Origin of the sequence: Herbiconiux sp. VKM Ac-1786, assembly GCF_015350805.1 — a bacterium.
Taxonomy (GTDB): domain Bacteria; phylum Actinomycetota; class Actinomycetes; order Actinomycetales; family Microbacteriaceae; genus Herbiconiux.
Genome location: NZ_JADKSG010000002.1, coordinates 56,173 through 166,889, shown reverse-complemented (window position 1 = coordinate 166,889; position 110,717 = coordinate 56,173). Strand labels below are relative to the sequence as shown.

Genomic DNA, 110,717 nt, shown 5'->3' with positions numbered 1-110,717 from the left:
ACATGCTCTCGGCCTACATCGCAGGCCTGCAGGTCAACGGGCTCAGCGCCACGACGACCGACGAGGCCGACATCGAGACCGCGACCGACTCGCTGCTCGAGCAGAAGGCGCTGCTCGGCGGCTACAACAGCACGAACTACGCCGACCTCGTCGGCACCGGCGACGCCTGCATCGCGGAGGCCTACTCGGGCACCACCTCGGCCGCCGCGGTCGAGAACAACCCCGACGTGAAGTACATCATCCCCGAGGAGGGCGGCACCCTCTGGACGGACAGCTTCTCGATCGTCAAGGGCACCGCGAACGAGGACGCTGCCTACCAGTGGCTGAACTACACCCTCCGCCCCGAGGTCGCCGCGCTCGTGACCGACGACGCCTCGCTCGCCTCCACCAATGAGGCCGCACTCCCGCTCGTCGCCGACCAGTCGCAGGTCGAGAACCCCGCCATCTACGCGCCGGCCGAGTCCCTGAAGAACTCCGAGTTCATCGTCGACCCGGGAGACGCCCTGGCGTTCTTCCAGGACGGCTGGACCCGCGTCCGCGCCTCCTGAGCCCCGCACCCCTCCCGAAGGAACAGCAGTCATGAACGAGACCACCGAGTCGCCGGCGGTGAAGCTGACCGGCCTCACCAAGAGCTTCGGAGCCAATCAGGTCGTGCAGCCGCTCGATCTCGAGATCGGCCGCAACGAGTTCTTCAGCATCCTCGGCCCGTCCGGATGCGGCAAGACCACGCTGATGCGCATGATCACCGGCTTCGAGACGCCCACCGGCGGCTCGGTGGAGCTCGACGGGAAGAACGTCGACAGCGTTCCGACCAAGTCGCGCGACCTCAACATGCTGTTCCAGAGCTACGCGCTGTTCCCCCACCTCTCGGTCTACGAGAACGTCGCCTTCGAGCTGCGCGTGCGCCGCACCCCGAAGCGCGAGATCGACGGGCGGGTCCAGGATGCTCTCGCCCTCGTGCGCCTCGAGGCCTTCGCCGAGCGCAAGCCCGCCGAGCTCTCCGGTGGGCAGCGTCAGCGCGTCGCCCTCGCCCGCGCCGTCGTCGGACGCCCCGCGGTCGTGCTGCTCGACGAGCCGCTCGGCGCCCTCGACCAGAAGCTCCGCAAAGAGATGCAGTTCGAGCTGAAGCGCATGCAGCGCGAGGTCGGCATCACCTTCATCTACGTCACGCACGACCAGGAGGAGGCGCTCACGATGAGCGACCGCATCGCGGTGATGAGCGAGGGCCGGGTGCTGCAGGTCGCGAGCCCCACCGAGATCTACGACGCCCCCGCCTCGCGTTTCGTCGCGACCTTCATCGGCAGCTGCAACGTGCTCGACGGGGTCGTGGACGCGGCGGGCACCGGCGTCGTCGTGCCCGGCCTGGGTGCGCTGCCGGCCTCCATGCCGGCGGAAGCTCGGCCGGGCTCGGGCGTCACCCTCGCCATCCGCCCCGAGCGCGTCACCCTCTCGCCCGCCGTCACGGTGCCGGCCTCCGCGCCCTCCGACGGTGTCGCCGGGACGCTCCTGGAGCGTGTCTTCCTCGGCGACGAGTGGACCTTCCACGTGCGGCTCGCCTCCGATGCGGTGATGACCGTGTCGGTGCCGAGCGGAGCGGCGGCCGCCGCCCTCGGCGCGATCCCCGACGGCTCCCCCGTGCTGCTCACCTGGGCGGCCTCGGATGCGCGGGTGCTGCCGGCCGACGGCTCGCTCGTCGCCCCGTCATCGTCCTCCTCCTCCTCACCATCTGCCCCGTCTGCCCCCTCCGTCTCCGAGGTCCCCGCATGAACCCGTCCCTCGTCGCCGCCGTCGCGCAGCTGGCGCCCACCGTCGACGCCGCCGCCAACCGCGAGGCGATCGCCGCCCTCGTCGCCGAGGCGGCGGCCGGCGGCGCCCGGCTCGTCGTGCTGCCCGAGGAGTCGATGCTGCTCGCGGGTGATGTGCCCGGCTCTCTCGGCGCGGTCGTCGAGGCCGAGTGGCCCCGCTTCCTCGCCGAGCTGTCGCTGCTGGCCGTCTCGAACGAGGTGTGGATCATCGCCGGCGGCTACGAGCCGACCGGCACCGACCGGCCGTTCAACACCCTCGTCGTCGTCAACCCGCGCGGGGAGCTCGTCGAGAGCTACCGCAAGCTCCACCTCTACGACGCCTTCTCGTACCGCGAGAGCGACTACGTCACCGGAGGCACCGAGGTGCCGCCCGTGGTGATGATCGAGGGCGTCGCCATCGGTCTGGTCAACTGCTACGACATCCGCTTCCCCGAGCTCAGCCGCGACCTCGTGGCCCGTGGTGCCGACGTGCTCTCGGTCTCGGCCGCCTGGGTGGCCGGCGCGCGCAAGGAGGAGCACTGGTCGACGCTGCTCAAGGCCCGCGCGATCGAGAACACCTGCTGGGTGCTCGCGGCATCCTCGTCGTCGCCGGAGTGCATCGGCAACAGCCTGGTGCTCGACCCGCTCGGCGTCGAGCGCGCCGGCCTGGGGCCGATCACCGCCGGGGTCGCCGTGGTGCGCATCTCGCTCGACCGCACCGCCGAGGTGCGGGAGATCCTGCCCGCACTGGCCAACCGCCGCCTCGTCTCGACCGTCACCGTCCAGGAGTAGCACCATGCCGTTCATCACCGGCCCCGCGCCCGCACCGCTGCCCGCCGAGCTCGTCTCCAAGCTGTCCCGCGTGTCATTTCCGACGCTCGGCCACTACCTGGAGGAGGGGTTCGCCGACTTCGGCATCCGCCGCCTCACCGGCACCGCCCGGGTTGTCGGCCGCGCCGTCACCGTGCGCATCACCGACCAGGACTCCACGGTGCTGCACCACGCCGCCGGCTGGTGCGAACCGGGCGACGTGTTCGTCGTCGACACCGGTGGCGACACCCGCCACGCGCCCGTCGGCGAGGTGCTCGCGGCGACGCTGTCGATCCGCGGGGCCGCCGGGGTGATCGTGGACGGTGTCGTCACCGACCTCGACGAGGTCGAGCCGTTCGGGCTGCCCGTCTACGCCCGCGGGTCGAGCGTGCTCACCACCAAGCTGCTGTCGCTGGATGCCGGCGGCATCCACGTGCCCGTCGTCTGCGGCGGGGTCGCGGTGAACCCGGGCGACGTCGTGCTCGCCGACCGCAACGGCGTCTTCTTCGCCTCCGTCGCGGTCGTCGAGGCGATCGTCGACACGGCGCTGGCCGACGACGCGGAGGAGCCCGAGCTCGTCGAGGAGCTGCGCCGCGGTGCGCGCCTCGGCGAGCTCACGGGCGCGAGCGAGGCCGTGGCCGGCTTCGGCGCATCCTGAACCGGCCCTTCCCTGACATCCTTCCGACCGCCGAACCACGGAGCACCATGCTGATCAAGGCCGCCATCAACGGAGGGCGGGGGCGCGACGAGCACCCCGCCATTCCCCTCACCGACACCGAGATCGCTGCTGCCGCCGCCGCCGCAGTGGCTGCCGGAGCCGACGTCGTGCACGCACACGTGCGCACGGCCGACGGCGGGCAGAGCATCGCCCCCGACGCGGTGGCGTCGATGGTGCGCGCGGTGCGGGCCGTCGATCCCGCGATCGTCGTCGGCACCACGACCGGCCTCTGGACCTGCTCCGGACACGAGGAGCGGATGGCGCACCTGGCCGCCTGGCCGGCTGACGCGCTGCCCGACTTCGCCTCGGTCGCCTTCTCGGAGGAGGGCGCCGCCGAGGCTGCGATGCTCGTCGTCGAGCGCGGGATGGTGCTCGAGAGCGCGGTGTGGCACCTCGACGAGGTTCCCGCCTTGCTGGCGTCGCCGACGCTGCGCGAGAACGTGCGCATCCTGATCGAGCCCGAGGACGAATCGGCTGACGAGGCCGTGGCGCACGCGCGCGCCATCGCCGCCGCCTTGCGTGCCGGCGGCGTGACCGCGCCGCTGCTCTACCACGGCTACGACGACACGGCCTGGCCGGTGGTGCGGGCGGCGATCGAGGACGGCGCCGAGGTGCGCGTCGGATTCGAGGACATGCTCGTGCTCGATGACGGGTCGGTGGCGCCGGACAACGCGGCGATGGTGACGCTCGCCCGTGCGCTGGAGGGCTCGCTGTCGCTCTCCTCGGCCTCGCCGGCCTCGTCGGCCTCGCCGGCTAGGCCGCTCGGCGCCTGAGTCGACCGGCGGGCCGTCCTCGGGGATAATCGGCACATGGCGGCGGATGACCTGGATCGGCGGCTCGTCGAGCTCCTCGGCGAGGACGGTCGGCGCGCCTACACAGACATCGCCGGCATCGTCGGCGTCTCGGAGGCGACGGTGCGGGCGCGCATCCAGCGGCTCACCTCGAACGGCACCCTGCGCATCGTCGCCCTCTGCAACCCGCTGACGCTCGGGCACCAGTCAGTGCGGCTGCTGCTCGGCGTGCACGGCGTGACGCCGCGGAACGTCGCGAAGTCCCTGACCTCGCTGCCCATGATCGGGCACGTGGCCCTCACCTCGGGGGCGCACGACATCTACCTCGAGGCCACCCCGCGCGACCTGGGGCAGCTCGCCGATCTGCTCGACGACATCCGCCGCACGCCGGGCGTCGCGAAGATCGACCAGTTCGTGCTGACCCGGCTGTTCAAGGACTACTCCTGGAACGGGCTGCGCGACCAGTCGGGTGAGCGCGCCGTTGGCGGCTCGGTGGGCGCGGCTCCTACGCCCCCCGCGTGATGCCGGTGGCCGGATGCGGCCGGGTCGGACGCCCCACGGGCTCGCGGAAGCCCGACCAGACGTACTCGTCCTTGATCACCTCGAGCACGGCCGCCGTCTCGAGCACGTCGATGCCCAGGATCGACCGCACGGTGTCGGTGAGCAGACGGTTCATCTCGGCCTGATCGGCGCAGCGCACATCGGCGCTGAGGTCGAACGAGCCGATGCAGGCGCCCACGTACTTCACCTGCGGCAGCGCCGCGAGCGCCCGCGCCACCGATTCGACAGTCGCGCCCCTCACCCGGATCGAGAGGTGCGCCTCGACGTAGCCCATGCGCGGGCTGTTCGGCATGCCCACCACCTGCACGACGCCGAGCGCGAGGAGGCGGTTGTAGCGCTGCCGCACGCTGCCCTCGGTGAGCCCGACGTAGCGGGCGATCTGGCCGAACGAGCGCCGGCCGTCGAGGCGCAGCTGATCGATGATCTTGCGATCGATCACGTCGATGGCCTCGAGTTCCACGGGCCCATTCTGTCACGGGGGTCGGGCCTCACCCCGGCCCGGCATCGCCCGGTCGTTCGCCGCGGAGGTGCGCCCGCGTCAGCTCCTCGACCTCCGCGTCGCTGAGCTCGTCAATCGAGGCGCTCTCGCGCCTGTCGTGCCGCGTCCAGCGAATGAACAGCAGGACGAGGATCGGGATGTCCGCCACCTCCGCGATCAGCCACAGCAGGTCACCCGAGAGCTGCTGGTCGCGGAGCGCGCTCGGGAACCAGCCCGGCACCGTGCCGACGAGCGGCGAGGCGTGGTCGAGCAGGGTGTCGCTCAGCCGCAGCACGATGCCGGGGATCGCGTCGACCACCAGCTCGGCGAACGCGAGCAGGAACTCGGCGGCGATAAAGAGGCTCGTGCGCAGCACCACGAGCTCGGTCAGCGGCAGCACGAGCACGAGTCCGACGAGCGGCACGAGCAGCCCGATCGCGTCCTCGGCCACCGGTGAGAGCCGCAGCAGCCCAGCCAGAGGCGTGAGGAAGACGCAGAACACCGCCAGCGCGAACACGGGCCCGAACACGGCGTTCCCCATCACGCGGAACACCCGCGACGCGAGCACCCGGTTCACCACGACGAGCGGATGCCCGGCGAGCGCCGCCCGCAGCAGCCCCACCGGCTTCCCGGTCGCCACGAGCGCCGGCACCACGAACAGCAGCAGGGCGATGCGCGTGGTGAACGCGAACCGGAGCTCGCCGCTGTAGGTGCCGAGGAAGCCGAACTCGATCACGGCGTACGAGCCGAGCCCGAGCAGGGCGAAACCGAGGGTCGGCCGGAGCGGCCAGCGAGTGCCGCGGCGGCGGGCGGCGGCGATGCCTAGGGCGTAGGCGGCGGCCGCGAGGAGGGTCACGGCGAGGGCGACGGGGTTCAGCGTCCAGGTGGTGAGGACGGTCGCGATGTCAGGCGTGGGGGCTCCTCAGGTGGGGCGGCGGGCTGACGGGGCGGCGGGCCGGGCGGGTGGGTCGGGCGGGTGGGGTGTGCGAGGGCACTCGCCGAGCATCCGTCACCCGGCTGGGTGCGCGCTCGAAACTCGACAAGTGACCCTAGGCAGGCGGGAGGCCCGGGCATAGCCTCGGCTCATGGTGGACGACGTGGCGCAGGTGCAGGCCGAACGGATGACCTCGGGCAAGGGCTTCATCGCCGCCCTCGACCAGAGCGGCGGGTCGACGCCGAAGGCGCTCGCGCTGTACGGCATCGAGGAGGGCTCGTACTCGGGAGAGGCCGAGATGTTCGATCTGATCCACCGGATGCGCACGCGCATCGTGATGTCCCCGGCGTTCACGGGCGACCGGGTGCTGGCCGCGATCCTGTTCGAGGAGACGATGGAGCGGTCGTTCGGCGACCGGCCGGCCGCGGCGTACTTGTGGCACGTGAAGGGGGTCGTGCCGTTCCTGAAGATCGATCAGGGGCTCGCAGACGCCGCCGACGGCGTGCAGCTGATGAAGCCGATCTCCGGGCTGGATGCGCTGCTGGAGAGCGCGGTGCGGCACCGGATCTTCGGGACGAAGGCGCGGTCGGTGATCGGTGCGGCGTCGGCGTCGGGGATCGCGGCGGTCGTGGCGCAGCAGTTCGAGGTCGCGGAGCAGGTGCTGGCGCACGGGCTGGTGCCGATCCTCGAGCCGGAGGTCACGATCACGATCGACGACAAGGCGGCCGCCGAGGAGCTTCTCCTCGCGCAGCTCGTCGAGCACCTCGACCGGCTGCCCGCGGATCGGCGCGTGATGGTGAAGCTCTCGCTGCCGACGGTTCCGAATCTGTATCGGCCGCTGGTCGAGCATCCGCGGGTCATGCGGGTCGTGGCGCTGTCGGGCGGGTACTCGCGCGCGGAGGCCGACGCGCTGCTCGCCGAGGACTCGGGCGAGATCGCGAGCTTCAGCCGGGCGCTGACCGAAGGGCTGTCGGTGAAGCAGTCTGACGCCGAGTTCGATGCCACGCTCGACGCGGCGATCCAGGCGATCTACAAGGCGTCGGTCGCGCCGGGCGCGGCCCCCTCGGCCTAGAAGTCCTCGGGGAGGCCGGCGCGACGCAGGTAGGCGGCGCGGTCGCTGTTCTGCGGCAGGGGCTTCGTCTCGGTGTCGTCACGGGCGGATGCGCGGCCGGCGTAGCTGTCGATGCGCTCGGTCTCGAGCCGATCGGCATCCAGGCGCTCGGTCGTGTCGATGCGCTCGGTCACGCCGGTGTCGCCGAACAGCGCCTCCAGCTCGGCGGCGTCGTCGAAGGCCAGGTCGCGCGCCTCGGCCTCGCGGGCCGCCTCGGCCTTCGCCGCGGAGTCACGGCCGCTCAGACCGCGCCACCACGCGCCGTTCCGCCGGGCATCCGCCACCGGGGACCGCTCCTCGCGACCGGTCGCCTCCGCTTGCGACGCAGGCCGGCCGGCGACCTGGGCCGACGCTGCCGCACCGGTGTCGAGTGCGCCAGGAGCACCCACACCCGCGCCGAGCGCGCCGGCGCCACTGCCGCCCGCACCCTCCGACGCCTCGAGCGACCGCTCCCACTCCCCCATCCGCGCCTCGGCCCGCTCGCCGGCGTACCGCCCCCACACCTCGAGGGCCCGCGAGATCACGGCCTCCTGCTGTTCGAGCACCGCCTGGTTCACGCGTCGCCCGAACTCGACTTGCCGTTCCGCACGGTCTGAGGCCACCGACACCTGCACGCCCGCCTCGACCTCGATCGCCTCGGCGCGCTTGGACGCCCAGACCGACCCGCCCGACACCTCGCCGTCCTCGCGCACGTCGACGAGCCGGTCGTACGCCGTGGGCCCGCCGAGGTTCGCGAGCGTCTTCACGATCACGGGCAGCAACTCGATGCAGATGAACAGCAGCGCGATCATGATGTGCGCCACGTTCAGCAGCGGGTTCGCCTCCCCCAGCCGGAACAGCGCCTCGAGCCGCGAGAGCAGCCCCGCACTGTTGTCGACGGCGTTGTCGTAGGCGGCCTGCTCGGCGGTGCGCTGGTCCTGGGCGGTGGCGAGCGTCGCCTTGTCCGCGGCGAGCTGCGAGGTCGCCGCGTCGAGCCGGCTCTGCGCCGACGCTTCGAGGTTCGACGAGGCCGCGGTCTCGGCGGCGGCCTGAGCATCCTGAGCCGCCTGCAACCGGGCCTCGGCGGCGTCGAGCGCCGCCTGCTTCGACGCGGTCACGGGCCCGTCGCCGCGCACGCCCGTGCCGCCGCTGCCGTCGATCTCGGCGAGGTACGCGGCCTGGGCCTGGTCGTACGCCGCCTGCGCGGCCGCGGTCGCGGCCACGGCAGCGGCGTAGTTCGGGTCGGACGACAGGTCGGTCTGCAGCCCCTTGTCGACGATCGCCTGGTTCGCGGCGATCGACTCCTGCAGCGACGGGATGGCGGCGAACCGCGGGTCGTTCGCCATCCGCTCCTCGAAGGCGGACTTGTCCTCGGCCTGCATCACCTGGATCTCCGAGTTGATCTCCGCCTGGAAGATCTGCAGCGTCAGCGGCGTCGAGATCACCGTGCCGATGATCAGCGCGAGGGCCACGCGCGGCATCGCGAGAGCGAGGTTCCGCCAGACGCCCTTCTGCTTGGCCATGCCGATGATCAGCAGCCGGTCGAGGTTCAGGATGATCAGACCCCAGAAGATCCCCACGATCACCGCCACGACGATCGGCGCCCCGACGGCCATCACCAGCGCGAACGCCGCCGACACCGCCGACAGGAACGCCGTGCTCAGGATCACCCCGCCCATCGCGACGAACCGCGCACGGTCGCCGGGCGCATCCTGCAGCACGTCGAGGCGAGCGCCACCGAGCCACGACATGAAGTTCGAGACGGGGTTCGAGTTGTAACGACGAGCCATTGCGCGGCGACCTTTCGGGTGGGTGACGTGCCCACGACGAGCGGATGCGCGCACCGCACTCCGGCCGCCTCGGAACACGAGGAGCGAAACTACCCCACCCGCCTCGGCGTTCCCTGGCACGCGCCTGAGCCCCACCTCGTCGCGCTTCCCGCCGCGGCCTGCAAACCTTATGATTGCCGTACACCCCCGGATACTTCGGTTACCGGTTAGAAGGCCTCAGGAGACTGGGGCCTTCGGAATTTAAGCGTCGTTCAGGCCCACTTCGGAGGGCAGCGGAAGACACCTTTCCCATCCCTCATCTGCTTCGGGAACTGACAGGCAGCAAGCGCCTCATCGGTGATGTGAGCCATGAAGTCGGGCTCGGTCTTCACGAGCTCCTTCGAACTGCGCGAACTCGGCATGGGGAAGATGATCCCGACTCGGAAGCCGAATTCGTGCTTGAGCATTCTGAGCGTGCCCGCGAGGTCGGAGTCGTTCGAGAGCATCACGAAGACGTCGGCTGCGCCCGTGAACGCGTCGGCCGTCATACGGGTGCCGAGATTGACGTCGAAGCCCTTCTCCTCGAGCTTCCGGACGGCCGTGGTCACCCACTTGCCGGTCGTGGGGTCGACGGTCTGCGGATGCACCGGCATCTGCCGTCCGTCGTTCCGGAAGGTGCCCAGGTGGACCGACACGTCGGGCTACAAAGTGAGCGCTCGGAGGTACATCTGCTGACGGACCGATGACTGCGGATCCACCAGGAGCCCCGGTCGCAGGTGGGCTGTGAAGTAATGGACGTGGTCGATCCGATAACCCGGCATCAGGTACCGGCCCAACGCGGCCAGGTCGAGCCACTTCAGGTGCGGCTTCGACTCCAGGCACCGTCGATACAGATTGAATCCGTCGACGTAGAGGCGGGCGGACGGCATGGCGACCTACTCTCATCTTCGCCCCGCCGAAGGGTTACGAACTTTTGGCCGGTGGATCCGTCAGGTCGATGTCGGTCGCATCGGGCAGGTCGACGTCGGCCAGGAAGTGCTCGACGGTGGGGAAGAGGGGTTCGCGGGAGGCGCGTTCGGCCTCGACGCCGATGCGGAGGATGTCGTGGAGCGGGAGGGCGTCGGCCTCGAGGCGCGCGCGGAGCGCGGCGACGCGGTCGAACGGGGAGACGCCGGGCGGAGTTGAGCCGGCGGCAGTGTCGCTCGCGGCCGGCGCGGAGCGCGGGTTGCCCGGCGGGAGGGAGATGCCCATCGCCGCCTCGAGGGAGGCGAGGTCGGGGAGGACGGCGAGGGCGGCCGGCACCGACGGCGACGCGACCGCGATGCGCGCCGGGGTCGGGACGGGCAGCACCCGCACCACGTCGGTCAGCGCCGTGGCCGAGCCGTGCGCGTTCGCGGCGCGCACGCCGATACGGCCGCTCTGGCGGGCCGTGAAGCGCTCGGTCACGAGGCGGCCGGCGACCTCGCGGCGGATGTCCGCCCGCCCCGGCATCTCGATCACCACCTCGCGCGCGCCGTCGACCTCCACCGTCAGCCGCACCTCGTCGCCCTCGGCCACCAGGGCAGGGCTGACCGACACGCCCCGGATCACCGGCGCGGCGAGCTGCAGAGCCACCAGCCCGCGCAGGTACGCGTACCAGTCGGCGGCGGTGGGGCGGGTGGCGGGGTCGTCGCCGAGGGCGCGGTCGAGCATTCGCTGGCCTTGTTCGTCGAGCACACCGGCGGCTCGCGACGCGTCACGGCTGCGGTCGAGCCCGTCGCCGGCCGGCGCGAGCACCCGCAGCACGAGCAGGCCGAGCTTGTACCGGTCGGTCTCGACGCTCTGCACCGACGGCTCGCGCGACAGGTCGACGTCAGACGAAGACGGCGCCGCCCACCCCGCGCTGTTGCGCTGCAGAGCGCCCTCGCCCGCGAAGGCGGCGCCCTCGCAGCCGACCACGAACGCCGACGCGACCTCGACCGCGCCGAAGAGCACCGACCGCTCCGACAGGTCGCCGAAGACGACGCCGTTCCGGTGCAGCACGCCGAGCAGCAGGCTCACGCGGGCGAGCACGGTGGCGCGGGCGACGACGTCCCGCTCGGATACCGCCGCGGCCCCCGCCCGCCGGGCCCGCTTCGGAGCGCTGATCAGCCACTTCGCGTTCTGCGTGACCTTGCGGTGCTCGGGGTCGTCGACGGGCACGTAATAGAACGGATGCGCGGCCAACGGCACGAGGCAGCCCACCACCTCGCCGCCGTCCCCCTCGACGACGGCCAACGGCCCCGCGGAGACGGCGTCGAGCATCCCGCGCTCGCGCGCGTCGAGCCCCCAGCGCAGGGCGACGAGTCGCGAGAGAACGGCCGAGTCCCACTCCGGAGCCTTGCCGTCGCGCACCCGCACGAACGCGACCCCGCCCTGATGTCCGGGCACGGTGAAGCTGTCGAGCCGGAACACCTCGGTCGCGGCCCCGCTGCCGATCGGCGCGCGCCCACCCAGATCGACCTCGCGCACGCGGATGCCCGCGGCCCGCGACACGACCTGCTCCTGACCCTCACGCTCCGACACGATCAGCGAAACTACCGCACGCGCATCCACGTTCCCTGGAGCAGGCCGGCGACCGATACCGTCGACACGGTCGTCGCCGCCGACGCCCGCCGCACAGGCCGTCACTCTGGAAGGATCAGCCTCATGAAGATCGCCGTCGCCGGAGGAACCGGAACCGTCGGCCGCCACATCGTCGACGCGGCCCGCGGCCGGGGTCACGACGCGGTCGTGCTCGCCCGCTCGACCGGGGTCGACCTCACGACGGGCGCCGGCCTCGCGCCCGCGCTGGTCGGGGTCGACGTGGTGGTGGATGCCGCGTCGGTCGGCACGCAGTCGGCCACGGTCTCGCGGGCCTTCTTCGGCGGCGTCACCACGAACCTCCTCGCGGCGTCCCAGACCGCCGGCGTGCGTCACCACCTCGCCCTCTCGATCGTCGGCAGCGACCGCGCACCCTTCGGCTACTACGCGGGCAAGGCGCTGCAGGAGCAGGCCGTGACGGCCGGGCCCGTCCCGTGGACGATCCTGCGCGCCACCCAGTTCCATGAGTTCGCGCAGCAGATCTACGGCCAGGTGACGCTCGGCCCGATCACCCTGGTGCCGCGGATGCTCTCCCAGCCGGTCGCGGCCCGCGAAGTCGCCGCACGCCTCGTCGACCTCGCCGAAGCCGGCCCCTCCGGCCACGCGACCGATCTGGCAGGCCCCGAAGAACTGCGGATGGCCGACATGGTGCGCGCCTACGCCTCCGCTACAGGCGGTCGCGGCCGGATCGCGGAGGTGCCGCTGCCGGGCGGCTTCGGCAGGGCGCTCCGCGACGGCACGATCCTCGCGGGACCCGCCGCCGACCGGGGCACGCAGACCTTCGCCGAATGGATCGCGCAGCTTCCCCGCGTGACCGACAGCTGAGTCTCGGACTGGCGCCCTCTCAGGTCGCCCTGCGAGCCCGGAAGCCCGATCAGGCTCCGGGCTCGTGGGACCCGTCGCCCCGGCCCCTCAGGCTCCCGCCGTCCCCGGAGCTCAAGTGAGCCTGCAGCGCCGCTGTCACGGCATCGACCTGCGCGAGGCCCACCCCACTGTCGGACGCCTCCACGAAGGCCTCGACGAACAGCTCCTGCACCGCCCGCAGATGCGCCGCGGAGGCCCGCCTGAATTGCGAAGCCCCGGCCTCGCTCAGCACGACCTCGCTCCCCCGACTGTCCTCGGTCGACGGCGATCGGGACAGCAACCCGCGCCGCTCCATCCGGCCCAGGTGGTGCGAGAGCCGGCTCCGCTCCCAGTCGATCACGCTCGCGAGCTCCGACGACCGCAGTCGACGCCCGGGCGCCTCCGACAGGGCGAGCAGCACCGCGTAGTCCCCTGTCGACAGTCCTGATTCGGCCTGCAGCCGTGCGGCCAGCAGCGACCGGATGCGGTCACCGGTCTCCACGAAGTCCCGCCACACCCGCAGGTCGTGCGGCGTCGGCGACCGCCGAGCACGAGCCCGCTCCGGCCCCTGCGCCGCCGCCGGCGCCTGAGCTCGCGCCGCATGGGAATCTTTCACCGCTCCTCCTAGTTGACATGTCAATCATACGAACGCACCGCCCCGAGCGGCGCGGAGGGAGAACACCGTGACCACCGAGATCGAGTTCGGACTCAACTCCTTCGGCGACGTCCCCAGCGACGCCGGCCGCACCCTGACCGACCCCGAGACCGTGCGCCTCCTGGTCGACGAGGCGAAGCTCGCCGAGCGGGTGGGTCTCGACGTCTTCAGCCTCGGCGAGCACTACCGCGAGGGCCACGTCGACTCGGCGACCCCGGTGCTCCTCGCCGGAATCGCGACGGCGACCGAGCGCATCCGTCTCGGCACCGCCGTCACGGTGCTGAGCACGAACGACCCGGTGCGCCTCTACAACGAGTTCTCGACCCTGGATGCCCTGTCGAACGGCCGCGCCCAGCTGGTGCTGGGACGCGCATCCCAGACCCAGTCGTTCCCGCTGTTCGGCTACGAGCTCGAGGACTACGAGCACCTCTTCGAGGAGAAGCTCGACCTGTTCATGAAGCTGCAGCGCGAGATGCCCACGACCTGGCAGGGCACGGTGCGCTCGCCCCTGACGAACCAGACCCTGCACCCGACGATGCGTCCGGGCGGCATCCCCACGTGGATCGGCGTCGGCGGCAGCCCCGAGTCCGTCGTGCGCGCCGCGCGCTACGGCCTGCCCCTGATGCTCGCGATCATCGGCGGCCAGCCCGAGCGCTTCGCCGGCCACGTCGACCTCTACTTCCGCGCGCTTGAGCAGTTCGGTCTGCCCCGCCTGCCGGTGGGCCAGCACGCGCTGGGCCTCATCGCCGACACCGACGAGGAGGCGGCCGAGACCTGGTGGCGGTCCTGGGAGCCACTCGTCACCCAGATGGGCCGCGAGCGCGGCTTCTACCCGCCCACCCGCGATCGCTATGAGCTCGAGCTCGCCACCGGCGCCCTCTTCGTCGGCTCGCCCGAGACGGTAGCGCAGAAGATCGTGCGCATGACCGACGAGCTGCAGATCAACCGCTTCGACCTCAAGTACGACATCGGCGGCCTCCCGGTCGACGCCCGAGCCCGCACCATCGAGCTGTTCGGCACCCGGGTCGCCCCGCGCGTGCGCGAACTCCTCGCCGAGAAAGCGGATGACCGTGAGCAGCAGCCCGTCGGAGCCACCCATGAGTGAGCCGACCCCCAGTCTCCCCACCGTCGGCATCCTCGGAGCCGGGAAGGTCGGAACCGTCCTCAGCCGCCTCCTCCTGTCCGCCGGCTACCGGGTGCTGATCGCGGCCTCGGGCGACCCGTCGCGCATCGCGCTGATCGTCGACGTACTGGCTCCCGGCGCGGTCGCCCTGACGGCGGCCGAGGTGGCGCGCGAGGCCGACGTCGTGATCCTGGCCCTCCCTCTCGGCAAGTACCGGTCGATTCCGGCCGACCTCCTCGAGGGCAAGCTCGTCATCGACGCCATGAACTACTGGTGGGAGATCGACGGCATCCGCGCCGACCTCGACGACCCGCGCACCTCGACCAGCGAGCTGGTGCAGGACTTCCTGCCGGCCTCGCGCGTCGTGAAAGCCTTCAACCACATGGGCTACCACGACCTTGACGAGGGCCCGAGCGCGGCGGGCGCCGCCGACCGCAAGGCGATCGGCATCGCGGGCGACGACGACGCAGCACTCACCGAGGCGGCCGCCCTGGTCGATGCGGCGGGCTTCGACCCGGTGCGCGTGGGCACCCTACGCGACAGCGTCTCCCTGCAGCCGCACAGCGAGCTCTTCGGGGCGAACCTCCCGGCCGCCGGCGTCCGCGACGCGGCTGCCCGCTTCTCCTCGACCGAGCGCGGCCGCGAGGTGGCCGCCGCGCGCGCCGGCGCCCCGGCCCTCCGCCCCCGCTAATCTCGTGGTGTGACCTCGGAGCCGACCGCCCGCCAGGCCGGACGAGGCTGGCGCGTCTGGATCCTCCCGATCGGGATCGCCGTGGGGGCGGCCGCTGTGGCGGTCTCCCTGTGGCCGCAGCCGGCCCGCGTCGAGACGGTCACCGTCCCCCTCGACGGTGTCGCCACCATCGCGGGCCACTCCGTGGCGGACACGGCGACGCTGCGCACCGCCACCGGCGCCGACTACAAGGGCCGCGGCTTCCTCGTGACCACGCTCACCGTGACATTCGCGGGCGACGGCGAACCTCTACTCCCCGGCATCACCGGCACCCTCCACCCGACCTCTGGCGCACCCGTCACCTGCACCTCGATCGGCACGCAGCTCGCACCGGCGGACGATCCTTTCACGATCGAGCTCGAGTGCTCCCCCGCCGTGACCTTCGACGGGCTCGGCACAATCACCGGCGCGACCCTGGAACAGCCGTAGCTAGCGTCGTGTGCAATGGAGCGGATGCCCGGCAGCACCCGCGGCACGACCCCGGGGCGTAGTGTCGGCACCATGACCAACCGAGCCACCCGCACCGCCCTCATCGTGATCGGCGTCGTGGCGCTGCTGATCGGCCTCCTCTTCGCCGGCCAGGGCGCGAACCTCATCCCCGGCAGCTCGATGACCGGCGACCGCACCTGGCTCTACATCGGCGCGGCCCTCGCGGTCGTCGGCGTAGTGCTCCTCGTCCTCGCCCTCCGCCGCCGCCGCCCCGGCCCCTGACACGGATGCCTCCCACCCCGCCTCGCAGCTCCGATGCCGCCAACGAGTCCGCATCGGTGCGGCCGAACGCGATGGACCGAATCCTCGATCGCCTGCTGCTTGAGCACGGGGACGTGATCGGCCGCCTGTCCCGCACGTGATAGTCGCGGTCGTCACCATCTGTCCCATGCGCTGCTCGCATGAGGACGAGCAACACAGGCCATCGAGTTGTCGACAATGGAGGCCTGCCACCGCCTCGACCAGTTCCAGGGTCATGCTCACGTCGGATGTCTGACCCGACGCGTCGAATTACCCACCAGGAGGATCTCGATGACCATCACTGAATCGCGAGCACAGCAAGTCGAAGCGGCGATACATAGCGCCGAGATCGAGGGCCTTACGGTGACGGACAGCACCCGGGCTGATGCTGACTCCTATGTGGCCGGCGTGATCGACTCGAGCGAACTCGTCGACCGAGTCCGTGCCCGTTATGGCCTCTCCTGACTTCATCGACCCGTACCTGATACCCGGCTCAACCGTCCTCCGTAACCTCGTGGGGGCAGTCACCGCCACCGAGCTGGCCGAAGCCGAGGCCGATCTCTCCTTCGCGCGAGCGGTTGAACTCCTAGACCATCCGGTTGTACCCACCAATGACCTCAACGAGTTCATGGCGATTCATCGGCACCTGTTCCAGGATGTCTTCGACTGGGCCGGCCAAGTTCGCTCGGTCGATGTTCGAAAAGACGTGCCAGGCGCACAGTTCTTCCTGCCCGTCGGCTAGAGCAGCATCTCCAGGGCCTGGGGCGTGATGAGTTCGTACAGCGGCTCGCGTTCCAATACGAGAAGATCGACTACATCCACCCGTTTCGGGAGGGCAACGGCAGGACGCAGCGGATCTTCTGGAACCGCCTCGCCCTCGAAGCGGGCTGGCAGCTCGATTGGCGTCCGGTCCACGGCGAGGAGAACCACGCGGCCGCTCGCGCGGGATCCGATGACGACGACCTCGCACCTCTGATCGCGATGTTCGAGAAGGTCGTCGCTTCGGCGGATGCGCACGAGCACGATCGGGCGGTGACCGAGATCAAGCGGCTCTCCATTGCTCCCGCGGAGAGGAGTTGAGCGGACGAGCCTCGTGCAGGCCTGTCAGCGGCCCGACGTATGCTCGTGGGACGCAGTGACGAGGTGGGCGGGCGCTGCGCGTTCGATCGCCGTGAAGCGCCGGGAGCAGCTCGATGGACAGCAACAACCCTGAAGTCAGCCGTGCGCCCGAAGGCGCCAGCGAGCGCGAGACGACGACGGCGGCGACAGCGACAGCGACAGCGACAGCCCCGGCCACGGCCACGGCCAGGCTCGAGCTCACGACCGCCGGCGTCGTCAGCTACGCCCTCGCCAACGCGCGCCTCTCCGCGCTCGAAGCCGTCACCATCACGAACGACGGCCCCGCCCGCCGCGGCGCGAAACTCGAGATCGAGGCCACCGACGCCTTCGGCTCCCTCGGCGCCCCGAGCACCACCCTGATCGACCTCGCCGAGCACGCCACCATCACCCTCGATGAGCGAACCCTCCACCTCGACCCCGCGAGGATGCTCGCCGTCGACGAGCAGCGCCCCGGCCGCATCACCGCCCGCCTGAGCGACGCCGACGGCACCCTCATCGCGCAAGCAGCGGCAGACGTCGACGTCCTCGCCGCCTCCCAGTGGCGCACCACCCCGGTGCAGCTCGGCATGGAGCTGCTCCCCGCCTACGTGCAGCCGAACGCCGCCGCGATCCAGCCGCTCCTGCACGAGGCCGGCGAGCTGCTCGAGCAGGCCACGGGCGACCGCAGCATGACGGGCTACCAGCTCGACGATCCCAGCCGGGTGGATGCGACGGTCGCGGCGATCTTCGAAGCCATGCGCCAACGAGGCATCCGCTACGCCGAACCGCCCGCCAGCTGGGCGGCCACCGGCCAGAAGGTGCGCACCCCCGCCGAGGTGCTCGAGGGCCGGGTCGGCACCTGCCTCGACACGACGGTGGTGCTGGCCGCCGCCCTCGAGCAGGCGGGCATCAACTCGACGCTGTGGATCTTCGACGGCCACGCCCTGCTCGGCTACTGGCGCCACAACAGCGAGCTGGGCTCGGTGGTCGACTTCGAGCCCGCCGACCTGATCAACCGCGTGGCGCTCGGCCAGATCGTGCTGATCGAGACGACGGCGGTCACCGATCAGCGAGCCGGCGACGTCGAGGCCGCGAAGAGCGCCGCGAGAGCCCGCATCGAGGGCGCTCCGAGCACCTTCATCGGCGCCGTCGACGTGGGCGCGGCGCGGTCGGCGAGCATCTTCCCGCTGCCGTCCCGGTCGGTCGACGCCGACGGCAGCGTGGTCGTCACCGAGTACCGGGTGGCCCCGCGGGTGGCGACGCGCGACGGCCGCGCGACGACGGCGACGGGCGGTGAGGGGGCGGGGCGAGCATCCGCCCCACCCCGCGTGGCGCAGTGGAAGAACTCGCTGCTCGACCTGAGCCTGCGCAACCGGCTGATCAACTTCACCGACCGCGCCGGCTACTCGCTCGCGGTGCCGAGCGGATCCCTCGCGCAGCTGGAGGACCAGATCAGTTCGGGGCTGCAGCTGTCGCTGCGACCCTCGAACACGGTCAGCGCCGTCGATCGCGAGCGCAAGATCCAGTACGGGCGCGAGCTGCCCGACGAGACGCGCGCTCAGCTGCTCGCCGACCGCAAGGAGGCGTACGTCGACATCACCGACGAGTCGTACGCCACGAAGCTGCGCTACCTCGCCTACAAGGCGAAGACGATCGTCGAGGAGACCGGCGCCAACAACCTCTACCTCGCCTTCGGCATGCTGCACTGGACGTTCAACGACCGCGAGCTGCGGTCGCCGCTCATCCTCGTGCCGGTCACGCTCACGACGGCCAACCGCGGCTCGCTCTACCGGCTCACGCTCGACGAGTCGGGCGCGTCCACCCCCAACTACTGCCTGCTCGAGAAGCTGGGCCAGGCGTTCGACCTGAGCATCCCGGGGCTGGCCGAGCCGGTTCAGGATGGCGCGGGCATCGACCTGCAGGCCGCGTTCACCGAAACGCGGCAGGCGGTTCTGGATGCTGGACTGCCCTTCCGGGTCGACGACACCGTGAATCTGGGCATCCTCCAGTTCGCGAAGTTCCGGCTCTGGAAGGACCTCGACGAGAACTGGGAGTCGCTCGCCGCCAACCCGCTCGTGAAGCACCTGATCGAGACGCCGACCGCGGCCTTCGCCGACCCGGTGCCGCCCGCGGCCGAGGGCACCGTCGACCTCGACGCCTTGAGCGCACAGTGTCCGGTGCCGGCCGACTCCTCGCAGCTCGAGGCCGTCGCCGAGGCCGCGCAGGGCCGAACCTTCGTGCTCGAGGGCCCTCCCGGCACGGGCAAGTCCCAGACCATCACGAACCTGCTCGCGAAGGCTCTCACCGACGGCAAGCGCGTGCTGTTCGTGGCCGAGAAGCGGGCGGCCCTCAGCGTGGTTCAGCGCCGCCTCGAGGAGATCGGCCTCGGCCCGTTCTCGCTCGACCTACACGACAAGGGCGCGCGGCCCACAGCGGTGCGGGCGCAGATCAAGTCGGCGCTCGAGCATCGGGTGACGACCGACGGCGCCGCCCTCACGACGAACCTCGAGATCGCGAACTCGAACCGCCGCACGCTCTCCCGCTACGCCGACCGGCTGCACGAGAGTAACCCGGCCGGGCTCTCCCTCTATTCGGCGCGCACGAGCGAGCTGGCGGCCGACGCCTTCGTGCCCGCGCTGCCGGTGCCGGCGTCGCTCGTCGCGGGCGGCTCACCCGAGGACTTCGACGCGATCCGTACCGCGCTGCGCGACCTGCCCGAGACGGCCGACTACGTGCGGCCGCAGCGGGTGAACCCGTGGGGCTTCGTGGTCGACCGGCCGGAGGCACCGATCGACGCGACCGCCGCGCACGCCGCGGCGAAGGCGCTCGATCAAGCGATTGCAGCCGCCCGCGATGCGGGTAACGCCCCCGAACTCACCGACCTGGCGCAGACCCCCGAGCAGCTCGCCGACTGGTCCCGCATCGACGGCTACCAGCGCGAGCCGCTCGCCGTGATCGACGCCGCCCGCGACACGACGAGCCCTTGGAACCAGCACGCCCAGTCGATCCTCGACCAGCTCGGCACCCTGGCGCAGACGTCACCGTCGTGGCTGCAGCAGGCGCAGCCCGAGGCGATCGCGCTCGACGCAACAGCCATCCACGCCGAGGCGCTGGCCGCCGACCAGTCGGGATTCTTCGGCCGCAAGAAGCGCCGCCGCGCGGTCGCGGCACGCCTCGCAACGGTGCTGAAGGCGCCCGATGCGGTTGACCTCAAGCAGTTCTCGGCCCTCACCGGCCAGATCGCGGCGTCGGCCGAGCACGCGAACGCGCTTCGAGCGACCGTGCAGCAGCTGCCCGGCATGCACCTCGCCACCGACTGGAACCCGCTCCGCCCGAGCGACGCCGACGCGGCCCTCAACCAAATCGCCTGGCTGCGCTGGGTCGGCTCGACCATCGGCGTGCGCCCGGGCGACCAGCCCGACGCCTTCACCACCGAGAGCCGCCGCCTCTACGAGACGACCGCACCTGACGCGAACCGCTCAGCAGCCCTGTCGGCCATGAGCACCGCCTGGGGCGACCTCATCGCGGCAGCGCACACGACGGCGAACGGCCTCCCCGACTGGGCGGATGCACGACAGACGAGCGAATCGACAGCCACCCCCGCCCACCGCGGCTTCTTCGATGCCTGGGCCGCCACCCGCCCCGGCCGCGCCGTCGACTCCCCCACCCCGGTCGCCCTCGACCGCTGGCTCGCCTTCTCCCGCGCCCTCGAACCCCTCCGCAGCCGCGGCCTGACCGAGGCGGTGCAGGCCTTGGAAACCGGCGACCTCTCAGCCGATGACGCCCGCCTGTCGTTCGAGAAGGGTCTCGCGGCGGCATCCGTCGACGAGCGTGAGCAGAGCACCGGCCTGGCCGACTTCGACCCCACCGCCCACAACCGCTCGATCGAACGCTTCACCACGAGTGCGCTGGCCATCCGCGCCGAGCTGCCGAACGCCATCCCGGCCCACGTGCTGGCGCTCAGGCGTTTCGATTCGAGCGCACCGGCCGGCCAGGTCGGCCTGCTGCGCCGCCAGCTCGAGCGTCAGCGGGGTGGGATGAGCGTGCGCACCTTGCTCGACACCTTCGGCGAGCTGATCACCCAGATCCTGCCGATCACCCTGATGTCGCCCGAGTCGGTCGCCCGCTTCTTCCCCGCGAAGCCGGGCCTGTTCGACATCGTGGTGTTCGACGAGGCCTCGCAGATCCGGGTGGCGGATGCGGTGGGCGCCATGGGCCGCGCCGATTCCGTCGTGGTGGTGGGCGACAGCAAGCAGATGCCGCCGACCAGCTTCGGCGAGACGGCCATCGACGCCGACGACGAGCTCGAGCTCTCGGCCGAGGCGGTCGCCGTGGTCGACGAGGAGTCGATCCTCTCGGAGTGCGTGCAGTCGCAGGTGCCGAGCAAGTGGCTGTCGTGGCACTACCGCAGCCAGGACGAGTCGCTCATCACCTTCAGCAACCACCACTACTACGAGAGCCGCCTCTCGTCGTTCCCAGCGCCCCTCCGCTCGACCGAGCGCGACGCACTCGACGGCTACGGCGTCTCCATGGTGCGCGTGAACGGCGTCTTCAACCGCGCCGGCAAGGGCAAGGAGCTGCGCACCAACCGCATCGAGGCCGAGGCGATCGTGACCGAGATCCGCCGCCGCTTCGACGCCGCCACCCGCGCCCAGGCCGACGTGCCCCTGGCCGAGTTCGAGGCCCCGTCGCTCGGCGTGGTCACGTTCAACGCCCAGCAGCGCGACTTCATCGAGAACCTGCTGCGCGACACCGGCGACGAGCGCATCCTGAAGGCCCTCGACCACGACAGCGAGGGCCTGTTCGTGAAGAACCTCGAGAACGTGCAGGGCGACGAGCGCGACGCCATCCTCTTCTCGATCGCCTTCAGCGTGAACGACAAGGGCTTCCTGCCGTTGAACTTCGGCCCCCTACAGCGCGCCGGCGGCGAGCGCCGCCTCAACGTGGCGGTCACCCGGGCCCGCCGCCAGGTGCTCCTCTTCGCCAGCTTCGACCCGTCAGAACTGCGTGCCGAGCAGACCAGCTCGGTGGGCGTGAAGCACCTGAAGTCCTACCTCGAGATGGCCTCCCGCGGCTCCGACGCCCTCGAGGCCGACCCCCGCCGCACGGTGATCTTCGACCGCCACCGAGACGACATCGCTTCAGAATTGCGGATGCGCGGCCTGGCCGTGAAGACCGACGTCGGCCTCTCCGACTTCCGTGTCGACCTCAGCGTCGCCCCGGCCGCCACCCCTGACCGCCCCCTCCTCGCGGTCCTCCTCGACGGCGACTCCTGGAGGGCCCGCCGCACGGTCGCCGACCGCGACGGCCTCCCCACGGAGGTGCTGAAGAACCTGATGCACTGGCCGGCGGTCGAACGCGTCTGGCTCCCGGAGTGGCTGCACGCCCGCGAGGCGGTGCTCGACCGGCTTGAGCTGGCGGTCGCGGATGCGCTGGCGGCGGCCGACGACGGCGCGCAGCTGGCCCGCGTGGACTCGATGGTCGAGCAGGCGCTCGAGGACGACTTCGACATCGACGATGCCGAGCCGGACCTCCCCGCGCCCCCGCTTCCGCTTCCGACCACCGCTGCCGAGCCCGGGTTGTTCCTGCGCTCGGTCGGAACAGCGGCGCCGGCGTCGACCTCTGACGACCGCCTCTCCCCCTACACGCCCTGGGTGCCGCGCCGGGTCGGCTCGATCGCGGTCCTCGACGCGCTCCCCCGCCAGGACGCGGCCCGAGCCGTCGAAGCTGTGATCCGCGAGATCGTGACGACCGAGGGCTCGGTGCACCTCGTGCGCCTCGCGAAGCTCGTTGCGGCCGCGTTCGAACTGAACAAGGTTGCGCAATCCCGCGCCACAGCCATCCTCCGCCACGTCCCCGCCGAGATGACGACTCACTCGACCGAGCCCTTCGCCTGGCCGACCGACATCGACCCGACGACCTGGCGCGGCGCCCGCTCCTCCCACCAAGGCGACGGCCGCTCCCTCGACCACGTCTCCCTGATCGAGATCGCAAACGCCATGTCGATCGTCGCGGAAGCCTCAGCAGGCCTGGCCGAGCCCGACCTCAAGCGCGAGGCCTTCGCGGTCTTCGGCGGCCGCCGAATGACCGAGGCCATCAGCGCCCGCCTCGACGCGGCCCTCGACTGGGGCGTCGAGAACGGCCGCCTCCGTCGCGCCGAAGCGGGCATCATCCAGTCAGCGTCCTGAGCGGATGGCGGCGAAGCGCCACCGGCGTACGAGCTGAATGAATCAGTTCGTTCAGATCGGCCGGCGGTCGAGCGCTATGCGCTCATCCATAGTCCCACCCGGATCACTGACGACGATCCAGTCGGCGGCCTCGGCCAGTGGGCCGTGAAACCCCACGCTCACCTCATCCGGCAGGACCATGCCGCCCGACGAGGTCGCCCGCCAGGCATACTCCGCGCCGGTGTCGTCAGTCAGCGTCATCCTCAGCTCTCGAAGCTCGCGTCCTGCACTGCCATCGAGTCCAACGAGTCGCACCACCGTCTGCTCCGGCCACACTTCGACGAACGACAGCACGAAGGCCGCGCCGCCCGGTAGCACCGCCCGTCTCTGGACCACAATCAGCTCAGGCACAGGCCTCATCACCGTCTCTCCAACCGACCGCTGGACGCATCGGCAACCTCAGCTTGCTGAATATTCATCACTACCCTACTGTGATCACCATTCGGGGCACGGATAGCCAATGCGGCGCTATCAAGTCGAAGGGTCAACGATGATCACATTCCCCAATGCCCGCACCAGGCGGGTCCGCTTCTGCGTCGCAACAGCCATTGCCGTCACCTGCGCGGCCGTGGCGATCGGCCCCGTAGCGGCGTCCGCCAGCACCTTGGCCGAAGGCGACGCCACACCCCCGGTGCAGGTTGAGCCGATCGACCCGAGCGATCCCGTCATTAACAGTGATGGCACCATCACCGGCGGGGACGACCACATCCTGGGGACCGACCGCTGCGGCAGCACAGCGTCCTTCCCGCCCCTCGGCAGTTACGGCCCCGTATCCCAGGCGACCTGCGCCTACATCGGCTCACCAGGAGCAATGGCCGACTACACCTGGTCGGTCGCACCGTTCTCGCGGTCGCAAGCCTGCGTCTCGGGTCTCGGATACAACTCGGCGACCTCGCCCGTCTACTCTGGTGTCGGCTGCGGCAAGAGCGGCGCGAAAAACGTCTCCTGGGGCAACGTATTCGGCTACCAGAAGCTCAAGGCCTACGCGACAGGCCTCCTCACGGGCGGGATGATCGCTTGGCATTGATGTCCGCCGGCGGGCGGGCCACGGCGGCGGGAGCAATCTCGCTCGCGGTGCTCGTCAGCTCATCGTGCACCAGCACGGCGACCCCCACGACGCACGACCTGGCCGCGGAACTCGAGAAACTCGGAGTCGCACTCACGTGCGTCCGTGCCCTGCCGCTCTACGACGACGTTTACCACCTGGCCTCGATGAGAGGAACGATCTGCGTCGACAGCGATGGGTCGATCACTCAGATCCGCGTCTTCGACTCACCAACTGCCAGCCTGGTGGCGCTGCAAGACTGGGCCATCGACACCGACAGCCAATGGCTCGTCCAGAACAGCAACTGGTTCGCGATCGGGCCCCGCCAGCACGTCGAAGATGTCGCCACCCAAGCCGAGGTCGCAGTGCCACCGACGCAGTCCATCCCGGTTCTACCCAAGGGCTACCGGCCGAACCCGCTCGACGAGTGCGCTCAGTTCGTGAGCAGCACTGCCTACACGTATTTGACGGATGCATCGACGTTCGACTCCGACAGATCCGCCTTCGAAAAGGTGCTCCCAGGCGTCACGGCCGAAGTCGAGTCGTTGATCCAGAAGCACGATTCAGCCGACCTCCGAGGGCTGGCTCCGGAAGATCCGGCCTTCGAATCCGAGTTCTCGCGCCTGGGCCCAGATGTGAAGTCATTCTGCCGCGACTCATCGACAGCCGACCCCAACTGAACGGACCACTCATGCCCCCACGCCTCACAACCCGCCAGATCCTCATCACGGGCATCGTTCTCGCAGCGATCGGAGCCGCCCTGGCCTTGGTCACCAACGGATGGTTGACGGTGATCTTGCAATCGGCCGATGTCCCTAACGCAATCGCCGGCTCCATCGCGATCATCGTCCGAGAGATATGCATGACCCTCGGGTTGGTCCTGATCGGCGTCTCACTCTTGGCCCGGATAGTGGAATCGACCGCCCAAGGCGACGAGAACGGCAACTGAAAGTCGCGGGCCCGTCCCACCCATCTGACGGCACCCCAGGTTGTTCTATGCCACTAATGTGGAGTCGCGCATAGGAGCGTGCGCTAGGGGGAACCATGACAGATTCATTTGGCGAGCAACCCGGCGAACCACCGGCAGAGGAGAAGGTCACTTCCGCGCCCGCAAGCGCTCCTGTCAAAGTCTGCCGGTCGTGCAGCGTGCAGACCCAGACTGCTGGCGCTTTCTGTCCGAACTGTGGGGCAGCGTTCGACCAAAAGTCTCGATCCCGCCTCAGCAAGCGAACCAAGGTCATTGCCATATCCGCGCTCCTGGCCGTTGTGATACTGGGAGGGGGAGGCATCACTGCCGCAGTGCTGATCTCCGAAAATCAAGCACGAGAGGCTGTCGCTGCAGCAGCAGAGGCCGAGCGCCAAGAAGACGAAAAGCAAGCGAAGTCTGAGGCGGCAGCGGCCGCCGCTGCCGCGAAGAAGCAGGAAGCCGAAGACGAGGCTGAACGCACATACCGCGTCTCGGTCACGGAAGAAGTCGAAGCTGCCATCCTGAAGCGCGCGAACGAGCTAGTCGCCGAAGAGGTCCTCGACGGCCCCATGCTACAGGCGTTCTGCAATCCCCTCGGGGGTGGATCGATCGATGATCTCACCGCGCTGACTACGACCTTCGATTGCCTTGCCGCCAACGAGGACAAAGGCGGGGGCAGCTTCAGCGGATACACCTTCAACGCCACGGTCAACTGGAGCGATGGCACCTACACCTACGGCCTCGGTCGCTGACGCAGTGGAACTCACCGCCGGAACCTTGGGAATCGGCTCGACCCGGTCGCGCGGTACTGCGGCAGCTGCGGTGTTCGCGTCGCGCCTGCGCCTTTCAGAGCCCATCACTGAACCGGTGCCGATAGTAGATCCCGTCGCTCCCCCGCACCCAGTTGCACGACCGCACAACACGACAATGCCCGCCGCTATCACTAGACGCGAGACCGGTTGGTATGTCGATTCCAATAACCCGCAGCAGCGTCGCTACTGGGACCACGGCTGGATAAGCAAGACACTGCCTTTCGCCAAGCAATCGCCAGCCTAGAAGGTCGACTGTTACTGGCCGTTGTCACCTTTCGCGCACGACGGGCTCGGGCAACTCGTAGTCACGGGCATACTCATCTTCGAACAGGGGCCAAACCAGCTCGATACCCGCCTCAACCGAGTTGATCTCTTTGCCCGCGCCGTCGAAGATCACGAACTCATGCGGAATGATTCGTCCGGCTCGATCCGTCCGACCGTTCGGATCCTGGAAGCGCAGCGCGGTCGTGGTCGCGACGTGATTCCAAGTCTGTCGGGCTCCGTCTAAGTTGGCGAATGCCGATGAGAATTCAGGTAGCGGATCGACAAGGCCGCCACGACGCAGGAATCGAAAACCCCACGTGCGACCTCTCGTAGCCCAGAGCAACCTCATCGCCTGCTCCGCAACAAGATGTTCTGCGCTTCTGCGTCTTCGAGGTCGATACCGAACTGAGTGAGAGCTGCTCGGAGGTAGTCGCCCTTCTCCAAGGCGTCCTCGTTAGCCTCGCGAAGTTTTCCGCCCGCCAGCTTGACGATCTTCTCGATTGCCTCTTTGGACAGAACCGACGAGATGAGCACTGCAATCGCTCCCACAGGACCGGGAAGCCTGGCGGCTCGGCTGACCAAACCAACCAGCACTGCAACGACTCCTGCAGCCGCGCTTGCACGACCGAACAAAACCTCCACGACCTTCCCTCGGAAGTTTCGGGCCTCAGCCCACCGCATGAAGCGCCTAAGCGGAAACACGCTCGCAATTGGCATTATCAGGTCGACCCCTACCCGCTGCGACACCTCGATCGCTCCCGGCGAGAACTTCGCGGATGACAGTAGGACGAAGTCCTCGCCGACCGCAAATGCATCTTTGTCGAGGACGATTCTGCCGAGCATCTGTCGAAGCTGGTCGACCTCGTGGGCCGTTTTGAGGACGACGAGGTCCTGAAATTCCTGGACTTTCAGATCGGGCAGCACATCGCATTTGGAAAGCGCGAACATCCAGATCCTGGGGAATCGTGCGAGCGGCTTACTGTCTTCGAGCAGATCATCGACGATCGGCAACAGACCATTTCGGACGTTCGTGAACAGCAACTTCAGATAGCGCTCTTCATGCCCCGCGTTCCGCACGAGTTCCTCAGCGTCGATGAGAACCATCGCGACGTCGGAAGCGAGAAGTGACCGAAAGGTGTCTGCTCGACGCCGTTCCTCTTCGGGTCCGCTCGGGGACTCATGGAACCACTCCCCGGGGTAGTCATGCCAAATCAGCCTGATGCCGTCGTAGTCGACCGCTGTCTTCCGTTCGCCTCGATGTTCGAGGCGCGCAGTGAACGAATACGGTATCGCGGAGAAGCGGTTGGCTTCGGGTGCCCGGTTCTCTTGCTTCATTCCCAAGTAATTGCTGTACAGTCGGCCTCCCTGTCCGGCATCGTCTGCCACCACGTCGAGGCGAGTCCTGTCCAGCGTGCGCTTCTCTCGCATCAGTCCGTAGAAGGACGAGATCAGAACGCTCTTGCCACTACCGCTCTCCCCGAAGACCGCAATGTGCTGTTCAAGAACTCGTTTAGCCATACGTGCAATCTACGAGAGTCCTGGAATGCGCGCGAGCGCAGTCAGAACAGCGCAAACGCTAGTCAAACTCGACGACGAGTGCGGCGTGATCAGTGATGCCCGACGTGCGCGGGTTCTGGTCGTAGAAGCAGGCCGAGACGCGCGCGGTGAATGCGCGCGAGGCGAACGCCTGATCGAGCCGAAACCCGTTCTTCGCGCCGCGGCTGAACCATGTGTACTCCCGCGTTTCCGGGTGAGCAGATCGCCATAGATCAACGAAACCCGTGTCCGTCATGAGCTGCATCCGATCGGCGCCAACGAATGGCGCGCCGCGCGGATCGCGGTCCAGGTCCTGGGTTCCCGTGTTGAAGTCACCGACGAAGAGGTCCGCCGCGGATGCTTGCGCCGCGTCAATCACCAGCTCCCAGTAGGGCAACTTGGCGGCGCCCAGCGGCATGTACACTCCGCAGATCGTCAGGCCGGCGGTTCGCACGGTGCGGAGGTGTCTGCCGTCGGTGGCGCTCTCGTGCAGGGTGGACGACGTCTCGATCGTGTCTCGAGACGCAACCAATACGCTGTTCTCGCGCGGTCGCGAATCCGGCGCCGCACAGCTATACCCAAGGCGCTCGAGTCCCGCAGCCAGTGAATCACCCGATCGTCCTGTGCGGAACTCGGAGAGCACGAGGACGTTAGCTTCAATCGCCTCCAACGCCCGGATCAACGCGGAAACGCGCGCGCCACCGCCGTGCATCACGTTGAGAGTGACAATCCGATTCCCGCTTGAACTCACTAACCACTCCCCCACAGCCGTTGCGTAGACGATAGCGGCCGACACAGTGATCCGTCGTCTCCTGAATATCCGCAAGACGGGATGTGGCGCACACCGCACCCGTAGAATTGCGTCCATGATGGAGCGCCCAGTCATCGACGTGACGCTCGACATGCGAGTAGACGCGCGTGGCAGGGATCCTGACAAGCACAGTCCAACCCTTCGCCGGTATCACCAGGCGCTCTGGAGCAAGCCGCTGCCATCAGGCTCGAGATTCGACCTCGATGCGAGCAAACCCGGTCGCTATCTCTACCATCAGTCGGCACTGGGTGAGTTCCTGCTTGCCAGCGACTCGATCCTGCGCACCTTCAACTCCCACCCCCGAGCCACGAGCATCGTCGCGCAGATATCCGCGGCAGAGCGCGAGGCCTCCATGAGCGAGGCGTACACGATCGGCGGCATGATCGTCTTTCCCGGCGATCGCGTCGACGGCAAGCAGACGATCAACCAGGCACGCGGCACGCACCCGCGAATCTCCGACCGATTCGACCTGACGCTGGAGTGCATCCGCCGCCACTACCTGGGCCAGCCGAGTCCACTCGACGTCACGCTGAACAGGTACGCGGAGTTCTTCGCGCTCTTCGAGAGCTTCCGCGGCTACGTCGACTTCTTCCTCTTGCAGGATGCTGTCGCTGATGGCCACTCGGCCGTCCGGTTCTGGGCTCCCTTCGACGACTTCACAACACCAGCGATCCCGCAGTCCCTCGACGAATATCTGACGTACCGTGAATTGATGTTCAAGTTCCTGCGTGGGCGAAATTCGCGAATCGCTTCTTGGGCAAGATGAACGCGGCAACTGACGCAACCGTTCCCTGTACCTGCGCCGCCCCGTAATCTCCAGCGATCCCGAATCCGTCTAGCACCGACTCGACGCGACAGCCTCTGTGAGAGTCTCGAATCGAACAGGCGCAGCTAACTCAGAGCCTTGGTCACGAGCACCCTTAGTTCATCAACCGTGATCCAGCCACCTCGGTGGATCATGCGGTGACAGTTCGCGCAAAGCAGAGCTAGGTCATCGAGGCTGTTGCGCCGCGGCCCGGAGACATGAAGTGGCACCGTGTGGTGAACTTCGATGTACCCCTTACCCCTGTTCCCGTAACGCGCTGAGAAACTAAAACCGCACACCTCGCACGATATGACACCTCCAGGAGCCGCGTCGATCTTGCGCTGGCGCAGTTTGGGATCTCGTTCGCGGCGTACACTCAATGTTCGCAACACCTTGCCCTCATCCGCAGCGCGGTCCACATCGAGCGGGTCCTGTTCTACGTAGTCACCCGCTTCGAGAAAAACGCGGATGACCGCGGCCTCACTGCGCATTCGAATCAGATCGCGGTCAAACGCATCACCAACTCTCTTATCCAGGACGTTGTTGTTGGTCTTACGGCCAAGGTAGGAGGGCCTGGTGGTGCGAATATTCGCCGACTTCAGTTGAATGGAATTCACCGAGCGGAAGTTGTCGGGCAGGGCAACGGTCGGATGGAGAAGTCCACGGCCAAGCAACCCCGACAGCTCAAGCGCATCTTCGGAGGTACTTCTGATCTCGCGCCAACCGCGGCGCTCAAGTACATCCGTCAAGACGACCAATTCATCCCATACCCAGTTGATCGCAAGTTTCGATTCCACAGCCGCCCCCCGGCGCTCGTCTACGCTGCCCAGTCGACCACAGGCCGCCATGGCAGGGCAACTCCTCGCTAGGCAAAGGCTTCAGCCGCGCAAGGAACGCTTAGGCCCGTCGCTGGGTGTGGTGACGTTCAACGCCCAGCAGCGCGACTTCATCGAGAACCCGCTGCGCGACACCGGTGACGAGCGCATCCTGAACGCCCTCGACACCGACAGCGAGGGCCTCTTCGTGGAACAACCTCGAGAACGTGCAGGGAGACGAGCGCGACGCGATCCTGTTCTCGATCGCATTGAGTGTGAACGAGAAGGGCTTCCTCCCGCTCAATTTCGGCCCCCTGCAGAGCGCCGGCGGCGAGCGCCGCCTCAACGTGGCGGTCACGCGAGCGCGCCGTCAGGTGCTGCTCTTCGCAAGCTTCGACCCGGCGGAGCTCCGCGCCGAGCAGACGAGCTCGGTCGGAGTGAAGCACCTGAAGTCCTACCTCGAGATGGCGGCCAGCGGCACTGAAGCCCTCGAAGCCGACCCCCGGCGCACCGCGATCGTCGATCGCCACCGAGACGACATCGCTGCAGAACTCCGGATGCGCGGCCTCGCGGTGAAAACGGATGTCGGCCTCTCCGACTTCCGCGTCGACCTCAGCGACGCACCGGCAGACGTCCCCGACCGCCCCGTGCTGGCGGTCCTCCTCGACGGCGACTCTTGGAAGTCGCGCCGCACGGTCGCCGACCGCGACGGCCTGCCCACCGAGGTACTGAAGAACCTCATGCACTGGCCGGCGGTCGAGCGCGTCTGGCTGCCGGGGTGGCTGCACGCCCACGAGGCGGTGGCGGACCGCCTCGAACTCGCGATCGCCGCGGCTCCTGACGGCTTGCGTCTCCTCACCCTCGGGCAAGCGCTAACCGACTCGGAAGCTACCGATCTCCAGAGCGAAAGTCGAACATGTATCAAGTAGTCGAAAAGAATCCTAAAGCTGGGTTTGAGAATGTACCTATAACCAAACCCCTATCAAGAAAACGGTTGTACTCCTCGCAACTCGTCTCGGGCAGCAGGGTGCATCCGTGACATGCCGCTAGGTTGCAGGAGTCGGGGCCCTGACCTTTCTCGCCGGCGTCCATGCAAACTGGGTCTGTAGAGCACCACCTAGCGTCGTCAACCGCCTGATTGACTGTTCTCTCAAGCTCAAGTGGGCGAGCCATTCGCACAAGGCCGCCCATAGTTCCTTCCGAATCGCCGGCGGCGGTGTAGATCAACACCCCCGCCATTTCTTTACCTTCAGTGTCTGACACGTATAGACGCTCTCGAAGGGACGCGGAACTATAACCGCAGGCGAACACAAGCTCGTTGATCAGGAGATGAGCAAACGTATGGATCATTACGAACCGGGGGCTGAGTACCCGACTGCCGAGTCCGCGATGCGAAGCTACTTGACCGAAATGGTCGGTCAACGTCTGCGCACGTTGTTGCACGTCACCCCGGGACTCCCATTCTGACAGTCGCTCCCCGTCGAGCTCGAGATAAATGCCTTCACCCTTCACGACATAGGCAGGAAGCCAATCGTGTTCGGGCGGGAGAACCTTCCTCCTCAGCAACGCCTTGCCGACGCTGAGCTTCAGAGTCTCATCTCGGACACGCGTGAAACCTCTTAGGGCCCGGGTTTCTCGAAGCACTTCGACACTTCTGACTCTGCTGAAGTCGCTCTCCAAACCTTTAGCTAGGCCCGGGTCGGATGCAGTTAGGTAATCGTCCTGAGGTGTCTCCCGCAAAAGTTGCCATTCTGGGAAACGCCATTCGTCATCTGATGTGAGCAATTCGCCGCCAGCTGTGTTGGCCTCATTACTGGTTTTCTGGTCACTGGGTATCCCGGTCAAATCGATATAGGCAGCAAGCAGATCAGCATCTGATATTGGCGCAAACAGCTCGACTGGCAGGTGCTGGCGTAATTCGTTGGCTTGAGGCCCGTCGGGGTAAATCAGCGGCATGAGCCCTAATACTGGCGAGACATCACCCCGGCGCATCAGATCGTGCATCTCCGACGTGACAGCCCCAATGCGCTTGGGCAAGTAAATCGAAGATTCCACTTTCGGGAAGTAGACATTTCCAGCAGCTCGGAGGGCTCCCCTGATTGGTTCACCGCATAGACCCGTCGATTCGGCCAGCCATGGCCTTGCCCCCTCGCAGAGATACGGATCGTCCTTCGAAACTAGATTGTCTGACAGGTAGGTGTGCTCGTCGTCGCCATCCATATTTGCGGACGTGATTCCTCGGAGAGGTCGCGACATACCGCAGCCCGTGGTTGAGTCGCATACAACAACTTGACCCTCCAGTCCGCCGCCGCCCCGCGACTCAAGTCGAAGCACGCCGCCACACTTGGGCTGGTGAGATCTATGCACCCACTTGTCAAAGGGAAAGTCCTCCAGATGACCGCGAACACATATTGCGACGAAAGGGACCTGGGACATTCGTGGCTTCGTTTTTGAGTCGGCGTGCTTTGGGTCGACACAGCGCTCAGGCTCTCGCATTGTCAGCGTGCTCAACTTGAGTCTCTTGCAGTACATGCAGAAGCTCCATCGCGGAAACCGAAGTACCGGAACTGTTAGGTTCACATTCCGGTTGTCGCCTCCGCTTCCCCCAGAGCGACTATCCGGAGGGAGGCGAAACTCTTTGACTCTGAGACGCGCCTGAAGTCTCCAGTCGTGCTCGACATACTCGTCCAACAGAAGCGAGCTCTGGGCCGGAACGTCGTACCAGTGATCTAAACCAGCCGTGATCACTGACGTGCCATCCACTAAGACGCTCATCGCGCCGACACCAAATGGCGCAACTAGTTGCGCGCGACGCATGTTACCGGTGCTCACTCCACCGACTCCTCTCCTGCATCTTCACGGCTATACGCCATGGAAATTTTCAGTCTGCACTCGGCATCCACATTTCTCATGCTTGTCGGAACGTCCCAGATAGTTGCCTTGCTATCCAAGTCTGGCAAGGTCCCTGCGAAGCGCATCAGGCCTTGCTTGGGGTCTCCATCAAAGGCGTTGGCGGACCACTCTGTGCGCTCCCATCTGTCCCATTCGGCGGCTTTAGCCGCCCGAATCTTCGCTAGAGCGCCAAGTTCAGCGGAGTCAACGAGTGAGGCGCGAGTCTCGAGAAGCTTCATGGCCTCGTCAAATTCGGCTCTCGGGAATGGATAAGGCCCAGTGTTGGGAGACGTTAGCCGCATGTGGGAGATCACTGCTGCATGCATCGCGCGGCGAAGCACAGGAGTAGCGAAGGCCGTCACTGACGTTGGTTCAACCTGAGCGTAGAGGCTCTGGTGGTAGGTGCGGAAACGTTCGAAGTGACTTCGATCTCTGGGCTTGGCCGCTCCGTAGATGGTCACAACTAGCCCAGGGCTGACTTCCGGCTTGCGTCCCACTCGTCCACTGACCTGAATATATTGGGCAGTGGTCTTTGGCTGGCCGACAATCGTCATGAGAGCCAACCGGTCGATGTCTATACCCACTTCGATGATGTTGGAGGCCAAGCAAATATCAACGCAGTCAGGCTCGCCATAAGCAATTTGCAGTTGCTCAATAGCCTTGGGGATCTCATCGCTTCGTCGCCGACTTGTTAACTCCATGTTCGTTCGGGGCCACCGGGGAGAGTCCAGCTGCTCTCGTCGACGAAGGCCAGTTAAGTAGTCGGGTACGTCCGCCTCGAGGAGGGAGACCGTGTTCCCGAGCTCGCGGAGGCTATTGAGGAACATCAGATTGGTCCAATAGCCATCTCTATCTGCCTCAGGAACTGCAGACCCGCCCTGCAGCAAGGCCGCTGTAACACGCACCTGAACAGTCTGCATGGAGCCTAGGGACGCGCTGTGGACACCTAAATAACGGCGACCCGGCTCCGGCGAGCCATCATCAAGGGTTGCCGGCTCCGCGAAGAAGGATCGGCCTTGTTCTAGGCCATGTGGGGGGAAGAGGCTAACTCGGTCCCTCCCGAAAATACCGAGGATTTGCTCCTTGTATCTCCTGATCGTCGCTGTCGAAGCAACGATTTTTGGCACGACAGGAATTTCGGCTCGCCGGTCGGTGCAGAGCTCATCGACAATCGCTTCATAAAGTCCCACCATGGACCCCAGAGGTCCGGATATCAGATGAAGCTCGTCCTGGATTATCAAGCCTGGCGGTGAAACCTCTCGGCTCCCATCAGGGCCCAAACCGAATATGAAACGAGCCTCGGGCCTCCACGCCATCATTGCAAACTTGTCAACTGTCCCGATCACGATAGAGGGTCGTGAGGCGTAGATATCTTCGTCGACCACATGGATGGGAAGAGGATTTCTTCTCGTGCCGAATCTGCACCGTGAATCGGGACAGATGAACAAGACCTTCTTGCCGACTTGTTCGTAGCCGCACACATTCTGTCCCCCTCCCGCCTTCGGCTTGGTACCCATCTGAGTTCCGCACCACGGACACCGCAGCAAGAGGAATTTGTTGAGAGCAAGCTGATTCGTCCTGAGTTGACCTAGTGCTTCTACGGCCTGAGACCAATTGTTTGGAGTTGACCCGCCACCCAGCCAGATCCCGATCCCGAACTTGCCCTCGCCAAGCTCCGCAGGGTTGCGCAATCGAATATCTTCTAACACGCAAATAAGGGAGGCCGCCCGAAGGAACTGCTGGGCCGTCAACAGTCGAAGGGTGTATCGCATCAACGTGTCAGTGCCGACATCATTCGGATTCCTAAGGCGACGAGCAATAAGACTTATAGCTGACGCCCCCAGATAAGCTTCGGTCTTCCCGCCCCCCGTGGGAAAGAAGATGAGGTCGACAAGGTCCCGCTCGGGCAAGGAAGGATCGACTAACTCCGGGAGGCTCGCAAGAATGAAGGCAATCTGAAAAGGACGCCACTGCCCCTTGCCGGTGATCGGTTCAACCAGTGGCTGCACTCCATTGACCTCGTAGGTCCCGTTTTTTCGAAACTCGATTGCTCGCACGCCAAGTCGTGACCGCAGTTGCTGATACAACATCGCTTCATTCGCAAGTTGGAAGGCGCGAGCCGCGACTGGATTTGTTCGGATGAGTTGTCGGCCAATGTCCATCCGCGCAAGTGCAACACGGCAGGCTCTTATATGACGGCGAGCCGCCGACTTGAGCCCCTCGGCCAAAGTTGGTATCTGTTCGTCTTGTTCGTTTATCCACTTTTCGTAAAGGGAGAGCACCAGGTCAATCTGATCTCTGGCCTGAGCGGTATCGTTTGCCAGCTCGTCCATGCTTACGGTTACGGCGAAGCGTGTTCCGTCTGCTCTCGTTGCGTAGACGTTTGGCGTAAGACTTGTTACTTCGTGAACAGGCATCGGATCGCCCCGAACCCACGACGCCCTATCTAGCGAGACCGCCTTCCAGTCAGCGGCGCAACCGTGGCCTATCGCGAAAGTACGCATTTTCCGATACAGAAGGTCGATTGATTGCTCCTCGTCATCGTGGCTTGAATGCTCTCCTTCGGGATACGGCTCAATAGTCGCTTCACCCTCTCCCCGCACCTCGAAGCCCATTTGAAACAGAGCCGATTGGGCTCCCTTTCCGGGTGCTCTGTTGACTACTGCCACGGTAACGAGCCGGAGGGCGAGGTCGTCCTCCCCTGGAACGGGCCTGCTGTATACGTTTACGGATGGTTGAATTCGCAGCAAGTCATCCGAGTCCGGAGATGCCATTGGCAATTCAACTAGCCGGTTGGTTTCCTCGATCAGAGATTCAGCGTCCGCAACCCCGGCAACAGTGAATGGTCGGCGCACCCACCAATTTAGCGTTCTCGAAACTCCTTCAATGTGTGTCGAAATCTTGTCGTAGTAAGCCCCGGTGACAGTGATTCTCAGACGCCCTGAGGCGGGAATGCGGCACTTGAACGAAATAGCCATGGCCGACGGCTTAAACGTGTTGGCATCAGACAGGTCAAAGTCGTCACTATCTGAATCGTTGTGGCTAGCTTTTCCGCGCACCTCGACTATCGGGCCTACCGGTTTCTCGGTCGCGGTGGCAAGTCCCGTGACCCAGGTCAGGTCGGCGTTATCTTCCCCCGAAGCCCGCGCGTCCTGCACCAAGGTGGCACCCTGCATCGATGACCCGCTGAACAGCACTCCTACGCCATACCGCTTGAGTGGATCCACGTCAGCCAGAATTTCCTGACCGGTGGTTTCGTCGTGCCAAAGCCCCCAGCTTGCTTCTCGGGAATCAAAATGGACTGAACCCCTAGAACAGTCCAGCGGTTGGCCACGGGGCGCCTCCTCGCAATCAGGCCCGAACAGCTCACGTCGTAGTCTCGATTCCATAGTGGCTCGAGCTCTAATTCCGGACATCATGTCTCCTCATTGCCAATCTCAGCGTATTCTTCTCGATCAAGGCGACCAGCCGATCTGTGGCTCTTGTTAATCCGACGTAAAGGAGCGCGTCGAAATATGAAGCCCCGGTTGTCTCTAGGTCAGTAAGGACCACGGCAGGAGCCTCTAGTCCTTTAAAGGACTGGATTGTTCCGTACCGCAGGTGCCCTCGGTTTGGAGTCGCCGCCGTGTCGATTGATGTCAGAACGCTGGATAAACGAGCATCCTTCGATGCCTTTAGCGCAGATGATGCTCTGACCGGACTAAGAATCACGATTTCATCGAGCTCGAATCCGTCATCACGAAGTTCAGAAATCGCGAGTACGAGTTGGTCTACTTGATCTTCGCCCCGACCGTAGGTGTGGAACTGGGGATTAATGCCATCATCCGGCCTACGAAAGCGCCGATATCCCGGCTCCAGTCTGCTGAACGTGTTGACTATGGTTCCGATTCGAGGGGTGTTCCGGCAGTTCGCGCCTAGTGCAAATCCGACCAGCCCGGGAACACGTCGCCGTAATTCTGGTCTGCCGTCCTCAGCATCGAAGAGCGACTGACTGATGAAATCTCCGAAGAAAAGGCATCGCCCTTCCTTAAGCCCTCCCCGTACCAATAAGTCGAGAACATCCAGATATTCGGGCCGGGCTAGATCCTGGCTCTCGTCGAGAATCAAATATTCGTATTGCGGCCGCGTGTCGTCCTTCAGCAGCTTCTCAATCGCCAGTTCTGGGAGCTCCTCACTCCAAAAGCTGGCCGCAGGATTCAGCGGAGCGTCGAGATCCGCGATTCGCAGAAGTTCGCGGTGAAAGCTGGTCACTCTCAGCGCAGGAATTGCTCCAGCCTCGGATTCCAAGTGCTGAGCCAAAAGCCTATTGAAACATACAAGTAGTCCAAGACCACCTTTCGCAGACTCTCTTCTTGCTGCCTCCGTGGCGAGGAGAGTTTTCCCAGAGCCGGCCGGCCCCGTGAACAGTACTGCCCTGTTTTCCTCCATTGAGTCAAGCGCGTCGAATTGCTCATCAATTAGCGTGGCCAATTGAACCTTCCGTGCACGACGGACATCACTTTGGACTTGGGCCATTTCGAATCGAGGTCTGAGCAATTTGGTGATTTGCGCGGATTCGGTTTCGTTCGGCCCGACGTCATCCGTCTTGAATGTCGAGAGACGTCCTCGCAAGTGGTCTAAGCCCCCCGCGAGTACGCGTTCGACAGCATCCGCCGCGCCCTTTCGGAGATCTTCTGAATCAAGTAGCTGCCAACTGTTCCACTCCGGATCGCGCGGGAGCATCTGTCTCGCTCGCACGTGCGTGAACCACACCGCACTCAGAACCGGCGTCGACCTCAAGTCGACCTTCGACCTCACCAGGAAGTTGCGGATACTGTGCATCGCCTCTCGGGATTGCTGGAACGGCCCGCGACCGGTGGGGGCTTGGCTCCCGAGCTTCCACCTGCCATCAAAAAGCCGTTCAACCGACAGGTGTGATTTGACTTCTATCACGACGACTCCCTTTCCAGGAACCACGATGACAAAGTCCGCTTCACCCTCGACCTGACGAACGTGCGAGGCGATTGCGAGGGAGTGCAATACGACCCAGCCGTCTGTTTCTGTACTTGAACTCAGCGCTTCGAAGATCGATCGCTCCCCGGGCGGAGCTTCGGATGGGCAATACCCTGGCATCATTCGAGCCACTTCACGCCCCCACTCGTGCGCAATACCCTGGCATCACTTCGAGGAATCACTTCTCGACGCGGGGAAACATGTAGCACACGAGTGGCTATGATCCCCCGAAAACCCAATTGACGATTGACAAGACTCAAGTGCCCGTTGCTCTCTAGCTCACCGAGGTCGGCATCGGCCGCTGCCTTTTCCAGATTGAGTCGGACATTGACGCTCACTTGTGATCTGAGCTTGCGAATAGTCGACGCGATCGCGATCGTCGATTCGACGGGCGAGCCAAGCCAGTCCAACAACACTGCGAAATCGTGATCGCTTTGTGGACGCACAACTGTCTGCTCCACCCAAACTCCGCACCGGCTCGACCGTGTCACACCCAACTTGCTCAGCTCAGCGCTCGCCTCAGCGACTCCGATTCGATCCATGCGGCTCTGAAGGGCAGCTTTCCAGTTTCTCTGTGACTCCTCCGCGGCCGCCCCATCAGCGCCCAAGAGCGAGATTGCCTCGTCATACATCGCTTGCCGTTCGGTCTTACCTTCACGGAGCAGAAGGTATGAGCCCGGTCTAACGGCATTTACATCGGTATACGCAACGCGTTCACCTACAGGCTGCTGTGGGGAGAGTGACCGAATCCGATCGCCATCGTCAAGGAAGACTTCAAATGATCCACTTAGGACAACGCGCCGGGCTAATACCTCCGACATCGCTGGCACCCGGCCGGGTTCAGGATCGCCCCAGTTGGGTTGAGGTTCCAGTTCGTCGAACTCCGCGTTCAACGCTTCTGATCTAAGCAACACGTTTCCGATCTCGAAAGTTCGGACTCGAACCTGAATGGGATTTTCTGCATGAGCGGAAACCGCAGAGACCGGGATGGACCGATCTTTGAACCATGCCGGCGTGATGTAACAGACTGCCCTCGACGAGGGCGACGTAACAACGGAAGGCACAAAGTATCGTGGCGGACCCACAACGTACGCCTGCTCACGGGTGGCGATTGACGATGTGAACCCGCTAGCCGTCTCAATCGCGACCCCTGAGGGGCCAATCCAGCGTGAGAATGCAGCAGCCGCCGCAGCACCGGCGACGACGATCACGCAATCATTGGCTCCAACTTCGTCCACCGAAGTCTGAAGTATTTCGCCAGCTGCGGGGTCTTCTTCAAGTGTCGATACAGCGGCGATCTCAATCGCATCTAGAAGCCTTCCGCCGTCCCGCCCGACCGCGTTGCGGATCTTGCGAACCTCCGCCAATAGGGATTCAACGCCATCTCGAAGCGCCAAGTTGATCTCCACCGGGAGTGGCTGAGTTACCAGCCGCCATCGAAGGAGGCGGGATGCTCCAAGCACATCGTCCCAGAGTCCCGCCCCGTCGTCGCGAATGGCTTGATGCACTCCCTGAACCGCAATGTTGAGGCGCGCCGAAGCGGGATCTCCGACAGCGAATATCTCTACAGCGCCACCAATTACGTCACTGGTGGTCTGATATCGTGAAATTACTGCGCTGATTTCCTTCACATGCGCACCTTGAATGCGAATGCCTCTACTCCGGCGGGAGGGATCCATTCGAGGTCGCTGGCGAGCGTCATTGGTTGTCCCCGCCCACGAATCTGCATGATTAGATCCGCCGCAGACTCGTCAGCGATGCTGCGATCAACGAGTGCGAAAATGATCGGAGCCTCGATCTCCCACAGGTAGCGGATCGCGGCCGCGCCATCCAGGATCACGCAGCGAAGTTCGTCTCGAAGTGGGAGCTGTTCTGCGAATCCGGCTGAGGAAAACAACTCAGTGGACCAGGTTGCGGCAAGGGTGTGTGCCGGTTGTAACAGATTTGTCAGAGCCTCGTTGCCGGCTGTCGCGTCCTCGCGGGCAACATGGACGTCTGCCTCTTCCCGCAGCCACTTCTGAACGCCCACAATCGCTAGGTTCCGACTGGGATGGCAGAGACGATCACTCCAGTGGGAATCGAGATGGGCCATCTTGCTAAGCGCACCTGGTGCGGGGACGACCTGCTTTCGTTCAGTCGGTTCATCGCCGACCTCGAGCGCAGCAACTGACCGGATCTTGCTAACTATCCATTCCTTCCCGCTGAGTTTGACTCTGGGTGAACTTCTTGACTCATCGAGTAATAAAAATCGGTCGACTAGAACAAAGTCATCCGTGACGATCCTCACCTTGGTACCAGGCGTCATCGATCGGAAGACGCTGAGGGGCTCGGCAAGTGGCGAGTTGGGAAAGGTTAAGTTCCAACCACTTCCGATGAGGACAGCGGCGAAGTCGCGCACAGGCAACGAGAGCGCAATCACAAGCTGCTCAGCCGGCTCTAGCTCGGTGTATCTAGCAGCGCGCGCTCCTAGTCCGAGTAGCTCGCCAATCCAGTTTGCGGACAGATACGGGCCACTTGAATCGCGGGACAGAGACAGCCTCGCTGTGCCTTGAAGGCGCTCTACTGGTTGCCCTAAAACTTCTGCCCTTGAGTCGGCGATGACTTTCCCCTGTTCCGATGCGGTTGATCTACCCGCAGCATGACCATCTCTTCCTTCGAGCCCGATCACGCTCCCGCAAGGATGACGATACAGATGGTTATCGCCTCATTACTAGCTCCACAACGGGTGTCGTTTTGCGAATCATGTTTGAGCCTCGCCTCGCACCGCACTTGGTTGCAATTTCGAAGCCGCCCTAGGGAGCTCCCGAGGTAGCGAAAATTGTTGTTAGTAGGGGCTGCGTTCCGATTCCAGTTCAGCTCACCGTCTCGATAACTCTGAATAGCGTTTGCCGCCGACATTTGGTGGTCGTGCGGTCGACAGCTCGTCGAACGCGCGCTAGACGCTTTGCAGCCTTTGACGCTCACCGATCAGATCTCACCAGAGTGAGGCGCGGAGCGCCTAACCGAGGTGAAACACGATTGACAGTCCAGACGACTGCGTTAGTTGGCCCGCCTCGACAGGTCGGATGGAATTCATACGCACCAGGCTTCGAGAGTTGACGCCTAAGCAGAACGCTTAACTGATGCGCCCGCGATGCCTCTCCATGTAGAGGTGGCGCTCGTGATCTTGCTGCCCCGTAAAGCCCTTGAACCTTCCGAGGCGATACGAGGTACCCGACGAAGTTGTACGAACATCAATCTCGAAATCGTGTGATAGAGCCGCGAGTTTGCGCTCGATAACCGCCTGAGTATTTGAGGGGTCTAGCAAATTGTGAAGATGTTCGAGCGTTACGTAACCAGTTGTATTCGCGAGTGCCTTATATATCGGGTCGTGCACAGCGGGGCTCAGACCCAGCACATCGTGTTTTTGACCTTCGTGCAGAAGTGCAGATCGAATTGAGCGTCCAATCGCTTCCGCAACAGGTGGTGGAAAAGCATTTCCGATCTGACGATACTGTGCCGTCTTTCGCCCAGCGAATTGCCACTCGTACCCGTCACTCCAGCCCTGCAATCGAGCCACCATTGGGACCGTGAGCTTTGGCATGCGCACAGATGGGTGTGGCCAATCCGTTCCCGGAGCCTCGTCTGCAACGCCCTTGCCATCGACCGCCAATGCGGCCCAGGCGGCTTTTGCCCTAGTTGGTCCAAGATCCGCGCCACCGTGCTTCTTGCTTCCACCCACCAGCGTCGGACCAATGTCGTCCGCGAGACGAGCCCAGTCTTCTGCGTACTTCCACCCGTTGGAAGCCATCAAGTCTTGAAGCGCAGCGCCGACGGTGACTACTTGGCCCTTTGGCTCGGGCCATTGGAAAAATCCGGCATCCTCTTCCCTCATCGCGACCAGAACAAAGCGGGGCCGGAGCTGAGGAACGCCAAAGTCAGCCGAATGGAGCAGACGCCAGTCTGCGACATATCCGAACTCCGCGAGGCGATCGAGGATGCGCTGTCGATAACCAGCAAAGCGGTTCGACGCGAGGCCTCGAACGTTCTCGAGCAGGAGTGCTCGGGGGCGAATCACACCTACTTGCTCGACAGCCCAGGCGAAAAGGTCGCGCTCATCCGAGGAGCCTAGCTGCTTCCCTGCAATTGAGAATGGCGGGCACGGGACGCCGCCCGCGAGTAAGTCAATTCCGGCGTAGTCGGAAGGATCCCAGACATCGATGTCAGCCACATCCCCCTCGGCAACTTTCCAAGAAGTGTTGTCCCTTAGCGTCTGGCACGCGTAGGCGTCGAGCTCGACGGCTAAGGCATGGCTGAATCCAGCGTTATGCAGGCCGAGTGCCTGTCCTCCTGCTCCCGCGCAGATTTCGACGACCGTCAGATCAGTTTTCATGCAGCACTCCTGGCCATCACTTGCTCACCCGCCGGAACTCTCGTTGCAGTGCGAGGCGAGATTGGTACTTTGAGAATAGATGTACATCATCACTGATACCTCCGACACGCGAGTCGCCTCCACCACCGCAGGACGATCGCGCAACATGCGCGCGATCAAGCGTGTTGATACCAGACCTGAGCTTGAATTGCGGTCAGCTTTACACGCGCGAGGCTACCGATTTCGCAAAGACTACCGAATCGACACTGCCCAGCGCCGCGCTCGCCCAGATGTCGTTTTCACGAAGCGGAAAGTAGCCATTTTTATTGACGGGTGCTATTGGCATTCGTGTCCAACACATGGGCGGAGACCCACTGTTAATCAGGCTTACTGGAACCCAAAGCTCACAAACAATGCTCGGCGGGATGACGCTACGAACGCAGCGCTCAATGCCGAAGGTTGGGTCGTAATCCGGATCTGGGAGCACGTCGGCATTGAGGCTGCGGTCGGTCGAATTGAGCGCGTCCTTGACCATGCAGCATCGCTCTCGACGGAAGGGCTGAAACCCAAAGAATTATTGATTCGTGTCGATTGATTCTCGGCCGCAGTCTTTTTGAGCATCGATCTTGACCATTGCCCGAATCCACAAGTCATCCGCGCAATCCTCGGAGCAGGCTTTCCACGGCATGACTCTCTCGTTCTTTGCGATACGAATTCCGCAGTTCCGACAACGATAAAGGCGATCGGGCCATCTCCGGCGAGCTTCAGGATTGGTAGTCATGATTTCTCGTTCACATAAGCCGTCAACTGATCAGCCAGGACTTCGCTCAGCTCTTGACCGCTTCGTACCGATTTCAGTTGGGCAGCTATCCAGAGCTCCGCAGAGACCTCGACGCTAATAGTTCGCTCTGTCGGTGTCATGACACCATGGTAATCGACGTCATGACACCCCGCAACAGCCAATGTCATGACACCATGGGTTTCATGCCAAATCAGCCAAAGACGCCCGTGAAGTCCTTCAGGATTTCTGAGGACCTGTACCGGGCGGCACTTTCGAAAGCGAAGTCAGAAGGGAAGTCGCTCACCGATATAGTGCGCGAAGCGCTGGAACACTACGTACGCGCGTAGGCGATCCGTCAGACCTGACCGTCAATCTCCTCAAGCGTGCCGCGCTCCGGCAGAGTCGGTGCGGGGACGATCACTCGGTCACCCACTCCCGCCCTTCGCCAACGTTGCCCGTTGATTACCGCGCCTGACCCGTCGCTTGATGGCACCAATCGCACCGAAACATATTCGGCAGTGGATGGCACCGGAACGCCAAGCTCCCGGGCAATATGCGCGTGATACTTCCCGCTAAGGATGACTATGCCTTCAGGAGCGAGCACTGAGCGCGACCCACCGTTTCCGCGTACCCGCTTCTGCGCATCCAGCTGGCGCGCGACAGTAGCGACCGTGGTGCGATGGACTATTCGACCCTCTGCCGCGCGGAAGAGACGATGCAACCGCTGGGTCCCGCTTGGAGGGTCGAGGATAAAATTCACGTCCTCTGCTGGGAGCTGCAGCAGCACGTTCGGCGGCAACTCAGCGTCTCTCCATAGCCACCTGATGGAGTTCCTGCCGAGCGGACTCAGCTGGCTCTTTTGATCCCGGTTGGTCTTTTCCCGACGGTTCTCGACCGTTACGCGCACGAGCCCTAAAGACCACTGAGAAGCGTGATCGTTCGCAGTGCCAATGAGCGCCATCTCGCCAAATACTTCCGGTGGAAGCATCCAGCCGCCCATAGATTGGCTCCATTTGGCATCGACCTCGTAGCCCGCGATGAAATAGTCCAGCTTCGCGCCTCCGTGGAACGAGAACTCACGCTGCGCATTGATCTCGAAGAGAGATCCGAAGTGGGTCTTTTCAGTCTTCATCAACTGGTCCCACTTATACCGACCGGTTTCTTGACCGTTGTAGATCATGTCGAACGTGTGCCGAATGACGCCTGCCCAGCGGGTGCCGTCAGGGTCTAGCCCAACGAGCTCTTCTGCAACATCGTCCAACGGCAGGTCGACGACAGATTCGCGGTATTGGTTATCGAGTGACACGGTGCGAGCCTATCGATGGTGCTGCCGCAGGACCAGGTGGCCCAGGTGTCGCGAACCGACGCGTCAGCGATCGTCACGATCCCTTCCGTGTCGGTGAACTCATCTGCCACCGTTGTCGCGCGTGGGAGAACATCCGGGAGGCCGCTCCAAACAGCTTCGTCGTGATGTCGCGGAAGTTGATGTTCAGTGCTGCCGCCGGCTGATTGCGCGCTGGTTCAGGCGATGCGACTCATCGACGATCAGCAGCCCGAAAATTCTCCGTCCAGCTGCCCAAAAGCGCTCAAGACAGTGCGAAAGGGTTATGGAGGCCTTTGGTGCGACCCACCGGGTCGGTGACCCTAATCCACCCCAGGCGCGGTACTCACTTAGTCCGCATGACTACGGGAATGCAAACTAGTAGCTAAACCGTCTCGATCTCAATTTCAGCGTCAATTTCGACGTCGAGATCTATATCCAGAGCCGCTGATATGGGGGCGTAGATGTCCACATCAGAGAAGATCTCGAGCGAAGCGACCAATGAGAAGTCGACTGTCCGCTGCTCAAACCCTTTCCGCCGGTCCCACCATCCCAAGACCGGGTACACCGCAATCAGTCGGTCACCGGCAAAGGACTCGGCAGGGCCTTCCATCCAATCGTGTTGTACGGAGCTTCGAGATCGACCGTCAGCGCCGAGATTCCAGTTGTAGCTGGAGGTATGCGTGACATGATCCTCTTCCCTCGCGAGGGCGTTGATTCTCGCTGCGAATTCTTCCGGAGTTTCGTTAGGACCTTGCATGTCCCACCGCAATCGCACACCGGCGTATTTTGACCTTCTTTCGGACTCCGAAGGTTCGACGAAGTAAGACAAGGTGACCTGCAATTCCGCGGGTTCCGACCCAAGATCTCGCAGGACACTCGCGGGAAAGGGCAATTGAACCAGCACAACCTGCCTGGTGACGCTTTTATCGAAGTTGATGATCTTCGGCTGAAGCGATCCTTCGTAGACCATCACCGGTCTGCTCTCGGAGCTTAGAGCGGCTCTTGACCAGTTGAACGAGCCGTGACCGATGGATCGACGCAGGTCTGCAGGGTCAAGCTGACTGACAACTGAAGGCGTAGGACGACTGGAGTGAATAAGCAGACCTCGAATAGTGGCCGGCCTGAAATCCGGGTAGGTTGCCCAAATCCGGGCCAGCGCATTCGCTGTAATAGCGGTCGCCGCGCTCGTGGCATTTGCTCGAGTCAGATCAGATCCGATCGTCCGCGCTGCCGTGGTCAGAACTGAAAGTCCGATCAATCCTGGGTTTGGGTTTGACCCGTCGGGTGCCGTGTTTCCTGCTTCCGCGACAACATCTGGCTTGCTAGGCCATATCCTCGCTGGTCCGACAGAGGTGAATGGACTCAGCTGACCCGGTGCGGCCAGGGGTGTGCTTGCACCAAGCTGGACGTCACGGGGGGACAACGTAGACAGCTCCGTCACTCCTCCGACCGTGACTGCATTCCATGCCTGGGCTGGCTGCGAGAGGGTCGATGCGAGGTTCTCTGACGGATACTGTGATGAACTGGGGGCGGGAGGTATGTTGCCTGCTGCCACCACGATAAGTCGGCCTTCCCCATTGTTCCAAGCGGCGCGATCAATTGCGGTCGACCAGCTGGTTGCTTCGTGTTCTCTTGGGTTGGGCGCACCCATACTGATGCTGTGCACGACACGATGATCCCGTCCGAGGTCCTCGGCGATCTCCACTGAGAGTTGAGTTCGCTCGGCCCAAAGAACATCGCCACGTTCCCCAGGCTCGAGGTACTCCACCGCAATCAGCGCCGCGGCCGGAACCAGCGAGGAATCGAGGACTTGGTTCGCAAGGTCTCCGTAGACCGCCAAGCCAGCCATTCGGGTGCCATGGCCGTCCCAGTCGAGCGGCGAACCATTCGGCACTGCTGAATCTGTCCCTAGGACGACGGGAGCCAGGAGAGGGTGGAGGTGGTCCAACCCAGTGTCATGGACCGCCACTGCCACCGTAAGTTGAAGCGGGACCAACACGGGCGGCAGACCTTTAGATAGCTCGATCTGTCCTGCCACTTCGCGGAGCCTAACCATGGGCGGAAGGTGTATCTCGGCAAGATAAGGCATCCGGACAGGGAGTCCGAGGAGAACGCTGCCGCGGATCGCTACTAGGTGAACATCTCGATCCGTACCTTTGTACGTTGAAATGTGGCGCAAATCCTGGTCAGCCTCTGCCGACTCCAGAAATGCTGCGAATCTAGCTCGGTCACTATTTGCTTCCGTATCGAAGCCGAGCCATAGTTCGACAAAATAGACGGCGCCGTTGTCGATCTCTGAATCGTCGATTTCGCCGAACGAAAGATCCAGGACACTAGCGATTCGAGCAGTCTCAATGCGTGCCACCAACTGCTCGTGCTTCGGCCTTCCTTTCGGGGTTTCTTCCGTTTGATACTCGAAGACCTTTTTCTGGAGAGCGGAGAGATCACCGCGGCTTCCAACCAGAACCGTTTCAAGCGGTGAGATCGCAAGCACCTCATTGCCTGTTCGCTTATCGCCCAAACGAGTCGCCTCGTCCTCTAGTCCAGGACCATTGAATGCAAGAACCAGGCCACCAGTCAGGTTCCGGTCGTGAATCTCATTCTCGAGACCCTCCAGCAAGTTACCGACGTAGCTGGCATGCGTCAGCCGATCCCGCGCTGGAGCGGGAGCAGTATTCCCTCGACGGGGCGAGCCGTAGCTATCTGATCGCGACGCGCTGATCCGAATGTGCGGCAGGTCTGCCATGTTTCTCCCTTGAAATCCTGGCTCGATTAGTAAGAGCTACCGGTTCACGCGCTCCGCAATTGCATCAGCAATCTCGCTCGCAGATACTTGGGTTCGTCCAGCGATCAACGCCGATTTTCGCGCCTCGTTGACTGCGGCCGTTAGATCAGCCAAAGATGAAGATTGAGCTGAAGCTGCAAGATCTTTGAGAGCCGGAAGGGGAAACTTCTCGGCCCTAGTCATTCGCCGAATGAGCTGGACGCGCGCTTCGTGGTCGGGACCGTCATACTCAATTACGTCGTCGAACCGTCGGAACAGAGCGCTATCTAGGTTTGCTGGAATGTTCGTGGCAGCGATGAAGATGCTTTCACTCTCATCGGAGTCGAGAAGCTGTAAGAACGTGCCGACGATACGGCGCATCTCGCCAATATCACTCGAATCGGCGCGCTGGCTTCCAAGCGCATCGAATTCATCGAACAAATATACCCCTTTGACCCGACCGGCCTCACTGAAGATGTCGTTGAGCGTCGAGGCTGTCTCACCGAGGTATCGACTGAAAAGCACTTCAAGTCGGACCCGAGCGAAGGGCAACTTGAGTTCACCCGCTAATGCTGCCGCGGTGAGTGTTTTTCCTGTCCCTGGAGGACCGTGCAGAAGTACTTTCCGTCTCGGGCGGAGCCCGTGATCCTCAAAAAGGCTCTTCTTTCTCTGCTCCACGACGATTCGCTCTATGCGCGCCATCGTCTCAGGCTTCAGGATTAGGTCCGAGAGGCGAGAATCGCTGTATCCGATGTCGATCAGATCTGAAAGGTTCTTTGCGGTCCGAGCTAGAGGAACGGCCCTTTTCGGTGTCCGGTCTTCACTCGTCAGCCTCAACTCTCGCAGCTTACGTGCAACCTGGGTGTGCCCAGCCCGCGACTCAGCTGCAATAACCTGGCCTAGAACAGCACCGAAACGGGCAGACTCGTCGTTGTAGTGCGCCCGAACTAGCTCGGTAAGCAGCTCTCCAGTCGCCACGACACTCTTCCGTTCTTTGCGTTCTCAGTCAATTGTGTGCACCCTATAGCAGCCCCCGGACATTTCCAGCCGGAGCCGTACGTATCGACGACGTGTGTCTCACGATGGTAGCCCTTGGAACCACTGCCCCGTTGTTATCCAGCACGCTGAGGCGCTCAATGAAGGTGGTGACGAAGTGCTACTGAGCGTGCTTGCCGTCGCACACGACGTCGATGCTCACGTGCCGCCTATCTGACGCGTCAGTGGATTCGCATGGACTGGCGCAGGCGCTCTCGGAGAGCCGGGTCGTGGACGTAGACGTATGTCCCCCGAATGCCTCGCGTGAGCAGCACCGCGTAGACGTTCTGGATGTACCAGAGCAGGTCGTTGTCAGAGTAGACGCGGCCGAGCGCCTTGTTCGCCTCTTTGCCCTTTTTGTCAAAGTACGAAGCGCGGTCGACGACGATGCGGCCGGTGGTGGTGTCGAAGCGGAGGTCGGGGCCGATGATCACGCCGGCGTAGTTGAGGTCGTAGCCCTGCACAGTGTGGATCGACCCCACCTCGTCGAGCGAACCCGGCGACGCGATCCAGTCGGTCTGGGTGCTGTTCCAGCGCATCCGGAAGTCGCCGATTTCGATGTCGTGGCCTGGTTTGTTGCCCTTCGTCTTCCACTCCCAGGCGTAACCCGCGACGAGGCGTGAGAGGCCGACTTCTCGGTCTCGGCGCACGATCTCCGCGCGCATCACGGAAACGTCATCGAACATTCGGAAGTCGTAGTCGCCGAAGTCGGGGACTGAAGCAGGCGGCTGTGGGCCAGATTCGGTTGCGGCGCCGAGCATCCGTCTCACATGGCCAACGTAGTCGGAACCGGCACGCACTCTCATCTGCGAGAGGAGGGGGTGGTGATGATGAGCTGCCTTGGCATCTACGACGAGCTGCTGGAGGAGCTCGATGGGGATGTCGGCCGGCTTCACGCTTTGGGCGGGGTCGACCAGGAAGATCTGGTGGGTGCTGCGGGCCTTGATCCAGTCGAGCTGCGTCTTAGACGTGTCGTCGTGGCCGAAGAGCTTCGTCGTGATGTCGCGGAACTTCGTGTTGAGGGTCGCCGCCGGCTGATTGGCTCGCTGGTTCAGGCGGTGGGTCTCGTCGACGATGAGGAGGTCGAAGTCGTGCTCCGACTCCCCCATCTCGAAGGCCGTCATCACCATCGCCGGGTCGAGGCCGGGGGTCTTGCGGAATACCTTCTGCACCGATTTTCGGAGTGACTGCTGCGGGATGACGAAACCGATGCGCAGGTCGCGGAGGAGCATCCCGTGCTCGTCGGTGAACAACTCGGAGAAGAGGGAGTCGCCGTCGTCATCGAGGGCGTCGAGGTCGGTTGACGAGCGGATGTCGGCGAGCAACTTGAGCAGGTAGATTGCGACGACGGTCTTGCCGGTGCCGGGGTCGCCCTGGATGACCGTCGTGCTGCGGTCGTTGCTGCGCAGGTCGTCGAAGAGGCTCTTCACGACGCCCTCGACGGCGAAGGCCTGGTCGTCGGTGAGCGACTTGAAGGGGCTCAACTTGAAGAGGTCGCTGTTGATGATCTCGGGGATGGTGCGGGTGAAGACGCCGGCCAACTTGAGCTGGTCGAAGATCTCGTCGAAGCGGTCTTGGTAGAAGGCGCGGTTGTAGTAGTCGGCGTCGACGATTCCGTCGTTGCGGTTCAGCACCTCGAAGGCGCCGTCTCCGCTGAGGAGTTCGATGAGGTAGGACTCGAGGTGCAGGCAGACCGACTTGTTGAAGGTGTCGTCGATGATGACGCGGAGGTTGGTGAGGTGGCTGCGCTCGATGCTCGCGAGGTGTTGGCGCATGCGGGCGGCGACGTTGAGCGATTCGCCGACGTAGATCTTGCGGCGCTGCTCTCGCTTCTTGTTGCCGGCGGCGGTCTGGGTATCGTCGTCGAGGATGTAGACGACCGGCCAGTTGGAGACGCGCTTGTCGCCACTTCTCGACCAGACGGCCAGCTCGGCGCGGTCGAAGGGGAGGCGGATGATCTCAGAGCTGGTCATACTTCGTGGCGTTGCCTCGGGACTTTTCCACCGGGTACTTCTCGCGGGTCTTCTCGAGCTTGGTGCGGACGATGTCGTCGGGGTGCTTGCCGAGTCTCGCGGCTAGGAGGTAGGCGTAGGTGAGGACGTCGGCCAGTTCGTCTTGGACTCGGTGCTCGTCCGCATCCGGGGACCATTGGAAGAGTTCTAGGAGTTCGGCCGCCTCGATGGAGATGCTCTTTGCCAGGTTCTCGGGGGTGTGGAACTGGGGCCAGTCGCGTTCGGCTGCGAAGGTTGCTAGTTCGTCATGGACAGAAGGGGTGGCCATGGGGTGAGGGTAGCAGGGGCGAGGTGGGGCGAATCCGATTGCACATCGACGCGGTTTTAGGTGACAGATTCTCGTTGCTCTCTCGCAGGCCGCCGCCGCGCGGCACGAGAACTTGTCAGAGGCCTTGTGGCCGTTGACACACCACTCATATGATTCGGCCACCGGACGCTGCTGTTCTTCCACATCGCGATGCAGCTATGGGGAAGCGTAGAGCGACAGCAACGACGACTACCCCTCGCCGCCTGATCGAGCCTTCGCATGCCGAGCGAAAGGGACAGTGCAGTGATGGTCAAACGAACGACAAGGCCAAGCGGCGGCATCCTGATCGCCCTAGCCATTGCCCTAGGCGCCGGCATAGCGATCTGTATCGCACTCTCGCTCAGCGCGTCCGACTTCAATGTGGGAGTCGCATTTCTGCTTGTCGGCTATATGTTCGCGGCGGCGGCAGCATTCTCCATTGTCGGATTCATATTCGGAGTGCCCAAGACAAAAGAGCAATCCGCACAAGCTGAATCCGGTCGGTTCGCCGCAAGCTCGAGCCTCGAGCAGATTTCGGACTGGCTGACCAAGATCATCATCGGTGCGACCCTTGTGCAGGTGGCCACCTTGCCGGGGGCGCTGGCTGCGCTTGGGCGCTATCTCGCCACAGGATTGTCGCTTCCGAACGCGCCGGCAGTCGCGATTTCTGTGGTCGTGTACGGCGCGAGCGTCGGTTTCTTGATGAGCTACTTGTGGGCCCGGCTGATCTTGCGCACGATGGTGGAGTCGACTGAATCAGACGCTATTCAGCTGTCGCAGGCGGGCCGGCGGGCGGCAGAATTTCTGGCGGACGCGGAAGAGACAGCGGGCTCGAAAACCAGCAAAGAATCCATCGACAAAAAGGCCACTCACGCCGCAGAACTCGCGGATCAGGCATATTTGTCGGGCCCGATTCTTTGGGTGGACGACCATGTGGAGAACATCCTCGACACAGTCAAGGCGTTTCGGGTGATAGGGGTCGACGTTGATCTTGCCCGATCTACCGATGAAGCCCTTAGTCTCCTGGAGTCACGCAACTATCGTTTGATAATCACTGACTTGGGTCGCAACGAGAGTTCTGGGTACAACCGAAGCGCGGGTTTGGATCTCAACACAAAGCTCCTCGAGAAGGGATCGAAAGTCCCGATCTTCGTTTACACAAGCAAGAGCTCACTGAGGCGAAGCGCTGAACTTCACACGGCGGGCATCGACTTTGTCACTTCAGCGCCGACCGAATTGTTCGCTCGTGCCGTGCAACAACTGAAGGCACAGTAATCCCCTTCGTCGAACTCTTCGAGCTTTCATCAGGAACTCCTGATAGAATCTCAGTATGCAAACAGACGACCAGCTGAAAGAGATCGCCAACGATCTCCGGGTTGCGCTGGGCAGTGCTGTCAGCAGGCTTGCGGTTCTGACCGACGAGGAAGTGCTCGAGGTCATGGCCGACTTTGAGGCGATCGGACGACTAGCGTCTGCGGGGCAGGTGCAAACCGCCGGCGAGGTCGGGTTGCGGTCGCGCAGCGAGCTCGGCGACGAGGGTCTGAGCCGGCGTCAGAACTTCACCAGCCCGACTACGCTCGTCGCGAGCGTCACCGGGGCTTCTACGCGGGAGTGTAAGGCGCGTCTCGAGCTGGGGCGGAAGCTGCGGGGTGCAGTGCTGCTGGGTGGCGGCGAGGGGCCCGCGCCGTTCCCGCTTGTGGGGCAACGGCTCAACGAGGGGGTGCTTGGCGTCGAGGCGGCGGCGGCCATCGTGAATCAATGCAACGGGCTCGCCGACCGTGGATGCTCCGCCGACATGATGGCGCTCGCCGAGCAGACCCTCGTCGACGAGACGATCGCGTGCAGACTGACCGCCGACGAGACGTTCAGGGCCGCCATCCATCTTCGCGAGGTGCTCGACCCCGACGGTTCCGAGCCGCGGGATGAGGTGCTGCAGATGCAGCGGTCTTTGACGATCGCGCAGGCACCGGACGGGATGGTGCGGGGGAAGTTCGCGCTCACGCCCGAGCAGGGCGGCGTGTGGATGTCGAGCATCCAGGCGATGCTGAGCCCGCGCGTTACCGGGCCCCGGTTTCTCGATGAAGACGAGCGCGTGGCCCAAGTGGTAGCCGCCGACACCCGCACGCAGGCGCAGAAGAACGCCGACACCATCACCGAACTCATTGCGCGCGCCACCCGCGCCGACGACATGCCGCGCATCAACGGAGCGACCGCGACTGTCAACGTGCACATCTCGGTCGAGGACCTCGAAGCCGGGCGTGGCGTCGGATGGATCGACGGCGTCGATGAGCCCGTTCCTGCCTCGACCGTCGCGCAGCTTCGCTGCCACTCCCCCATCGCCGCGACTCTGTTCGGCGACAGGGGCGAGGTGCTCTACCACGGCAAGACGAAGCGGCTCTTCACTCCGGCGCAGAACCGGGCCCTCGCGGCGCGGGACGGCGGGTGCATCTGGCCAGACTGCGATCGGCCACCCTCGTTCTGCGAGACACACCATGCGAACGAATGGGTCTCGGACGATCATCCGCCCGGAAGAACCGACATCGACAACGGCGTTCTTCTCTGCCACTTCCATCACTCGCATTTGCACAAGGCGGCGTGGAAGCTGACCATGCAGTCCGGGGTGCCTCACCTCATTCCGCCGAGGTATATCGATACCGAGCAGACACCGATCCCGACCACGCGTCGACGCACCATTCACCGCCCGGCCGCCTGATCCGGCGCGCCCGCCGTCCTGACCGGCCACGGTCTTCGAGGGCAAGCGCGAAGCGCGCGGCAGCATCCGTGGACGGCCGCCGAACGTCCTGCAGCGCAGGGCTACCGCGCGCTGCGCGCTTGCCCTCGATGGTCATGGCTGGGTCGACAGCGGCCTGCCGGCACGGACTTCGGATCGAAGGATTCGGCCGGTCGATCAGCGAGCCGGGCCCCTAGCGCGAGCCCGAGCTCACTCCGCCAGGCGGGCGGCCTGGGCGTCGAGGAGGGTGTCGAGGGCCGACTCGAGGGAGGCAGCGTCGTCGGCGGAGAGGGTCTCAGAGATGTAGGCCTGTACGAGGCTCCAGTGGCCGTCACCCTCCGCCCACCAGGTGAGCTGCTCGCCGTCGTCGCCCGACAGCGGGCCGCGGACGCCGCGCCAGGGGCCGTGGTCGATCCGGGTCTGGGCGGAGGCGCCGAGGCACGCGTCCACCTCGGCGTCGAGGAGGGCGATGGGCGCGGAGGCGTCCGGCGCGGTCAGCACGGCGACGCCCACACCGCCGAGGAGGCGGGCGTTCTCGCCGAAGTCCGTGGCGAGGTCGAAGGTGGTGATCTGCGACTGCACGTCTTTCCAAGCTTTGTAGAACGCCGTCTTGCGGGCTTCGTCGCAGGCCGGAGTGGTGTCGCCCCACGCCGGCGTGTTCACGACCGTCGTGAAGACCGAGTCCGACCAGGGGCGGCCGTCGATCGCGCACAGCTCGGCGGCGGTGACGATCTGCTCGGGATCCGCGTCAGTGGGGGCGGGAGGGCAGGGTGCGGCTGCCGTGGCGGGGGTCGAGCCGGGGGCCGCGGGCGTGCAACCCGCGAGCGGGGCGGTCGCCAGGGCGAGGGCTGAGAGGGCGAGCAGGGCGCGCATCCGTCGCCATTGTGACTTAGGGGTGCGCGGTCGGACGAACGCCTCGGGCGGCCCCGAGGCCTCGCCGGACGTGCTTTGCCGAACGGTGCCCGGGATCGATCGCATGACCTGACCGTAGCCCCGCAGGCGCCGGACGCCTACGCCCTCGCCGTCTGGCCGGGGCGAGGGCGACACCGCCGTCGCGTGGGTGTGAGTCGGCGCGGCGGTGGGTTGCTCGCTGCGCTCGATCAGCAACGATGGACACCATGGCGGATAAGTCGAATCGGTGGGAATCGCTGACGCAGCATCAGAAAGTGGTTCTTCTGGACGCCTGGGAAGGCAGTTCGCTGGTGACGGTCTTGAACGGCATCTCGGTGAGCACCCCTGAAGCCGCCCACTGGAATCGAAAGTCGATTCACGTGCCCGCGACTATCGCCGCTGTGCAGTACCTGTTTCACGAAGGCCTCATCGAGGTCATCGAAGGCGATATCCAAAACGTGCTCGACCGAGTGACGGCGGCGGAAACGATAGCGAGGCCGAGCAACTGGTGGAGCTACTCGCCTGAAGCGAATTGGCCGGGCAACTACACCCCACCGCCGGACGACTTTGACGAAGATGAGACGTCAGGCGAGTACTGGCTCAACACGACTGCATTAGGTGACGCCCTCATCGCGTCGGTCACCTCGAGCCAGTGGGCTGCTTTCCACTGACATCTCGAGGATTTTTACTGGGCGGGCATGTATGCGTGCTTCTAGGGACTGCGGAGTCGACCCGTCTCGTACTCCAGTACCCCGCGGTTCTCGAGGGTCGCCAGAAATGCAGACAACTCTGAGGCCGCTTCTCCTGAGGGAGCGTCGAGGGCAACCAAGCGGTTGCTGAGCCATTCTGTTCCGGCGCCACGTCCACGCAGGTCGCGATCCACGTCGGCGATGCTTTCCAAATGCTCGCTGAAGAACGCCCGAAACGTGCAGTGACCCTTGTCTTCGACCACGGACTCGAGCGTGTTCTCATCGGACAGACTCACCAGGTCACCCAGATTGACGTCGTAGAGGAAGTACGGAATGCAGCACACCTCGATGAGATGGCCCTGCTTGCGTCCCCACAGCTGCTCGATCGATGCGGTGGGGGCCGGATCCGGAATCGCGGCTCTGAAGATGTAATCGGCACGATCTCGCCAGATCGGCGCTCGATGGACGACGATCGACCGCTCGCTGGGTTCCATGATCATTCCGTCTTCCAGATTTCGGTCGCGCCGCGGGTTCGTCGTCATAGCCAATCTTGCCGCGTGGGAGCGTTCGCGTGAGGCAGCGGATTCACGGCAGCGCCATCTGAGCAGTCGGGCATCGCTACCGCGGCCGGCTCGCTGCCTGTGTCGCAGATGAGACCGCTTGGCAAACGAAGCGTTCTAGATCCCCTTACCTTAATACAAAGCCCGGTCTAGACTTGATCGGTGCCCCGCCGCAGAAGTACTGCGATGTGATCAAGGCGGTGCGAGCCAACGGGTGGGCGCTCATACGACAAGGGAAGGGTGATCACGAAATCTGGGGAATTCCCGACTCGTCATCCCCGGACGACAAACACACCATTCCGCATCACAGCGAGGTGTCCGCCGGCATCATCGGCGACCTGATCAAGAAGCTCCCGCACACTCCCTACAACTGGCGATAGGAGACGACATGACTACGAAGGGCAAGACGGAAGTGAAGGCACGAGCACGGCGAGATGGGCGCTGGTGGTACATCGAGTTTCCCGAGCTCGGGACGTCGGGGCAGGCTCGGACGATCAAGGAGATCGACGAGATCGCCCTAGAGGTCGCCGCGTTGTGGCTCGACGTGGACGAAGCGACTCTCGACGTGACGGTCGATCTCGAACTTCCCGAGACTGCCGCAGATCTGTGGACGAAGGCTAACGAGGCTGACGCGCGAGCGCGCGAAGACGCGAAGGCCGCTGCAGCGCTGCGGCGGCGTGCTGTTGCTGCTCTACAGGCTGAGCACATCAGCAAGGCAGATGCAGCTCGACTGCTCGGACTCTCGCCTCAACGGATCAGTCAGCTCAGCAAGGCGTCGTAGATAGCTGGCGTCACCTGAGATCGCGCTTGCCGGCGCTCGCCCGCCCACACGATGGTTGACGGGTGGGCGGGGTCGAGCATCCGCTCTTCTCAGGCGCTGCGGAGGGCCTCGGCGTAGAACTCGGCGGGGTCGTTGGCCAGGGAGGCCTTGACCAGGCGTGACCAGTCGTCGACCAGGACCTCGATCGCGTCGGAGGCGACGCCGTCGAGGGCGGCGGCCGCGACCGCGCGCGGGGCCGTCATGGGGCCGTCGTAGCCGGCCATCATGTCAGTGTCGGCGGCTCCGAGGTGGACGCCGACGACGAGGGTGTTCTGGGTGGCGAGCTCGAGGCGAACGCCGTTCGTCATCGCCCATTCGGCGGCCTTGGCGACGGCGTATCCGTTGGCGCCGTTGACGGAGAACCAGGAGAGCGCCGAGTGGATGTCGACGATCGCTCCCCCGCCGTTGGCCGCGAGCACGGGGGCGAAGGCGCGGATGACGCCGAGGGTGCCGAAGAGGTGGGTGTCGAGTTCGCGGCGGAGGCCGGCCAGGTCGTTCTCGCCGAGGAGGTTGGAGCCCGTCGTGATGCCGGCGTTGTTGATGAGGAGGGTGAGGTCGGTGGCTCGGGCGGCGGCATCCGTGATGGAGGTGTCGTCGAGCAGGTCGAGGCGGAGGACCTCTACTCGGGCGTCGGTGAACTCGGTCTCCTTCACGTTGTCGGGGTTGCGGACGGCCGCGTAGACCTTCGCGGCGCCGCGGTCGAGGAGCTCGTCGACGAAGCGGCGGCCGATGCCGCGGTTGGCTCCGGTGACGAGGGCGACGGATCCGGCGATATTCATGGGTGTCCTTTCGGGTTCTGCCGCACGGGACGGCTCTTCTCTCGTAGGCTAAAACCTCACGTTGACGTCAAGGGCAAGTCGAGGGTGTGCTGATGGTGTTGTTGGATGACTCGGTCGTCGAGATGCGGATCGGGGAGCTCGCGGCTCGGGCCGGAGTCAGTACTCGGGCGCTGCGGTATTACGAGGAGCAGGGCATCCTTCACTCGTCGCGGACGGCCAGCGGGCAGCGGGTCTATGGCCCTTCGGCCGTGGATCGGGTGCGGTTGATTCAGCATCTGTTCTCGGCGGGGCTGGCCAGTCGGACGATCGCGCTGATTCTGCCGTGCGTGGATACGGGGCATGCGCCGCCGGAGATGCTGCTCAGCCTGCACCGGGAGCGGGATCGGATCTCGCAGCTCATGTCGGATCTCGAGGTGGCTCGGGGGCGGCTGGATGAGGTGATCTCGATGACGGAGAACCCGGATGAGGCGCGGTGTGAGGCTGTGCGGGATTCGATGGGGCGGACTTCGGCGATCTTGGGGGCGGGGTAGGGCTCTCGGGCGCTACGCTCTTCTCATCCCTACGAGTTCTGTCGATTGTTCGACCTCGGAAGGGGATGGTCATGGTTCTTGCTGCTGCTGATGCGGTGACGCCGGGCGAGGTCTTGAAGCTGCGGCGTGAGGATGTTCGGGCTGTGCTTCGGCGGTTCGGTGTGGTGTCGGCAGGGGTCTTCGGGTCTGTCGCGCGTGGACAGGATCAGTTGGGGTCGGACCTTGACCTCATCGTCCTGTTCGGCGCGGGACGGAGCCGCGACGTGATCGGGCTCACCGACGAACTCGTCGAGCTGCTCGGGATCGACGTCGACGTCGTGGATCACCAGGCAGTGTGGAAGCGAGCACAGGAAACGGGCATCGGAACATCGATTCTTCTCGAGTCGGTGCCGCTGTGAACGTGAAGGAGGCGGAAGCGTTGCTCGCGCTGAACCTGGAGGTCGAAACCGCCCTCACGATCGCCACCGGGTCACTCGAGGACCTTCAGGGGCGGTTCGCTGCGGAACGCGCCATCGAACGCATCTTGCGGGCGGCAGAAATGGTCGACGAGCGGTCTCGCGAGCGCCACTTCGGCGCGATCGGGATCAAGCGCTTGAGAGGCATGAGGAACCGGTTGGCTCACAACTACCTCGATATCGACCTCCAGATCATTCGGAAGACGCTCCGCCACGATCTGCCAGAAGTACGCGAAAGACTCTTCGACGATTGCGAGGTCGCTCGCGCGATCGTGACCGCCGCCAGTGATGGTTTTGACGAAGTCGATTGGATCCTTTCGCATTACGCGTCGACCAGGCTTGCTCCGACGCCGTGCACCGACGACAGCGAGGCTGGGGCGTGAGCGATTCGCATTCTCGGGTGCACCCGGGCGAGGTTCTATTTGAGGAGTTCCTGGAGCCGATGGGCGTGAGCCCGCACCGACTGGCGCGAGCGATCAATGTGCCGGCGCGGCGGATCAACGAGATCGTTCTGGGCAAGCGTCGCATTTCGCCCGAAACCGCCTCGCGGCTTGCTCGAGTGTTCGGCACTTCGGATCGGTTCTGGACGAACCTGCAGACGCGGTACGACCTCGAGCTGGTGGCTGAGGCGAAGGGCGACGAGCTTGATCGGATCGTGCCGCTACTCAGCGCGTGTTTCGTCTAGGCGGCAGGGACACGTTCAAGCCGAGTTGAGAGCGGTCAGGGCCTCGAAGAGGGCCGCGCGCTGGGGTTCGTCGAGGGGGGCGAAGAGGGCGGGGAGCTGGGCGGCCGCGATGCGGCGGCCGGCCGCGAGGGCGTCGGCGCCGGCGGGCGTGAGGGTGTGCTCGAGGCGGCGGCCGTGGCCGGGCGTTCGGGCGACGAGCCCGCGGGCGACGAGGCGGGTGGCGAGGGTGCCGAACGCTTGGTCGCTCTGGAAGGTCGCCACCGCCAGGGCGTGAGCCGAGGCGCCCGGCGCCTGGTCGATGGCGCGGAGGGCGTCCCACTGCACGAGGCTGACGCCGACGTCCTGGAGGGCGGCGTCCATCGTGCGGTGGTTTCGGTACTGCGCCCGCTTGAGCGCTTGGCCGAGTAGTTCCAGATCGGTGGGCATGGTGCTACCGTATCAGCAGGCTTGTATAAACATGTTGATTTGGAGTGGTCATGGTTCTGGAGTTCGTATCCCGCGCATCCGTCGTCGAGGCCGGTAAGGTCGGGCAGCCCCTCGCTCTCGTGCTGCACGGGGGCGGTGGGCCGCGCACGGTCGCGCCTCTCGTCGGGCAACTCCGAGAAGGGCGGCGGGTGCTGGCGCCGACGCATCCGGGGTGGGAGGGGACGGCGCTGCCCGAGTCGCTGGCCTCGGTGTCGCAGCTCGCCGCCGACTACCTCGAGCTGCTGGCCGAGGAGCCGCGCGAGGGTGCGGCGACCGTCGTCGGGTCGTCGATCGGCGGGTGGATCGCGCTCGAGATGGCGGTGCAAGCGGCGAAAGACCCGCGCTTCGAAGGCCTGATCGGGTCAGTGATCGTCATCGATTCGGTCGGCGTCGAGGTCGCAGGCGAGCCGATCGCCGACTTCTTCTCGCTCAGCCCGAGGCAGCTCGCCGAGCTCGCGTGGCACGACGCCGATCGCGGGTACCTGGATCCGGCGGGGTTCTCCGACGAGCAGCGCGCCGTGCTGGCCGGCAACGCCCGCGCGATGAAGGCGATGACCGGGAGCGGGATGGCCGACCCGACGCTGCTCAACCGGCTCGAGGCGATGAACGTGCCGACGCTGGTGGTGTGGGGCGCGAGCGACCGCGTCGTGACTCCGGCGTACGGGCGCGCACTGGCAGCTGCCGTGCCCGGTGCCCGGTTCGCCGAGGTCGAGAAGGCCGGGCATCTCCCCCACCTCGAGCAGCCGGCAGCCACCTTCGCCGTGATCGAGAGGTTCCTCGCCGCGACGCGCTGAGCGGGCATCCGGTCACGATCGCCGTGTTCGCGACATTCCTATAGTGAGGGGGTGCACGTGAACGACACGGAGGTGCCGGACGGCGAGTTGCTCGCACGGCTGGCTCAGGGGGATGCCGAGGCGCTCGGCGTCGTGTTCGACCGGCACGCACCGGCCGTCACGCGCTACGCCTGGGCGCTCGCGACCGAGCGGATGGACGTCGAGGAGCTCGTGCAGGACACGTTCTTCACGGTGTGGAGCCGGGGCGCATCCGTCACCATCGCCGGCACCTCGCTGCTGCCGTGGCTGCTCGTCACCTGCCGCAACCACGCACTCAACCTGCAGCGGCGGCGGGCGAAGCACGAGGCCCGCACGCTCGACGACGAGCTCGACCTGGTGGCGACGACGGGCGATCAGGATGCTCGTGACCGCCTGCGCTGGGTGATGGACGAGATCGGGCGCCTGCCGTTCATCGACCGGCGCGTGTGCGAACTGTGTCTCGTCGAGGGGCGGTCGTACGTCGAGGCCGCCGACGAGCTGGGGCTCAGCGTCGACGCGGTGAAGAAACGGGTGTCCCGAGCCAGAACACGACTGCGGAAGGCGGTGGCCGACGATGAGAACTGAACCCCCGACCGGTGACGAGTTGACCCGGCTGCTGACGACGATGAAGGGCGACGTGCTGCGGATGGCGGCTTCCCACCCACCTGCGCCCGAACCCCGTCGGTCGAACGTCAGGCCGCGGGTGCTCGGGGTGCTGGTCGCTGTCGTGAGCGTGGTGCTCGTGGGAGGGGCCGGGGCTGCGCTGGCGCTCGGGGTCATTCCGGGGGTCGGTGCACCCGCGCCGGTGGTGACCGCTTCGGCGACGCCGGCGCCGGGCCCGACCGCGACCATGGAGCCTCCTCCTGCCGTGCAGCCGGCGCCGACGCCCGACACGCCTGAGCCGGTGGCGGTGGATCCGCTGGATCCCGGGACGTGGACGATCGGGTACGACGAGGTGGCGGGGCTGCGGCTCGGGGATTCTCTGGCTGCCTTCGCATCGGCGGCTGGGCTCGTGCCGGTGGACTCGCCGGTCGACTGCCCTGACGGGTACTACACGGTGCCGAATTTCGACGAAGGGTCGCTGATCGTCGACGTGTACCTCGCCGAGCTGGAGGCCGACGGGACGGATGTGCCCGACCCCGTGTTCTCGTTCGCGACGGTGAGCACCCCAGGCGTGGCGGACGCCCCGCTCGAGGGGTCGCCGTCGACGCCCGAGGGCATCCGGTTGGGGTCGTCGGAGGCTGAGCTGCTTGCCGCCTACCCGGGGATCGTGGTGACGCACTCGCGGTACGACGAGCAGGAGGGGTACACGACCTACGTCAGCGGGCCGGTCGACGGGCGGTACCTGGTGTTCCAGGTGGGCACGTCGGAGGCGGGCACGAAGGCGGTGCGGCTCATCCGGTCGTCGACGCAGGATTCGGTGATCGACGTCTGCGATTGAGGCGCTGCCTCAGCGGAGCTCGGCGGCCGCCGCTCGGAGCTCGGTGAAGGCTTCCGCCGTGTAGGTGGCCAGCTCGCCCGGGGTGTCATCGTGCGACGGGTCGGACCAGCGGCGGTAGCCGAGGCCGAAGGCGAGCACGCCGAGTTCGGCGGCGACCTGCGACGCCGTGTCGCTGACGCCGCGGGCTCGCAGCGCATCCGCCATCGCCGCCGCCAGGCCGATGCTCTTCATCGCGTTGCGGGCGCGCAGCTCCTCGTTCGCGTCGATGGCCGCGTGCAGGCGGGGGCCGAGGCCGCGGTTGAAGTCGGTCATCGCGCCGGATGCGCGCTGGAGCCCCGCGGCCACCGCCTCGAGCGGCGTCGCCTCGGCCGGTGACTCGCGGATGCCTTCGGCGAGCAGACCACTCAACATCTCCTGCCCGGCCGAGAGCAGTTCGCGCTTGTCGCTGAAGTGCCGGAAGAACGTGCTGCGGGTCAGCTCGGCGCGCTCGGCGATCTGCGCGACCGTCGTCTCGTCGTAGCCCTGCTCGGTGAAGAGGTCGAGGGCCGCTTCGACGAGGCGGTCGCGCGCATCCGGTTTCCATCTGGGCATAGGTTCATTCTACGTGATGCGACACTTGTCTCATCGTGGTGCTACGGTGATGGGACATCAGTCGCATCACCTGTGGAGGTCTCTCATGCGCGTCTTCATCACCGGGGCAACCGGACTCATCGGCTCGGCCGTCGTGGCCGAACTGCTCGCGAACGGGCACTCCGTCACCGCTCTCACCCGCTCGGACGCGTCGGCGGCCGCAGCTTCAGCAGCCGGCGCCACCGCTGTGCGGGGCTCGCTCGTCGACCTCGACGTGCTGCGTTCGTCGGCCGCCGACGCCGACGGGGTCATCCACCTCGCGTTCGGCAACGACTTCACCTCGGCCGAGGCTCTGGCGCAGAACGTCGCCGAGGAGTCGGCCGCCCTCGCTGCCCTGGGTGACACCCTCGTCGGCACGGGCAAGCCGTTCGTCACGGTGTCGGGCACGCCGTGGATCCCGGGGCGCGCGTCGACCGAGAACGACCTGCTGCCTCTCGACGGGCCGGTCGGCGGGCGCGGCATCTCGGTAGAGCGGATGCTCGGCCTCTCGTCGCGCGGAGTGCGCAGCTCGGCCATCCGTCTGCCCCGCACCGTGCACAACGAGGGGCAGGGCGGTTTCGCCGGACTGCTGACGCAGTTCGCGCGGCAGACCGGGGTCGCGGGGTACCCGGGCGACGGGGCGCAGCGGTGGCCGGCGGTGCACGCGCTGGACGCGGCGGTGCTGTTCCGGCTCGCGCTCGAGGGCTCGCCGGCCGGGCGCGCGTGGCACGCGGTCGACGACGAGAGCGACACGGTGCTCGACATCGTCTCGGTCATCGGGCGGCGCCTCGGGCTGCCGGTCGAACCGCGCCCCCTCGAGGACTTCGGCCCGATCGGCCCGGTCTTCGCGACCGACCAGCCGGCGTCGAGCGCCCTCACGCGCGCGGAGCTCGGCTGGGAGCCGACGCGCCCCCGCCTGCTCGCCGACCTCGAACGGCTGGAGGCCTGAGTTCCTACCCCTGGGCTGTCGGATGGTCGTTATCCACAGCCCGGGCGGGCTTCGGCCTGTGCCTCTATAGTTGCCGCAATCCCTACACTCCCGCCGTTTCGACGACGACCGCGAAGTAGGACACCCATGCCGAATCATGCACGCCACGAGGCTTCCAGTCACCGCCCTGAGGGAAGCCGGATATCCTCGGTTCACCACTTGCGATCGCGAAAAGGAGTCGACATGCCGCTTTCCATCGAACTCAGCGATGACGAGCAGCGGCGCTTCGATGCACTCGCCACTCGCGCCGACCGTCCGATTGCAGCCTTCGCTCACGACGCACTCGTCGCGGGACTGGACGAGCTCGAAGAGATCGCTTGGGCTGAGGACGCGGCGCGGGAGTGGATCGCGTCCGACCAGTCGACCCGCTCTCTCGACGACACCAAGCGCGAGCTCGGTCTGTGACGCAGTGGTCGATCGAGACCAGCGCTGAGTTCGAGAAAGCCCTTCGGAAGGTCGACCGCACCGTCGTCAGACGGGTGCTCGCCTTCCTCGACGATCTTGCTCGGCTGGATGATCCTCGGAGTCGGGGGAAGTCATTGGGCGGCGACTTGGCGGCGTTCTGGCGCTATCGGATCGGTGACTATCGCCTGCTGGTCGAGGTGAAGGACGAGAAGCTGGTCGTCGTGGCCGTTCGTCTGGGGCACCGGTCGACTGTTTACGACCGCTGATTTTCCGGGCCGGCCTCAGAGGGCGGCCGGGCGGGGCTTGAGGGTGACCAGGAGGAGGGCGCCGAGGGCCGCCGAGATGCCGCCCGTGATGAGGGCCGTCTGCACGCCGATGCCGTCGACCAGGAGGCCGCCGATGATGGCGCCGAGGGCGATCGCCACCTGGAACGTGGCCGACTGGAGGCCGCCGACGCTCTCGAGGCGGGTGGGTTCGGCGCGGGCCATCCACGTGGTGAGGGTGGTGGGCACGGCTCCGAAGCCGAGGCCCCAGACCGCGACCGCGGTGATCAGGCCGGGCGTCGTGCTGCCCGCGAGAGCGAAGGTGATCATCGCCGCGCCGAGGAGGACGGGGAAGAGGAGCACGGCGACGCGCATCCGCTTGTCTGCGAGGGGGCCCGCCACCAGGTTGCCCGCCGTGACCGCGATGCCGTAGACCACGAGCAGCAGGGAGAGCTGCGAGGGGTCGAGACCGCCGATGTCGGTGGCCGCTGGTCGGATGTACGTGAAGCCGGTGAAGTGGCCGGCCGCGATCAGGGCGGTGGCGAGGAGGCCGAGCAGGATGAAGCGGGAACGGAGGGTGGCCAGCAGCGGGCGGAAGCCGGGCGCGCCGGTCGAGCGCACGCTCGGCAGCACGAGCAGCTGCACGATCACCGCTACCACGCCGACGACCGCGGCGAGCACGAAGACGGCGCGCCAGCCCCAGAGCTCGCCGAGCCAGGTTCCGAGCGGGATGGCGGCGACGGTGGCCAGTGAGACGCCGACGTTCACCACCGTTAGGCCGCGGCCGAGGCGGTCGGCTGGCACCAGGCGGGCGGTGATGGAGATGGCGAGGGCCCAGAATCCGCCGAGGGAGATGCCGAGGAGCACGCGGGCGAGGAGGAGCACGGAGTAGCTGGGGGCGATGGCGACGAGGAGGTCGGAGACCACGGCCAGAGCCGAGAGGCCGAGCATGAGGTAGCGGCGGTCGACGCGCGGGAGGAGCACAGGGATCGTCAGGCCGGCGATGGCGGCGACGATGGCCGTGACGCTGACCGACTGGCCGGCGACGCCCTCGGTGACACCGAGGTCGGCGGCGACGCGGGTGAGGAGGCTGGCGGGGAGGAACTCGGCCATGACGATGGCGAAGACGCCGAGGCCCAGGGAGACGACGCCGAGCCAGGAGGTGGGAGTGGGGGTCGTGCCGGTGCCGGAGGTGCGGGTGGTCGGAGTGGTGGGGGTGCCCGAGGCCGCGCCCGGCGCGGGGACGGTGGCCGTGCTGGCGGTGCCGGGTGAGGCGAGCTCGTTCGAGGTCATGAGGTGGTGCAACTCCGTGGGGGCTGTGGCATTCCCGAGGGTGCGGTCTGTGATGAGCGGGCGGCCGCAGCCGCGGCGCGAGAGGCCGCGCTGGGGGGCTCCGCCGGGCCGGAGCGGGGCGCGGAAGACGGCGCCGGAGCGGGGCGCGGGAGGCGGCGTCGGAGCGCGCGCCGTGAGACGGTGGAGCCATGGCGGCGTCGACGAGGGGTGACGCGGTGCGCATCGGGGGCAACCCCGGGCTCGGGAGCTGGAAGGTCGTGCTGGTGGTCACAGCGGTGTGCGGCGGCGTGCTCTCGGCGTTCCCGGGGGCGGCCTACGTGGCGCTCGGGCTCGGCGAGTGGAGCTGGGTGCTCGGCTTCCTGACCGCGTGGGCGATCATCGCGGGCGCGCTGCTGCTCGGCCTCCACCTCGCCTACGGCGGCCTCGTCTGGTACCCGTCCGAGCGGGCGGTCGAGCTGCGCGGTCGGCGCGTGCCCGTCGACTCGATCACCGAGGCCTGGCGTTCGCTCAGCTCGAGCGGCACCGCCACCTACGTCGTCTACCGCTTCGTCTCGACCGAGGGGCCGTCGGTGCGGCTGCTCGTCGCGGGGCGTCCGATGAAGGGGCTCGACTCCGGGGGCGTGAAGGCTCTGGCGCGGTTCGTGCGCGAACTGCCGCTGGTGGTTCCGGATGCGCAGGCGAGCCCCCTTGGCGATGAAGGCGGTCCCCGGCTGACCGATCGTCAGCGCGCCGCCGCTGTGTCCTTCACGACCGGCGGCGGCAAGTCCCGGGTCGGGCGCGAGACGCTGCTCACCGAGCTGGGCGCTGATGAGCCGAGGAATGGCGAGAGCCAAGAGAACGCGGCACCGGCACCCGACGTGCCCGCGTATCTGCCGCCGGCATCCACTCGTCGACACCGACCGGCCGGAGATCGTGTCGTCATCTCGGCCCGCGAAGCTGCCCGCCTGGAGCGCGAATGGGAGGCCGACGACCAGCACGCCGAGCGGATGCTCGCCGCCGACCCCGGCCGCGCTCAGACCTACCGGCGCCTCTTCTTCTGGCTGACTGCCGGCTCGCTGGCTGTCGCCGTCATCGCAATCGTGCTCGCGATCGTCGGGGAGGACAGCAGTGACGGCCTGCTGGGCTCGGTCGACGACGACCTCGTCGTCGCGCTGATCATCGGGCCCGGGCTCCTCGCCCTCCTCTTCTACATCGGGCTGTGCGCGGCCGCGGATGCGCAGCTGCGCCACGTCCGCCGCCTCGGCCGGCGCTGGCTCGACGAGCGCTCGCGCGACGACCCCGAGGTACGGACCCGCGGCCTCGCCGCCTCCCTGCTCGCGGCGTGGGTGGGGTCGGCGCTGCGCCTGCGCTCCGTGCTGGCGTTCCTGCTCTGCCTGCTGGGCTCGTTCGTGGTCATCGCCTCCGTCTTCTTCTTCACCGATGACTCACCCCTCGGCGGCGCGCTGTGCCTGGCGGTCGGGGTCGCGCTCGTGGTGGTCGGGGTGCTGCTGTTCCTGCGGGTGCAGCGGCGCAAGCGGGCGGATGCCGAGCAGCTCGTGCTCCTCGGCGGCTGGCGCGTGCTGCCGCCCGACATCGAGCGCTGACCCTCCGAACGAGAGGTGCCGTCGCGCCCTGCCCGCGGCCCGCGTGCGGCGAGAGCGCGTTTCCGGCGTGTAAACGATCAACTGCAAACTGTTGACAGTTGGCAGACCCTCTGCTTGCATAGGGCAAATCGTTCGACGGAGAAGGAAGACGCCATGAGCAGCTCGAGCACCGCCCCCGCAGTCCACGACCCCACGACCATCTCGCCGCGGGTCATCGCCGCCGGCGCCGTCGGCTCGATCGTCGAGTACTTCGACTTCGCGGTGTACGGCTACGTCGCCACGATCCTCGCGGTGAAGTTCTTCGCCGAGGGCGACCCGGTCACCGCCCTCCTCTCGACCCTCGCCACCTTCGCCGTCGCGTTCGTGCTGCGACCGGTCGGCGCCCTGCTGTTCGGGCACTTCGGCGACAAGTTCGGTCGCAAGAACGCGCTGGCGCTGACGATCATCCTGATGGCCGCCGCCAGCGGACTGATCGGCATCCTCCCGACCTATGGCGCCATCGGCGTCGGCGCCACGCTGCTGCTCGTGCTCGCCCGCTCGCTGCAGGGCCTCGCGGCCGGTGGCGAACTGGGCGGTGCCGCCTCGTTCGTGGCCGAGAAGTCGCCCCGCGCCAAGCGCGGCCTCTTCACCTCGACCACCCAGATGGGCGCCCTCGCCGGCTCGCTGATCGCCTCGGTCACCGTCACGGTTCTGAACCTCACGCTCGGTAGCGACGTGATGAACGACTGGGGCTGGCGGCTGCCGTTCCTGATCGCCATCCCGATCGGGCTGTTCGGCCTCTGGGTGCGCAACGGCCTCGAGGAGACCGAGGAGTTCAAGGCCGCCCGCAAGTCGGTCGCGACGGTGAAGCAGACCCCCGTCAAGACGATGTTCCTGCGCCACCCGGGTGCCCTGCTCCGGGTCGTCGCCCTCTCGATCCTGCTGTTCTCGGCCTACTACGTCGCCTACGTCTACGTGAACATCCACATGCAGACCGTGCTCGGCTTCGACGCGAACTTCTCCTACCTCTCCACCACGCTCACGCTGCTGGTCTCGGTGATCGCCATGCCCTTCTTCGGCGCCCTCTCCGACCGCGTCGGCCGCAAGCCGGTGTTCCTCGGGGCGACCATCGCCGCCCTCGTGCTGTCCGTGCCCGCGTTCCTGCTGTTCGAGCAGGGCGGCGTGGTCGCGATCCTCGCCCACATCGTGCTGGGCCTCGTCGACTCGGCGCTGATGGGCGTCGCGCTCTCGACCTACGCCGAGATGTTCCCCACCGAGATCCGCTACACCGGCATCGCCTTCGGGTTCAGCGTCGGCGCCGCGCTCGCCGGCGGCACCGCTCCTTATATCTGCACCTGGCTGATCGGCCTGACGGGCAACCCGCTCGCGCCGGCCTTCTTCGTGATCGTCACCGCGCTGATTACCCTGATCCCAGCCCTGCGTCTGAAAGAGACCAAGGGAATCGAACTGAGCCAGGTGTGATGACAGTGACCCCCCAGCCCGAATCCGACGCCCGCGCCGCCATCCACCGGGGAACGGTGTCGCGCCAGACCGAGGCCATCCTCCGTGACATGGTGCTCGACGGCACCCTCGCCCCCGGTGAGCGCCTCAACGAGGTGACCATCGCCGACTCGCTCGGCGTCAGTCGCGGTCCCCTCCGCGAGGCGATCCAGAAGCTCGCCGGCGAGGGCCTGCTGCAGCTGAAGAGCCACCGCGGCGCCTTCGTGCGCAAGTACGAGCCGCGCGAGATCATCGAGGCCTACGAGCTGCGCATCGCTCTCGAGCTCTACGCGGTGCGGCTCGTCATCGAGCGCGCCGACGACGAGAGCCTGGCCGCCCTGCGGGTGCTGCTCGAGACGGATGCTCCGGGCACTCCCGGCACCACCATCCCGCCGACTCCCCCGCTCGACCCGGGCGCAGAAGTCCCGCGCACCGCCGGACCGTACGTCGCCGAGCTCGACTTCCACCAGCGCATGGTGAGCCTCTCGGGCAACTCGGCCATCACGGCCGCGGCGCTCAAGGTCAACCACCGGCTGTACCTCGCCCTCACCCACACCGAACGCACCCAGGCCCGGCGGGAGCACGCGAACGACGAGCACCTCGCGTTCCTCGACGCTCTCTGCGACCGCCGAACCGCCGATGCGACCCGCCTGCTCGAGGAGCACCTCCAGGCGTCGCTGGCGAACACGCTCTCGGTGCTCGGGCTCGAACCCCTCACCTCCACCCACCGCTCCACACCCTCTGAGGATCTGCACCATGCCTGATTTCGATCTCTCCCTCCGCGGCGGCCGCGCCGTGCTCCCCGGCATCGGTCTGACCGACGCCGACCTCTACGTGAAGGACGGGCGCATCGCCGCGATCGTCGCCCCCGGCACCACGCTCGACGCCGCCGAGGTCGTCGACGTCGACGGCAAGTGGGTGCTCCCCGGCGTCGTCGACGCCCACGTGCACCTCGGCCAGGACATCTCGGCCCCCAAGACCGTCGACGACGCCGAGAAGGAGACCGCCTCGGCCGCCGCCGGCGGCGTCACCACGATGATCGCCTACCTGATGAGTCCGCAGCCGTACGAGGAGGTCTTCCCCGGTGCCCGCGAGGTCATGCAGGCTAACGCCCACACCGACTTCGGCTTCCACTTCTGCGTCGTCACGCCGGAGCAGGTGACGAGCATCCCCTCGTACGCCGCCGACCTGGGCGTGTCGAGCTACAAGGTGTTCACGAACTTCCGCGGGCAGGAGGGCGCCTACCTCGGCCTGCCGGGCAACGACGACGCGTTCCTCTTCGACGCCCTCGAGGCGGCGGCCGAGGCCGGCGGGATGATCGCCCAGCACGCCGAGAACATCGAGCTCGTCTGGCGCCTGCGCGAGCGCACCCCGCAGGAGCCCGACGCCGGGCTGCCCGGCTGGAACGCGATCCGCCCGCCGTACGTCGAGGCCGAGGCCGAGGGCCGCGTCGGCTACCTCGCCAGCGTGACCGGAGCATCCGCCTACGCCGTGCACGTCACGAGCCCCGAGTCGCTCGCCGCCATCGAGCGCCAGAAGAGCCACTACGGCAACCTCTTCGTCGAGACCTGCCCGCACTACCTGACGCTGAACGAGGAGTCGCCGATCGGGTCCCGCGGCAAGGTGAACCCGCCGCTGCGCACAGCCGCCGACAACGAGGCCCTGTGGGACGCGATCGCCGCCGGGCGGATCGACGTGCTCGGCTCCGACCACGTGCCGCGCCACTTCAGCGCGAAGGACAAGGACATCTGGTCGGCGTCGGCCGGCTTCCCGGGCAGCGGCACGATGTTCCCGCTGTTCCTGTCCGAGGCGCTGCGGCGGGGCGTCCCGCTCGAGACCGTCGTGAGCATGACCGCAACCCGGCCCGCGCAGCTCTTCGGCTTCGGCGAGCGCAAGGGCCTGCTGCGGGTCGGCTACGACGCCGACTTCGTGGTGGTCGACCCCGAGCAGCCCTTCGAGGTGGCAGCGGCGTCACAGCACTCGGGCGCCGAGTACAGCGTCTGGGAGGGCTGGACCTCGAGCGTGAGCATCCAGCACACCATCCTCGCCGGTCGCTTCACCGTGCGCGACGGCGCACTGACCGAGGTGACGGGCGACTACGTGCCCCGCCGCTTCAGCGGGCGCAGCGCCCTCGACGCCCTGGCCGGCGAGAGCACGATCAGCACCGTGGGAGGGGCCCGATGACCGACAGCACCGCACCCTGGAACGACGTCATCACCGACGACGACCTGCGCCGCTACGAGGCCGCCGGCTTCGGCCGGCCGAGCGGCATCGGGTCGAAGCCCGCGCTGCTCATCATCGACGCGCAGTACCGCACCGTCGGCATGACCCCGAAGCCCTTCTTCGAGTCGGTCGAGCAGGACTTCACCACCAGCTGCGGCGACGTGGGGTGGGATGCGCTGGCGAACGTCGCCCGGCTGCTCCCCTTGTTCCGTGCGAACGGCTGGCCCGTCATCTACCCTTACGTCGCTCCGAAGAAGTCGTTCGACCAGGGGCGGCTCGGGGCGAAGGTGCCCGGCATCATGACCATCGCCGACGAGGGCTACGAGTTCGTCGACCTGATCGCGCCGGAGGAGGGCGAGATCCTGCTGCCGAAGCGGCACCCGAGCGCGTTCTTCGGCACGCCGCTGCTGAGCTTCCTGATCGAGCGGGGCATCGACACGCTCGTGGTGACCGGTGCGACGACGAGCGGATGCGTGCGCGGCACGGTCGTCGACGGCTTCTCGTACAACTTCCGGGTGCTGGTGCCGCACGACGCGGTGTACGACCGGTCGGCGACGGTGCACCAGGTGAATCTGTTCGACATGGGGCAGAAGTACGCCGACGTGGCGTCGACCGGTGAGGTCGTGGAGCTGCTGTCGGGAGTGGCGCCGGCCGAGTCGGCCGGTGCCGGGGACGGCGCGCGATGACCGCCGCGCCCTCGATCACCGATGCCGTGCTCGCCGACCGGTACGACCTCATCGTGGTGGGCGCCGGGGCCTGCGGGCTGGTGGCTGCCCTCGCCGCGAGCGATGCCGGATGCTCGGTGGTGGTTCTGGAGAAGCTCGACTCCCCCGGCGGCAACACGACGCTCAGCACCGGATCGGTGCCGGGCGCCGGCACCCGGTTCCAGCGCGAGGCGGGCATCGAGGACTCCCCCGCCCGGATGGTCGAGGACCTGCTGCGCACCAGCGGACCGCACGACGCCGAGCACCTCGTCGAGCTGATGGCCGAGACCTCGGCCGAGGTGATCGAATGGCTGGTCGACGACCACGACATCGGCCTGCACCTCATCACCGACTACAAGCACGTCGGGCACTCGGTGGCCCGCCTGCACGCCCCCTCCGACCGGAACGGGGCGAACCTCACCGCCGATCTCGTGCGGGCGGTGTCCCGCGCGCACGTGCCGATCGTCACGGGCACGCCGGTCACCTCGCTCACCACCTCCGACGGGCGCGTCACCGGGGTCGTCGCCGAGACCCCCGACGGCCCGCGCACGATCACCGCGGGCGCCGTGGTGCTCGCCTCGAACGGATTCGGCGCCGACCGCTCGCTGCTCCGCGAGCTCATCCCGGCCATGGCCGACGCGCCCTACCACGGTGCCGCCGGCTCGACCGGTGAGGGCATCGCCTGGGCGCAGCAGCTCGGCGCTCCGCTCGCGAACGCCACCGCCTACCAGGCCTATGCGGCGGTCGCGACCGACGAGGGCGACATCCTCTCCTGGACCACGGTCGAGCGGGGCGCCGTGATCGTCGGCCCCGACGGGCGACGCCTCGGCGACGAGTCGGTGGGCTACTCCGACTTCGCCGGCGTGATCGCGGCGCAGACCCCCGAGAGCTTCGCCGTCATGGACGAGCGCATCCACGACTACGTCGCCCGCCACGAGCCGCGGTTCGTGAAGATCATCGACCTCGGCCGGGTGCAGCGGGCCGCCGACCTCGACGAGCTCGCCGCCCTGATCGGCTGCGACGTGTCCGCGCTCGGGGCGACCCTCGACGCGGCGGCCACCGCAGCGAGCGGCACGGCCGCCGACGAGTTCGGGCGCACCGACTTCGGCACGGGCGGCGCCCTCCAGGCTCCCTACTTCGTCTGCCGCACGCACCCGGCGATGTTCCACACGCAGGGCGGGGTGTCGGTCGACCGCGACGCCCGCGTGCTCGACGGAGCGGGCGAGGCGATCCCCGGGCTGTACGCCGGAGGCGGGGTCGCCGCCGGCATCTCGGGACGCGAGGGTGCCGGCGGCTACGCCTCGGGCAACGGGCTCTCGACCGCCGTCGGGCTGGGCTACGCGGCCGGTCGGCACGTGGGGGCAACGACTCGGGCAGACTGATCACACGGTCAAGGGGGTGAGTGCGCGTGAGTGAGGCAGTGGGGACGGCGACGCTGATCGTGCTGTGCGGGCGCAGCTTCTCGGGGAAGTCGACGCTCGGCATCGCGCTCGCCGCGAGCTGGGGCGCCGAGGTCGTCAGCCTCGACGCGATCAACGAGCGGCGCGGGCTTCCCAGCGGGCACGTCATCCCCGTCGAGGAGTGGCAGCGCACGCACGAGGTGGCGCGGGGCGAGGTCGTGGCGCTGCTGGCATCCCGCCGGTCGGTCGTCCTCGACGACACGAGCTCGCTGCGCTTCCTGCGGGAGGGATGGCGGGCGCTCGCGCGGGAGGCGGGCGCGGTGTTCGCGCTCGTCTTCGTCGACACGGCGCGGGACGAGATCGAGCGGCGGGTGCGGGCGAATCGCGCGGATCCGGTGCGGCACGATGTGGAGGACGGGGTGCTCGCCGAGCATCTCGACGGGTTCGAGGCGCCCGGCGCCGACGAGCGGCCGGTCGTGGTCGGCGGCGGGGTCGTGGTCGACGCGGAGGACGTCGTGGCGCGCATCCGCTCGCAGCTCGACGGGTGAGCAGGTCACCAGGTCGCCCCGCGCATCCGCTCGCAGCTCGACGGGTGAGCAGGCCAGGAGGTCATCGCGCGCATCCGCTCACCAGCTGACGAGTGAGCGGACGCGGGGTCGTACCGCGGGATGACGGGCGCCCCGAGGATGGTCCCGCAGGCCGATCCCTCGCGCGACACCCGCTGAATAGCGTGAGGGCATGAGAGCGAACGAGGAGCGCGCCGTCGTCGCGCGCGGCATCACCAAGACCTTCGGCAGCGGCGAGTCGCCCGTGCAGGCCCTGCGGGGCATCGACCTCGAGATCGGCGCCGGCTCGATCACGGCCGTGATGGGGCCGAGCGGATCGGGCAAGTCGACCCTGCTGCAGGTCGTCGCCGGGCTCGACGCCCCGACCACCGGGCAGGTCTGGCTGGCCGGCCAGGAGATCACCGGCATGCGCGACGAGCAGCTCACCCTGCTGCGGCGCGAGCGGCTCGGCTTCGTGTTCCAGGCGTTCAACCTGCTGCCGTCGCTGAGCGCGGAGGAGAACATCCGCCTGCCGTTCCTCCTCGCCGGAGGGCGGCCGGGCGCCGACGACGAGCTCTGGATCGCCGCCGTGATCAGCCGCCTGGGCCTCAACGACCGGCTGACGCACCGACCGCACCAGCTCTCGGGCGGGCAGCAGCAGCGCGTCGCCATCGCCCGCGCGCTCGCCACTCGGCCCGCCGTGATCTTCGCCGACGAGCCCTCCGGCGCCCTCGACAGCGCCTCGGGCGACGAGGTGCTCGGGCTGCTGCGCTCGGCCTCGACCGAATACGGCCAGACCGTCGTGCTGATCACCCATGACTCGCGGGCGGCGAGCATCGCCGATCGGGTGATCCGCATGAGCGACGGCCTGATCGTCGACGACTTCCCCGGCGGTACCGCCGAGCAGATCGGCGAGCGGATGCTCGGGGTGACCGAATGAGGCTCTGGGCCCTGCGCGAACTGCGCGAGACCGCCGGTCGCTACGCCGCGGGCGTGGCCGTCGTCGCGGTCGTCGCCGCCTTCGCGGTGCTGCTGCTCGAGACCATCGAGGTGTTCGTGCGGATGCTCGCGACCACCGACATGGGCGACGCCGCCCCCGTGCGTGCCGCGCTGACCTCCGTCGGTCTCGTCTTCCTCGGTATCGCGGTGCTGACCGCCGCGATCGTCATCTCCGGCACCTTCGCGACCGTGTACGCCGGACGGCGGCGGGACATCGCGCTGCTCCGCCTCGTCGGAGCCACCTCGGCGCAGGTGCGCCGGGCCTCGCGGATCGACGGGCTCGCGGTGGGGCTGGCCGGTGCGGTCGCGGGGATCGCCGCGGGCATCCTGATCTCTCTGGGGGCCATCGGCATCCTGAACGCCTCGCTCGGCATCGGGCTGGAGTTCGCGTGGACGCCGCAGCTCGTCGTCGTGCCGCTCGTGGTGTGCGTAGCCGTGTCGGCGCTGGCCGCGTCGAGCGGGGCGAAGGTCGTGGCGCGGGTGTCGCCCGCCGAAGGAGCCCGGAGCGATGGCGGCGGCACGCAGCTGCCGGCCGCCGTGGCGCGGGGGCGCGGCATCGCGGGCGTGGTGCTGTTCGTGGTCGGCGGGGCCATTCTCGCGCTGGGCCTGATCGCGGGGCTGGTGTCGCCGTTCGGGCTGCTGATCGCGTTCCCGGGCGGGGTGCTGTCGATCGTCGGGGTGATCCTCGGGGCGTCCGCGCTCACGGCGCCGATCGTGGCCGCCGTCACCCGGCTGCTGCGCGGGCGCGGCGAGTACCTGCTCGCCGGGGCGAACCTGCGGGCGAACGCCGTGCGCACGGCCCGCACCATCGTGTCGGTGCTGATCGGGGTGACGCTCGTAACCATGTTCACGGTCGCCGGCGAGATGTACCTCGCGCAGACCCGTGCCTACTTCGGCGACGCGGTCGAGTTCGAGGCCGTGGCGCAGTTCATCACGGTGATGCTCGTCGTCGTGTACGTGCTCACCGCGTTCTCGGTGCTCGTCGCGGCGATCGGGCTCGGCAGCAACCTGTCGCTCTCGGTGCTGCAGCGTCAGCGCGAGATCGCGGTGCTGCGCTCGGTCGGGTTGACCTCGGGGCAGGCGCAGCGGATGGTGCTCGTCGAGAGCGTCGTCGTCGCGGGCATCGGGGCGGTGCTCGGGCTGGCGCTCGGCGTGCTCTACGGGTTCGTCGGGGCCAACTCGACCTTCGGGTCGCAGGGCTTCAGCGGGCCGGTGCTGTCGCCGTGGTTCGTGGTGGCGGTGCTGGGCGGGGCGGTCGCGTTCTCGGTGCTGGCGTCGCTGCTCCCCGGCCGCCGCGCGGCCCGCGTGCACCCCGCGGAGGCGCTCCGCGACGCGTGAGCCCGCACGGGGGCGTAGGGTGATAACCGACAAACGTTGGATATACGCAGGAGGTCTCATCGTGAACCGGTTCGCTGATCGTGTCGTGCTCATCACCGGCGGAGGGTCGGGCCTCGGCCGCGCCGCCGCCGTGCGCCTGGCCGCGGAGGGGGCGAAGCTCGCTCTCGTCGACGTGTCCGAGCCGGGGCTCGGCGCATCCGTCGACGCCGTGAAGGAGGCGAGCCCCGAGGCGGAGGTCGTCACGATCGTCGCCGACGTGTCGAAGGAGGAGGACGTCGACCGCTACGTCGCCACGACCCTCGAGGCCTTCGGCCGCATCGACGGCTTCTTCAACAACGCCGGCATCGAGGGGAAGCAGAACCTCACGGAGGACTTCACCGCCGCCGAGTTCGACCGCGTGATCGCGATCAACCTGCGCGGGGTGTTCCTCGGCCTCGAGAAGGTGCTGAAGGTGATGCGCGAGCAGGGCTCGGGCATGGTGGTCAACACGGCGAGCGTCGGGGGCATCCGCGGCATCGGCAGCCAGTCGGGCTACGCCGCCGCCAAGCACGGCGTCGTCGGGCTGACCCGCAACTCGGCCGTGGAGTACGGGGAGTTCGGCATCCGCATCAACGCCATCGCGCCCGGCGCCATCTGGACGCCCATGGTCGAGAACTCGATGAAGCAGCTCGACCCCGAGAACCCGCGCGGGGCGGCAGAGCAGTTCATCCAGGCCAATCCGACGAAGCGCTACGGCGAGGCGCCCGAGATCGCGTCGGTCGTGGCGTTCCTGCTGAGCGACGACGCCTCGTACGTGAACGCGACGGTGGTGCCGATCGACGGCGGGCAGTCCTACAAGTACTGACCCACACGGGCGACAAGTACTGACTCACACGGGCGACCGCCCGGCGTCCCCACAACGCCGAGCGGTCGGACCCGTCGCGGGCTAGCTGCCGCTCGTGGTGATGTCGCCGTTCACGCCGCCCGGGAAGAAGCCGCCGGAGGTGACGGCCTTCGGGTTGAGGAAGACGATGTTCAGCACCTGGGCCGGCGTGCGGCTGAAGGTGATGCCGTTCTTGTCGGTCGGAACCAGGTTGGCCTTGCCGTTGACCGTGATGCCCTGGTCGAGGTCGGTGCCCTGGTCGAGGCTGTCGCGGGCGTCCGAGATGGCGTTCGCGGCGTCCTGCAGGTCGAGGTTGTAGAGCGCGTTGCGCACGATGCCCGCGTGGTAGGCCTCGACCGAGAGGATGCCGGCGGCCGCCTCGAGGTAGGTCTTGTTCGCGATCAGCGGGGCGGCGCCCTTGTAGGCGGTGACTCCGACGTCCTCGAAGACGAAGGCGCCGAGGAGGAAGTTCTCCTCGCTGGCGTACACGTCGAAGGTGCCGCCGGCCGGGATCAGCCCGGCCGCCGCGGCGGCGGCGCTGAAGGCCTCGTTGATGTTGATCGCCGGGCGGGCGACCGCGGCCGAGCCGAGCGCGGTGCGCAGGAAGGCGACGTGCGCCTTCTCGTCGGCCGCGATCTCCTCGGCGTAGGCCTTGATCTTCGCGGTCTTGAACGGCACGGCCTTGCCGCCGGTGACGCCACCGGGGGTGCCCTTGCCCGAGATCATGCTGCTCGGGAGCCCCGCACCGGTCGTCGCCCGCAGGTAGAACTCGGCCTCGAGGTACTCGAGGTTGAGGGCGAAGTTGAGGATCGAGCCGTCGCTCACTCCTGCGGCGGAGGCGGCGCCCACGGCACCGGCACCCATGGCGGGCAGGAGCACGGAGGCGCCCACGCCCACGCCGGCGATGCCGGCGGCGGCCAGCAGCTTGCGGCGGTCGAACTCGGTCTCCGCGCTGCGGTTGATGACCTCGGTCAGGAACTTCTTCTCGAACATGTGCGAACTCTCCATCGTCGTCCGTGCCTCAGATCAGCAACACTCGCCACAGTAAGCCAGCGGTCGAAGCTGGGTATATCCAGATAACGACGACATCACAATTTGAGGGCTCTCAGCCCATTTACGGCATCTCGGTGGGGCGGATACCGTGGGCTCACCGCAGGCACCACCGGACGCGCTCACGCGCTCTCGGACGGACGATCCCGGCGGGTCACCTTTGAGAGTTGGAGCACCGATGCACACCACACCTCCGTCCCGGCGCCGTCCCGGCGCCCGCTGGGCCGCGCTCGGCGCCGGCCTCGCCGTGCTGGCGCTGCCACTGCTCGGCACGGCCACCGCGGCGAACGCGGCCGCCGACACCTTCGCGGTCACCAGCCCGACGCCGGGTCAGCAGGACGTGCCCGAGGCCTTCCCGAACGTCGCCCAGCTCGACGGCACCGGGCTCACCCCCGGCAACCACGTCGACGTGCAGTACGTCAGCGGAGACGGCTCGCTGCAGCCCGCGGTCTTCACCGAGGGCACGGGCGAGGACGACGGCACCTGGTCGGTCTACGGCAACTTCGACCAGCTCGGCCTCGCCCAGACCACCGTCGTCGCGACGGTCTCCGAGCTCACCCCCGAGGACGAGGTCGTCGTCAGCGTCCCGCTGACCTTCGATCTCGCGGTCGCCCCGAACCCGGCCGACCCGTTCACGGTCGTCTCCCCCGCCGTCGGTGACGTCGTCGACACCCCGACCCCCGCGTTCACCGGAACCGCGAGCCCCGGCACCACCGTCGTGGTGCTCTACGGCGCCCGCTCGGGCTCGACCGCCGAGGCCGGCGTCGCCACCGTCGGCGAGGACGGCACCTACTCGGTCGCCACCGACTTCAGCCGCCTCGAGCCGGGCTCACTCGGCACCGGCGCCGACGTCTACAACTACGACGCGAACGGCGACCCCATCCCCGGCATCACCCCGATCGGCGTGTTCTTCACCTTCGCCGACGCTCCCGTGCCGCTCATCCCGCTCGCGCTGAGTGTCGACCCGGCCTCGACCACCGTCACCGCCGCAGGCTCGACGGGCATCGCGCTGACCGCCGCGGGCTTCAGCCCGAACGAGCAGCTCACCGTCGCCGTCACCCTGCCCGACGGTTCGGCCCTGCCGTTCGCCGAGGACGCCCCGCTCGTCTTCGCCGACGACGAGGACGGCAGCTACACCGGCACCGTCGTGATCGCCTCGGGTCCGGTCGGCGCGTACACGGTGACGCTCACCGGCGTGCGCAGCGAGCGCACCGTCTCCGCCACGTTCGAGGTCGTCGCCGACCCGGTCACCCCGACGACGCCGGCCACCCCGGTGCCCGTCCCCGGTGGCACCGGCAGCGGCTCGCTCGCCAACACCGGCTTCGAGCCCGTCAGCGGCCTGGGTGCCGCCGGTGTGCTGCTCGCCCTCGGTGTCGGGGCCGCCGTGCTGGTGCGCCGCCGCCGCGTCAAGGCGTAGTCACACCGCACGATCCACGGGCCCGGGAGCAGCTGCTTCCGGGCCCGTGTCGTTTAACGGCTGTCCACCCCTCGCGGGCCGGGTCGGCTCCGAATGGAAGGCATGGTCCACCCCACCGACCCCGTGCTGATGGCGTGCCAGTTCATGCGCGCCGAGGCCCGGGAACCGATCGGCCTGGCGCAGATCGCGGCGGCGGCCCATCTCTCCGAACGCGGACTCCAGCACGCCTTCAAGAAGCGGCTCAACACCACGCCGCTCGGTTACCTCCGCGGGGTGCGGCTGACCCGGGCGCACGACGAGCTCGTCGCCGAGGCGGCGGTGCGCGACCCGGGCCGGCGCATCACGGTGAACGAGATCGCCCGGCGCTGGCACTTCGCGCATCCGTCGCGCTTCGCCGCCCTCTACCTCGGCCGCTACGGACGCTACCCGGCCGACACCCTGCGCGGACGGGGCACCGAAACCGTCGCCCACCCGATCGCATCGAGCATCGCCCCAGCCGACGAGGCCAGGATGGAGTCATGACCGAGACGGCCACGCCCCGCCCGAACCCCTACGAGAACCGCCCCTGGCTGGCGGCCTACGCCGACGGGGTGCCCGACGAGATCGAGGCGCCCGCCCAGACGCTGCCGCAGATGATCGAGGCGAGCGTCGCGCGCTACGGCCGGAAGCCCGCGCTGGAGTTCTTCGGCGCCGTCACGAGCTACCGCGAGCTCGGCGAGCAGATCGAGCGCGCCGCCGAGGGCCTGCGGAAGCTCGGCGTGAAGAAGGGCGACCGCGTCGCGATCGTGCTGCCGAACTGCCCGCAGCACGTCGTCGCCTTCTACGCGGCCCTGCGCCTCGGCGCCATCGTGATCGAGCACAATCCGCTCTACACGGCGCGCGAGCTGCGGCACCAGTTCGAGGACCACGGCGCCCGCGTCGCCATCGTCTGGGACAAGACCTTCGACATCGTCGCCGGCTTCCCCGACGACCTGAAGCTCGACCGCATCGTCGGCGTCGACATCACCGAGGCGCTGCCGTTCGGCAAGCGGCTCGCGCTCAAGCTACCCGTGAAGAAGGCGCGGGAGTCTCGGGCGCAGCTGACCGCGACGCCGCGGGCCGCGCATCCGCTCACCTGGGCGAAGCTGCTCGACCACCGTCGCGTGTCGCGTCGGGTGCCGGGCCCCGCGCTCGACGACATCGCGCTGCTGCAGTACACGAGCGGAACGACCGGCACGCCGAAGGGCGCCATCCTCACCCACGCGAACCTGCGCGCGAACGCCGCCCAGGGCCGCGCCTGGGTGCCCGGCCTCCTCGACGGGGAGGAGACGTTCTACGGCGTGCTCCCCCTCTTCCACGCCTACGGCATGACGCTCTGCCTCACCTTCGCGATGAGCATCGGCGCCAAGCTCGTGCTGTTCCCGAAGTTCGACCTCGGTCTGTTGACGGATGCTGCGCGAACCTCGCCCCCGACCTTCCTCCCGGCGGTTCCGCCCATCTACGACCAGCTCGCGCGGGCGGCCTCGCGCGGAACGATCGACCTGTCGAGCGTGCGCTTCGCGATCTCCGGGGCGATGAGCCTGCCGGTCGCCACGGTGACGCGCTGGGAGGAGGCCACGGGCGGCCTGCTGGTCGAGGGCTACGGGATGACCGAGACCTCCCCCGTGGCGCTCGGCAACCCGATCGGCCCCTCCCGCCGGCCCGGCACCGTGGGGGTGCCGTTCCCGTCGACCGAGATCCGCGTAATCGACCCGGCGACGCTCGAGGACCTGCCGTTCGGCGAGGCCGGGGAGCTGCTGATCCGCGGGCCGCAGGTGTTCCAGGGATACTGGGGGCGGCCGGGCGACACCGCCACGACGCTGCTCTCGGGCGGCTGGCTGCGCTCGGGCGACATCGCCTCCGTCTCAGCCGACGGCTTCGTGACCATCGTCGATCGGCTGAAGGAGCTCATCATCACGGGCGGCTTCAACGTCTCGCCGACGGAGGTCGAGGACGCGCTGGGCTCGCATCCGGATGTCGAGAGCGCCGCCGTGGTCGCCCTGCCGAGGGCGAACGGCGGCGAGGAGGTGGCCGCGGCCGTCGTGCTGCGCGCCGGCGCGACGCTCGACGTGGAGGGGCTGCGCGACTACTGCCGCACGCGGCTCGCGGCGTACAAGGTGCCGCGGCGGATCGTGGCGGTCGACGACCTGCCGCGGTCGCTGATCGGCAAGGTGCTGCGGCGCGAGGTGCGGGAGACGCTGATCGCGTCGCTGTAGCCGCGCGGGAAAGCCGGGATGCGAACCAGCCCCGTCAAGGCCCCGGCGCCGATTGGATCGCATCGTCGGCGGTGAAGATACTGGGGAGATGGTTTCCGCGGGCATCGACATCGTCGGGACGGCGTTCCAGCCCATCGTCGAGATCTCGTCGGGGCGGGTCGTCGCCCACGAGGCGCTGTCGCGGTTCGCCGACGGTGACGGGATGGTCGCGCCCGACCTCGCGTTCTCGGAGGCGTACGCCAGCGGGCGGATCGAGCGGGTCGACGCCGACTGCCTCGACCGCGCCGTCGACGCCGCCGGGTCGCTCGGCGGACGCGCGGCGCACGAGCTGTTCCTGAACGTCGAGCCGCCGACGCTCTGGCGGCAGGAGCTGCCCGCCGCCCTGCGCCACGGGCTGCCGGTGACCATCGAGATCACCGAGCGCGCGCTCGGGCAGGACACCGGGCGGCTGCTCGGCGCCATCCGTCGACTGCGCGAGCTCGGCCACGCGATCGCCGTCGACGACCTCGGGGCCGAGCCCGCCACCCTCGCGCTGCTGCCGCTGATCGCGCCCGACGTGATCAAGCTCGACATGGGGCTGATCCGGGAGCGGCCCGACCGGCACGCGGCCCGGATCATGACCGCGATCGCCGACTACGCCGGCCGCAGCGAGGCCCTCGTGCTGGCCGAGGGCATCGAGACCGAGCGGCACGAGGTGATGGCACGGGCGCTCGGCGCCACCCTCGGGCAGGGCTGGCACTACGGCCGGCCCGGCCCCGCCGAGGAAGCCTCCCCCGTCGCCACCAGTCGCGAGGAGCGCGACGGCTGGCGGGCGCAGGTGTCCCGGTCGGCGGCGGCATCGGCCCGCATCGACCGCACGGCCACCCCGTTCGAGCTGGCCGCCGCCGTGATCGAGCCGCGCCGCGCCGACCGGGGGCTGCTGCTGCAGGTCAGCCGCTTCCTCGAGGAACGGGCCGCGGCCGGCGGCGACACCGCGGTGCTGCTCGCGACCTTCCAGCGCGAGGCGAACGTCACCCCCGCGACCCGGAAGCGCTACGAGTGGCTCGTCGACCGCGGGTGCCTGCTCACGGTGTTCACAGTGGGTGAGCCGGCGCGGCTGCCGGATCCGGCGCACAGCAGGGTGATCGCCGACGGCGACCGCCTCGCCGCGGAGTGGGACGTGATCGTGCTCACCGCCGACCATGCCGCCGCGCTGACCGCGCGCGAGGTCGACCCGTCCGGGCATCCGGGCAGCGACTACGACTTCGTGCTGACGACCGATCGCGACCTCGTGACGCAGGCGGCGCGGGCGCTGCTGACGAGCGGCTAGCGCTCCTCTCTCCTGCAGCGGGGGGCGCCTTTACTGCAGCGGCGAGCGCCGGGTCGTGACGAGCGTCACCACGCCCCACGCGAAGACCGCGCCGCCGACCCAGGTGAAGGCGTGGATGAAGGCCGGGCCCCCGTTCAGATCCCACGCGATGCCGCCCGCGAGGAAGACGATGCCGAGCACGATCAGCGTCACGGCGATGCTCCGCTTCGTCGCCACGGGCATGGTCTGCAGGCCGTCGGTGTTGCTCATGGTGGTCCCCCTCCGTCGAACCGCCCCCTCGGCGGTGTCATCGCCGCTATTAAAGCGGATCCGCGGCCGCAACGAAGCCCGTGGAGGCCTCCGGGAATAACCGGGCCCCTCCAGCGTTGAACTTGAGCGTAAGGCACTCAAGTTTCAAACCAGGAGGTTTCGTGCCCGAGAACTTCACTCCCCAAGAGGGCGCCGGCTCGTTCGACGAGTTCCTCGCCCGTTACCTCGAGGGCGAGCGCGCCGCCCGCGCCGGTCGCTCCATCGACCTCAGCAAGCTGATCAGCCGCCGCACGCAGGAGCTGCTCGCCGAAGCCGGCAGCTACGCCGTCGAGCACGGCCACCGCGAGCTCGACGCGCTGCACATCCTGCGCACGATCGCGCCGCAGCAGCCCGCCGCCGAGGCCATCCGCAACGTCGGAGCCGACCCCGCGGCCATCGCCCGCGCCGCCGAGCTCCGTCTCCCCGCCGCGAGCAGCGACCGCGTGACCGCGCCCGCGCTCACCCAGTCCGCCCAGCGCGCGTTGTTCCACGCCTACCAGGTGGCCCGCGCGTCCGGCTCGACCTACATCGACCCCGAGCACCTCTTCTTCGCGCTCGTGATCAACCAGGACTCCCCCGCCGGCCAGGTGCTGGCCCAGGCGGGCGTCACCCCCGACGCCCTCCAGGAGGGCATGCGTCAGAACCTCGGCGCCACGGGTGCCGCGGCGACGGATGCCCGGGGCGAGGCCGGAGCGGACGGCGAGAGCCGCGCATCCGAGACCCCGACCCTGGACAAGTTCGGCACCGACCTGACCGAGCTCGCCCGCGAGGGTTCGCTCGACCCCGTGATCGGACGGCTCGACGAGATCGAGCAGACCATCGAGATCCTCTCGCGCCGCACCAAGAACAACCCGGTGCTCGTCGGTGAGGCCGGCGTCGGCAAGACCGCGATCGTCGACGGCATCGCCCAGGCGATCGTCGACGGCGGCGTGCCCGAGCAGCTGCGCGACAAGCGCGTGGTCTCGCTCGACCTGCCCGCGATGCTCGCCGGAACCAAGTTCCGCGGCGACTTCGAGGAGCGCCTGACCTCCCTGATGGACGAGATCTCGGCCCACAAGGACGAGCTGATCGTCTTCATCGACGAGCTGCACACCGTGGTCGGTGCGGGTGTCTCGGGCGAAGGCGGGATGGACGCGGGGAACATCCTGAAGCCCCGCCTGGCCCGTGGCGACCTGCACCTGCTGGGCGCCACCACACTCAAGGAGTACCGCGCGATCGAGAAGGACCCGGCGCTGGAGCGCCGCTTCTCGCCCGTGACGGTCGGCGAGCCCTCCGAGGCCGACGCCGTGCAGATCCTGCACGGACTGCGGCCCGCCTACGAGGAGCACCACGGTGTCTCGTACACCGACGCGGCCCTCTCGGCCGCGGTGGAGCTCTCGGCCCGTTACGTCAGCGACCGCTTCCTGCCCGACAAGGCGATCGACCTGATCGACCAGGCCGGCGCGCGGCTCAGGCTGTCGCTCGGCAAGGTGGCGTCGGTGGTCGACACCGCCGCGCTGATGGCCGACCTGGCCGCGCTCGAGGCCGCCAAGAACTCGGCGGTGTCGCTCGAGCACTACGAGGAGGCGTCGCGGATCCGCGACGAGATCGAGGACATCCAGCACCAGCTGGCCGAGGCCTCGTCGGTGAACCGGCGGGTGGCGGCCGAGCAGGCCTCCTTCGCGGCGTCGCGCGGCGTCGAGTCGGATGCGGTGGTCGACGAGGCGGAGATCGCCGCGGTGATCTCGCGTGCGACGGGCATCCCGGTCTCGCGTCTCGGTGACGTCGACCGCGCCCGTCTGGCCGCCCTCGAGGGCGAGCTGCACGAGCACGTGATCGGACAGGACGACGCCGTGACCGTGGTCGCCAAGGCCGTGCGCCGCAACCGCACGGGCATGGGCGACGCGAACCGGCCGATCGGCTCGTTCCTCTTCCTCGGCCCGACCGGTGTCGGCAAGACCGAGCTGGCGAAGACGCTCGCGTCGTCGCTGTTCGGCTCGCCGGAGGCGATGCTGCGCTTCGACATGTCGGAGTTCGGCGAGCGGCACACCGTGTCGCGCCTGGTCGGTGCCCCTCCCGGATACGTGGGCTACGACGAGGCCGGTCAGCTGACCGAGCGCATGCGCCGGAACCCGTACTCGGTGGTGCTGTTCGACGAGATCGAGAAGGCCCACCCCGACGTGTTCAACCTGCTGCTGCAGGTGCTGGACGACGGGCGGCTGACCGACGGTCAGGGGCGCACCGTGGACTTCCGGAACACCGTGGTGATCATGACCTCGAACCTGGGTTCGGAGTTCCTGGCCTCGCGGTCGGGGGCCATGGGGTTCGTGGCGGCCTCTCCGGACGGTTCTGCCGGCAACGGCTTCGGGTCGGACAAGGCGCTGCGTGACCGCGTGATGGGCAAGCTGCGCGAGGCGATGCGGCCGGAGTTCCTCAACCGGATCGACGAGATCGTGCTGTTCCGCAAGCTCGAGAAGGCTCAGCTGGAGCAGATCGTGTCGCTGCTGCTGGAGTCCACCCGGGCTCGGCTGTCGGCGCTGTCGATCTCGCTGACGGTGACCCCTTCGGCCGTCGCGTGGCTCGCGACCAACGGGTACGAGCCCGAGTACGGCGCCCGGCCGCTGCGTCGGCTGATCCAGCGGAAGGTCGACGACGCGATCGCCGAGCTGCTGGTGGACGGGTCGCTGAACGACGGCGGGGCCGTGACCGTGGATGCGGTGGACGGCGAGCTGGCGGTGCGGGCTTCCGTGCCGGCTGCGGCTGCCTCGTCGGCCACGGACGCGGGATTCGCGTTCGCGGCGTAAGGCCTCTGTGATCGGCTTCGGGCCGGGGACTTCGGTTCCCGGCCCTTCGTCGTTCCCGGTTCTCCACAGGGGGCTGACGGGTCCCCGAGGATATGTCACACTAGCCTGAGCAAAACTCACACTCAGGAGGGTGATCATGACGATCTCTACGACGAACAGGCCGTCCGGCCGGCGGGCGCGACGCGCCGCCTCGACGCTCGGCATTCTGGCGGTGGCGGCGGGCGCGGTGCTCGTGCCGACCGCGGCGCACGCCGAGGACGTGCCGCCGACGGCGACGGCCGATACCTACACGGTGGGGTCCGGTGTGCTGTTCCGCGTGGGGGCGGGGCAGGGTCTCCTGGCCAACGACCTCAACCTGGGGGCCGGCCAGTTCGTCGCCCCGGCCACCGACCCCGGCCACGGCACGCTCGACGTCGAGCTCGACGGGAGCTTCACCTACCTGCCCGCGGCCGGCTTCATCGGCGCCGACAGCTTCACCTACTGCATCAAGATCGCCGACACCCTGCCGTGCCTCTCGGCTGAGGTGAAGGTCTCGCTGAAGGTCGATCCGACGATGGATCGCATCGGGGGCGCCGACCGCTTCGTCGTGTCGGCGGCCATCTCGCAGAAGACGTTCGAGCCGGAGGTCGGTACGGCCTACATCGCCTCGGGCGAGACCTTCCCCGACGCGCTGTCGGCGTCGGCCGCGGCGGGAGCCGACGGCGGCCCCGTGCTGCTGTTGCGGAAAGACGCGATCTCCAGCGAGGTCGACACCGAGCTGCGCCGGCTGATGCCGCAGCGCATCGTCGTCGTGGGCGGCGAGCAGGCCATCACGAAGGCCGTCGAGACGGCGCTCGGCACCTACAGCGACGTCGTCGAGCGCATCGGCGGGGCCGACCGCTTCGTGGTCTCGGCCGAGATCTCGGAGAAGACCTTCGGGATCGACCGCCCCGTCGCCTACGTGGCCTCGGGCGAGGACTTCCCCGACGCCCTCGCGGGCTCGGCGGCCGCCGGCGTCAAGGGTGGGCCCGTGCTGCTGGTGCGGAAGGACGGCGTTCCGACCGCTGTCGCCGACGAGCTGCGCCGGCTGAACCCGGCGAAGATCGTGCTGCTGGGCGGCCCGAACGCGGTCTCCGAGACCACGAAGACGGCGCTTCAGGCCATCAAGCCCGTGACGCGCATCGGCGGCACCGACCGCTTCGTGGTGGCCTCGGCCGTCTCGGCCGACGCGTTCTCGACGACCGACACCCACACGGTGTACATCGCCTCGGGTGAGAAGTTCCCCGACGCGCTCTCCGGGTCGGCGGCGGCCATCGACGGCCACGCCCCGGTGCTGCTGGTGACGCGTGACGGCCTCCCGGCCGCCACCGCGACCGAGCTCGACCGGCTGAACCCGACGCGCATCGTCGTGCTCGGCGGCGAGCAGGCCGTCTCGGCGGCGACCTTCACGGCGCTGCAGTCGCACCTGGGCTGACGCCCGACAGACGTGCGGCCGGCGCCTCCCCCGCGCCGGCCGCACCCCGGCACCCCGCACGACCCTCACCATCCGACCTTCTGCTCGCCGCCGGGCGGACGCACCGGGCGCCTCCCCGCGGTGGAGGGCCCTCGACCCTAGGATCTGCGCATGAGCATGCTGCACCTCGACCCCGACCGGATGATCGGCGAGGCCCGAGCCTTCGACACGGCTGCGCCGCAGCCGCCGTCCGAGCGGGCGCGACTCGCCCGCGCGGAGGCCATCCGCGTGCTCACCACAGCGTCGAACGACCGCGCCGACGCCGAGCAGGACTACCTCGACGCCCGCGCCGCCCACCGCCGCGCCTACGCCGCCGCCCTGGCCGCCGACTTCTCGCCCGCCGACCTCGCGCACCTCGGCCTCACACCCCCGACCCTCCCCCGCTAGTCGCCCGCTACGCCTCACGCCGGCGGGCGGTGGGGGTGCAGGGCTCGGCGTCGGCCCGTGCGACGGCCGGGGAGATCGCGCGCCGGGGAGCGGAGCGGGCGCGGTGGTGTCAAGCCCCGGGCACGGCGGGCGGAGGGTCGTAGGGTCGGGGCCACAGTGACCGACGGATCGGCGGCGGAGGGGTTCCCTGCGCGGCCGTCCACCGACCGAGGAGGATGCGATGACCACCGCGCGCGAGATCATGACCCCCGACCCCCAGTGCGTGAAGGAGGGCGAGACCCTCGTCGACGCCGCCAGGCTGATGCGGGAACGCGACACGGGCGCCCTGCCGATCTGCGGCGACGACGGCCGTCTGAACGGCATGCTCACCGACCGGGACATCGTCGTGAAGTGCATCGCCGACGGCGGTGACCCGTCGACCGTGACCGCCGGCAGTCTCGCCGAGGGCAAGCCGGTGACGATCGGCGCCGACGACGACGTGCGTGAGGCCCTCGAGACGATGAAGGCGCACCAGGTGCGGCGGCTGCCCGTGATCGACGGGCACGACCTCGTCGGCATCATCAGCCAGGCCGACATCGCCCTGTCCCTCAGCGCGACCGAGACCGGCGAGACCGTCGAGGAGATCTCCGACGGACCCGAGAACGGCACGGCATGAGCGACGAGTCCCCGCAGGTCGCGCCCGACGACCAGCCCGATCCGCCGATCGTCTCGGAGTACCAGCCCGACGACCTCGACCCGGAGACCGTCGCCCACGACGACGACCGCGCCGAGGCACTGACCGACCGCGGCGACCCCCTCGAAGCGCCCGACGACGACCGCCCGGTGGCCCTCCCCGACGATCGCGACGAGACCGGCACCTGACGGCCAGTCAGCCGGGCCGGCCGGGCCGGCCGGCGCCCGCGGACGTGGTCAGCGCCGGAGCGGGTCGGCGCGGCGGGCCGTGAAGTAGGTGGGCGTCGACGAGAGCGCCGGCAGCCGCCGCCCGATCCACACGGAGCGGGCGGCGAAGAACCCGCCGGCGCCGCCCGAGACCAGCGCGACCACGATCGTGATCGTCGTCGCCTGCCACGAGCCCAGCACGAGCGCCAGCACGATCCACGGCACCGCCGTGCCGATCGCCACGATGTGCAGGGCGGCGAAGCCGCGCTCGCGCACCGACAGCGGGCGCCGGTTCAGCAGCGGCCACGCGATCAGCCCCACGACGAGGGCCCAGGCCCCCGCGCCCAGCGCCGAGACGAGGCTCGACAGGGCCGCCGCGCTCCACGACGAGACGTTGTTCCCCGCCGCGACGAGCAGGAGCGCCTGGCTCCCGGCGAGCGCCGCGACCGCGGCGGCAAAGGCTCCTTCGACTGCGAACCATCCGGTGCGGTTGGATGGCTGGTCTTCTGATCCGATCATCGATCGTCCTTTCCCGGCGACGCTGCCGGAGTGGTGCGGCGAGCCCCCGTCGTCGTCGACGGATGCCCGCGGTGTTCCTGCTCCTACTGTGTTCCGGAGCGCCGGTCGCCGCAAGGCACCACACCGGGGGCCATCCACTCCTGTTCGGAGCCGACGACCCGACCGACGGGAGTCAGGCCCGAGCCTCCCGGGCCGTCACGATCGAGTACTGCACGTTGGCCAGCGCGTGCAGCACCACCCCCACCCCCACGAACGCGACGGCCAGCGCGGCCGGCAGCGACGGCGCCGGGTCCATCCACTCGACCAGCAGCAGCAGCGGGAACCCCACCATCAGCAGCACGGTGCGCAGCTTGCCGAACCACCGCACCCGCACGGTGTCGGGCCGGGCCACCAGGATCACGATCCCGAGCAGCAGATCGCTCGCGATCAGCACGATGGCCATCCAGAACGGCACCAGCCCGGCGATCACCAGCGTGACGCACACCGTGAGCTGGCTCACCCTGTCGGCGAGCGGATCGAGGCGCTTGCCGAGCTCCGTGACGAGGTCGAAGCGCCGCGCGATGAAGCCGTCCGCCCAGTCGGTGACCCCGAGCACGATCAGCAGCACGAGCGCCAGCAGCGGGTCGTCGAGCACGAGCAGCGCCACCACGAACACCGGCGTCAGGACGAGCAGCCGACCGATCGAGATGGCGTTGGGCAGGTTCACTGCTCCGGCAGCGCCTCTGAGGTGATGATCGAGCCGGTCCAGCCCTTCTGGGCCGCGATGATCGCCGTGAGCTCGGCGTTGATGTAGAGCGTGCCGCCGTCGGGGCCGGCGGAGTGGAAGTACGAGTCGTTGAAGACGCTGTCGCTCAGCACGACCTTGACGTTGGGGTAGGTCTGAACGATGCGCGCGATGGCCTTCTCCGGGTCTGACACCACCCCTCCTTTCGATAGCCTGGGTCCAGCTTACTTCTAGGGGGTACCAGTCGATGGAGTTCCAGACCGAAACGATCGGCGACGGCGTCGTGGTCATCCGGGGTGAGGGCCGGTTGAACATGGTGTCCGGCCCGACGCTCCGCGAGACGGTGCTCCGGGAGGTCGAGGCGGGCAACCCACGGGTGGTCGTCGAGCTCAGCCGCATCGCCTTCATGGACTCCTCCGGCCTCGGTGCCCTGATCGGCTGCCTCAAGTCGGCCCGCGAGAAGGGTGGCGACCTGCGGATCGTGGCCCCGTCGACCCAGGTGTCCATGGTGCTGCGGCTGTCGAACGTCGACACGATCCTCCCGCCCTACGAGAGCGTCGAGGCGGCCTACCGTGACTGAGGCGAAGCGCAGCCTGCTGTTCAGCTCCCCGCCCGACGACGTGGATGCGGTGCACGAGTTCCTGGAGCAGGTCTGGCAGGCGAATCCCGGCATCGGCGAGTTCGACCGCATGGCGTTCGAGACCGCGCTGATCGAGCTCGCGGCGAACGTCATCCAGCACGCCTCCGGCGAGGGCGGCGTGACCTGCGTGCTCTCGGTCACGAGCGACGCCGACGGTCTGCACGCCTCCCTGTCCGACACGGCGGATGCGGGCGGGGTCGTGCTCGTCGACCGCGCCATGCCCGACGAGCTCAGCGAGTCGGGCCGGGGCATCGCGCTCATCCAGGCCCTCGTCGACGAGCTCCGCTACGAGCGGGTCGACGAGCGCAACGTCTGGACGATCAGCAAGACCCCGCAGGCGGTCGAGCCGCCGAACGGGGGCTAGTCCCGGCGCGACACGACCACGACGCTGACGTCGTCGTCGGCGCCGCTCGACGCGACCAGCGCGGCGAACCGGTCGACCGCGGCCTGAGGGCCGTGCGCGTCGGCGACGATCGCCGCTACCTCGTCGAGGGCGGCCAGCGTGCCGCCGAACAGGTCGAGCACACCGTCGGTGAAGACGACGAGGCTCTCCCCCGGCGCGAGCGTCGCCTCGCCGACACCCCAGCGCCCGCCGGCGACGATGCCGATCGGCAGGCCGGTGGCGTCGAGGCGCTCGACCGAGCCGTCGCGACGCACGATCGCCGAGAGGCCGTGCCCCGCATCCGCGTACCGGATGCGCCCGCTGGCCGTGTCGATGACGCCGTGCACGAGCGTGGCGAAGCTCGAGGTCTGACCGAGATCGCCGAGCAGCTGCTCGTTCACGGCCGAGACGGTGTCGGCGACCTCGTCGCCCGAGCGGGAGAGGAAGGCGGCGCGCACGGTGGCAGCCATGATGGCACCGCCCGTGCCCTTGCCCATCACGTCGGCCAGCGTGAACTCGAGCCCGTCGGCGGTAGCGTGCCAGGAGTAGAAGTCGCCGCCCACCACCTTCTTCGGGATGCTCGTGCCCGCCACGTCGTAGTCGGGCGCCGCCGGCTGGTCGCGCGGCAGGAGGCTCTGCTGCACGAGGGCCGCGCGGTCCTGGTCCTTGCTGTCCTCGAGCTCGCGCGCGACCCAGGAGCTGAGCTCCTCGAGCAGGCGCACCTCGTCGGGGCCGAAGTCGCGTGGCGAGGAGTCGACGAGGCAGAGCGTGCCGAGGTTGTAGTCGTCGCCGAGGTTCAGCGGCGCTCCGGCGTAGAAGCGGATGTGGCGCTCACCGGTGACCGTCGAGCGCCAGTTGAAGCGGTCGTCCTTCGTCGCGTCCGGCACCACGAGCACGTCGGGCCGCTGGATGGTGATGTCGCAGAACGACTGCGTGCGGTCGCTGATCGGTGAGGTGCCGGGCAGCTGCGGCGACTTGGTGAACTGCCGGGTCTGATCGAGCAGGTTGATCTCGGCGACGGGCACGCCGAACAGCTCCCGGGCGAGCCGCGTGATGCGGTCGAAGCGCTCCTCGGCGGGTGTGTCGAGCAGCTCGAGCTTCTCGACCGCGGCGACCCGGAGCTGCTCGAAGCGGTCGGCGCCGAGCCCGGCGAAGCGCGCGTCGTCGGCGCTCGCGCCGTCGGTGCCGCTGGCCGTGTGGTCGTCGGTGCTGGTGCCCATGTCGACAGCGTAGCCAATCGGGGGGACACCGACGCGGCCCCACCCGCTAGCCTGGGGCCGTGCTCTCGATTCCGGCGCGCACCCTCCGCCTCGTCGCCGCCCACTGGCCGGCGCTCCTGGCGTGGTATCTGGCGGGTTGGCTCGCGCGCTACCTGATTATCGAGCTGGCGTCGTACTTCGGCGCCACGAGCGCCCTGATCGGCCTGCTCATCCTGCCGTTGGCGGCGCTCGCCCGGCTCGGCAGCTTCATCGCGATGTTCCTGGTGCTGCGCCCGAGCATGCCCGCCTTCCAGGAGCTGCGCCGCTCGGGCCGGGGCACCGAGGAACCGGCCGGGGCCGAGACCGGGCGACGGCGGGTGACCGAGATCGTGCTGACGAGCATCCTGCCGTTCTTCACCTTCTACGCGGCCTGGCAGTTCCTCAGCGTCGACGTGCAGCAGTACGCCACGGGGTCGCTGCAGAACATCAACCCCTTCCAGACCGGCGTCGACCGGTCGGCCGCCGTGCTGAACGTGCGCCTGGACGTCTGGTCGATCGGCGTGATCGTCGTCGCCTTCGCCGGCCGCACCCTGCTGAAGCGCTACCGTCCGAAGCTGCCGGCCTGGACGAGCGTGGTCGCCGTCTACTGCGAGGCCGTCTGGATCTACATCGCCCTCTACTTCATCAACAGCTACGTCGCCCAGTTCACCGGCTGGATCCAGGGGCGCGCGGCGGTGCAGTGGTACGAGTCGGCGCGTGCCGCGGCCCTCGAGGTGGTGCACCCGATCGGGGTGGCCTGGGGCGCGATCGAGTGGGCGATCGACCGCACCGGCGGTCTGGTGCTGCTGCCGCTGGCGTGGCTCACGCTCGCCGGCATCGTGTACGGCCGCGCCCTGGCGGCGCCGAAGATCGCGTACCGGCCGAAGAACGTCTACTACACCGGCGCCCGCAAGCGCATCGACGGGCTGCCCGGTCAGGTGCGGCGGCGGCTCGCGGAGCTCGGCGACGGCGTCACCGGGCGGTTCAAGCCGATCGTCTCGGCGTTCCTGCTGATCTGGCGGGCGGGCGCCGCGCCGATGGGGTTGTTCGTGCTCGGCTACACCGTGATCGAGGCCGCCTCCTCGTGGCTGCTGCTGGCCGGGGTGCGGCTGATCGGGCCGCACGACCTCGACTCGTGGTGGATGCCCTTCGACGACATCCTGGTGTTCGTGGTCGGGGTGATCGTCGAGCCGCTGCGGCTGTGCCTGATCGCCGCCGCGTACGACTTCTGTCTGCGCCGGCTCGAGGAGCGGCGTGACGCGGCGGACGCCGCTGCCGCGGAGGCGGAGGCGGAGGCCGAGGCCGAGGCCGGGACCGGGACCGGGACCGGGGCGCCCGCTCCGACGCCTACAGCCGGAAGCTGAGGTACCGGGGCAGCTGGTCGCCCACCTCGACGTGCAGCTGCAGGGCGTCGCCGGCATCGGACGGCACCACGAAGACCGCCCGCATCGTGTACTCGCCGGTGCGCTCCGAGTCGCAGCCGCGCGGCACGTCGAGGTCGATGTCGAGGTCGACTCCCCCGCCGGTGTCCGAGCTCCAACTGCGTTCGGGGGCTCCGTCGCGCGACTCCACGAGGTCGAGCAGGCAGCCGGGCGACGCCGGTGCCCCGGGCGAGGCCGGCCCCTCGGGTGAGACCTCGAGCGAGACCACCACGGCATCCGTTCCCGCCGGGGCCTCCGCCTCGGGCGGCAGCTCGGTCGAGCGGATGCGCTGCACCTCCGTCACCCGCCACCCGGCTCCCCCGAAGTCCACGTCGGCACCGCGCTCGACGACGACGGGGCTGGTCGCTCGCTGCCCCCAGTAGCCGAGCCAGTCCGAGGAGAACGTCACGAACAGCGACGTCGGGACGAGCACGACCACCGCGCCGAGGGCGATCCCGTTGCGCCGCAGCCAGCCGCTCATCCGGCTTCCTCCCCTGCCGGGTCGCCGAGCACCGGCTCCGCCGTCTCGATCGTGGGCTCGACCGAGAGCGTCGTGAGGTCGACCGGGACGACGAGCCGTGAGTCGACGCGGGGGTCGGCCCCGAGGCCGAGCTCGAGCCGCGCCGAGCGTCCGTCGCTCGAGTCGAGGTCGTCACGCGGGATCTCGAAGAGGAGCGGCCCGGTGAGCGGGATGCCCACGCTCAGCGACTGGTCGGCGAGCACCGAGAGCCCGGGGCGGTCGGAGGCGCTGTAGCTGCGGTCGCCGACCCGCAGCACCCCGCCGGCGAGCAGCGTGCCGCGGTCGTCGACGACTGTCGAGACGCTGAGGTCGACGACGATCCAGACGCCCGTGGTCACTCCCTGCCAGCCGTTCGAGGTCAGCACGCTGTCGGCCGCGCGCACCCCGTGCACGGTCGCCTCGATGTTGCGGCCGGTCACCGTCTCGCCCACGCGGCCGTCGACGTCGATGGGTGCCTGCCAGCCGCCGCCGCTTGGGGCGGTGTCGGCCACCACCCCGGCCACGGCGAGCAGGCCGACCAGCACCACGGCGCTGATCGCGTGCCGCCACCAGGGCACGCGATCGGGCACACCCACCGGCGCACGGTCGGGCGCGGGATCGTCGGAGGGTGCCGTCGCGGGGCCGGTCGGGACGGTCATCCGTCGCCCCCGGCGCCGACGTCGTCGACCTCGAGCTCGGCGCGCGCGGTGACGAAGGGATTCTCGTACCGGGCGCCGTAGGTGACGAAGCCCTCGGCGCGGTAGGTCTTGTCGTAGACGTCGACCTCGATGGGGTCGTCGGCGGCGAGCGCGTCGTCGGCGACCTGCCAGATGTAGGCCAGCTCGACCGGCACGCGGGGCTGCAGCTCGGCGAGCGCGGCCGCGTCGTCGAGCACCACGACGGTGAAGGGCTCGGAGGCGGCGTCAAGCCCCGGCACGCCGACCGGGCGGAGGTTGTCGGCCGCGCCGAGCTCGTTGCTCGTCGAGACCGGCACGTCGGTGAGGTTCTCGACCTCGGTGACGAGCACCAGCAGGCGGTTGCCCGGATCGGGCACGATGTGCTGCTCGGGGAAGCCGTCGATCAGCACCGCCCGCTCGACGGCGATGCGGAGCTGGGCCCCCGTCACGCTCTCGCCCGCGCCCACGGCGGGCAGCGCGGTCGCCGGCGCGTCGGCCAGGCCGCCGAATCCGGCCGTGGCGAGCAGCACGACACCGGTGAGGCCCGTGACGACGTACTTCGTGGGAACCTTCTCGCCCAGCGCCTTCGCGCGCGCCCGCACGGTCGGGGGCGGTGCCGGCGGTGTGGTCGTCACCCGTCACATGTTAGCGGTGGGTGACGACCACAGGGGATCGCCGGGGTGCGGGATCAGTACCAGTTGACCGACTGCGAGTGCGACCAGGCCGAGCACGGGGTGCCGTAGCCGGCCGCGATGTACTTCAGGCCCCAGCTGATCTGGGTGACCGGGTTGGTGGCCCAGTCGTCGGCGATCGTCGACATCTTGCTGCCGGGCAGCGACTGCGGGATGCCGAAGGCACCGCTCGAGGCGTTCTCGGCCTGGTAGTTCCAGCCGGACTCCTTGGTCCAGAGCGAGTCGAGGCACTGGAACTGGTCGGAGCCCCAGCCGTAGTCCGACGCGGCGATCTGGGCCGCGGCGGCGCGGGCGCCGTCGGGCGTGGTCGACGCGGCGAGCCGGTCGGCGGCGGCCTGAGCGGCAGCGGCGGCCTCGGCGGCGGCCTGCGCGGCAGCGGCCTCGGCAGCGGCTTGCGCGGCGGCGGCGGCCTCGGCGGCGGCCTTGTCGAGGGCGGCCTTCTGGTTCTGCACCGAGGCGGTCTGGGTGACGGCCTGCGTGGTCAGCGTCTGCACCGTCGTGGTGTCGAGGTACGCGTAGTTGGCCAGCGAGGCGATCGACGTCGACAGCGCCGTGGTGTCGACCTGGCCCTTGGCGGCGGAGAGCACCGAGGTGGCCTGCGAGACTGCGCGGCCGGCGCGCTCGTCGGCCTGCTTCGAGGTCGTCTCGAACAGGGCGTCGACGGCCTTCTGCGCCTCGGTGCTCGGCAGCGCGGTGCCGGCGGCGGTGACGGTCGAGGCGATGGTCGAGCCGACCGAGACGGTCTGGGCGTTCGCGATCGTGGGGTGCGAGAACGCGGTCAGCGTCACGAGGAGCCCGGCGGCGGCAAAGCCGGCCACCGGCACGATCGCGCTGCGCTGCTTGCGGCGGCGGTCGTCGGCCTTGCGGGCACTCGTGGTGCGCTCGACGGCGCGGCGGTCGCGGCGGGTGAGGGGCGGGGCCGAGGCGGTGAGGGCGGCGGCGGTGGGGTTCGCGGGGGTGTCGTTCGCGGGGGTGGGGTTCGCGGGGGTGGTGCTCATGGGGGCGGGGGTGTTCTGGGGCCTGTCGGGGGTGGTGTTCTCAGCGGTGCTCATGGGTTCCCTGGGGTGGGCCAACGGATGCACGGCGTGCGGTGATCGGGCAGCCTGCAGTCCAGCCGCAGTTCGAGCTCGGGTGAGAACGACAGCGCAGGGGCCCGCGTGGGGTGGGGGCGCGATGCCTGGCGGCGATTGGCGGTGACGGTCGGTGTCGGGTTGAAGCCGTCACGGCTTCTGTCACGATCCGCCTGGCCAGGATGGGTTTCCCGGCGCTGGAGGCGAACGATTGAAGCCACAAGTATGAGTCGGTTTTCTGGGAAACCTCTCCATACGCGGTAATGCGTCTCCGGGTGCGGGGCGGTTCAGGGCCGCTCCGCACCCGGAGACGCCGCCGGACGGCTACGGCCGACGGCCGGTGGGAGGCGTGCCTCCCGTACCGCCGACGGGCATCCCGCCGCCGCCGCCCATGGTTCCCGCGGCCGCTTCGCCGGCCGTCACCGTGGCGAGAGTCGTGCCGCCCGTGACGATGCTGTAGCTCGCGCCGGACGAGACGGTCGAGGCGGAGTACACGACGTTCTGGAACTCCTTCGTCGACCGGAAGGACGCGAGCTCGGTGCCGTCGGCGGCCAGGATCTGCAGGATCTCGCCCGCCTCGATCGTGGTCGTCGCCGTGGCCGAGAGCCAGCCCTGGGCGGAGGCCGCGCCCGGGGAGACGGCCATGCCGGCGCTGCCGGTCGCGAGCAGCGAGCCGCCGGAGACGGTGAACTCGCCGTTCACGTCGAGCGCCCCGTTGCCGGAGTCGGTCGGGCCGTTCACGACGGTCGTGCCGCCGGTGATCGTCATGCTGCCGTTGGAGTCGAGGCCGTCGCCGCCGGAGTCGACGGTCAGCGTGCCGCCGGAGATCGCGATGGTCTGGTCGCCGGCGGCCATCTCGCCGCCGCCCCTGCCCGACGAGGCATCGGATTCGGTGGTGCCGCCGGCGGCGTTCAGGCCGTCGTCGGTCGACGTGACGGAGGTGTCGCCGCCCGCGACCGTGATGTGCTGCGACTCGAGGCCCTCGTAGCTGGTGGCGACGGTGAGGGTGCCGCCGTCGATCACGAGCGCCGAGTCGGCGTGCACGCCGTCGTCGCCGGCCGTCGCGGTGACTTGGGCCGCACCCGTCACGTGGACATACGCGGCGGAGTTCACGGCGTCGTCGGCGGAGTCGACCGTGATGGTGCCACCCTCGAGCACGGTGATCACCTCGCTCGAGATGCCCTTCGCCGACGCGGTGTCATCCGCGGTGCCGGTGTCGTCGGTGCCGGTATCGGTCGGGTCGGTCGACGACTGGTCGTCGGCGAAGCCGGCGCCCGGGGTGGAGGCGCGGGCGGGCGCCGCGGCCGAGCCGCCGCCGGCGGTGAGGTCGAGCGTGCCGCCCGTGACGACCACGTCGGTCTGCGCCTGCATCGCGTCGTCGCCCGAGGCGACGGTGATCGTGCCGCCCGTCACGCTGACGTAGCCGCGGGTGACGTCGCCGTCCTCGTCCGAGAGGAGGCCGTCGCCGCCGGCGGTGACGTCGAGGGTGCCTCCGGTCACCACGAGGTAGTCCTTGCCGCGGAGGCCGTCGTCAGCCGCGTCGACCGTGATCGAACCGGAGTCGACGACGAGACCGTCCTTGCTCGCGATGCCGTCGTTGCCGTTGCCCGTCACCGCCAGAGCGCCGTCGCCGGTGATCAGGAGGTCGGCCGAGCTCCACAGGGCGGCATTGGGCGTGCTGGTGCTGTCATCGGCCGACTCCTCGGGGTAGGCGTCGGTGTCGCTGAGGCTGTTCGTCGTGCCGTCCGCCAGCACGAGCACCACCTCGTCCGCGGCGGTGACCGCGAGGGCCGACGTCGTGCTGCTGGCGACGGACACCCCGTCGAGGATGACCCGCACGGTGCCCGTGTCGCCCGAGTCGACGACGAGCTGCCCGTCGGCGAGCTCGCCGCTCACGCGGTACGTGCCCGAGGCGGTGATCGTGACGGTGCCGCCGTCGACGGTCACGCTGCCGGAACCGGCCCCCGAGACGGTCGCCGTGCCGTCCGCGAGCGTGATCAGCGTGGCCGAGGCGTCTCCGCTGTCGTCGTCGGTGAAGGTGTGCGCCTCCTCGTTCGCGGCGAGCACTGTGGCGGCGCCCTGGGTGGCGTCGACGCCGGCCGCGGCGGCGCTCGTGGCCGAGGCGGTGGCGCCCGAGTCGGTGGCGCCCGAGCCGGTGGCGACGGTGGTCGCGCAGCCGGCCAGCAGGGCGACGGTGACGACTCCCCCGGCCAGCAGCGGGAAGACGGTGGTTCTGCGGTTCATGGTGATCTCCTCGATCGGATGGTCGTGGGCCGCGTCAGGCGGCGGGGAGGAAGTGGCGGCGGAGCACCCGCGACCACTTGTTGGCGGGCAGCCCCGGCACGAGGGCGGCGAGCCCGGTGCCGTACTTCGAGATGGTCGACGGACGGTGCCCGTGCGCCCAGAGCACCCGGTCCACGCCAGAGGGCCGCGACCCCGACTTCGTCTCGACGATCGCGATGCCGGGCGTCTCGACCCGGCGGCCGCGCCCGGTGACCGCGGGGTCGAGCTCCCAGGCGAGCTGCGTGTCGACGGTGGCGCGGCTCTCCGGATGCGCGTCCCGCCCGTCCCCCGGCACGAACAGCGTCGCCCGCCGGTACCGGGTCACCACCGTGCGCCGCAGCCGCTCGGGCTCGAGGTCGAAGCCGGCCCCGTCGAGGGTGTCGTGGGCGTAGACGAGGCCGTCGTCGTTCAGCTCCGACCGCTCGTCGAAGGCGTACTCGAGCCGCTCCTTGACGGTGGCCGAGCGGGCCCCGCGCGTCTTCACCTCGAGGTAGGCGGTGGCCGCGTCGACATAGGCGCGGGTGCGCATCTTGAAGCGGCGGCGGCGGGCGTGCGCCGCCATCCGGTAGCTCGTCAGCTCGGGGGTGTCGAAGTAGACCGACTCGTAGCGGAAGGCGCGCACCCCGCCCATGTCCAGTACCCGCGTCTCGGCACCCAGCTGACTCAGGATGCCCGGCAGCTCCCCCACCGGCACGACGTACTTGCGGTCGACCCGCGTCTGCAGCGCGGCCCGGGCGGTCAGCTCCTCGAGCGAGATGGGCTCGAAGGCGCCGAAGCTCATCGCCCCACCGCCGAGGCCAGGACGGATTCGACGGCCGGGGCGGCGGCTCGCGCATCCGGAACCGTGTACCGCACGTCGACCACGGTCGTGTCGTTCACCAGGTCGAGGCTCTTCACCTGCACCTGCTTCACCCGCCCGCCGAGCAGCTGCTCGAGGTGCGCGGTGAGCGCCGGCTCGTCGGTGAAGGCGCGGTCGAGCACGATGCTCTGCTGGCGGTGCCGCGGGAACAGTCGGCGGCTGTCGCCGACGAACATCACGGCGAGGATGAGCACCATCAGGCTGATCGAGAGCACGCTCAGCGTGCTGCCGAGACCGGCGAGGAGGCCCAGGGCGAGGGCCGAGAAGTAGTAGGCGACCTCGTGCTGGGCGATCTCGTCGCTGCGCAGGCGGATGATGCTCAGCACCCCGAAGAGTCCGAGCCCGAGGCCGGCGCCGATCGTGCTCGAGCCGAGCACCATCGAGACGGCCAGCACGCCGACGTTGACGCCGAGGAAGGCGACCACGAGGTCGCGGCGGTGGTGGCGGCGGAAGTAGAGGCCGAAGGTCAGGATCCCGACCATCAGGAGGTCGAGGGCGACGAGGACGGCATAGGTCATGAGGGGCTCCAGTGAACGGGACGTGAACGGATGTCCCTATTCATGCCGCTTCGGCTATGCGCCTCCTATGACGGCCCTATGGGGCGCTTTCGAATGCCTCCGGGTCGGTCTCTCCGCGCCAGACGTACGGCAGATCGGCCGGGACGCCGGGGAACAGCTCGCCGTAGAACTCGGGATCCTTGCGCACCAGGTTCGAGCGGTGACTGAGGTGGAAGGCCTCGTCACCGATCCACGGTGGCAGCACGAGGGCGCTCTGCGGCAGGGCGTCCACCCCGGGCGCGAAGGCGAGCACCTGCGGGCGCACGGTGTCGGCGTGGCCCTGCTCGATCCACTCGTCGGTGACCTCGAGGGCGTACTTCGTCAGCGCCGGCAGGTAGCCGCGCCACATCCTCGCGGCCGGGTGGTTGCGCCAGCCGTAGGTCGGGATCGTCACCGCCCGCAGCACCTGCAGCGCCTCGACGCGCTGCTTGCCGAGGCGGGCCCGGTCGAGCGCGCGGGCGCTGGCGCGGAAGTCGGGATAGGGCAAGAAGGTCTGCACGCCGACGACCGTACGCCGGGTCGGGTCCTGCTCCCCGCTCCCGGCGTGATTGCGGGCGACGGATGCACGGCCGAGGATGATCGCATGAGAACCGGCTACACCGCCCAGGCCGTCCGCGACGCCGAGCGCCCGCACCTCGAGGCGGGCGAGCCGCTGATGGAGCGCGCCTCGCACGCGCTGGCGCAGGAGATCGTCGAGCAGCTCGGCGCGCTCCCGCCTCCGCCCGGCGGACGGCCGTGGCGGGTCGTGCTGCTCGTCGGCTCGGGGTCGAACGGGGGTGACGCGTTGTTCGCGGGGGCCGAGCTGGCGGGCGGGACGGGGGCCGCGGGCGGGACGGGGATCGTGGTGGAGGCGATCCGGGTGGGGACGCGGGTGCACGAGGGCGGCCGCGCCGCGGCGGAGGCCGCGGGCGTCGGGGTGCGGTCGCGCGAGGAGACGGAGGCCGCGCGGGTCGCGGTGCAGGGCGACGTCGTCGTCGACGGGATCCTCGGCACCGGCACGGCGGCGGCACCGGCGCTGCGAGGGGCGGCGCGTGAGGTGGTGGCGGGCATCCTGAACCGGATCGCCGCGGGCGACGGCGCACCGCTGATCGTGGCCGTCGATCTGCCGAGCGGCGTCGACCCCGACACCGGCGCGGTCGCCGACGAGGTCGTGCTGCCCGCCGACGTCACGGTGACCTTCGGCGGCATCAAGGCGGGGCTGCTCCAGGGGCCGGGCGCGCAGCTGGCCGGCGAGGTCGTGCTGGCCGAGATCGGCATCGAGGCCGAGCTGGCGGCGACCGAGCCCGCGATCGTCGTGCCGTGAACCCCGGGGAAAGCGCCGGGAGCCCTTTGCGGATGCCGCCGACCGGAGAACGATGGGGGGAAGGGCGGTCTCGCACCGCATCCGCGAACTGAACGGACAGCACTCATGAAGAAGATCCTCGTCATCGTCGCCTTCGCCGCCGGCTACGTGGTCGGCGCCCGCGCCGGACGCCGCCGCTACGAGCAGATCCGCGACAAGGCCCAGCAGCTCTGGCACGACGACCACGTGCAGTCGGCCGTGCAGAGCGCCGGCGACGCCGTCGAGCAGGTCGCGGGCAAGGCCGCCGACAAGGCGGGCGACCTCATCGGCAAGGTACGCTCGCACTGACCTCCCGGGAAGGACCCTCCATGGCGAAGAAGAAGTCGAGCGACGAGCTGTCGGTGCCCAAGGCCATCTCCGAGGTGGCCCGCGGTGTCGCGACCGCCCGCACCATGCGGCCGCACGACCACTCCGACGCCGGCCCGGCCGACGCCGACGGTGACGCGAAGGCCGAGGCGCCCCAGCGCAGCCGGGCCGAGCTGCAGGCCGACATCGCCGCGACCCGGGCGCAGCTGGCCGGGCTGGTCGACGAGATCGAGCACCGGCTCGACGTTCCGGCGCGCGCCGAGGTGATCGTCGACGACTTCAAGGCCGACCCGAAGAAGGCCGTGGTCACCCACAAGAAGACCACCGTGACCGCGGCCGTCGTGGTCGCCGCCGTCGGAACCGGCATCGGCCTGCTGGTTCGGGCGATCGTCAAGAAGTAGGGGCCCGAGAACAGAACGCCCGGCCTCCGCTGACACGCGGGGCCGGGCGTTCTCTCGTGCGCGACGACGGCGCTACGCCACGGCCTCCGTCGTCGGCGGCTCGGCCTTCGGCGCCCGGTTCTTCTTCCTGCGCTTCGGGTGCGGCTCGGGCTCGGGAGCCGGCCCGTTCCAGACCTTGATGATCGCCCAGCCGACCGCCGCGATCGGCACGGACAGCACGGCCCCGACGATGCCGCCGAGGATGGTGCCCGCGGTCAGGGCCACCAGGATGACCAGGGGGTGCAGCTTCAGCGACTGCGCCATGACGACCGGCTGCAGGAAGTTGCCCTCGAGCTGGTTCACGGCGATCACGATGCCCACGACGACGAGCGCGGCCACCGGGCCGTTGGCGACGAGCGCCACCAGCGCCGCCAGCACGCCGGCCAGCGTCGCACCGATCAGCGGGATGAAGGCTCCGACGAAGACGATGATCGCGAGCGGCAGAGCCAGCGGCACGCCGACGATCGCGACGCCCACGCCGATCGCGACCGAGTCGACGAGCGCGACGACGGCCGTGCCGCGGATGTACCCGCCGAGGGTGCGCACCGCGGTGTGGCCGATGCGCTCCCCGCGCTCGTGCCGGTAGCCCTTGGACGGCTTCAGCAGGAAGGCCCAGATCTGCGGCCCGTCCTTCATGAAGAAGAACAGGATGACGATCGCCAGCACCGCTCCGGTGATGACCTCGCCGGCCGCCGAGACCCCGGCGAGCGCCCCCGAGCCGAACTGGCTGCTGGTGAGGAAGTCGAGGGCCGAGTTCTTCGCGTCCTCGATCTGCGACTGGTCGATGTCGAAGGGCAGGTTCCTGACGAAGCCCTGCAGGTTGTCCACGCCCTCCGAGGCGCGCTTGCCGAGCTCGTCCCACTGCCCGCGCACGGCGAAGACGATCAGCGTGATCAGCCCGCCGAACACCAGGATCGCCGCGACCAGCGTGACCCAGGTCGCCATCATCGCCGAGAAGCCGTGGTGCTTCAGCCAGCGCAGCACGGGGCTCACCGCCGCGGCGAGGATGATCGCGATCAGCAGCGGGATGACCACGAGCTTCAGCTGCACCAGCGCGAACACCACCACGGTGGCGAGGATCAGCACCACGATGATCTGCAGGCTCCGCAGCGCGAGCTGGCCGAACTTGTCGGTCAGCATCGAGCGCAGGCTCGGGCGCGACGCGGGGTCGGTGTGCCCGGGGTCGGTGGGCCCGAGGTCGGTGGGCGTGGGGCTCGCGCTGCCCGGCGGATTCGGGCGGGCGAGGGCGGAGTCGTCGGTCGGCATGGATTCACCTTCCCACGAACGCCCGCCGCGCGCCCGCTCGCGCTAGCCTCGGGAGCGTGCCCGCCTCCGCCTCCCCGTCGACCGCGGTGCAGACCGTAGCCGGCGCGCTACGCGAGCTCATCCTCGACGCCCGGCTCGCCCCGGGCCAGGCCCTCCGCGAGGAGACGCTCTCGGCCGAGCACGGCGTCAACCGGCACACCGTGCGCGCGGCCCTGCAGCTGCTCGCGGCGCAGCGCCTCGTCACGTTCGAGCCCTACAAGGGTGCCCGCGTGCGCGACTTCTCCGACGACGACGTGCGCGCGCTGATGGAGTACCGCTCCGCTCTCGAGGGCGAGGCGGTCGCCCTGCTGCGGCGGCGCACCGGGACACCCGTCGGAGCACCGCTCCCCCTGCCGGCCGAACTGGTGGCCGCGAACACCGCGCTCCGCGAGCTCTGCGAGCGGCACCCCGACGACCACCGAGCCATCGAGAGCGCCCACGCCGCCCTGCACCACGCGCTCGTGGCCTCGGCCGGCAGCCCCCGCATCACCGAGGCGCACGCCCAGCTCGAGAGCGAGCTGCTGCTCTTCCTGAACCAGCTGCGGCCCCTGCTCCCGGCCGACGAGATGGTCGAGCAGCATGATCGGCTGCTCGAGGGCATCCGGATGCGCGGCGAACCCGCCGTGCGCGAGCACCTCGCCCACTCGGCCGAGCAGCTGATCGCGCTGCACCGGTCCCACTGAGCGAAGCCGCGGCGCGGCGCCGCGAGGCCGGCCGGCTCCGTTCAGCCGACCTCGACCAGCACCCGCGGCAGCTCGGAGAGCAGCTCGCTCGCCAGGAACCCCAGCGGCCCCACCCGCACCGCCAGCCGGTCCCCCGCCGCCGCGTGGGCGTGCGTCGCCCAGACGGCCGCCTGCTCGAGCGAGGCGCCCCGGGCGCAGAGCCCGGTGATCGCCCCGGCGAGCACGTCGCCGCTGCCGGAGGTGCCGAGCCCGCCGTGTCCGGTACCGACGATCCAGAGGCGGCCGTCGGGGTGGGCGATGCGGTTCTGGCACGACACGACGGCGCCGTACTCCCGGGCGACCGCGCGGGCGACCTCGCCGAGGTCGGGGTCGTCTCCCTCGGCGAGCTCGGCGTCGTCGGTCGCCGCGAGCAGCCGTCCGGCCTCGCCCACGTTCGGCGTCAGCACCAGGCGGCCGGCGAGCGCCTGGCGCGCCGACGAGTCGGGCAGCACGCCGAGCGCGTAGGCGTCCAGGAGCACCACGGTCGACTCCCCGACGAGCCCGGGCAGACGGTCGAGCATCCGCGTGGCTTCATCGGCGTCATCGAGACCGGGCCCGATCAGCACGGCATCGGCCGAGCCGAGGTCGTCGGCGGCCTCGTCGAGGGAGGCGCCGTCGATGTGCCCCGAGCGCTCGGGCAGGGGCACGACGCCCGACTCGGGCAGCGCGACGGCGGCCGTCAGCGCGACGCTCTCGGCGAGCGCCATGGTCAACCGCCCCGCGCCGACCCGCAGGGTGGCCTCGGCGGCGAGCATCGCGGCTCCGGGCGAGCGGCGGTCGCCACCCACGACGAGCACCTGGCCCCGGTCGTACTTCGACGCGCCAGGGCCGGGCAGCGGCCACTCACGAAGCACGGCCGGGGTGACGACGACGGGCGGCCGCGCATCCTGAGCCGTGGTCTCGGCCGTCGTCGAATCGCTCTGGTCACTGCTCATCGGTGTCTCCCGGATGCTCGGTCGGCGCCGCCAGGGCGTCGAGGTGCTCGTGCTCGGCGAACGTCGCGACCCGCCACCGGCCCTGCCCCGAGGGGCGCACCAGCCGGGTCACGGAGGCATTCGTGACAGTGTGGCCGTGCGCGAAGTCGAGGATCTCCTCCTCGCCCATCTCGCCGCAGACGTAGAGGAACAGCATGACGACGGCGTCGTGCGCGGCCACCAGCGCGGTGCCCTCGTCGTCGACGTCGTCCACGTCCCTCAGGAACGAGCGGATGCGCAGCGCCACGTCGGCCCAGGACTCGCCGCCCGGCGGTCGGTAGTAGAACTTGCCGAGCCACCGGCGCCGCTCCGCCTCGGCGGGGAACCGGGCCTCGACGCCGACCGCCGTCAGCCGGTCGAGGATCCCGAGCTCCCGGTCGCGCAGCCGTTCGTCGACGCGCGGGGTCAGCTCGACCCCCGCCTCGGCGAGTGCGATCTCGATGGTCTGGCGGGCCCGCAGGTAGGAGGAGCTCCACACGGTGTTCGGCACGCCGAACGCGGCGTGCTCGGCGATCCAGGCGCCGAGGGCCGCCGCCTGCTGCTCGCCGAGGGGCGAGAGCGGCACGTCGGCGTCGCGCCACTCGACCTCGATCAGCTCGTCGCCGGCCTCCTGGGCGGCCGTGGCCAGCACGTTCGCCCTGCTCTCGCCGTGCCGCACCAGCCACAGTTCTCTCGCGCCCATCCCTTCACGGTATGCCGGTGCCGCGCATCCGCCACCCCTCTGTCGGGCGGCACCCTGGCCCCGGCGGCGTGACGGGGCCATGATCGAGGCATGAGCACGATCGCGCCGATGCTGGCCAAGGCCGTCCCCGCCGTCCCGGCGCCTGAGAGCGTCGAGGGCGGGCTCGTCTACGAGCCGAAGTGGGACGGCTTCCGCGGCGTCATCTCCTACGACGGCTCCGGCACGGCGGCGGGGGTCGAGATCGGCAGCCGCGGATCGAAGCCGCTCACCCGCTACTTCCCCGAGCTCACCGAGGCGCTGGCGCGCATCCTGCCCGGGCCCTGTGTGCTCGACGGCGAGATCGTCGTGCCGATCGACGTCGAAGGAGGAGGAGGAGGAGGAGGGGGCGGGGGCGCCCGGGCGAAGCTCGACTGGGAGGCGCTCTCGCAGCGCATCCACCCCGCGGCCTCGCGCGTGGCCAAGCTCGCCGTCGAGACGCCGGCGCTCTTCGTCGCGTTCGATCTGCTCGAGCGGGGTGACGAGTCGCTGCTCGAGCAGCCGTTCTCGGCCCGCCGCGACGCGCTCGAGCAGCTCGCCGCCGGCCTGCCGGCCCCGTTCCACCTCTCGCGCACCACGGCCGACGTCGAGCTCGCCCGGCGCTGGCTCGAGGAATTCGAGGGCGCCGGGCTCGACGGTGTCGTCGCGAAGCCGCTCGCGGCGGCCTACGCGCCGGGCAAGCGGGTGATGCTGAAGGTGAAGCACCACCGCACGGCCGACGTCGTCGTGACGGGCTACCGCATCCACGCCAGCGGCCACGGCGTCGGCTCGCTGCTGCTCGGGCTCTACGACGGCGACGGCCGAGGCGACCTGCGCGGGGTCGGCGGCGCCTCGGCGTTCACCGACAAGCGCCGGCTCGAGCTGATCGACGAGCTGGAGCCGTACGTCGAGCGCGACGCCGAGGGGCACCCGGTGCTCGGCGAGGGCGAGCGCAGCCGCTTCTCCTCGGGCAAGGACGTGTCGTTCGTGAAGCTGCGGCCCGAGCTCGTCGCGGAGGTGCGCTACGACCAGATGGAGGGCATGCGCTTCCGCCACACGGTGCAGTTCGAGCGCTGGCGGCCCGACCGCGAGGCGCGCTCGTGCACCTTCGAACAGCTCGACCGGCCGATCGCGTACGACCTCGGCGACGTGCTGATCTAGGCCCGCTCCCCCCGCGACCCGCCTCAGTCGTCGTGCCGGGCGCGGCTCGGCTGCACGCGCGGCGGCTCGCCGGGCATCTTCGGGTAGTCGGGCGGGAACGGCAGCTCTCCGAGCCCCGACTCGAGGTCGCGCGCCCACCACTCCAGCAGCACGTCGATGGTTCCCGGACGCTCGGCCATCCCCGCCCACGGGTCCCCCACCGTGCGCAGCCGCTCGGGCACCGTCAGCACGGTGAACGCCGTGGGGTCGGCGCCCGGCAGCTCGTCCCAGCCGATCGGACAGGAGACGGGAGCGTGCGCGAGCGCCCGCGGGCTGTACGCACCCGCCATGGTGCGGTCGCGGTTGGCCTGGTTGAAGTCGACGAAGACGCGCTGCCCGCGCTCCTCCTTCCACCAGTTCGTGGTGACCTGCTCGGGCATCCGCCGTTCGAGCTCGCGGGCGGCCGCGATCACGGCGTGCCGCGCGTCGAGGAACTCCCGGGTCGGCTCGATCGGCGCGAAGACGTGCAGGCCGCGGTTGCCGGAGGTCTTGATGAAGGCCTCGAGGCCGGCGTCGGCGAGCACCGTCCGCAGCTCGAAGGCGATCGGCACGGCGTCGCCGAAGTCGGTGCCGGGCTGCGGGTCGAGGTCGATGCGCAGCTGGTCGGGGAAGTCGCTCGTCTCGGCCCGCGAGGCCCAGGGGTGGAAGACGACCGTGTTCATCTGCACCGCCCAGACCGTCACGGCGGTCTCGTCGATGACGATCTGCGGATGCGCCCGGGCGCTCGGGTAGGTCACCGTCTCCGAGCGCACGTAGTCGGGCGCGCCCTTCGGCGGGTTCTTCGAGAAGAACTGGTCGCCGTGGATGTCGCCGCCGAAGCGCTGCAGCGAGATCGGCCGGTCGCCGTTGGCGGCGAGGAAGGCCTCCCCCACGGCGATGTGGTACTCGGCGAGGCCGAGCTTGGTGATGCCCGCCTCGGGGAAGACGAGCCGCGACGGGCTCGAGATGCGCACCTCGCGGGTGCCGTGCGGTCCGTCGACGTCGACCGTGGTCGCCTCACTAGCCATGGCGCTCACGCTACCGGGCGCCGCCCCTCCCGCCTAGGCGTGGAGGGGCGGCGCCCGGATCGAATGGTGGCGGTCCCGCTCAGATGGCGGCGTCGGGGCTGGGGGCCGTGCGCGGGGCGGCGGGGGCGGCGCCCGCGTCGACCAGGGCTCGGCCCGCGGCCGCACCGGCGGCGGCGCCCGAGGCGCGGCCGGTGACGATCTCGGCGATGTCGATGCCCACGAGGTCCTTCACGATCTGCATCGACGAGGCAAGCTGGCTCGCGACGTTGCCGCCGACCTGCTCGACGCCGTTGCCGTCGTTGGAGATGACCGTCATGTTCGTGATCGCGGCGAGCGGCTCGGAGGCCGCGCGCACGATCGCGGGCAGCTGCCCGATCACCTGCTGGCGCAGCAGGTCGTCGGCGCGCTCCTCGAGGGCGTCGGCCTGGGCGCGCGTGGCCTCCGCCTCGGCGGCACCCTTGACGCGGATCGAGTTGGCCTCGGCCTCACCCTCGGCCCGGAGCGCCTCGGCGGCGGCGATACGGCGGTTCTTCTCGGCCACACCTTCGGCCTCGGTCGCCTCGGCCGCGCTGCGGCGGCGGTTGCGCTCGGCGATGCCCTCGGCCTCGACGGCCTCGGCCTGCGCCTTGCGGCGGTCGCGCTCGGCGACCGCGGCGGCGACGGCGGCGGCCGCGTCGGCCTGCGCCTTCTTCTCCAGCGAGTACGCCTCGGCGTCGGCCACGGCGCGGATCTCGGCGTCGAGCTCCTGCTTGCGCAGGCCCACGCGCTTCCCGGCGGTGATCTCCTGCTGCGCGATGACCTCCTGCTGCGAGATCGCCTCGGCCAGCGGGCGGGAGGCGGCGGCCTCGGCGCGGGCCTTGTCGGTCTCCTTCTGGATCTCGGCGTTCCGCAGGTCGAGCTTGCGCTGCTGCTCGGCGACGGCCTGGTCGGCCTCGATCCGGGCCTCCTCGGAGGTGCGGCGGGCCACCGACTCGGCGACCTCGGCGACCTGCTTCACGCGGGCGGCCTCGGCACGACCGAGGTCGCGGATGTAGCCGTTGTCGTCGTCGATCTCCTTGATCTGGAGCGTGTCGATCTGCAGGCCCTGCACGTCGAGCGATTCGCGCACGGCGTCGAGCACCTGGCCCTGCAGGGCCTGGCGGTTCGTGATGATCTCGGTCACCGTCAGCTGGCCGACGATGGAGCGCACGGAACCCGAGAGCACCTCCTCGGTGGAGGTCTCGATCTGGTCCTGCTGGTTCAGGAAGCGCTGGGCGGCGGCGCGCACCATCGACTCGGAGCCACCGACCTTCACCACGGCGACGGCGTTCACCTTGATGGTGATGGCGTCCTTCGTCTGGGCGGTCGCCTGCACGTTCAGCTGCCGGCTGCGCAGCGAGAGCTTGAAGTGGGCCTCGACGATGGGCTTGACGAACACGCGCGAGCCGAAGACGACGCGCTGGCCGGCGTTCTCGGTCTCCTCCAGCGCGGTCTGGCCCGACTTGACGGCCTTCTGGCGCGAGGTGACGATGATCGCCTCGTCGGGCTTGGCGACCTTGATGCCGCGGAGCAGGGTGATGACCACGATCAGCGCGATCAGCACCACGATGCCGACGACGGCGACGATGATGAGGGAGTCGAACGGGAACAAAGAGCGGCCTTCCTGAGGGGAGCGGTCGTGCGGAGGTCGGAGCCGTTCGGGTCGAGTCCTCCGTCCAGTATGTCGGAGGTCGCCCCCTACCGCCCCTGCCGGTGCGCCTCCTCGATGATCCGCAGCACCTCGACGGCGTCCTCGGGCGCGACCGGCACGGGTTCGCCCGCGAGCACGGCGGCCGCGAAACCGCGGTAGAAGGCCGGGTAGTCGCCGGCGTCCAGCGGAAGCTCCTCGTCGGGCGCGCCGGGTCGCGAGAGCACCCCGACCGCCGCGCCCTCGAGGCCGTAGCCCGGGTCGCCGGGGGTCGCGCCGCCCGCGAGCTGCGCCTCCTGCGGGTCGAGCCCCCGGGTCGCGAACACCGCCGACGAGCCGATCACCCGGAACCGCGGGCGGGGCGACGGCGCCACGACGCTCGTCCAGAGGCGCGAGCGCACGCCGTTCTCGTGCCGCAGTGTCACGAAGGCGTCGTCGTCGGCCACCGCGCCGTCGCGCCGCGCGTCGAGCTCGGCGTGCACCTCGGCGACGGGCCCGAACAGCTGCAGCGCCTGGTCGACGACGTGCGGACCGAGGTCGAAGAGCACTCCCCCGCCGTCGGCGGCCGCCGCGCCCTCCTTCCACTTCTTGGCGCCGAGCGTCGGCTTCCACACCTCGAACGCCGACTCGAACACCCGCACAGACCCGACGAGTCCCTCGTCGATCACGCGGCGCACCGTGAGGAAGTCGCCGTCCCAGCGCCGGTTGTGGAAGACCGAGATCGTGCGGCCCACCGCCGCGGCGTGCTCCACGAGTGCGGTGGCGTCGGCCGCGGTCAGGGCGAAGGGCTTGTCGACGACGACGTGCAGTCCGGCATCCAGGGCCCGGTGCGCGAGCGGCGCGTGGGTGGCGTTCGGGGTGGTGACGACCACCACGTCGAAGTCACCGGCGCGGGCGAGGAGGGCATCCGCATCCGGGATCACGATGTCGCCGTACTGCTCGCGCACCGCCGCCGCCCGCTCAGGTGAACCCGTCACGACCCCGTCGAGCGAATAGTCGGGCGACGCCGCGAGGAACGGCGTGTGGAAGACGCGCCCGCCGAGGCCGTAGCCGATGACAGCGGTGCGGAGGGGTGCGGAGGTCATGCCCCCACGCTAGCGAAAGCCGCTCAGCCCCAGGTGCCGGGCGGCGACGCGTACACGGGCACCGGCGACTGCGACCAGTGCGAGCCGTTGCCGTAGTGCGAGGTCGCCCAGGGCGACGCCCAGATGGCCGCCTCGATCTGCCCCGTCGGCGCCGAGGTCGAGAACCCCGCCACGATCGCCGAGTACCCCGGGTTGCCGTGCAGCGCGTTGCCCACGTTCGCCGCCGCCGTCACGAGCGTGTCGTAGCTGCCGAGCCCCGAGCCGCCGCCCGAGCCCCAGCCGTTGTTCAGCGGGTTGTTGCGCAGCCACCAGTCGTCGGGGCCGTTCTCCTGGCGCATCCACCGCATCATCACCGTGATGTTCGACTCGCTCGTCGGGAAGCCGGCCATGTAGAGCACGAGCACCGCCCAGTCGCGGTTGGTGCTGCCCTTCGAGAGGTTCTGCAGACCCGAGACGGCGTCGTACGAGTCACGGGCGACGGATGCTCCCGCCACCCCGCCGGGCACGGTGAACGTCTGCCCGACCGAGTCGGGGCCGGCGGCCGCCTGCGCCACCTCGATCTCCTGCTCGAACGGGGACTCGACGGGCAGG

The 110,717-nt window shown here is 68.2% G+C and carries 115 protein-coding genes (2 of these 115 only partly in view); 66 read left to right on the top strand and 49 right to left on the bottom strand.

Annotated features, from left to right (window positions below; genetic code table 11):
- The 6 genes in view from ITJ64_RS11820 to ITJ64_RS11795 are tightly spaced (at most 47 nt apart) and all read left to right on the top strand, a layout consistent with a single transcriptional unit that may run on beyond the window.
- Positions 1-548, top strand: the 3' portion of a protein-coding gene (locus ITJ64_RS11820) for a PotD/PotF family extracellular solute-binding protein (protein ID WP_194681001.1). It extends 526 nt beyond the left edge of the window; only the last 548 of its 1,074 coding nucleotides appear in the window; its start codon lies off the left edge, out of view; its stop codon occupies positions 546-548.
- Positions 549-579: 31 nt separating this feature from the next.
- Complete coding sequence (locus tag ITJ64_RS11815; RefSeq protein WP_194681000.1) at positions 580-1,767, top strand: ABC transporter ATP-binding protein; 1,188 nt, start codon at positions 580-582, stop codon at positions 1,765-1,767.
- Positions 1,764-2,576 (top strand): carbon-nitrogen hydrolase family protein, encoded by an 813-nt coding sequence (locus tag ITJ64_RS11810; RefSeq protein ID WP_194680999.1) that lies wholly within the window; start codon positions 1,764-1,766, stop codon positions 2,574-2,576. The genes ITJ64_RS11815 and ITJ64_RS11810 overlap by 4 nt, the downstream gene beginning before the upstream one ends.
- A 4-nt stretch (positions 2,577-2,580) precedes the next feature.
- Positions 2,581-3,252 (top strand): RraA family protein, encoded by a 672-nt coding sequence (locus ITJ64_RS11805; RefSeq protein WP_194680998.1) that lies wholly within the window; start codon positions 2,581-2,583, stop codon positions 3,250-3,252.
- Positions 3,253-3,299: 47 nt separating this feature from the next.
- Positions 3,300-4,085, top strand: a complete 786-nt coding sequence (locus ITJ64_RS11800; RefSeq protein ID WP_194680997.1) for a 3-keto-5-aminohexanoate cleavage protein — start codon at positions 3,300-3,302, stop codon at positions 4,083-4,085.
- A 36-nt stretch (positions 4,086-4,121) separates the two neighbouring features.
- A complete protein-coding gene (locus ITJ64_RS11795; RefSeq protein WP_173180618.1) occupies positions 4,122-4,625 on the top strand; it encodes an Lrp/AsnC family transcriptional regulator in 504 nt (167 codons plus the stop codon).
- Here ITJ64_RS11795 and ITJ64_RS19375 read toward each other — a convergent pair.
- Both ITJ64_RS19375 and ITJ64_RS11785 read right to left on the bottom strand, forming a co-directional pair.
- A complete protein-coding gene (locus tag ITJ64_RS19375; RefSeq protein WP_370545167.1) occupies positions 4,609-5,124 on the bottom strand; it encodes an Lrp/AsnC family transcriptional regulator in 516 nt (171 codons plus the stop codon). The genes ITJ64_RS11795 and ITJ64_RS19375 overlap by 17 nt on opposite strands.
- 28 nt (positions 5,125-5,152) lie before the next feature.
- Positions 5,153-5,998 carry a cytochrome c oxidase assembly protein gene (locus ITJ64_RS11785; protein ID WP_194680996.1) on the bottom strand — a complete coding sequence of 282 codons (846 nt, stop codon included), beginning with the start codon at positions 5,996-5,998 and terminating at the stop codon, positions 5,153-5,155.
- Positions 5,999-6,227: 229 nt separating this feature from the next.
- On the opposite strand from ITJ64_RS11785, the gene ITJ64_RS11780 reads away from it, so the two are divergent.
- Positions 6,228-7,148 carry a fructose bisphosphate aldolase gene (locus ITJ64_RS11780; protein ID WP_194680995.1) on the top strand — a complete coding sequence of 307 codons (921 nt, stop codon included), beginning with the start codon at positions 6,228-6,230 and terminating at the stop codon, positions 7,146-7,148.
- On the opposite strand, the gene ITJ64_RS11775 is transcribed toward ITJ64_RS11780, so the two are convergent.
- From ITJ64_RS11775 to ITJ64_RS11765, 3 genes are all read right to left on the bottom strand, one after another.
- The gene (locus ITJ64_RS11775) at positions 7,145-8,956 is read right to left on the bottom strand and encodes a DUF4407 domain-containing protein (protein ID WP_194680994.1); all 1,812 of its coding nucleotides are present in this window, start codon (positions 8,954-8,956) and stop codon (positions 7,145-7,147) included. The two genes, ITJ64_RS11780 and ITJ64_RS11775, sit on opposite strands and share 4 nt — an antisense overlap.
- 251 nt (positions 8,957-9,207) lie before the next feature.
- Entirely contained in the window at positions 9,208-9,582 is a 375-nt protein-coding gene (locus ITJ64_RS11770; protein ID WP_194680993.1) for an NYN domain-containing protein, read from the bottom strand.
- Between the two features lie 316 nt (positions 9,583-9,898).
- A complete protein-coding gene (locus ITJ64_RS11765) occupies positions 9,899-11,479 on the bottom strand; it encodes a hypothetical protein (RefSeq protein WP_194680992.1) in 1,581 nt (526 codons plus the stop codon).
- Between the two features lie 123 nt (positions 11,480-11,602).
- Here ITJ64_RS11765 and ITJ64_RS11760 point away from each other — a divergent pair, with 123 nt between their 5' ends.
- Positions 11,603-12,361 (top strand): SDR family oxidoreductase, encoded by a 759-nt coding sequence (locus ITJ64_RS11760; protein ID WP_194680991.1) that lies wholly within the window; start codon positions 11,603-11,605, stop codon positions 12,359-12,361.
- A gap of 49 nt (positions 12,362-12,410) precedes the next feature.
- Here ITJ64_RS11760 and ITJ64_RS11755 read toward each other — a convergent pair whose 3' ends face one another.
- Positions 12,411-12,995: a MarR family transcriptional regulator gene (locus tag ITJ64_RS11755; protein ID WP_194680990.1), complete on the bottom strand. Its 585-nt coding sequence runs from the start codon at positions 12,993-12,995 to the stop codon at positions 12,411-12,413.
- 67 nt (positions 12,996-13,062) lie between these two features.
- Between ITJ64_RS11755 and ITJ64_RS11750 the strand changes: the two genes are divergently transcribed.
- From ITJ64_RS11750 to ITJ64_RS11720, 8 genes are all read left to right on the top strand, one after another.
- Positions 13,063-14,139 carry an LLM class flavin-dependent oxidoreductase gene (locus ITJ64_RS11750; RefSeq protein WP_194680989.1) on the top strand — a complete coding sequence of 359 codons (1,077 nt, stop codon included), beginning with the start codon at positions 13,063-13,065 and terminating at the stop codon, positions 14,137-14,139.
- Positions 14,132-14,848: an NADPH-dependent F420 reductase gene (locus tag ITJ64_RS11745; protein ID WP_194680988.1), complete on the top strand. Its 717-nt coding sequence runs from the start codon at positions 14,132-14,134 to the stop codon at positions 14,846-14,848. The genes ITJ64_RS11750 and ITJ64_RS11745 overlap by 8 nt, the downstream gene beginning before the upstream one ends.
- 9 nt (positions 14,849-14,857) lie before the next feature.
- Complete coding sequence (locus tag ITJ64_RS11740; RefSeq protein ID WP_194680987.1) at positions 14,858-15,316, top strand: hypothetical protein; 459 nt, start codon at positions 14,858-14,860, stop codon at positions 15,314-15,316.
- A gap of 72 nt (positions 15,317-15,388) precedes the next feature.
- Entirely contained in the window at positions 15,389-15,598 is a 210-nt protein-coding gene (locus ITJ64_RS11735; RefSeq protein WP_194680986.1) for a hypothetical protein, read from the top strand.
- Positions 15,599-15,907: 309 nt separating this feature from the next.
- Complete coding sequence (locus ITJ64_RS11730) at positions 15,908-16,081, top strand: hypothetical protein (protein WP_194680985.1); 174 nt, start codon at positions 15,908-15,910, stop codon at positions 16,079-16,081.
- Positions 16,082-16,130: 49 nt separating this feature from the next.
- On the top strand, positions 16,131-16,358 hold the full coding sequence (locus ITJ64_RS18935) for a hypothetical protein (RefSeq protein WP_228508639.1): 228 nt from the start codon (positions 16,131-16,133) through the stop codon (positions 16,356-16,358).
- Positions 16,283-16,696, top strand: coding sequence for a Fic family protein (locus ITJ64_RS18930; protein ID WP_370545266.1), 414 nt, complete (start codon positions 16,283-16,285; stop codon positions 16,694-16,696). The genes ITJ64_RS18935 and ITJ64_RS18930 overlap by 76 nt, the downstream gene beginning before the upstream one ends.
- A 113-nt stretch (positions 16,697-16,809) precedes the next feature.
- Positions 16,810-22,902 (top strand): DUF4011 domain-containing protein, encoded by a 6,093-nt coding sequence (locus ITJ64_RS11720; protein ID WP_194680984.1) that lies wholly within the window; start codon positions 16,810-16,812, stop codon positions 22,900-22,902.
- A gap of 51 nt (positions 22,903-22,953) precedes the next feature.
- On the opposite strand, the gene ITJ64_RS11715 is transcribed toward ITJ64_RS11720, so the two are convergent.
- Positions 22,954-23,292: a hypothetical protein gene (locus tag ITJ64_RS11715; protein WP_194680983.1), complete on the bottom strand. Its 339-nt coding sequence runs from the start codon at positions 23,290-23,292 to the stop codon at positions 22,954-22,956.
- Between the two features lie 139 nt (positions 23,293-23,431).
- On the opposite strand from ITJ64_RS11715, the gene ITJ64_RS11710 reads away from it, so the two are divergent.
- From ITJ64_RS11710 to ITJ64_RS11695, 4 genes are all read left to right on the top strand, one after another.
- On the top strand, positions 23,432-23,968 hold the full coding sequence (locus ITJ64_RS11710) for a hypothetical protein (protein ID WP_194680982.1): 537 nt from the start codon (positions 23,432-23,434) through the stop codon (positions 23,966-23,968).
- Positions 23,959-24,666: a hypothetical protein gene (locus ITJ64_RS11705; RefSeq protein WP_194680981.1), complete on the top strand. Its 708-nt coding sequence runs from the start codon at positions 23,959-23,961 to the stop codon at positions 24,664-24,666. The genes ITJ64_RS11710 and ITJ64_RS11705 overlap by 10 nt, the downstream gene beginning before the upstream one ends.
- An 11-nt stretch (positions 24,667-24,677) precedes the next feature.
- A complete protein-coding gene (locus tag ITJ64_RS11700) occupies positions 24,678-24,935 on the top strand; it encodes a hypothetical protein (protein WP_194680980.1) in 258 nt (85 codons plus the stop codon).
- Positions 24,936-25,285: 350 nt separating this feature from the next.
- Complete coding sequence (locus tag ITJ64_RS11695) at positions 25,286-25,705, top strand: hypothetical protein (RefSeq protein WP_194680979.1); 420 nt, start codon at positions 25,286-25,288, stop codon at positions 25,703-25,705.
- A gap of 328 nt (positions 25,706-26,033) precedes the next feature.
- Here the strand turns inward: ITJ64_RS11695 and ITJ64_RS19150 are convergent, their stop codons facing one another.
- From ITJ64_RS19150 to ITJ64_RS11680, 3 genes are all read right to left on the bottom strand, one after another.
- Positions 26,034-26,162, bottom strand: coding sequence for a hypothetical protein (locus ITJ64_RS19150; protein WP_255524929.1), 129 nt, complete (start codon positions 26,160-26,162; stop codon positions 26,034-26,036).
- A gap of 212 nt (positions 26,163-26,374) precedes the next feature.
- Positions 26,375-27,547 (bottom strand): ATP/GTP-binding protein, encoded by a 1,173-nt coding sequence (locus ITJ64_RS11685; protein ID WP_194680977.1) that lies wholly within the window; start codon positions 27,545-27,547, stop codon positions 26,375-26,377.
- Positions 27,548-27,605: 58 nt separating this feature from the next.
- On the bottom strand, positions 27,606-28,277 hold the full coding sequence (locus ITJ64_RS11680) for an endonuclease/exonuclease/phosphatase family protein (protein ID WP_228508785.1): 672 nt from the start codon (positions 28,275-28,277) through the stop codon (positions 27,606-27,608).
- 154 nt (positions 28,278-28,431) lie between these two features.
- On the opposite strand from ITJ64_RS11680, the gene ITJ64_RS11675 reads away from it, so the two are divergent.
- On the top strand, positions 28,432-29,142 hold the full coding sequence (locus ITJ64_RS11675; protein ID WP_228508637.1) for a hypothetical protein: 711 nt from the start codon (positions 28,432-28,434) through the stop codon (positions 29,140-29,142).
- A gap of 125 nt (positions 29,143-29,267) precedes the next feature.
- Here the strand turns inward: ITJ64_RS11675 and ITJ64_RS19370 are convergent, their stop codons facing one another.
- A complete protein-coding gene (locus ITJ64_RS19370) occupies positions 29,268-29,978 on the bottom strand; it encodes an HNH endonuclease (RefSeq protein ID WP_370545166.1) in 711 nt (236 codons plus the stop codon).
- Between the two features lie 245 nt (positions 29,979-30,223).
- On the opposite strand from ITJ64_RS19370, the gene ITJ64_RS18925 reads away from it, so the two are divergent.
- Positions 30,224-30,925 carry a hypothetical protein gene (locus ITJ64_RS18925; RefSeq protein WP_370545165.1) on the top strand — a complete coding sequence of 234 codons (702 nt, stop codon included), beginning with the start codon at positions 30,224-30,226 and terminating at the stop codon, positions 30,923-30,925.
- On the opposite strand, the gene drmB is transcribed toward ITJ64_RS18925, so the two are convergent.
- The 6 genes from drmB to ITJ64_RS11635 form a co-directional block, all read right to left on the bottom strand.
- On the bottom strand, positions 30,918-32,771 hold the full coding sequence (gene drmB / locus ITJ64_RS11660; RefSeq protein ID WP_370545265.1) for a DrmB family protein: 1,854 nt from the start codon (positions 32,769-32,771) through the stop codon (positions 30,918-30,920). The genes ITJ64_RS18925 and drmB overlap by 8 nt on opposite strands.
- A gap of 53 nt (positions 32,772-32,824) precedes the next feature.
- Positions 32,825-36,115 carry a helicase-related protein gene (locus ITJ64_RS11655; RefSeq protein ID WP_370545164.1) on the bottom strand — a complete coding sequence of 1,097 codons (3,291 nt, stop codon included), beginning with the start codon at positions 36,113-36,115 and terminating at the stop codon, positions 32,825-32,827.
- A gap of 175 nt (positions 36,116-36,290) precedes the next feature.
- Positions 36,291-38,000, bottom strand: coding sequence for a nuclease-related domain-containing DEAD/DEAH box helicase (locus ITJ64_RS11650; protein ID WP_228508777.1), 1,710 nt, complete (start codon positions 37,998-38,000; stop codon positions 36,291-36,293).
- Entirely contained in the window at positions 38,000-39,511 is a 1,512-nt protein-coding gene (locus ITJ64_RS11645; protein ID WP_194680974.1) for a hypothetical protein, read from the bottom strand. The genes ITJ64_RS11650 and ITJ64_RS11645 overlap by 1 nt, the downstream gene beginning before the upstream one ends.
- Positions 39,508-40,167, bottom strand: a complete 660-nt coding sequence (locus tag ITJ64_RS11640; protein ID WP_194680973.1) for a hypothetical protein — start codon at positions 40,165-40,167, stop codon at positions 39,508-39,510. The genes ITJ64_RS11645 and ITJ64_RS11640 overlap by 4 nt, the downstream gene beginning before the upstream one ends.
- An 828-nt stretch (positions 40,168-40,995) precedes the next feature.
- The gene (locus tag ITJ64_RS11635) at positions 40,996-42,252 is read right to left on the bottom strand and encodes a DNA cytosine methyltransferase (protein WP_194680972.1); all 1,257 of its coding nucleotides are present in this window, start codon (positions 42,250-42,252) and stop codon (positions 40,996-40,998) included.
- 79 nt (positions 42,253-42,331) lie between these two features.
- Between ITJ64_RS11635 and ITJ64_RS19365 the strand changes: the two genes are divergently transcribed.
- Together ITJ64_RS19365 and ITJ64_RS11625 are read left to right on the top strand one after the other, a co-directional pair.
- Entirely contained in the window at positions 42,332-42,826 is a 495-nt protein-coding gene (locus tag ITJ64_RS19365; protein WP_194680971.1) for a very short patch repair endonuclease, read from the top strand.
- Positions 42,827-43,158: 332 nt separating this feature from the next.
- On the top strand, positions 43,159-43,359 hold the full coding sequence (locus ITJ64_RS11625) for a hypothetical protein (RefSeq protein ID WP_194680970.1): 201 nt from the start codon (positions 43,159-43,161) through the stop codon (positions 43,357-43,359).
- Positions 43,360-43,367: 8 nt separating this feature from the next.
- Here the strand turns inward: ITJ64_RS11625 and ITJ64_RS11620 are convergent, their stop codons facing one another.
- The 5 genes from ITJ64_RS11620 to ITJ64_RS11600 form a co-directional block, all read right to left on the bottom strand.
- Positions 43,368-44,318 (bottom strand): NaeI family type II restriction endonuclease, encoded by a 951-nt coding sequence (locus ITJ64_RS11620; protein ID WP_194680969.1) that lies wholly within the window; start codon positions 44,316-44,318, stop codon positions 43,368-43,370.
- Positions 44,319-44,718: 400 nt separating this feature from the next.
- Positions 44,719-47,082: a S8 family peptidase gene (locus tag ITJ64_RS11615; protein WP_194680968.1), complete on the bottom strand. Its 2,364-nt coding sequence runs from the start codon at positions 47,080-47,082 to the stop codon at positions 44,719-44,721.
- A 36-nt stretch (positions 47,083-47,118) separates the two neighbouring features.
- Positions 47,119-48,078, bottom strand: coding sequence for an ATP-binding protein (locus ITJ64_RS11610; protein ID WP_194680967.1), 960 nt, complete (start codon positions 48,076-48,078; stop codon positions 47,119-47,121).
- 239 nt (positions 48,079-48,317) lie between these two features.
- On the bottom strand, positions 48,318-50,108 hold the full coding sequence (locus tag ITJ64_RS11605; RefSeq protein WP_194680966.1) for a DUF2075 domain-containing protein: 1,791 nt from the start codon (positions 50,106-50,108) through the stop codon (positions 48,318-48,320).
- Positions 50,095-50,415, bottom strand: a complete 321-nt coding sequence (locus ITJ64_RS11600) for a nucleotide pyrophosphohydrolase (protein WP_194680965.1) — start codon at positions 50,413-50,415, stop codon at positions 50,095-50,097. Before ITJ64_RS11600 ends, ITJ64_RS11605 begins: the two co-directional genes overlap by 14 nt.
- Before the next feature lie 285 nt (positions 50,416-50,700).
- Between ITJ64_RS11600 and ITJ64_RS11595 the strand changes: the two genes are divergently transcribed.
- Together ITJ64_RS11595 and ITJ64_RS11590 are read left to right on the top strand one after the other, a co-directional pair.
- Positions 50,701-51,708 carry a hypothetical protein gene (locus ITJ64_RS11595; RefSeq protein WP_194680964.1) on the top strand — a complete coding sequence of 336 codons (1,008 nt, stop codon included), beginning with the start codon at positions 50,701-50,703 and terminating at the stop codon, positions 51,706-51,708.
- 55 nt (positions 51,709-51,763) lie between these two features.
- Complete coding sequence (locus ITJ64_RS11590; protein WP_194680963.1) at positions 51,764-53,146, top strand: HNH endonuclease signature motif containing protein; 1,383 nt, start codon at positions 51,764-51,766, stop codon at positions 53,144-53,146.
- A gap of 228 nt (positions 53,147-53,374) precedes the next feature.
- Here the strand turns inward: ITJ64_RS11590 and ITJ64_RS11585 are convergent, their stop codons facing one another.
- Positions 53,375-54,037 carry a hypothetical protein gene (locus ITJ64_RS11585; RefSeq protein WP_194680962.1) on the bottom strand — a complete coding sequence of 221 codons (663 nt, stop codon included), beginning with the start codon at positions 54,035-54,037 and terminating at the stop codon, positions 53,375-53,377.
- Between the two features lie 236 nt (positions 54,038-54,273).
- Between ITJ64_RS11585 and ITJ64_RS11580 the strand changes: the two genes are divergently transcribed.
- On the top strand, positions 54,274-54,726 hold the full coding sequence (locus ITJ64_RS11580) for a hypothetical protein (RefSeq protein ID WP_194680961.1): 453 nt from the start codon (positions 54,274-54,276) through the stop codon (positions 54,724-54,726).
- Between the two features lie 41 nt (positions 54,727-54,767).
- Here the strand turns inward: ITJ64_RS11580 and ITJ64_RS11575 are convergent, their stop codons facing one another.
- Complete coding sequence (locus tag ITJ64_RS11575) at positions 54,768-55,286, bottom strand: DUF4265 domain-containing protein (protein WP_194680960.1); 519 nt, start codon at positions 55,284-55,286, stop codon at positions 54,768-54,770.
- Positions 55,287-55,492: 206 nt separating this feature from the next.
- Here ITJ64_RS11575 and ITJ64_RS11570 point away from each other — a divergent pair, with 206 nt between their 5' ends.
- Both ITJ64_RS11570 and ITJ64_RS11565 read left to right on the top strand, forming a co-directional pair.
- Positions 55,493-55,684: a type II toxin-antitoxin system HicA family toxin gene (locus ITJ64_RS11570; protein WP_370545264.1), complete on the top strand. Its 192-nt coding sequence runs from the start codon at positions 55,493-55,495 to the stop codon at positions 55,682-55,684.
- A gap of 8 nt (positions 55,685-55,692) precedes the next feature.
- On the top strand, positions 55,693-56,085 hold the full coding sequence (locus ITJ64_RS11565) for an antitoxin HicB (protein WP_173180579.1): 393 nt from the start codon (positions 55,693-55,695) through the stop codon (positions 56,083-56,085).
- Positions 56,086-56,174: 89 nt separating this feature from the next.
- Here ITJ64_RS11565 and ITJ64_RS11560 read toward each other — a convergent pair whose 3' ends face one another.
- Entirely contained in the window at positions 56,175-56,903 is a 729-nt protein-coding gene (locus ITJ64_RS11560; RefSeq protein ID WP_194680959.1) for an SDR family oxidoreductase, read from the bottom strand.
- A gap of 92 nt (positions 56,904-56,995) precedes the next feature.
- On the opposite strand from ITJ64_RS11560, the gene ITJ64_RS11555 reads away from it, so the two are divergent.
- The 4 genes from ITJ64_RS11555 (at position 56,996) to ITJ64_RS11540 (ending at position 58,573) form a co-directional block, all read left to right on the top strand.
- Positions 56,996-57,433, top strand: coding sequence for a MerR family transcriptional regulator (locus ITJ64_RS11555; protein WP_228508634.1), 438 nt, complete (start codon positions 56,996-56,998; stop codon positions 57,431-57,433).
- 71 nt (positions 57,434-57,504) lie between these two features.
- A complete protein-coding gene (locus tag ITJ64_RS11550; protein WP_194680958.1) occupies positions 57,505-57,831 on the top strand; it encodes a nucleotidyltransferase family protein in 327 nt (108 codons plus the stop codon).
- On the top strand, positions 57,828-58,271 hold the full coding sequence (locus ITJ64_RS11545; protein ID WP_194680957.1) for a HepT-like ribonuclease domain-containing protein: 444 nt from the start codon (positions 57,828-57,830) through the stop codon (positions 58,269-58,271). The genes ITJ64_RS11550 and ITJ64_RS11545 overlap by 4 nt, the downstream gene beginning before the upstream one ends.
- Positions 58,268-58,573: a HigA family addiction module antitoxin gene (locus ITJ64_RS11540; protein WP_194680956.1), complete on the top strand. Its 306-nt coding sequence runs from the start codon at positions 58,268-58,270 to the stop codon at positions 58,571-58,573. The genes ITJ64_RS11545 and ITJ64_RS11540 overlap by 4 nt, the downstream gene beginning before the upstream one ends.
- Before the next feature lie 15 nt (positions 58,574-58,588).
- Here ITJ64_RS11540 and ITJ64_RS11535 read toward each other — a convergent pair whose 3' ends face one another.
- Positions 58,589-58,999, bottom strand: coding sequence for a MarR family winged helix-turn-helix transcriptional regulator (locus tag ITJ64_RS11535; protein WP_194680955.1), 411 nt, complete (start codon positions 58,997-58,999; stop codon positions 58,589-58,591).
- Positions 59,000-59,049: 50 nt separating this feature from the next.
- On the opposite strand from ITJ64_RS11535, the gene ITJ64_RS11530 reads away from it, so the two are divergent.
- Genes ITJ64_RS11530 through ITJ64_RS11520 form a run of 3 tightly spaced genes read left to right on the top strand, consistent with a single transcriptional unit; the run spans position 59,050 to position 61,291 of the window.
- Positions 59,050-59,832 carry an alpha/beta fold hydrolase gene (locus ITJ64_RS11530; protein WP_194680954.1) on the top strand — a complete coding sequence of 261 codons (783 nt, stop codon included), beginning with the start codon at positions 59,050-59,052 and terminating at the stop codon, positions 59,830-59,832.
- 57 nt (positions 59,833-59,889) lie between these two features.
- Positions 59,890-60,435 (top strand): RNA polymerase sigma factor, encoded by a 546-nt coding sequence (locus tag ITJ64_RS11525; RefSeq protein ID WP_194680953.1) that lies wholly within the window; start codon positions 59,890-59,892, stop codon positions 60,433-60,435.
- Complete coding sequence (locus ITJ64_RS11520) at positions 60,425-61,291, top strand: hypothetical protein (RefSeq protein WP_194680952.1); 867 nt, start codon at positions 60,425-60,427, stop codon at positions 61,289-61,291. Before ITJ64_RS11525 ends, ITJ64_RS11520 begins: the two co-directional genes overlap by 11 nt.
- 9 nt (positions 61,292-61,300) lie before the next feature.
- On the opposite strand, the gene ITJ64_RS11515 is transcribed toward ITJ64_RS11520, so the two are convergent.
- A complete protein-coding gene (locus tag ITJ64_RS11515; protein WP_194680951.1) occupies positions 61,301-61,882 on the bottom strand; it encodes a TetR/AcrR family transcriptional regulator in 582 nt (193 codons plus the stop codon).
- A gap of 85 nt (positions 61,883-61,967) precedes the next feature.
- On the opposite strand from ITJ64_RS11515, the gene ITJ64_RS11510 reads away from it, so the two are divergent.
- From ITJ64_RS11510 to ITJ64_RS11500, 3 genes are all read left to right on the top strand, one after another.
- Positions 61,968-62,849, top strand: coding sequence for an NAD-dependent epimerase/dehydratase family protein (locus ITJ64_RS11510; protein ID WP_194680950.1), 882 nt, complete (start codon positions 61,968-61,970; stop codon positions 62,847-62,849).
- 222 nt (positions 62,850-63,071) lie between these two features.
- Positions 63,072-63,293, top strand: a complete 222-nt coding sequence (locus tag ITJ64_RS11505; protein ID WP_194680949.1) for a CopG family transcriptional regulator — start codon at positions 63,072-63,074, stop codon at positions 63,291-63,293.
- Complete coding sequence (locus ITJ64_RS11500; RefSeq protein WP_194680948.1) at positions 63,290-63,559, top strand: type II toxin-antitoxin system RelE/ParE family toxin; 270 nt, start codon at positions 63,290-63,292, stop codon at positions 63,557-63,559. The genes ITJ64_RS11505 and ITJ64_RS11500 overlap by 4 nt, the downstream gene beginning before the upstream one ends.
- Positions 63,560-63,574: 15 nt before the next feature.
- Here the strand turns inward: ITJ64_RS11500 and ITJ64_RS11495 are convergent, their stop codons facing one another.
- Entirely contained in the window at positions 63,575-64,849 is a 1,275-nt protein-coding gene (locus ITJ64_RS11495; RefSeq protein ID WP_194680947.1) for an MFS transporter, read from the bottom strand.
- Between the two features lie 188 nt (positions 64,850-65,037).
- Here ITJ64_RS11495 and ITJ64_RS11490 point away from each other — a divergent pair, with 188 nt between their 5' ends.
- The 10 genes from ITJ64_RS11490 to ITJ64_RS11445 all read left to right on the top strand — a co-directional run bounded on the left by ITJ64_RS11490 (position 65,038) and on the right by ITJ64_RS11445 (position 75,964).
- A complete protein-coding gene (locus tag ITJ64_RS11490) occupies positions 65,038-66,432 on the top strand; it encodes a hypothetical protein (RefSeq protein WP_194680946.1) in 1,395 nt (464 codons plus the stop codon).
- Between the two features lie 153 nt (positions 66,433-66,585).
- Positions 66,586-67,893 carry an MFS transporter gene (locus ITJ64_RS11485; protein ID WP_194680945.1) on the top strand — a complete coding sequence of 436 codons (1,308 nt, stop codon included), beginning with the start codon at positions 66,586-66,588 and terminating at the stop codon, positions 67,891-67,893.
- Between the two features lie 5 nt (positions 67,894-67,898).
- Entirely contained in the window at positions 67,899-68,675 is a 777-nt protein-coding gene (locus ITJ64_RS11480) for a GntR family transcriptional regulator (RefSeq protein WP_194680944.1), read from the top strand.
- Entirely contained in the window at positions 68,668-70,095 is a 1,428-nt protein-coding gene (locus ITJ64_RS11475; protein ID WP_194680943.1) for a dihydroorotase family protein, read from the top strand. The genes ITJ64_RS11480 and ITJ64_RS11475 overlap by 8 nt, the downstream gene beginning before the upstream one ends.
- Positions 70,092-70,820, top strand: coding sequence for an isochorismatase family protein (locus tag ITJ64_RS11470; RefSeq protein WP_194680942.1), 729 nt, complete (start codon positions 70,092-70,094; stop codon positions 70,818-70,820). The genes ITJ64_RS11475 and ITJ64_RS11470 overlap by 4 nt, the downstream gene beginning before the upstream one ends.
- Complete coding sequence (locus ITJ64_RS11465) at positions 70,817-72,220, top strand: FAD-dependent oxidoreductase (RefSeq protein ID WP_194680941.1); 1,404 nt, start codon at positions 70,817-70,819, stop codon at positions 72,218-72,220. The genes ITJ64_RS11470 and ITJ64_RS11465 overlap by 4 nt, the downstream gene beginning before the upstream one ends.
- Before the next feature lie 26 nt (positions 72,221-72,246).
- Positions 72,247-72,786: an AAA family ATPase gene (locus ITJ64_RS11460; RefSeq protein ID WP_370545163.1), complete on the top strand. Its 540-nt coding sequence runs from the start codon at positions 72,247-72,249 to the stop codon at positions 72,784-72,786.
- 190 nt (positions 72,787-72,976) lie between these two features.
- Positions 72,977-73,723: an ABC transporter ATP-binding protein gene (locus tag ITJ64_RS11455; protein WP_194680940.1), complete on the top strand. Its 747-nt coding sequence runs from the start codon at positions 72,977-72,979 to the stop codon at positions 73,721-73,723.
- Complete coding sequence (locus ITJ64_RS11450; protein WP_194680939.1) at positions 73,720-75,120, top strand: FtsX-like permease family protein; 1,401 nt, start codon at positions 73,720-73,722, stop codon at positions 75,118-75,120. Before ITJ64_RS11455 ends, ITJ64_RS11450 begins: the two co-directional genes overlap by 4 nt.
- Before the next feature lie 61 nt (positions 75,121-75,181).
- Positions 75,182-75,964: a glucose 1-dehydrogenase gene (locus ITJ64_RS11445; RefSeq protein WP_370545162.1), complete on the top strand. Its 783-nt coding sequence runs from the start codon at positions 75,182-75,184 to the stop codon at positions 75,962-75,964.
- Positions 75,965-76,045: 81 nt separating this feature from the next.
- Here ITJ64_RS11445 and ITJ64_RS11440 read toward each other — a convergent pair whose 3' ends face one another.
- On the bottom strand, positions 76,046-76,975 hold the full coding sequence (locus tag ITJ64_RS11440) for a ferritin-like domain-containing protein (RefSeq protein WP_173180551.1): 930 nt from the start codon (positions 76,973-76,975) through the stop codon (positions 76,046-76,048).
- Positions 76,976-77,210: 235 nt separating this feature from the next.
- On the opposite strand from ITJ64_RS11440, the gene ITJ64_RS11435 reads away from it, so the two are divergent.
- The 4 genes from ITJ64_RS11435 to ITJ64_RS11420 all read left to right on the top strand — a co-directional run bounded on the left by ITJ64_RS11435 (position 77,211) and on the right by ITJ64_RS11420 (position 81,992).
- A complete protein-coding gene (locus ITJ64_RS11435) occupies positions 77,211-78,449 on the top strand; it encodes a hypothetical protein (protein WP_194680938.1) in 1,239 nt (412 codons plus the stop codon).
- Positions 78,450-78,551: 102 nt separating this feature from the next.
- The gene (locus ITJ64_RS11430) at positions 78,552-78,971 is read left to right on the top strand and encodes a helix-turn-helix transcriptional regulator (protein ID WP_194680937.1); all 420 of its coding nucleotides are present in this window, start codon (positions 78,552-78,554) and stop codon (positions 78,969-78,971) included.
- The gene (locus ITJ64_RS11425) at positions 78,968-80,683 is read left to right on the top strand and encodes a long-chain-fatty-acid--CoA ligase (protein ID WP_194680936.1); all 1,716 of its coding nucleotides are present in this window, start codon (positions 78,968-78,970) and stop codon (positions 80,681-80,683) included. Before ITJ64_RS11430 ends, ITJ64_RS11425 begins: the two co-directional genes overlap by 4 nt.
- Positions 80,684-80,771: 88 nt before the next feature.
- On the top strand, positions 80,772-81,992 hold the full coding sequence (locus tag ITJ64_RS11420; protein ID WP_194680935.1) for an EAL domain-containing protein: 1,221 nt from the start codon (positions 80,772-80,774) through the stop codon (positions 81,990-81,992).
- A gap of 30 nt (positions 81,993-82,022) precedes the next feature.
- On the opposite strand, the gene ITJ64_RS11415 is transcribed toward ITJ64_RS11420, so the two are convergent.
- The gene (locus tag ITJ64_RS11415; protein WP_194680934.1) at positions 82,023-82,241 is read right to left on the bottom strand and encodes a hypothetical protein; all 219 of its coding nucleotides are present in this window, start codon (positions 82,239-82,241) and stop codon (positions 82,023-82,025) included.
- A gap of 161 nt (positions 82,242-82,402) precedes the next feature.
- Between ITJ64_RS11415 and ITJ64_RS11410 the strand changes: the two genes are divergently transcribed.
- The 5 genes from ITJ64_RS11410 (at position 82,403) to ITJ64_RS11390 (ending at position 87,803) form a co-directional block, all read left to right on the top strand.
- Complete coding sequence (locus ITJ64_RS11410; RefSeq protein ID WP_194680933.1) at positions 82,403-85,063, top strand: ATP-dependent Clp protease ATP-binding subunit; 2,661 nt, start codon at positions 82,403-82,405, stop codon at positions 85,061-85,063.
- 136 nt (positions 85,064-85,199) lie between these two features.
- Positions 85,200-86,516: a cell wall-binding repeat-containing protein gene (locus ITJ64_RS11405; protein ID WP_194680932.1), complete on the top strand. Its 1,317-nt coding sequence runs from the start codon at positions 85,200-85,202 to the stop codon at positions 86,514-86,516.
- A gap of 150 nt (positions 86,517-86,666) precedes the next feature.
- Positions 86,667-86,942 carry a hypothetical protein gene (locus ITJ64_RS11400; protein ID WP_194680931.1) on the top strand — a complete coding sequence of 92 codons (276 nt, stop codon included), beginning with the start codon at positions 86,667-86,669 and terminating at the stop codon, positions 86,940-86,942.
- Positions 86,943-87,162: 220 nt separating this feature from the next.
- Positions 87,163-87,597 carry a CBS domain-containing protein gene (locus tag ITJ64_RS11395; RefSeq protein WP_194680930.1) on the top strand — a complete coding sequence of 145 codons (435 nt, stop codon included), beginning with the start codon at positions 87,163-87,165 and terminating at the stop codon, positions 87,595-87,597.
- Positions 87,594-87,803: a hypothetical protein gene (locus ITJ64_RS11390; protein WP_194680929.1), complete on the top strand. Its 210-nt coding sequence runs from the start codon at positions 87,594-87,596 to the stop codon at positions 87,801-87,803. Before ITJ64_RS11395 ends, ITJ64_RS11390 begins: the two co-directional genes overlap by 4 nt.
- Positions 87,804-87,851: 48 nt before the next feature.
- Here ITJ64_RS11390 and ITJ64_RS11385 read toward each other — a convergent pair whose 3' ends face one another.
- The 3 genes from ITJ64_RS11385 to ITJ64_RS11375 form a co-directional block, all read right to left on the bottom strand.
- Complete coding sequence (locus ITJ64_RS11385) at positions 87,852-88,340, bottom strand: hypothetical protein (RefSeq protein WP_194680928.1); 489 nt, start codon at positions 88,338-88,340, stop codon at positions 87,852-87,854.
- A gap of 172 nt (positions 88,341-88,512) precedes the next feature.
- Positions 88,513-89,046: a CDP-alcohol phosphatidyltransferase family protein gene (locus ITJ64_RS11380; RefSeq protein ID WP_194680927.1), complete on the bottom strand. Its 534-nt coding sequence runs from the start codon at positions 89,044-89,046 to the stop codon at positions 88,513-88,515.
- Positions 89,043-89,258, bottom strand: a complete 216-nt coding sequence (locus ITJ64_RS11375) for a hypothetical protein (RefSeq protein WP_194680926.1) — start codon at positions 89,256-89,258, stop codon at positions 89,043-89,045. The genes ITJ64_RS11380 and ITJ64_RS11375 overlap by 4 nt, the downstream gene beginning before the upstream one ends.
- Before the next feature lie 53 nt (positions 89,259-89,311).
- Here ITJ64_RS11375 and ITJ64_RS11370 point away from each other — a divergent pair, with 53 nt between their 5' ends.
- On the top strand, positions 89,312-89,644 hold the full coding sequence (locus tag ITJ64_RS11370) for an STAS domain-containing protein (protein WP_194680925.1): 333 nt from the start codon (positions 89,312-89,314) through the stop codon (positions 89,642-89,644).
- Positions 89,637-90,068, top strand: a complete 432-nt coding sequence (locus ITJ64_RS11365; protein ID WP_194680924.1) for an ATP-binding protein — start codon at positions 89,637-89,639, stop codon at positions 90,066-90,068. Before ITJ64_RS11370 ends, ITJ64_RS11365 begins: the two co-directional genes overlap by 8 nt.
- Here the strand turns inward: ITJ64_RS11365 and ITJ64_RS11360 are convergent.
- Positions 90,065-91,306 carry a PP2C family protein-serine/threonine phosphatase gene (locus ITJ64_RS11360; RefSeq protein ID WP_194680923.1) on the bottom strand — a complete coding sequence of 414 codons (1,242 nt, stop codon included), beginning with the start codon at positions 91,304-91,306 and terminating at the stop codon, positions 90,065-90,067. The two genes, ITJ64_RS11365 and ITJ64_RS11360, sit on opposite strands and share 4 nt — an antisense overlap.
- Positions 91,307-91,365: 59 nt before the next feature.
- Between ITJ64_RS11360 and ITJ64_RS11355 the strand changes: the two genes are divergently transcribed.
- Positions 91,366-92,688, top strand: a complete 1,323-nt coding sequence (locus tag ITJ64_RS11355; protein WP_194680922.1) for a hypothetical protein — start codon at positions 91,366-91,368, stop codon at positions 92,686-92,688.
- Here ITJ64_RS11355 and ITJ64_RS11350 read toward each other — a convergent pair.
- The 8 genes from ITJ64_RS11350 to ITJ64_RS11315 all read right to left on the bottom strand — a co-directional run bounded on the left by ITJ64_RS11350 (position 92,672) and on the right by ITJ64_RS11315 (position 99,881).
- Positions 92,672-93,226 (bottom strand): hypothetical protein, encoded by a 555-nt coding sequence (locus ITJ64_RS11350; RefSeq protein WP_194680921.1) that lies wholly within the window; start codon positions 93,224-93,226, stop codon positions 92,672-92,674. The genes ITJ64_RS11355 and ITJ64_RS11350 overlap by 17 nt on opposite strands.
- Entirely contained in the window at positions 93,223-93,903 is a 681-nt protein-coding gene (locus ITJ64_RS11345) for a hypothetical protein (RefSeq protein WP_194680920.1), read from the bottom strand. Before ITJ64_RS11345 ends, ITJ64_RS11350 begins: the two co-directional genes overlap by 4 nt.
- Positions 93,900-94,556: a hypothetical protein gene (locus ITJ64_RS11340; RefSeq protein ID WP_194680919.1), complete on the bottom strand. Its 657-nt coding sequence runs from the start codon at positions 94,554-94,556 to the stop codon at positions 93,900-93,902. The genes ITJ64_RS11345 and ITJ64_RS11340 overlap by 4 nt, the downstream gene beginning before the upstream one ends.
- 53 nt (positions 94,557-94,609) lie before the next feature.
- Positions 94,610-95,665 (bottom strand): phospholipase, encoded by a 1,056-nt coding sequence (locus tag ITJ64_RS11335; RefSeq protein ID WP_194680918.1) that lies wholly within the window; start codon positions 95,663-95,665, stop codon positions 94,610-94,612.
- Between the two features lie 342 nt (positions 95,666-96,007).
- The gene (locus tag ITJ64_RS11330) at positions 96,008-97,927 is read right to left on the bottom strand and encodes a carbohydrate-binding domain-containing protein (RefSeq protein WP_194680917.1); all 1,920 of its coding nucleotides are present in this window, start codon (positions 97,925-97,927) and stop codon (positions 96,008-96,010) included.
- Between the two features lie 34 nt (positions 97,928-97,961).
- Complete coding sequence (locus ITJ64_RS11325) at positions 97,962-98,747, bottom strand: VTC domain-containing protein (RefSeq protein WP_194680916.1); 786 nt, start codon at positions 98,745-98,747, stop codon at positions 97,962-97,964.
- Positions 98,744-99,343 carry a DUF4956 domain-containing protein gene (locus ITJ64_RS11320; RefSeq protein WP_194680915.1) on the bottom strand — a complete coding sequence of 200 codons (600 nt, stop codon included), beginning with the start codon at positions 99,341-99,343 and terminating at the stop codon, positions 98,744-98,746. Before ITJ64_RS11320 ends, ITJ64_RS11325 begins: the two co-directional genes overlap by 4 nt.
- 76 nt (positions 99,344-99,419) lie before the next feature.
- Positions 99,420-99,881, bottom strand: coding sequence for an MSMEG_6728 family protein (locus ITJ64_RS11315; protein ID WP_194680914.1), 462 nt, complete (start codon positions 99,879-99,881; stop codon positions 99,420-99,422).
- Positions 99,882-99,965: 84 nt separating this feature from the next.
- On the opposite strand from ITJ64_RS11315, the gene ITJ64_RS11310 reads away from it, so the two are divergent.
- From ITJ64_RS11310 to ITJ64_RS11300, 3 genes are all read left to right on the top strand, one after another.
- A complete protein-coding gene (locus ITJ64_RS11310; protein WP_194680913.1) occupies positions 99,966-100,685 on the top strand; it encodes an NAD(P)H-hydrate epimerase in 720 nt (239 codons plus the stop codon).
- 105 nt (positions 100,686-100,790) lie between these two features.
- Positions 100,791-101,012: a hypothetical protein gene (locus tag ITJ64_RS11305; RefSeq protein ID WP_173180523.1), complete on the top strand. Its 222-nt coding sequence runs from the start codon at positions 100,791-100,793 to the stop codon at positions 101,010-101,012.
- A 20-nt stretch (positions 101,013-101,032) separates the two neighbouring features.
- Positions 101,033-101,431: a DUF3618 domain-containing protein gene (locus ITJ64_RS11300; protein WP_194680912.1), complete on the top strand. Its 399-nt coding sequence runs from the start codon at positions 101,033-101,035 to the stop codon at positions 101,429-101,431.
- A gap of 72 nt (positions 101,432-101,503) precedes the next feature.
- Here ITJ64_RS11300 and ITJ64_RS11295 read toward each other — a convergent pair whose 3' ends face one another.
- The gene (locus ITJ64_RS11295; RefSeq protein ID WP_194680911.1) at positions 101,504-102,736 is read right to left on the bottom strand and encodes an AI-2E family transporter; all 1,233 of its coding nucleotides are present in this window, start codon (positions 102,734-102,736) and stop codon (positions 101,504-101,506) included.
- Positions 102,737-102,792: 56 nt separating this feature from the next.
- Between ITJ64_RS11295 and ITJ64_RS19360 the strand changes: the two genes are divergently transcribed.
- Positions 102,793-103,458, top strand: a complete 666-nt coding sequence (locus ITJ64_RS19360) for a GntR family transcriptional regulator (protein WP_194680910.1) — start codon at positions 102,793-102,795, stop codon at positions 103,456-103,458.
- 41 nt (positions 103,459-103,499) lie between these two features.
- Here the strand turns inward: ITJ64_RS19360 and ITJ64_RS11285 are convergent, their stop codons facing one another.
- Positions 103,500-104,432, bottom strand: a complete 933-nt coding sequence (locus ITJ64_RS11285; RefSeq protein ID WP_194680909.1) for an NAD(P)H-hydrate dehydratase — start codon at positions 104,430-104,432, stop codon at positions 103,500-103,502.
- The gene (locus ITJ64_RS11280; RefSeq protein ID WP_194680908.1) at positions 104,422-105,153 is read right to left on the bottom strand and encodes a histidine phosphatase family protein; all 732 of its coding nucleotides are present in this window, start codon (positions 105,151-105,153) and stop codon (positions 104,422-104,424) included. The genes ITJ64_RS11285 and ITJ64_RS11280 overlap by 11 nt, the downstream gene beginning before the upstream one ends.
- A 90-nt stretch (positions 105,154-105,243) precedes the next feature.
- On the opposite strand from ITJ64_RS11280, the gene ITJ64_RS11275 reads away from it, so the two are divergent.
- The gene (locus tag ITJ64_RS11275; RefSeq protein WP_228508630.1) at positions 105,244-106,329 is read left to right on the top strand and encodes an ATP-dependent DNA ligase; all 1,086 of its coding nucleotides are present in this window, start codon (positions 105,244-105,246) and stop codon (positions 106,327-106,329) included.
- A 23-nt stretch (positions 106,330-106,352) separates the two neighbouring features.
- Here ITJ64_RS11275 and ligD read toward each other — a convergent pair whose 3' ends face one another.
- The 4 genes from ligD to ITJ64_RS11255 form a co-directional block, all read right to left on the bottom strand.
- Positions 106,353-107,375 carry a non-homologous end-joining DNA ligase gene (gene ligD, locus ITJ64_RS11270; protein ID WP_194680907.1) on the bottom strand — a complete coding sequence of 341 codons (1,023 nt, stop codon included), beginning with the start codon at positions 107,373-107,375 and terminating at the stop codon, positions 106,353-106,355.
- A gap of 79 nt (positions 107,376-107,454) precedes the next feature.
- On the bottom strand, positions 107,455-109,005 hold the full coding sequence (locus ITJ64_RS11265; RefSeq protein ID WP_194680906.1) for an SPFH domain-containing protein: 1,551 nt from the start codon (positions 109,003-109,005) through the stop codon (positions 107,455-107,457).
- Positions 109,006-109,091: 86 nt separating this feature from the next.
- Positions 109,092-110,126, bottom strand: coding sequence for a Gfo/Idh/MocA family oxidoreductase (locus tag ITJ64_RS11260; protein ID WP_194680905.1), 1,035 nt, complete (start codon positions 110,124-110,126; stop codon positions 109,092-109,094).
- Between the two features lie 23 nt (positions 110,127-110,149).
- Positions 110,150-110,717 carry the 3' portion of a hypothetical protein gene (locus ITJ64_RS11255; RefSeq protein ID WP_194680904.1) on the bottom strand. The gene runs 80 nt beyond the window's last position, so the window shows 568 of its 648 coding nt (coding positions 81-648); its start codon lies beyond the right edge, outside the window — the gene reads right to left on this strand; the stop codon is at positions 110,150-110,152.

Bases quoted from the DNA above. Each gene is read 5' to 3' on its own strand.
- ITJ64_RS11275 (WP_228508630.1), top strand. From the start codon at position 105,244: ATGAGCACGATCGCGCCGATGCTGGCCAAGGCCGTCCCCGCCGTCCCG.
- ITJ64_RS11760 (WP_194680991.1), top strand. From the start codon at position 11,603: ATGAAGATCGCCGTCGCCGGAGGAACCGGAACCGTCGGCCGCCACATC.
- ITJ64_RS11455 (WP_194680940.1), top strand. From the start codon at position 72,977: ATGAGAGCGAACGAGGAGCGCGCCGTCGTCGCGCGCGGCATCACCAAG.
- ITJ64_RS11405 (WP_194680932.1), top strand. From the start codon at position 85,200: ATGACGATCTCTACGACGAACAGGCCGTCCGGCCGGCGGGCGCGACGC.
- ITJ64_RS11385 (WP_194680928.1), bottom strand. From the start codon at position 88,340: ATGATCGGATCAGAAGACCAGCCATCCAACCGCACCGGATGGTTCGCA.
- ITJ64_RS11775 (WP_194680994.1), bottom strand. From the start codon at position 8,956: ATGGCTCGTCGTTACAACTCGAACCCCGTCTCGAACTTCATGTCGTGG.
- ITJ64_RS11795 (WP_173180618.1), top strand. From the start codon at position 4,122: ATGGCGGCGGATGACCTGGATCGGCGGCTCGTCGAGCTCCTCGGCGAG.
- ITJ64_RS11700 (WP_194680980.1), top strand. From the start codon at position 24,678: ATGCCCCCACGCCTCACAACCCGCCAGATCCTCATCACGGGCATCGTT.
- ITJ64_RS11305 (WP_173180523.1), top strand. From the start codon at position 100,791: ATGAAGAAGATCCTCGTCATCGTCGCCTTCGCCGCCGGCTACGTGGTC.
- ITJ64_RS11490 (WP_194680946.1), top strand. From the start codon at position 65,038: ATGGCGGCGTCGACGAGGGGTGACGCGGTGCGCATCGGGGGCAACCCC.
- ITJ64_RS11530 (WP_194680954.1), top strand. From the start codon at position 59,050: ATGGTTCTGGAGTTCGTATCCCGCGCATCCGTCGTCGAGGCCGGTAAG.
- ITJ64_RS11280 (WP_194680908.1), bottom strand. From the start codon at position 105,153: ATGGGCGCGAGAGAACTGTGGCTGGTGCGGCACGGCGAGAGCAGGGCG.
- ITJ64_RS11555 (WP_228508634.1), top strand. From the start codon at position 56,996: ATGGTGTTGTTGGATGACTCGGTCGTCGAGATGCGGATCGGGGAGCTC.
- ITJ64_RS11585 (WP_194680962.1), bottom strand. From the start codon at position 54,037: ATGCGCGCCCTGCTCGCCCTCTCAGCCCTCGCCCTGGCGACCGCCCCG.
- ITJ64_RS11565 (WP_173180579.1), top strand. From the start codon at position 55,693: ATGACTACGAAGGGCAAGACGGAAGTGAAGGCACGAGCACGGCGAGAT.
- ITJ64_RS11295 (WP_194680911.1), bottom strand. From the start codon at position 102,736: ATGCCGACCGACGACTCCGCCCTCGCCCGCCCGAATCCGCCGGGCAGC.
- ITJ64_RS11780 (WP_194680995.1), top strand. From the start codon at position 6,228: ATGGTGGACGACGTGGCGCAGGTGCAGGCCGAACGGATGACCTCGGGC.
- ITJ64_RS11730 (WP_194680985.1), top strand. From the start codon at position 15,908: ATGACCATCACTGAATCGCGAGCACAGCAAGTCGAAGCGGCGATACAT.
- ITJ64_RS11745 (WP_194680988.1), top strand. From the start codon at position 14,132: ATGAGTGAGCCGACCCCCAGTCTCCCCACCGTCGGCATCCTCGGAGCC.
- ITJ64_RS11580 (WP_194680961.1), top strand. From the start codon at position 54,274: ATGGACACCATGGCGGATAAGTCGAATCGGTGGGAATCGCTGACGCAG.
- ITJ64_RS11510 (WP_194680950.1), top strand. From the start codon at position 61,968: ATGCGCGTCTTCATCACCGGGGCAACCGGACTCATCGGCTCGGCCGTC.
- ITJ64_RS11425 (WP_194680936.1), top strand. From the start codon at position 78,968: ATGACCGAGACGGCCACGCCCCGCCCGAACCCCTACGAGAACCGCCCC.
- ITJ64_RS11450 (WP_194680939.1), top strand. From the start codon at position 73,720: ATGAGGCTCTGGGCCCTGCGCGAACTGCGCGAGACCGCCGGTCGCTAC.
- ITJ64_RS11560 (WP_194680959.1), bottom strand. From the start codon at position 56,903: ATGAATATCGCCGGATCCGTCGCCCTCGTCACCGGAGCCAACCGCGGC.
- ITJ64_RS11395 (WP_194680930.1), top strand. From the start codon at position 87,163: ATGACCACCGCGCGCGAGATCATGACCCCCGACCCCCAGTGCGTGAAG.
- ITJ64_RS11325 (WP_194680916.1), bottom strand. From the start codon at position 98,747: ATGAGCTTCGGCGCCTTCGAGCCCATCTCGCTCGAGGAGCTGACCGCC.
- ITJ64_RS11710 (WP_194680982.1), top strand. From the start codon at position 23,432: ATGATCACATTCCCCAATGCCCGCACCAGGCGGGTCCGCTTCTGCGTC.
- ITJ64_RS11735 (WP_194680986.1), top strand. From the start codon at position 15,389: ATGACCAACCGAGCCACCCGCACCGCCCTCATCGTGATCGGCGTCGTG.
- ITJ64_RS11370 (WP_194680925.1), top strand. From the start codon at position 89,312: ATGGAGTTCCAGACCGAAACGATCGGCGACGGCGTCGTGGTCATCCGG.
- ITJ64_RS11400 (WP_194680931.1), top strand. From the start codon at position 86,667: ATGAGCATGCTGCACCTCGACCCCGACCGGATGATCGGCGAGGCCCGA.
- drmB (WP_370545265.1), bottom strand. From the start codon at position 32,771: ATGAGCGTCTTAGTGGATGGCACGTCAGTGATCACGGCTGGTTTAGAT.
- ITJ64_RS11680 (WP_228508785.1), bottom strand. From the start codon at position 28,277: ATGCACGGCGGTGGCGCGCGCGTTTCCGCGTTGATCCGGGCGTTGGAG.
- ITJ64_RS11485 (WP_194680945.1), top strand. From the start codon at position 66,586: ATGAGCAGCTCGAGCACCGCCCCCGCAGTCCACGACCCCACGACCATC.
- ITJ64_RS11420 (WP_194680935.1), top strand. From the start codon at position 80,772: ATGGTTTCCGCGGGCATCGACATCGTCGGGACGGCGTTCCAGCCCATC.
- ITJ64_RS11435 (WP_194680938.1), top strand. From the start codon at position 77,211: ATGCACACCACACCTCCGTCCCGGCGCCGTCCCGGCGCCCGCTGGGCC.
- ITJ64_RS11535 (WP_194680955.1), bottom strand. From the start codon at position 58,999: ATGCCCACCGATCTGGAACTACTCGGCCAAGCGCTCAAGCGGGCGCAG.
- ITJ64_RS11810 (WP_194680999.1), top strand. From the start codon at position 1,764: ATGAACCCGTCCCTCGTCGCCGCCGTCGCGCAGCTGGCGCCCACCGTC.
- ITJ64_RS11415 (WP_194680934.1), bottom strand. From the start codon at position 82,241: ATGAGCAACACCGACGGCCTGCAGACCATGCCCGTGGCGACGAAGCGG.
- ITJ64_RS11650 (WP_228508777.1), bottom strand. From the start codon at position 38,000: ATGCCAGGGTATTGCCCATCCGAAGCTCCGCCCGGGGAGCGATCGATC.
- ITJ64_RS11345 (WP_194680920.1), bottom strand. From the start codon at position 93,903: ATGACCGTCCCGACCGGCCCCGCGACGGCACCCTCCGACGATCCCGCG.
- ITJ64_RS11815 (WP_194681000.1), top strand. From the start codon at position 580: ATGAACGAGACCACCGAGTCGCCGGCGGTGAAGCTGACCGGCCTCACC.
- ITJ64_RS11260 (WP_194680905.1), bottom strand. From the start codon at position 110,126: ATGACCTCCGCACCCCTCCGCACCGCTGTCATCGGCTACGGCCTCGGC.
- ITJ64_RS11350 (WP_194680921.1), bottom strand. From the start codon at position 93,226: ATGAGCGGCTGGCTGCGGCGCAACGGGATCGCCCTCGGCGCGGTGGTC.
- ITJ64_RS11575 (WP_194680960.1), bottom strand. From the start codon at position 55,286: ATGACGACGAACCCGCGGCGCGACCGAAATCTGGAAGACGGAATGATC.
- ITJ64_RS19365 (WP_194680971.1), top strand. From the start codon at position 42,332: ATGTACATCATCACTGATACCTCCGACACGCGAGTCGCCTCCACCACC.
- ITJ64_RS11390 (WP_194680929.1), top strand. From the start codon at position 87,594: ATGAGCGACGAGTCCCCGCAGGTCGCGCCCGACGACCAGCCCGATCCG.
- ITJ64_RS11520 (WP_194680952.1), top strand. From the start codon at position 60,425: ATGAGAACTGAACCCCCGACCGGTGACGAGTTGACCCGGCTGCTGACG.
- ITJ64_RS11590 (WP_194680963.1), top strand. From the start codon at position 51,764: ATGCAAACAGACGACCAGCTGAAAGAGATCGCCAACGATCTCCGGGTT.
- ITJ64_RS11335 (WP_194680918.1), bottom strand. From the start codon at position 95,665: ATGAGCACCGCTGAGAACACCACCCCCGACAGGCCCCAGAACACCCCC.
- ITJ64_RS11515 (WP_194680951.1), bottom strand. From the start codon at position 61,882: ATGCCCAGATGGAAACCGGATGCGCGCGACCGCCTCGTCGAAGCGGCC.
- ITJ64_RS11330 (WP_194680917.1), bottom strand. From the start codon at position 97,927: ATGAACCGCAGAACCACCGTCTTCCCGCTGCTGGCCGGGGGAGTCGTC.
- ITJ64_RS11475 (WP_194680943.1), top strand. From the start codon at position 68,668: ATGCCTGATTTCGATCTCTCCCTCCGCGGCGGCCGCGCCGTGCTCCCC.
- ITJ64_RS11495 (WP_194680947.1), bottom strand. From the start codon at position 64,849: ATGACCTCGAACGAGCTCGCCTCACCCGGCACCGCCAGCACGGCCACC.
- ITJ64_RS11285 (WP_194680909.1), bottom strand. From the start codon at position 104,432: ATGAGCAGTGACCAGAGCGATTCGACGACGGCCGAGACCACGGCTCAG.
- ITJ64_RS11800 (WP_194680997.1), top strand. From the start codon at position 3,300: ATGCTGATCAAGGCCGCCATCAACGGAGGGCGGGGGCGCGACGAGCAC.
- ITJ64_RS11615 (WP_194680968.1), bottom strand. From the start codon at position 47,082: ATGGCAGACCTGCCGCACATTCGGATCAGCGCGTCGCGATCAGATAGC.
- ITJ64_RS11465 (WP_194680941.1), top strand. From the start codon at position 70,817: ATGACCGCCGCGCCCTCGATCACCGATGCCGTGCTCGCCGACCGGTAC.
- ITJ64_RS11595 (WP_194680964.1), top strand. From the start codon at position 50,701: ATGGTCAAACGAACGACAAGGCCAAGCGGCGGCATCCTGATCGCCCTA.
- ITJ64_RS11300 (WP_194680912.1), top strand. From the start codon at position 101,033: ATGGCGAAGAAGAAGTCGAGCGACGAGCTGTCGGTGCCCAAGGCCATC.
- ITJ64_RS11320 (WP_194680915.1), bottom strand. From the start codon at position 99,343: ATGACCTATGCCGTCCTCGTCGCCCTCGACCTCCTGATGGTCGGGATC.
- ITJ64_RS11675 (WP_228508637.1), top strand. From the start codon at position 28,432: ATGATGGAGCGCCCAGTCATCGACGTGACGCTCGACATGCGAGTAGAC.
- ligD (WP_194680907.1), bottom strand. From the start codon at position 107,375: ATGGCTAGTGAGGCGACCACGGTCGACGTCGACGGACCGCACGGCACC.
- ITJ64_RS11430 (WP_194680937.1), top strand. From the start codon at position 78,552: ATGGTCCACCCCACCGACCCCGTGCTGATGGCGTGCCAGTTCATGCGC.
- ITJ64_RS11720 (WP_194680984.1), top strand. From the start codon at position 16,810: ATGGACAGCAACAACCCTGAAGTCAGCCGTGCGCCCGAAGGCGCCAGC.
- ITJ64_RS11625 (WP_194680970.1), top strand. From the start codon at position 43,159: ATGGTAATCGACGTCATGACACCCCGCAACAGCCAATGTCATGACACC.
- ITJ64_RS11805 (WP_194680998.1), top strand. From the start codon at position 2,581: ATGCCGTTCATCACCGGCCCCGCGCCCGCACCGCTGCCCGCCGAGCTC.
- ITJ64_RS11360 (WP_194680923.1), bottom strand. From the start codon at position 91,306: ATGGGCACCAGCACCGACGACCACACGGCCAGCGGCACCGACGGCGCG.
- ITJ64_RS11685 (WP_194680977.1), bottom strand. From the start codon at position 27,547: ATGGCTAAACGAGTTCTTGAACAGCACATTGCGGTCTTCGGGGAGAGC.
- ITJ64_RS11440 (WP_173180551.1), bottom strand. From the start codon at position 76,975: ATGTTCGAGAAGAAGTTCCTGACCGAGGTCATCAACCGCAGCGCGGAG.
- ITJ64_RS11310 (WP_194680913.1), top strand. From the start codon at position 99,966: ATGAGAACCGGCTACACCGCCCAGGCCGTCCGCGACGCCGAGCGCCCG.
- ITJ64_RS11550 (WP_194680958.1), top strand. From the start codon at position 57,505: ATGGTTCTTGCTGCTGCTGATGCGGTGACGCCGGGCGAGGTCTTGAAG.
- ITJ64_RS11470 (WP_194680942.1), top strand. From the start codon at position 70,092: ATGACCGACAGCACCGCACCCTGGAACGACGTCATCACCGACGACGAC.
- ITJ64_RS11505 (WP_194680949.1), top strand. From the start codon at position 63,072: ATGCCGCTTTCCATCGAACTCAGCGATGACGAGCAGCGGCGCTTCGAT.
- ITJ64_RS11635 (WP_194680972.1), bottom strand. From the start codon at position 42,252: ATGAAAACTGATCTGACGGTCGTCGAAATCTGCGCGGGAGCAGGAGGA.
- ITJ64_RS11600 (WP_194680965.1), bottom strand. From the start codon at position 50,415: ATGGCCACCCCTTCTGTCCATGACGAACTAGCAACCTTCGCAGCCGAA.
- ITJ64_RS11605 (WP_194680966.1), bottom strand. From the start codon at position 50,108: ATGACCAGCTCTGAGATCATCCGCCTCCCCTTCGACCGCGCCGAGCTG.